Raw genomic sequence first — 114059 nt, 5'->3', positions numbered from 1 at the left:
GGCGGCAAGGACTGGCCGTCCGCGGCCTACAGCCAGAAGACGCGCTTCGTCTACGTGCCGGCGAACGAGAATTTCTGCGGCGGCTTCACCGGGGAGAAGCTGCCGCTCGTTCCCGGCCAGCTCTGGCTCGGCACCAAGGCCGAGGACATCGGGCTCACGGTGCGGCCCGGTGCCGACCATTTCGGGGAGCTGCAGGCCTGGGATCCGGCGACAGGCAAGAAGGTGTGGTCGCACAATTTCCCGAAATCCCAGCTGTTCGGGTCGGTGACCGCGACGGCGGGCGATCTCGTTCTGGTCGGCGGCACCAACGACCGGATGTTCCGGGCGTTCCATGCCAAGACCGGTGAGCTGCTGTGGGAGCAGAAGACGAACTCGGGCATCATGGGCATGCCCGTCGCCTATGAGGCGGATGGCACGCAGTACATCGCCGTGCAATCCGGCTGGGGCGTCGATGCGCAGCGCATCCAGGATGCGCTCTCGAAAGGCGACATCGGTCTGGAGGACAACGTCCCGCAGGGCGGCGTCGTCTGGGTATTCGCAGTCAGGAAGTAGCGCCGGTGATCTGAAGGGCGGCGGCCTCGGCAGTCGCCATCTCAGAAAATGAAGACCGCGGCAGCGTTCCGGCGTGCCGATCCCTTGGCTTGCATGACGACAGAAGATCGCGCGTCAGCAGGCCGCGAACCAGCCGTCCGGAAACGGGATCAGCGGCCAGGCGCCCTGGTTGTCGTTGGCCGCCGTGGGGAAATGCAGAATTGAGAACAAGCGGGCCATGGAATCGGTCTCGGTCTCGGGCGCAATAGCGGTTCTCACAACGTCCATCAACAACTCGTATTCGGCTTCGCTCATCTCGCCCTCGCGCAAACTGCGAGCCACGATGGCGAAATTCCACTTTTTTCAAATTGAGCGGATCGTTCAAATTCTAACGATCGGGCACGACGGACCCAATTGGTTAGCGGTGCCCTTCGTTCCAAATATACCGCGGTCCGCTTTGTTCCAGTGTGAACGGGCTCACATCCCAAGGCTTCGCGTCGTCGGTGACCCGTCTGCCCGCGCGGCAGGTGATGCCGTGCAGCGATCACGATCCGGCCCGTAGCCGACCGGGAGCAAGAGATCCGCAACGCCTGCCGCGAGTCGCAGGCCGCTTCACTGGCAAAGGCCGAAGAGGCGACCCGCTCCAAACGTCCGGCTCGACGCAAGCGGCAGAATCGCTGGCGGTCAAACCGCGACGGCGAGAAGCTCGGTGTCCTGCACCAGAATGTCGCGCATCAGCTGCGACAGGTCTTTCGGCTTGAACGGCTTCGCCAAACGATGAAGGCCGACCATTCTGGGCGAGGGGCCGAGCAAATCAGGCGTCCCGCGTCCTGATTCCAGCACCATGCCCGACATCATCACGATGGGCATCGTGGGCCGGGCCGCCCGTGCAGCCCGGATGACCTCGTTGCCGTCCATGTCGGCCAAGTTGAGATCGATCAGAGCCGCGGCGAAATCATCGCGGGACACGGCATCCATGGCCAGCCGACCGTCGGTGACGGCAGTGACCGCGTAGCCCTCGCGAACCAGAAGGTGCTGGATGACACAGCAAACGCCGACTTCGTCATCAACGACCAGGATGTTCATCATGAGCCCTTCCTGACAGACGTGGATGAGGAGCGACGTGCCGCGCCTCGCTCAGAAGTCGTTGGCGCACCTCGATCGCACGATCGACCGCTTCGAGCAGATCGAGGATGTCGAACGGCTTCTGCAACGCTGCCGTCGCTCCGAGCTTGATTGCCATACCGAGGAAGTCTGGAGCACCCAGTTTCTTGTCGGTGAACGCGTAACCGGAGATCGCGATGAACGGGACCGTGGGATCGAGCTTGATGAGCTCGCGAATGGTTGCGATGCCGTCCATGCCCGGCATGAACATGTCGATCACGACGGCATCGAAGGACACGCTGCCGATCAATCGAATGCCGGTCGGACCGTCCGGCGCGAGAAACACGCAGAACCGCTTCTTCTTCAATAATGTTTCCAGCGCAGCGCGCGTGGCACAATCATCATCAATAATGAGGACAGTAGGCATGGGCCACCTCAGTATCAGCAGGACTGAAGGACGCTCACGCTACAAGGACAATAGGCTGAGGCTCGAAAATGGCAAAGTAGTTAACACTGAATTAGTTGTCGCGATTCGGCAACCAGGGGTTTTACGGAACTTCCTGTCCGGGGCCGCTGGCCGGCCTTCTGTTGTGCATCATGCGATGAAGATGGAACTATGATGTCCGGGGGTGATGGCTCCGGTTGTTTGAAGAATCTCAGTCCGGCTTGAGCAGGGCGACCGCGACCAGCCCCATTGCGATCAGCGCTGCACAGCAGAGTCGTCGCGGCGTTGCACGCTCCTTCAGGAACAGCACGCCGATCAGCGTCGCAAACAGGACGCTGCATTCGCGAAACGCGACCACATTGGCAATCGGATTGCGGCTCAAGGCCCAAAGGAATACCACGAACGACGTCAGCCCCAGGGTGCCTGCGATCAGCACCGGGATCCAGGCGTCTCGGATCTCCAACACCAGCGCAGGTCCTCGCAGCATCATCGCGACGAGAAAGAACACGACACTGTCGAGTACGATCATCCAGACCGTGAACGAAGCCCAGCCTTCGGTCTGCCGGGTGCCTGCCGCATCGACGACCGAATAGCCGGCGATCAGTGCGGCGGCGCTGACGGCGGCCCAGAACGCGCGGCGGTCGATCGGACCGTGGATTCGGTCGCTCGCCAGGCCGGTGATGCCGAGGACGATGACGGCAATTCCGATCAACTGCCCGCTCCGTGGCAGTTGCTGCAGACCCAGCGAGGCAAATAGCGTTGCGAACAGCGGAACGATGCCACGCGCGATCGGGTAGGCGCGTCCAAGCTCGGCCGAACGGTAGGCCATTGCGAGGCTCGCCTTGTAGCCCGCGTGCAAGACCAGCGAGGCCACGATGAGCGGCCAGGTCGCGAGTGCCGGAACGGGAACGAGAAACAGGAAGGGCAGGATCAGGGCGCTGCTGACCAGACCCATGCCAGCGAGGAGGGAGAGGCCGCTGCCGGTCTTGACGATGGCATGCCAGCTCGCGTGAAGCAGACCGGCCATCAGCATGAGAATTGCGGCGACAGGATCCAACGACTCGAGTCCGGTTCAGCTTTCGGGCCGCCAGCTCGCGGCAGCGAAGTAGGGGGTGGGGTCGTGCTGGAGCGCCTGCCGCGAGATGATCCGGCTCGATGGCGACACCGGGAGCTGGTCCCATTCCCCACGATCGACGAATCGAAGGCTCGCGATCTCCTCGCCATCGGGCGCAAGCGCGCCGCCTTCGATGACGGCCTCGAAGGCGATCACCGTGTAGTAGGTCAGATCACCGTTGGGATAGCGGATGAGGAACTCCGGGCCCCCGAACACCCCGAGCAGGCGAATCGGCCGGGCCACGAGCCCGGTCTCCTCGAAGCATTCGCGGGTGGCCGCGTCGGCCGGGTGCTCATTCGGATCGATGGCGCCGCCGGGCAACGTCCAGAGGCCCGTCTCCGCGTCGCGCCCGAGCAGAATGCGGCCCTGGTTGTCGAACACGGAGATGGAAACCGCTGTGGTCGCCAAAAGATCATGGCCGATCTTGCTGCGGACGGCTCTCAGATGATCGGAAATCGGCATCGCTGGTCGTCACTTGCAAGAGATGCGCCCCGCTTGCCCGACGCTCCATGCGCGGTCAAGGCAAGACAGCGAAGATCGGCGCACGTTCGCGGCCAATCGGCGGATGTCCCGCGTCACAAGAAAGAGGGATTGGGAGGATATATAGAACCATTCGGCATGGCCAGAATGGCTCCCCGGGCTGGATTCGAACCAGCGACCATTCGATTAACAGTCGAATGCTCTACCGCTGAGCTACCGAGGAACAGGCGAAGCAATGTTCGCGAATGCGGCTGCGTATAACAAAGCCGTTTCGCCTTGCATAGAACGAAATCGCATCTTTGCGACGATTGCGGGCTCAGGAATAAAATACCGAAATTTCAGATGGTTAGATTGATTTTGAACGCTTGCTGGGCAGCGGTCGCCCACAGTTCGATGACAGGAAATTCACTTGGAAGGGAGCAAACCGGCCCCGATAGTTTGCTGGAACCGGCCAGTGCCCGCGGTCATGGAGTGTCGTAGATGCCAAACACCGTCGTCCCATTCGCTGAAGCAGTCTCCGCGCCCTCGTTGATTCCCGACCAGGTCGAGCGTCTCAGCGATGACGAATGTCTCACGCGGTTGGCCGACATGATGACGCGCGGTGATTCCGAACATATTGACGAGATCGCGCAGTTGCTCGGGCGACTGGCCGTGGTGATCGAGTAGCCGGCGGTCGGCTCACTCACAGGTGGCGTCCCAGCGGCTCCGTTGAAACCCGCATGTTGCCTTTTCCAGGGCCTTGTACCAAAAGATTGCGCAGATCGTCCGCGGTCCATCCGCTTTGCTTGCAGGTCTGCTCATGTCTTCATTCGCGACGGCGCGCCAGAAAATGGTCGATGGTCAGGTCCGGACCAACGACGTCACCGATCACCGCGTGCTGGATGCGTTGTTGACCGTGCCGCGGGAAGCCTACGTTCCCACAGATCGGCAGGCGCTGGCCTACCTCGACTTGGATCTCGACGTCTCCGAAACCGCCTCGGCCAAGCGGTATCTGATCAAGCCGATGCTGACGGGAAAACTGCTGCAGGCTGCCGAGATCAAGCCGACCGACAGCGTGCTGGTGGTTGGATGCGCGACGGGCTATCTCGCCGCGCTGGCCGCCCGACTGGCGGGCAGCGTGACGGCGACTGAGGTCGATTCTGCCATCGAAGGGCGCGCCAAGCAGCTGCTTGCCGCCGTCGATGGCTGCCCGGTTACGATTCGAGTCGCGCCGGCCGCGCAGGGTGATCCGGCGGACGGCCGCTTCGACGTGATTCTCCTCAATGGAGCGACCGAGGTCGCTGTGGACGGTCTTTGCCGTCAATTGAAGGAGGGCGGCCGCCTGGTCGGCGTCTTCGCCGCCGCGCGTCCCGCCCGCGCCATGATCTTTACGCGATCGCATGGTGATATCGGCAGCAGGGTTCTGTTCGATGCTGCGGCGCCGGTCATTTCCGGTCTCGAGCGGGTCCCCGAGTTCGTTTTTTAAGTCGTCCGACGAGGTCCTTAGCGACCCCTCTGAATTGCCGAGCCGCCCGTCGCGCAGCACGGCTTGGTGCGTCGTCTTCGCGGCCGCGGGCGGGCAAAATTCTGTTTTAAATCAGAAGTGTGGCCTGGATGCTGCACGTTGACAGTTTTCGATACGGGTTCCAGGCTTGGGTGGTTCCGTTGCGCTTGCATGGGGAATAAGGTGCGAGGTGCGCGGGAGTCTCTTCAACAGGTTACGGCCCGGCTCTGGCGTTCGAGCCGGTAACAAATGAATGGAACAGGGATGTTTGGGGTGAAGCTCGTCACCGCAGCGGCGGCTGTGGTCCTCGTGATGGCTTGTGCAGGCCCGACGCCAGCGCTGGCCGACACGATCGAGGCTGCGCTGGTGCGTGCCTATCAGAACAACCCGCAACTGAACGCGTCGCGGGCCCAGGCTCGTGCGGTCGACGAAGGCGTTCCGCAGGCACTCTCGGGGTATCGGCCGAAGGTCAGTCTGAATGCGACGGCGGGCATTCAGTATACGGATTTGCAAGCGGCACCCGCTACGCCGGCCGTGAACGGCGTGCAGAGGCCGCGAAGCGTCGGCCTGACGGTCAACCAGAATCTGTATAACGGTCAGCAGACGGCAAACGGCGTGCGCAAGGCCGAGGCGAACGTCTCGGCGCAACGCGAGGCTCTCCGCATTCTTGAGCAGCAGGTGCTGCTAGCGGCGGCCACGATCTATATGGACTATCTGCGCGATGCGGCGATCGTCGAGGTCCAGCGCAGCAACACGCGGGTGCTGGAGCAGACGCTCAAGCAGACCCGCGATCGGTTCAACGTCGGCGAGGTCACCCGCACCGACGTCGCGCAATCCGAGGCTCAGCTCGCCGCCGGCCGCACGCAGCAGCTCACAGCAGAGGCCCAACTAACGGCGACCCGCTCGAACTTCCGCCGAATCATCGGCAACGATCCCCAGAACTTGGCGCCGGGCTCTCCTGTCGACCGTTATTTGCCGGCGACCCTCCAGCAGTCGGTCGAAACGGCTCTGACGGAAAACCCGAACGTAACCTCGGCGATGTACGGCATCGACGTCCAGTATCTGCAGGTCAGGATCAACGAGGGTGCTCTGCTGCCGACCGTAAACGTCCAGGCTCAGGCGCAGCAGGGCTATGAGTCGAGCCTGCAATCCTATCGTGGGTTCAGCGCGTCGGCTGTCGCCTCGGTGAACGTCCCGATCTACAATGGAGGGGCGGAATACGCGCTGATCCGGCAGTCCAAGGAGTCGCTGGCGCAGCAGCGTCTGGTCCTGGAGCAGACCCGCGATCAGGCTCGCTCCGACGTGGTATCTGCCTGGGGCAAGCTGCTCGCGGGCAAGGCACAGGTGCAGTCGGCACAGGCCCAGGTGGCGGCCTCCGAGATCGCCTTGAACGGCGTGCGCGAGGAAGCCAAGGCGGGCCAGCGGACCACGCTGGATGTCCTCAACGCTCAGCAGGCGCTGGTCAACGCGCGGAATTCGCTGGTGAACGCCCAGCATGACCGCGTGGTGGCCTCCTATACGGTGCTTCAGACCGTGGGGCGGCTGTCACCGCAGGTGCTGAACCTGCCGACCACCACCTACGATCCCAGCGTGCACTACCAGCAGGTCCGGGATAACTGGGCGGGTGTGCGGACGCCGGATGGTCATTAGTACATTCTTAATATCGCCCCTGATCCCTCGGTCCTTGGCCGGGGGATTTTTTTGTGGCACATGCTGTGGTTGTGACGAATGGGCGACGCTTGACGGGCGACCTCCGTGCTCCACCGGGTTCGCGGCCAGCGTTGCTTGCATTCATTTGTTGCCATGACATAGCCTCAAAATGGCCGCCGAACGATTCGGACTGCGTCGGAAGTTCTTCCAAGAATAGACTCCGACATGGGCAGTATCGTTCTGTTGTTTTGCATCGATCAGGCCTTGTCCGGAGACAAGTTGGCATGTCCGTTGAGAAGTCCAAGCCACTTGGGGCCGGCGCCCGGGACTTTTGCGCTGAGCCGGTTCGTACGGCAGCGTTGCTGATTTGGAGTCGGAAATGACGCAGCCTGCGAAGGTCCAAGAACCCTCCATGGAGGAGATTCTGGCGTCGATCCGGCGTATCATTGCCGACGACGAGGGTAAGCCGCCGGCGGCAGACAAGGCCGCCGCGCCGGAGCCGGTCAAGGCCGAGAAGCCGGCGGCCCCGGCTGCGAAGCCGGTAATGAACGACATCCCACCTTCGAAGATCGCTGCTGCGGCTCCCGCCAAGCCCGCACCTCCGCCTCCCGCGCCGCCGGCGGCGTCCGCAAGCAACAACCAGGATGACATTGACGCATTGCTGGCGGGTTTGGATGAAACGACTCCGGTCGCAGAGGTTCGGCCGGCAGAACCCGAGCCCGAACCTGAAGTACTCGAGTTGACCGACGACATGGCAGTGGCCCCACCGACTCCCGCTCCAGCGCCAGCCCCCGCCGCGGCATCCTTCCGAAAGGTGGATCCGCGGGACGATATCGAGTTCATCGAGGCCGGGCGGCTCAATCAGAAGGCTGCCAGCTTCGAGTCCGCGTTTGAGCAAGTCACACCGAAGCAGCCGATCCTGGCCCCATCGACGGTGAACGCCGTCGAATCGGCGTTCAACGCGCTGGCCAATACGGTGCTGAGCAACAACGCCCGGACGCTCGAGGACCTCGTCAAGGAGATGCTGCGTCCGATGCTGAAATCGTGGCTGGATGACAATCTTCCGGCCCTGGTGGAGCGCATCGTCAAGGCCGAGATCGAGCGCGTCTCGCGCGGCCGCTGACGCCAGGACGGCACGATCTCGTGTTCCGTTCTGGAGTGAGCCGCGGCGGGCGGTAGACGCTATCCGTCAATGTTCGCCGCTGCTGTTGACTTGGCGCGCCGCGGCGGCTTTCTAGCCCTGTCAAGCTGATCCCTGCCGGACGGATCGAGAGGGCTCTTCCGGGAGCGCGGTCCGCGGTCGGACATCAGTCCGAAAACAGCCCAAGCACCAACAGCTTGCGCGAGCTTTTTCAGGTCATGTCACAAAAGGCCCGGACGAGTTCCGCGACATCCCGAATTGGACAGCCGGCCCCGCGCCGCTGGAAATGCCATGATCGATAAGAATTATCAGCCCACCGATCTCGAAGGTCGCATGTCCCTGGTCTGGGAGGATGCCCGCGCGTTCTCCGCCGGTCGCCCCGATCGGCGCAATGCGGATCCCTTCACCATCGTGATCCCGCCGCCGAACGTGACCGGCTCGCTGCACATGGGGCACGCGCTCAACAATACGCTGCAGGACATCCTGTGCCGGTTCGAGCGTATGCGCGGCCGCGACGTGCTGTGGCAGCCGGGCACCGACCACGCGGGGATCGCCACCCAGATGGTGGTCGAGCGTCAGCTGATGGAGCGCCAGCAACCCGGCCGCCGCGAGATGGGCCGCGAAAAGTTCCTCGCGCGCGTCTGGCAGTGGAAGGACGAGAGCGGCGGCACCATCATCAACCAGCTTAAGCGCCTCGGCGCCTCCTGCGACTGGGGCCGCGAGCGCTTCACCATGGACGAGGGTCTGTCCAAGGCCGTCGTGAAGGTGTTCGTCGAGTTGCACCGTGCGGGCCTGATCTACAAGGACAAGCGGCTGGTCAACTGGGACCCGAAGCTGCTGACCGCGATCTCCGATCTCGAAGTCCAGCAGATCGAGGTCAAGGGCAATCTCTGGTACCTGCGCTATCCGATCGAAGGGACGACGTTCAGCCCCGAGGATCCCACGAGTTTCATCGTGGTCGCGACCACGCGTCCCGAGACCATGCTTGGCGACAGCGCGGTCGCGGTGCATCCGGACGACGAGCGCTATCAGCACCTCGTCGGCAAGCGCGTGATCCTGCCGCTGGTCGGGCGTGAGATCCCGATCGTTGCCGACACCTATTCCGATCCGGAGAAGGGCACCGGAGCCGTCAAGATCACGCCGGCGCACGACTTCAACGACTTCGAGGTCGGCCGCCGCCATGGCCTGCCGCAGATCAGCATTCTCGACCGCGAGGGCTGCATCGCGCTGGTCGACAACGAGGACTATCTGCGCGGCCTGCCTGAGGGCTCCGAGGAGTTTGCCAGGGAGTTCCACGGCATCGAGCGCTTTGCTGCGCGCAAGAAGATCCTGGAGCGGCTGGAGTCCTTCGGCTTCCTCGAGCGCGTCGAGCCGAACACGCACATGGTGCCGCATGGCGACCGCTCCGGTGTCGTGATCGAGCCATATCTGACCGACCAGTGGTATGTCGACGCCAAGACCCTGGCGCAGCCGGCGATCGCGGCCGTCAGGTCGGGCGCGACGACGTTCGTGCCACGCAATTGGGAGAAGACCTATTTCGACTGGATGGAGAACATCCAGCCCTGGTGCATCTCTCGCCAGCTGTGGTGGGGTCACCAGATTCCCGCGTGGTACGGCCCTGACGGCAAGGTGTTCGTCGCCGAGACCGAGGAGGAGGCCGTCGGCCACGCGATCGGCTACTACGTCGAGCAGGAGGTCATCACGGCCGAGCAGGGCCGCGAGATGGCGCTCGACCGCAACAAGCGCGAAGGCTTCATCACGCGTGACGAGGACGTGCTCGACACCTGGTTCTCCTCGGCGCTGTGGCCGTTCTCGACGCTCGGCTGGCCGGACGCCACGCCCGAGGTGAAGCGCTACTATCCGACCAACGTGCTGGTCACCGGCTTCGACATCATCTTCTTCTGGGTCGCCCGCATGATGATGATGGGCCTGCACTTCATGAAGGAAGTGCCGTTCTCGACGGTCTACATCCATGCGCTCGTCCGCGACGAGAAGGGCGCCAAGATGTCGAAGTCGAAAGGCAACGTCATCGATCCCCTGGCGCTGATCGACGAGCACGGCGCCGACGCGCTGCGCTTCACGCTGGCCGCGATGGCCGCGCAAGGTCGCGACATCAAGCTGTCGACCCAGCGCGTCGACGGCTACCGCAAGTTCGCCAACAAGCTCTGGAACGCCAGCCGCTTCGCCGAGATGAACGGTTGCACCGTGCCGGACGGCTTCGATCCGGGCTCCGCCAAGGAGACGCTGAACCGCTGGATCGCCCATGAGGCGGCCGCCGCCACGCGGGAGGTCACCGAGGCGCTGGAGGCGTATCGCTTCAACGACGCGGCCAATGCGATCTACCGCTTCGTCTGGGACGTCTATTGCGACTGGTATGTCGAGCTCTCCAAGCCGACCCTGCTCGGCGAGGACGGCCCTGCCAAGGCCGAGACCCGCGCGATGGTGGCCTGGGCGCGCGACGAGATCCTCAAGCTCCTGCATCCCTTCATGCCTTTCATCACCGAGGCGCTGTGGGAGTCGACCGCCAAGCGCGACGGTCTGCTGACCCTGTCACCCTGGCCGCACCGCACCGACAGGCCGACGGTCGCCGAGATCGCCGCGCTGTCGGCCGCCAGCTTCGGCGACCCTCTGGTGCCGCCGCTGCTGGTCTCGTTCGACGCCGCCAGCTTCAAGGACGAGGCGGCCGAGGCCGAGATCGGCTGGGTGGTCGATCTCGTCACGTCCATCCGCTCGGTCCGCGCCGAGATGAACATCCCGCCGGCGACTCTGATGCCGCTCGCGCTCGTCGGTGCCTCCGCCGAGACGAGGGATCGCGCACCGCGCTGGAGCGAGGTCATCAAGCGCCTTGCGCGTCTCTCCGACATCTCCTTCGCCGATACGGCGCCCGAAGGCTCCGCCCAGCTCGTCGTGCGCGGCGAGGTCGCCGCGCTGCCGCTCAAGGGCGTCGTCGATCTCGCCGCCGAGCGCACCCGCCTTGGAAAGGAGATCGCCAAGGCCGAGGCCGATATCGAGCGCGTCGACAAGAAGCTCGGCAACGAGAAGTTCGTCGCCAACGCGCCCGAGGAACTGGTCGAGGAGGAGAAGGAGAAGCGCGAGGCGGCGCTGGCCCGCAAGGCCAAGCTCCAAGACGCGTTGTCGCGGCTGCAGGGCGCGTGACGTCGTCCTCTCTCCTTCGTCATTCCGGGGCGATGCGAAGCATCGAACCCGGAATCTCGAGATTCCGGGTCTGGTCCTTCGGACCATCCCGGAAAGACGGCCAGCGGCTTAGCGCGGAAACCGCTTGCTCACGAACCGGGAGCCCTTGAGCCCGAAGCGCCACGGCAGGTCGACTGCCTTGGTGATGCCGATGCGGACGCCGGTGACGACCTCTACATCCTCAGGTCGGGCGAACAGCTCGATCGGTAGAGCATCCAGCGCCAGGCCATTATGGGCGATCGTGATCCCCATCGCCTCGGTCAGCTTGCCCGGCCCCGAGCATAGTGCCCTGACATCCTCCAGCCCGCGCCGCCGCCGCATCTCGTCGATCCCGAAGGTCGGCTCGATCGCCCGGATCAGGACCGCGCTCGCCGAGCCCTCCACCTCGCAGACGAAGTTCATGCACCAGTGGATGCCGTAGGAGCGGTAGACGTAGGCGAAACCGGGCGGGCCGAACATCACCTGGTTGCGCGGCGTCGGGCCCCGGAACGAATGCGCCGCCGGGTCGGTGTGGTGATAGGCCTCGACCTCGACGATGGTCCCGCCGACGCCGTCGACCAGAAAGGTCGCCCCGATCAGCTCCGGCGCCACCGCGAGCACCTCGCGGGCGAAGAACGCCCGCGTCAGCCGCTTGGCCGCAGCATTGCGCCGGGGCCGTGATACCCCGGGGGCTTTTGCCGGTTTTTGCGCCATTCTCAAGGAAATCCGCCGTGGTGAGCGCTGTTCCGCGCTGCCCATATCTGCCATGCCCTGGTATCCTCGGCCAGCCGGTTGCGGCGGGCCGCGGCACGGAATAGCTAGGGCGCAACAGAGGTTTGTGCGAATCCCATGGTCACCATCGTCGACATCAACGCGAACACGCCGCTGCGCCCCCGCCACCCCGAGAAGGCGAACCGGCCGGATTCCATCTCGCCGGCCAAGCCGGCCTGGATCCGGGTCAAGGCGCCGACCACCCGCGGCTATGCCGACACCCGCAACATCGTGCGCGAGAACGGCCTCGTCACCGTATGCGAGGAGGCCGGCTGCCCGAATATCGGCGAGTGCTGGGACAAGAAGCACGCCACCTTCATGATCATGGGCGACACCTGCACGCGGGCCTGCGCCTTCTGCAACGTCAAGACCGGCCTGCCCGAGGCGCTCGACGCCGGCGAGCCGGAGCACGTCGCGGAGGCGACCTTCAAGCTCGGCCTCGCCCATGTCGTCGTCACCTCGGTCGATCGCGACGATCTCGCCGACGGCGGAGCCGGCCATATCGCCGCGACCATCCGCGCCATCCGCGCGAAATGTCCGACCACCACGATCGAGGTGCTGACGCCCGACTTCCTGCGCAAGGACGGCGCGCTGGAGCAGGTCGTCGCCGCCAAGCCCGACGTCTTCAACCACAATCTCGAGACCGTGCCATCGCGCTACCTCTCGGTCCGGCCCGGCGCGCGCTACTTCCACTCGATCCGGCTGCTGCAGCGGGTCAAGGAGATCGATCCCACCATCTTCACCAAGTCCGGCATCATGGTCGGCCTCGGCGAGGAGCGCCACGAGGTGCTGCAGGTGATGGACGACCTCCGCTCGGCCGAGGTCGATTTCCTCACCGTCGGGCAGTATCTGCAGCCGACGAGGAAGCACCACGCCGTGATGCGCTTCGTCACGCCGGAGGAGTTCTCCGGCTATGAGACCGTCGCCTACACCAAGGGTTTCCTGATGGTGTCGGCGAGCCCGCTCACGCGCTCCTCGCACCACGCCGGCGAGGATTTCGCCAAGCTGAAGGCCGCGCGCGAAGCCATGGCGCGCTGATCGAGACGAGATGCCGAGATTTTCCAACAAGCGGCGCGTGCCGCACACGGCCGAGCAGATGTTCGACCTCGTCGCCGATGTCGAGCGCTATCCGGAGTTCGTGCCGCTGTGCGAGAAGCTGGTGGTGCGCCAGCGCAGCCAGAAGCCTGACGGCACCGAGGTCGTCGTCGCCGACATGACGGTGTCGTTCAAGCTCGTGAAGGAGACCTTCACCAGCCGGGTGACGCTGGATCGGGCCAAGCGCAACATCCTGGTCGAGTATGTCAGCGGGCCGTTCTCCAGCCTGGAAAACCGCTGGAGCTTCGAGCCGCGCGAGCAGGGCGCCTGCGAGGTAACGTTCTTCATCGCCTATGAGTTCAAGAGCCGCATGCTGGCGATGCTGATGGGCTCGATGTTCGACACCATCTTCGCGCGCATGTCGGCGGCGTTCGAAAAGCGCGCCGATGCGATCTACGGCCGCAAGCCCGCGGTGTCGTCGACGTAAGCCTTTCTCCATGTCTTCCAGTGGTAGACGATAGAGGGTGCCTCACCCTCCGTCGTCATCCCCGCGAAAGCGGGGATCCATAACCACAGGACTGCTTGTGGCGGCAGGCAGGTAACTCCGAGCTCGTCTAACCACATCTGCTGCGGCGTATGGATCCCGGGTCGGCGCCTCCGCGGCGCGTTGCGCCGCTGCGGCTTGCCCGGGATGACAGCGGAGGGTGAGGCTGGCGGCCTGCCAACTCACAGCAAGTTGCACCCACGAAGCCGTGGCCAGCGCAACTTGGCTTCAAAATCCTATCCACGTCTTCAAACAGCTGCTCCGCGACATCTTCGCGGAGCCGTGCAATCGCGGACACGTCGAGCCGCGACCGAACCCTACGCCGCCTGCACGGCGGTCAAAAAGTCCTTCACCTTGCCGCGCAGCTCGTCGGCGTGCTTGGCGAGCTGGCCGGCTGCGCCCAGCATCTGCCGGGCGGCGCCGCCGGCCGATTCCACCGTCTGGCTGACCGAGCCGATGTTGGTGGCGACCTCGCGGGTGCCGCTGGCGGCCTGGCTGACCGAGCGGGCGATCTCCTGCGTCGCGTGGCCCTGCTGATCGACCGCGGTCGCAATGGTCTTGGCGATCTCGCTGATCTGGCCGATGGTGCCGCCGATGCCCTGGATCGCGGCCACCGTGTCGCTGGTGGCGCGCTGCATCGCGCTGATGTGGGCTGATATCTCGTCGGTCGCCTTGGCGGTCTGGCTCGACAGGCTCTTCACCTCCGAGGCCACGACGGCGAAGCCGCGGCCGGCATCGCCGGCGCGTGCCGCCTCGATGGTCGCGTTCAGCGCCAGCAGGTTGGTCTGGCTGGCGATCGCGTTGATCATGTCGGTGACCGCGCCGATCTTGGCCGCCGCGTCCGCCAGGCTGTTGACGAGGTCGTTGGTGCGCGAGGACGCCTCGACCGCCTCGGCGGCGATGGTCGAGGAGGTCGCGACCTGGCGGTTGATCTCGCTGACCGAGGTCGACAGCTCCTCGGTGGCGCCGGCCACCGACTGCACGTTGGAGGAGGCGGAGTTCGACGCCGACGCCACCAGCGCCACGCGTTGCGCGGCCTGATCCGCGGTCGTCGTCAGCGAGGCCGCCGTGGTCTCGACCTCGCGCGAGGCGCCGGAGATCGCATTGGCGATGGCGCCGACCGAGGTCTCGAAATCCTTGGCGATCCGGTCGAGCGCGCGCTTCTTCTCCTCGCGTGCGGCGACAAGGTCGGAGAGATCGCGGCGGAAGCTCATGACGTAGGTCTGGCCCTCGACCTGGGTCGGCACCAGCGTGATCTGGACCAGCGCCGGGCTGCCGTCGGCGCGCTTGGTGGTCCACTCGAACGTCGCGTGGCCTTCGCGCCTGGCCTTGGCATCCATCTCGCGCACCACGTCGGCGGAGCGCTTGCCATCGGGCTGGAACTCCGGCGCCATGGTCGCCGGCGAACGCGACAGCAGGTCCTGCTTGCTGCGGAAGCCGCCGAATCGGACCGCGGTCTCGTTGCAGGCGATGATCTTGCCGTCGGACATCACCAGGATGGCGTCGCGATGACGTTCGAACAGCTCCGTCATCAGGAGGTTATGCGTGCGATCAGCCGACTTGCCGGAGAAGAAAGCCATGGGGTCCCGAATCCACTGTCAGAGAAGAATGCGCGAGACGTAGCAGGACAAAATTAACCAAAACCTTTAGCCGTGGCGGCGCGAGCGATAATCGTCGGCGGATCGCGATCCGGCTGGTGAGGGACGGCATCCAGCGGACGAGCAGCCGCAACCTCCGCGGCGCCACCGCGCCCGGGCTCTGGCTGTCAACGAACCCTCTGAGATCACGAGGGCGCGGGGAATGCCGGGAGCTCGCCGCCCCCATGGCCCGCCTGCGAAAAAAATGCAGGCGGCAGGTACCACAGGTGCAGCCGAGACATCCCGGCATTCCCCGCGCGATGGTCTTCACGCTTATACGCAGTCTCCCCGGGGACCGGCTGTTTTGCCCCCGTGACCGGCGGATCATCATCTCCACCGGCGTGACACCAGCTTCGGGGTGTCAGGACGCTGCGACTTCACGTCCGCCAAGAGCCGTTCGTCCGCACGTCCAAGACGCGCTGCGGCCCCTCGGCGGCCATCGCCTTCCCACCTCGCGTGTCGTGACGATCGCGATACGCCCCTCGTGTCGAGGCGGGATGAGGGGAGGGAAACACGAGTTCTGAAAAATAGAAACGAGAATATTTTCGTCGGTAGGACTGGACAGTGAGTCGGACATTGAACGGATTGAGGAAATCAGTGTCTTGGCGCACGCCCTCGCGATGCGCTTTGATCGCAGCAAGGCACCGGAAACGGGCTCTCCGCTATTGCGCACGCCAGCTGATTTGCCCGACGGGTCGGCTAGGATGATGCTCGACGTGGTGCCCAATGATTGGAACAATGCCGATAGTGACCAACGACGAACCATCGGTCTGACCCTGCGTCGGCCAGAGAAGAAAGCAAGCAATGTCACTCTCTCATCTCTACGACGAAGCGCTCGTCTATGCGACAAGGCTGCACCGGACCCAATTGAGAAAGGGCAGCAACGTACCCTACATCGCGCATCTGCTGAGCGTCTCCAGCCGCATGCTGTCGGCGGGCGGCAGCGAGGTGCAGGCTATCGCGGGCCTGTTGCATGACGCCGCCGAGGACCAGGGCGGGCAGGCCACGCTGGATGAGATCCGCCGGCGTTTTGGCGATGGCGTCGCCGGGATCGTCGCGGACTGCACGGATTCCTGGGTCGATCCGAAACCCGAATGGCGCCCGCGGAAGGAAGCCTATCTCGCCCGGCTGCCGCTCAAGCCGGTGTCATCGCTGCTGGTCTCGCTCGCCGACAAGGTTGACAACGCGGAAGCGATCGCGAGCGACCTTGATGAGGTCGGCGACGTCGTGTGGCAACGCTTCACCGGTGGAAGGGATGGCACGATCTGGTATTACCGCACGCTGAGCCGGATTTTCGATGAGGCTCTGCCTGGACCGTTGGCGCGGCAACTTGCGCGGACCGTCGGTGCTTTTCCGTCCTGAGCAAATTTGGGGGAGGCCGCTCGGCCTCGCATCCATTCGATGGATGACAACCTCAGATGGATCGGCTATAGAGCCGGCCATGATCACCGCCGCCACCCATCGTTTTGGTCGCATCACGCACCGTAGCTCGCTGGCGGCGGGAGGATCGCGCTCAATCTGACGATTTGCAGCATTTGATCCGAACAGCCGCCAGGGACCTGGCGGCTTTTTTGTTGCCGGCAGGTTCTTCATTTGAAGGGGAGCCCGCCATGCCGAGCACGACCGACGATCCGAGGGTCATCGCCATCGAGGAGCGTATGCTCCGCGGCGCCTCGCGATCGCCGGGGCTCTGCGCGCTCGGTCGTGATCCCTTGTCGCGCCATCCCATCTCGCCGAGGCCGGGCGCCAAGATCTACTACTTGGCGCCACCGGCTCCCCATCAAAGCTGCGCCGACCTCAAGCCCACGTCATGGTTGCGGCTCTGGTGGGAGCGCTGGCGCGAGCGCCGCCGCTTCGCCCGGGAGCTGCCGCGGATCGCCGACGAGGTGCTGCAGGACTACGGCCTGACACGCGACGAGGCGCGGCGGCTGTGCCGGCGCCCGTTCTGGCGCGCTTGAGAGCGACGCGGCGGAACGCAGGTTCTGCCACGGATCCTACTTGCCCAGCTTCTCGGAGAAGAACCTGACGACCTGGGCGTCAAACTCTCGGTGAAACGCCGCGCGGTCGAAATCCGCAGGCGTATCAGCACAGATGCGCGGGACGGCGGCCGCGAGCTCCGCGGAGCACGGCGCGAGGAAAGCAAAATGCGCGGCGGGCACGGTGTGGACCTCGGGCGTGCCGGGAAGGCTCGCGGTTACGCGGGCGGTCCCTTCCGGATCGACCCCGTTGCCGCCGAGCTCCGAGCGCCAGACCTGGAGGGGAATCTTGATGCTCGCGAGATTTGCTCGCGTGAATCCGACCGTGTGAGCGGCGTCGGCCAGCACGGCCGCCTTGATCCTCTCGTCGTGCGGCCAGCTTCTGGGAAACTCGCCATTGCGGACCTGCTCGCAGAACGGGTTCTGTTGCGTGCAGTAGTGCGCCACCCTTTGAAAGTCCGGGTCGACGCCGGCGAGAACGGTTCCGGTGTAGCCACCGCGCGAAAAGCCGAAGAAGCCGATCCGGTCCGGATCAATCGCGGCTCTGCTTGTCCAATCGTTCAACATGAAATCGATCAGATGCATGATGTCCTGCGGCCGTGAGAGCCAGACCGACAGGCTGTCGCGCTGCGCCAGGTCACCGACACTGTCGCCGGGATGGTTGATCGCCGCGACGATGAATCCCGCGTCCGCCAGCGCTTCCGCAACATCGTGGTTTCCACCGATCCAGCCGCCGCGACCGTGGGACATGACGACCAATGGCAGCTTCGTGCCATTGATTGGACAATTCTTTACCCCGGGCAGTGTCTCCAGCCCTGGGATCGCGAGGCTTCCAACCGGCACGCTACCGGCGTCTGCGGCGCAAGGCGTCCAGATCATGCCGTGGAATCCGTGATCGACCTCTAAGAGCTGCAAGCCAGCGGCTTGGGCGGAGGAGGTCAGGAGTAGGAGGACGAACGAGAGGGCAGCGAATGTGCGGTCTAGCAATATGATCTCCTCCTGACATGTAGCTCGGCGCGCTCTCGCGAGGGTTGCGTCGATCAAGTTCGCGGTGCGCGATGGTCTAGCGAGCTTGTCATGCTGTCAGGAGCGCTTCGCGTCCGTCGTCGCGATGTCCTTGACGGTTCAACGCCAGCCCAAGCTTGATTCATGACAACATTGTTAAATCACGCTTTCGAGATCGTGCGGCAACTCTCCGTTTATCATCATTGCGAGGCGCACCTTCGATGCTCAATTGATCGTGCCTTCAGCGTAACCGATCAGGAGGAATTCAAAATCGGCACATTGCAGAGATAGCAACTGCGATTCGTCATCGACCACCTCGAAGCGTATTCTCTCCTGCTGCCAATGACCGATGTCCCTGACGTCCAGACGGAAACCGTCCATGCGGTCCAGGTGTCCGATCCTGACCTCGACCGCGCCGATGAAGCGCAATTCCAGCCGCGGTTCGGTTCGCGATCGATCCGTCAGGAGCACCAGCTCGACGATGCAGGTCGGTAGAACTGGATCGCGTCGCTGCGCCCGCGATGACGAGCGGCGAGAGCCGCTCGCGTCACTTCCAACTACGTCCGGGGCCGCCTCGGCCGCTTGACCGGATGCAGCCGCGGCGTGCGGGCCACGCGCGGACGCAGTCGTGTCGCGGCAGCGCGCTTCGGCTTGGCCGCGACCTGCGGCCGTGCCAGCTCCATCAGCAGGCGCAGGGCTTCCAGCACCGAGCGGGTGCGCACGGTGCTGCGGCCGATGGCGCCGAAGCGGTGTTCGCGGTGGGTGATGCGGCCGTCGCGGGCGGCGACGGCGAAATGGACCAGACCGACCGGCTTGCCGGGGGTGGCGCCGCCGGGGCCGGCGATGCCGGTGATGGCCACCGCGAGATCGACGTCGGCGCGCTCCAGGGCGCCGACGGCCATCTGGATCGCGGTCTCCTTGGAGACGGCGCCGAAGGTCTGCAGCGTCGAGGCCTCGACGCCGAGCATTGCGCGCTTGGCCTCGTTGGAATAGGTGACGAAGCCGCGGTCGATGACATCAGAGGAGCCGGGGATGTCGGTCAGGGCCGCGGCGACCAGGCCGCCGGTGCAGGACTCGGCGGTCGCGATCATCAGCTTGCGCGACCGGCAGAGGTCGAGCAGCGAGCGGGCCAGCGCGCTGGTAGAGCCGATTTGACGTTCGCTGGCCATGGCTGCGTTGTCCTCATCCGACCGTCAGATCGAAAGCTCCATGAGCGGTGACAGGGTGGTGCGCCTCTAGGCGCTCCACGGCAGACGGATCGTTGCGCTCGCCGTCGCTGCGATGCCTTCCTCGCGGCCGGTGAAGCCGAGCCGCTCGCTGGTGGTGGCCTTGACCGCGATGCGCGAGATGTCGACGCCGGTGATCTCGGCGATGCGCGCGCGCATCTGGTCGCGCAGCGGGCCGATCTTCGGGCGCTCGCAGATCATCGTGACCTCGAGATTGGCGACGCGGCCGCCGCGCGCGGTCACGCGCTCGATGGCGTATTTCAAGAACTGGTCGGATGCGGCGCCTTTCCACTTCATGTCGGAGGGTGGGAAGTGCGAGCCGATGTCGCCATCGGCCAGGGCGCCCAAAACTGCATCAACCAGAGCGTGCAGACCGACGTCACCGTCGGAGTGGGCAAGGAACCCCTTGCTATGCGGCACACGCAGGCCGCACAGCCAGACATGGTCGCCTTCGCCGAAGGCGTGGACGTCGTAGCCGGTGCCGGTCCGGATGTCGCCGAGCTGCGCGGCAAGGCGCGCTTCCTCGCGCACGAAATCTTCCGGTGTGGTGAGCTTCATGTTGGCAACATCGCCCTCAAAGGTCGCGACGGTCAATCCCGCCCATTCGGCGATCGCCGCATCATCTGTGAACTCGGTGAGGCCGTCGCGCGCGGCGCGGCGGTGTGCCTCCAGGATCGTCTCGAACTTGAAGGTCTGCGGCGTCTGGGCGATGCGCAGCTTCGCGCGCTCCGGTGTCGCGGTGATGTCGCCGCCCGTGCCGACTTCCTTGATGGTGTCGGTGACCGGCACCACGGGAATCGCCGCGCCGGTCTTGCCGGCCGCGCGAATCGCGCGCGAGATCACGGCGGGCGTGACGAACGGACGCGCGGCATCGTGGATCAGCACGATGTCGGGCTTGTGCGGCGCCAGCGCTTCCAGGCCCGCGAGCACCGAGGCCTGTCGCGTCGCACCGCCATGCGCTGGGGCCTCGTGGCGCAGGCCGAAGACGGCTGCGTTGAAGATGTCGATGTCGTCGGGGTTCACCACCGGCTGGACCACCGCCACCTCGGGGTGATCGGCGAAGGCGGCGAGCGCGCGATGGATGACCGTGCGGCCGCCGATCACGCGATATTGCTTCGGACCGCCGGCGCCGGCGCGCAGGCCACGTCCGGCCGCGACGAGAATGGCTGCAGTCCGCTGAGAAGTCGTCATGGGAACAGGGTATCGATGCTGATGAGGATGATGGGGTTCGCGGCTTCTTACATCTGCAGAAGATGTTAAGCGAGCAGGATCACACGTCGCATGAACGGCACCTGCGATCGCGACACAAGCGCCGGGATCCGCTGGCGCGTTGGGGGGCGATCGCACCTGCCGCCTGCGAGCACCTTGCTGAGCCATGCAAAAATCCGGCGGCTCGCGGGTTTACCATGACTGCCGAACAAGCATATTTTGCTGCACTGCACTTGAAATGCCGATCGTATTGGCTAAAGTGTAGGCATGGCGCTTGACTGCACAAGATTTGTGCTTGAGAGTGCAGCGCAGACGCGATGATGCGTCCAAAGAGCTTTAAGAGTCGTTCGTGACCGGTCCGGCCAAACCACAAGCCAAAGCCTTGAAGATAGGCGACGTTTCGCTCGCCAACCGGGCCATTCTCGCGCCGATGTCGGGGATCACCGACGCGCCGTTCCGCCGACTCGCGGCCGAGCTCGGCGCTGGGCTGGTGGTGTCCGAGATGACTGCGAGCGACGATCTCGTGCGCGGGCGGTGGATATCCCGGTTGCGCTGCGAGGCGAGCGGCGTGGGGCCGCATGTGGTGCAGCTCGCCGGCTGCGAGGCGCATTGGATGGCCGAGGGCGCGAAGGTCGCCGAGGATGGCGGCGCCGAGATCATCGACATCAACATGGGCTGCCCGGCGCGGCACGTGACCGGCGGCCAGTCCGGCTCGGCCTTGATGCGCGATCTCGATCATGCGCTGACCCTGATCGAGGCGACGGTCGAGGCCGTCGATGTGCCCGTGACCCTGAAGATGCGGCTCGGCTGGGACGAGCGCAGCCTGAATGCGCCGGAGCTGGCGCGCCGCGCGCAGGCCGCGGGCGTGCAGTTGATCACCGTGCACGGCCGTACGCGGCAGCAGTTCTACAAGGGCGAAGCCGACTGGAGCGCGGTGCGCGCCGTGAAGGACGCCGTCGATCTGCCGGTCGTCGTCAACGGCGACATCACCAGCTATGAGGACGCGCGCGAGGCGCTCGACGCCTCCGGCGCCGATGCCGTGATGATCGGGCGCGGCGCGCAAGGCCAGCCCTGGCTGCCTGGCCAGATCGGCCGCCGACTCGAGGGCGGCGCGGAGGAGGGCGCGCCGGAGCTGGCACAGCAGCTCGGTCTTCTCACCGCGCTCTATGACGAGATCTGCCGTCACTATGGCGCGCGTGTCGGCCTGCGCCACGCCCGCAAGCATCTCAGTTGGGGGCTCGACGTCGCCGCCCAGCACGCGCAAGCGCCGGCCGAAAAACTGAAGGCCTGGCGCGACCGTATCCTGACGTCCGAGCAGCCGTCCTTGGTGCATCGGGCGCTGCGTGAGGCCTTCGACGATTTTGCCTGGAGTGCAGCCGCATGAGCTCAGCCGCAGAACAGCGCAAGCGACTTCCCTCGGATGGCGACGCCATCCTCAACGCCCTGCCGAATCCGGTCCTCGTCATCGGCCCGGACGGCATGATCATGGACGCCAACATGGCGGCGGAATCGTTCTTCGATTCCTCCACCCAGTTTCTGCAGCGGCAGTCGCTGAAGAAGCTGGTGCCGTTCGGCTCTCCGCTGCTGGCGCTGATCGATCAGGTCCGCACCACCAGCGCGCCGGTCAACGAGTACAAGGTCGATCTGGGCACGCCGCGCACCGGCGCCGATCGGCTCGTCGACCTGCACGTCGCACCGCTGCCGGAGCGGCCCGGCCATATCGTGGTGATGCTGCAGGAGCGCACCATCGCCGACAAGATGGACCGCCAGCTCACCCATCGCAGCGCCGCGCGCTCGGTGATCGCACTGGCCGCGATGCTCGCGCACGAGATCAAGAACCCGCTGTCGGGCATCCGCGGCGCCGCGCAGCTCCTGGAGCAGCAGGCCTCCTCCGAGGACCGCATGCTGACCCGGCTGATCTGCGACGAGGCCGACCGCATCGTCACTTTGGTCGACCGCATGGAGGTGTTCGGCGACGACCGCCCGGTGGCGCGCGGGCCCGTGAACATCCATTCCGTGCTCGATCACGTGAAGCGGCTGGCGCAGTCCGGCTTTGCCCGCAACATCCGCTTCGTCGAGGACTACGATCCGTCGCTGCCGCCGGTGCTCGCCAACCAGGATCAACTGATCCAGGTGTTCTTGAACCTGGTCAAGAATGCCGCGGAAGCGGTCGTCGATCTCGGCTCGGATGCGGAGATCCAGCTCACCACGGCGTTCCGCCCGGGCGTGCGGCTGTCGGTGCCCGGCAAGAAGTCGCGGGTGTCGCTGCCGCTGGAGTTCTGCGTCAGGGACAACGGCCCCGGCGTGCCGGAAGACCTGATGCCCAATCTGTTCGATCCGTTCGTGACCACCAAGCCGACCGGAAGCGGCCTCGGACTTGCATTGGTCGCGAAGATCGTCGGCGACCATGGCGGGATCATCGAGTGCGAGTCGCAGCCGCGCAAGACGACCTTCCGGGTGCTGATGCCGATGTACAGCGCAACCAAACAACCAGACCACAGCCCAAATCACAGCCATGGCGATGACGTTTCGGGGACGCCGTTGCATGCCTCACAGGGATCAAATTGAGGACCACCTATGCCTGCAGGTAGCATTCTCGTTGCCGACGACGATACGGCCATCCGCACGGTCCTGAACCAGGCGCTGTCACGCGCCGGCTATGAGGTGCGGCTGACCGGCAATGCCGCGACGCTGTGGCGCTGGGTGAGCCAGGGGGAGGGCGATCTCGTCATCACCGACGTGGTGATGCCGGACGAGAACGCGTTCGACCTGCTGCCGCGGATCAAGAAGATGCGGCCGAACCTGCCGGTCATCGTCATGAGCGCGCAGAACACCTTCATGACCGCCATCAAGGCGTCGGAGCGCGGCGCCTATGAGTATCTGCCGAAGCCGTTCGACCTGAAGGAGCTGATCGCGATCGTCGGCCGTGCCTTGGCGGAGCCGAAGGAGCGTGCGGCGAGCCAGCCCGACGACGGCGAGTTCGAATCGATCCCGCTGGTCGGCCGCTCGCCGGCGATGCAGGACATCTACCGCGTGCTGGCGCGGCTGATGCAGACCGATCTCACGGTGATGATCTCGGGCGAGAGCGGCACCGGCAAGGAGCTGGTGGCGCGCGCGCTGCACGATTACGGCAAGCGCCGCAACGGCCCGTTCGTCGCGGTGAACATGGCGGCGATCCCGCGCGACCTGATCGAGTCGGAACTGTTCGGGCACGAGCGCGGCGCCTTCACCGGTGCCAACACCCGCGCCTCCGGCCGTTTCGAGCAGGCCGAGGGCGGCACGCTGTTCCTGGACGAGATCGGCGACATGCCGATGGAGGCGCAGACGCGGCTTTTGCGGGTGCTGCAGCAGGGCGAGTACACCACCGTCGGCGGCCGCACCCCGATCAAGACCGACGTGCGCATCGTCGCCGCCTCCAACAAGGACCTGCGCATCCTGATCCAGCAGGGGCTTTTCCGAGAAGATCTGTTCTTCCGCCTCAACGTCGTGCCCCTGCGGCTGCCGCCCTTGCGCGAGCGCATCGAGGACCTGCCGGATCTCGTCCGGCATTTCTTCGCGCTGGCCGAGAAGGACGGCCTGCCGCCGAAGAAGCTCGATGCCGCGGCGCTCGAGCGGCTGAAGCAGCACCGCTGGCCGGGCAATGTCCGCGAGCTGGAGAATCTCGCCCGGCGTTTGGCCGCGCTGTATCCGCAGGACGTCATCACGGCCTCGGTGATCGACGGCGAGCTGGCGCCGCCGGCGGTGACCACCGGCTCGAACACGCCGACCTCGATCGACAATCTCGGCGGTGCCGTGGAGGCCTATCTGTCCTCGCACTTCCAGGGATTTCCCAACGGCGTGCCGCCGCCGGGGCTGTACCACCGCATCCTCAAGGAGATCGAGATTCCGCTGCTGACGGCAGCGCTGGCGGCGACGCGCGGCAACCAGATCCGCGCCGCCGATCTGCTCGGCCTCAATCGCAACACGCTGCGCAAGAAGATCCGCGACCTCGACATTCAAGTGTACCGCAGCGGCGCTTGACGGTTATTTGATACCTCTCCAGCGGGCTCGGACCCGCCTCAGGTGAGAATTAATGTAGACAAATCCGCGACGCGCTCCGGCGCCGCGGATTTGTCGCAATTTGGCAACAGCGTGGTAGGAATGCATCAGTCCGATTCCCGGACGTGCCGCGTTCAGCATCACCCACCTTGCCGGAATGACCAGCGCAGAGACATCGGCCACCCCCTTCGATGCGTCGTCCACCGAGGGCCGGCGCTGGACCTGGCGCACCTGGCTGGCGCCGGTGGCGGTGGCGCTGGCGCTGCTGTCGGCCTTCCTCACCTTCATCGTGCTGGTCGGGCTGACCCCGGTCGAGCCCACGACCGACGTGGTCAAGACCTTCTACCTGATCGACGCCGGAACGATCCTGGTCCTGGTCGGGATCATCATCCGCGAGGTCTGGCAGGTGGTGCAGGCCCGCCGGCGCGGCCGGGCGGCGGCACGGCTGCACGTCCAGATCGTCAGCCTGTTCTCGGTGATCGCGGTCCTGCCGGCGGTGCTGGTCGCCGTGGCGGCCAACGTCACCATCGATCGCGGCCTCGACCGGCTGTTCTCCGGACCAGCGAAAGTCGCGATCCAGAACTCGCTGACCATCGCGCGCGCCTACATGCAGGAGCACGCGCAGTTCATCCGCGGCGACATCATCGGCATGGCCACCGACATCGCACGCGCCAGGCCGCTGTTCGACCAGGACCGCGCCAGCTTCCGCGAGCTGCTCACCACCAGCGCCGCGTCGCGCAACCTGCCGGGCGCGATGATCATCGACAAGAACACCAACCCGATCGTCTGGGCCGAGACCGGCGGGGTGCAACTGGCCTATTCGCCGCCGGCGCCGGAGTTCCTCAACAATGTCCGGGAGGAGGAGCCCGAGATCGCGGTCCTGCCGGAGTCGAACTACGTCGCCGCGGTGATCCGGCTGCGCGCATTCAACGACACCTTCCTCTACGTCGCGCGTCCGCTCGATCCGCAGGTCGTCGAGCAGCTCAAGCAGACCGAGCTGTCGGTCGCCGAATACGCCCAGGTCGAGGCGCGCCGCTTCGGCATCCAGATCGCCTTCGCGCTGATGTTCGCGGTGATCGCGCTGACCATCCTGATGGCCTCGGTGCTGATCGGGCTGAACTTCGCCAACTGGCTGGTGGCGCCGATCCGGCAATTGATGAATGCCGCCAACACCGTGTCGACCGGCGATCTCAACGTCCAGGTCCCGGTGCATCGCTCGGAGGGCGATCTCGCCCAGCTCGGCCAGACCTTCAACAAGATGACGCAGGAGCTGCGCACGCAGCGCGACGAGCTGGTCAGCGCCAGCGAATTGATCGACAGCCGGCGCCGCTTCATCGAGGCGGTACTGTCGTCGGCCTCCGCCGGCATCATCGGCGTCGATGCCTCTGGCAGCGTCGGCATCCTCAACCGCTCGGCCGAGAAGCTGATCGGACATGCCGAGCAGGAGGTGCTCGATCATCCGCTCTCCGACGTGCTGCCCGAGCTCGACGACATGATGAAGACGGCGCGCGAGGGCAAGCAGCGGCTGGTGCAGGGTCAGATCACGATCCAGCGCGACGGCCACGAGCGCAATCTGTCGGTGCGCGTCACCGCCGAGCAGACCAACCAGGCGCGCGACAGCTACATCATCACGCTCGACGACATCACCGAGCTGGTGTCGGCGCAGCGCACCTCGGCCTGGGGCGACGTCGCGCGGCGCATCGCGCATGAGATCAAGAATCCGCTGACGCCAATTCAACTGTCCGCAGAGCGAATTCGCCGCAAATTCGGCAAGGTCATCACCGAGGACAAGGCGATATTTGAGCAATGTACCGAGACGATCGTGCGGCAGGTCGACGACATCAGGCGAATGGTCGACGAGTTCTCGCGGTTCGCGCGGATGCCGAAGCCGGTGATGGAAGGCGAGGACGTCGCCGACACCGTGCGGCAGGCCGTGTTCCTGATGAAGGTCGCGCATCCCGAGATCGACATCGAGACCGAGATCAAGCAGGACCCCTTGCGCGCGCAGTTCGATCGCCGCCTGATCTCGCAGGCGCTGACCAACATCATCAAGAACGCCACCGAGGCGATCGAGGTGGTGCCAGAGGCGGAGCTCGGCAAGGGCCGTATCGACGTGGTCGCCTCGCGCGAGGGCGAGGACGTGCTGATCGACGTCATCGACAATGGCATCGGCCTGCCGAAGGTGGCGCGACAGCGGCTGCTCGAGCCCTATGTCACGACGCGCGCCAAGGGCACCGGCCTCGGGCTCGCGATCGTCGGCCGCGTGCTGGAAGACCATGGCGGCAAGCTCGAGCTGAAGGACGCGTCCGATTTCCGTCCCGGCCAGCGCGGCGCCTGGATGCGGCTGCGCTTTGCCGTCTCCGGCCAAGCCGCGAAGACGGGCGCGAAGGAGCAGGCGGCGGCGTCTGACAATGCGCAGAAGACCGAGGTTGGCGGCGAAACCGCTGACACGGTTCAAACGACCAATGATGAACCAAAAATCCAAGCCGCAACCGGCAGCTGACGAGACAGGCGTGACCCATGGCGAGTGATATTCTGATTGTCGACGATGAAGCCGATATCCGGGAGCTGGTCGCCGGCATCCTGGATGACGAAGGCTTCACGACGCGAACCGCGCGCGACAGCGATTCGGCGCTCGCGGAGATCACGAGCCGCCGTCCCAACCTGGTGTTCCTGGACATCTGGCTGCAGGGCTCCAAGCTCGACGGTCTGCAGCTCCTCGAGCAGATCAAGAAGGACCATCCCGACCTGCCGGTCGTGATGATCTCCGGCCACGGCAACATCGAAACGGCGGTCGCCGCGATCAAGCGCGGCGCCTATGACTTCATCGAGAAGCCGTTCAAGTCCGACCGGCTGATTCTGGTTGCCACGCGTGCGCTGGAGAATTCCCGGCTGAAGCGCGAGGTTCGCGAGCTCAAGCAGCTGGCGCCGACCGCGAGCAGCATGACCGGCCGCTCGCCATCGATGAACCAGTTGCGCCAGACCATCGAGCGCGCCGCCAAGGCCAACAGCCGCATCCTGATCGTCGGCCCTCCCGGCTCGGGCAAGGAGCTCGCCGCGCGTTCGCTGCACGCTCAGTCGCCGCGCTCCGAGGGCCCGTTCGTCGTCATCAACGCCGCCGCGATCACGCCGGAGCGGATGGAGGAGGAGCTGTTCGGCATCGAGCAGTCCAATGGCGAGCAGGCGCGCAAGACCGGCGCGCTCGAAGAGGCCCACGGCGGCACGCTGTTCGTCGACGAGATCGCCGACATGCCGCGCGAGACGCAGAACAAGATCCTGCGCGTGCTGGTCGACCAGACGTTCCAGCGCGCCGGCGGCACCACCAAGGTGCACGTCGACGTGCGCATCATCTCCTCGACCGCACGGAATCTCGAGGAGGAGATTGCCGCCGGGCGTTTCCGCGAGGACCTCTATCACCGTCTGTCGGTGGTGCCGATCCGGGTTCCGCCACTGTCGGAGCGCCGCGAGGACATTCCGGAGCTGATCGACTATTTCATGGAGCAGATTTCGGCCACGACCGGCCTGCCGAAGCGGCAGATCGGCCAGGACGCCATGGCCGTGCTGCAGTCGCACGTGTGGCCCGGCAACGTCCGTCAGCTTCGCAACAACGTCGAGCGCGTCATGATTCTGGCCGCCGGCGGACCGGAGGTGATCATCACCGCCGACATGCTGCCGCCGGATGTGGGATCGATGGTGCCGGCGATGCCGACCAGCAACAATGGCGAGCACATCATGGGACTGCCGTTGCGCGAGGCACGCGAGGTGTTCGAGCGCGACTATCTCATCGCCCAGATCAGCCGCTTCTCCGGCAACATCTCGCGCACGGCCGAGTTCGTGGGCATGGAGCGGTCCGCCCTGCATCGCAAGCTGAAGGCGCTCGGCGTCGGCTGAGGCTCCCGCTCGGCCAAACTTGCCGACTGGACGAATTTACATTGGAAAATTCGTCCATTTCCGGAATTTTACGGATGAATCCGGTTCTTTTGGAACCGGCCTCCTTGCAAGCGGCTTGCCTAATATGCTCGCCTGTCTTCTAATCCGGCATCCCGTGGTCCCTCGAGGGGGATCTCAATGGACCATGGGCCACCTCGATGAATCCGGGGCCTGCGATCGGGTCATCGAAGGTTCAATAAGAAAAAGCACAAGACTGCGAGATAACAACAATGGCGGCCGACCGCGCACAAAACCTACAAGACACCTTTCTCAACCATGTCCGCAAGACCAAGACGCCGCTCACGATCTTCCTGGTCAATGGCGTGAAACTGCAGGGGATTGTCACATGGTTCGACAATTTCTGCCTGCTGCTCCGGCGCGACGGTCACTCGCAGCTCGTCTACAAGCATGCGATCTCTACCATCATGCCGGGCGCGCCGATCCAGTTGTTCGAGGGCGGCGAGGACGCGTCTGCGTGAGTGTGACCTGACGTGAGAGTGACCTGATTGGAACCCCGCGATCGCGAAGGGACCATCGGCCTGTCGAGGCCGGATGACAATAAGGGGACCGGGCTCGTCATCGTGGTCGGCCCCTACTTGCGAGCGCGCCGCGGCGACGATGGCGCGCAAGCAGGCCAATCCGACATGCGTGATTTCGAGGCACGGATCGACGAGGCGGCGGGCCTCGCGCGGGCCATCGACCTGACGGTGGCCGAGGCTATTCTCGCGCCGATCGGGCAAATCCGCCCTGCGACCTATCTCGGCAAGGGCAAGGTCGAAGAGATTGCCGGCGTGATCGCCGGCCATGGCGTCGAGCTGGTGGTGATGGATTGCGCGCTCTCGCCGATCCAGCAGCGAAACCTCGAGAAGGCCTGGAACACCAAGGTGCTCGACCGCACCGGCTTGATCCTGGAGATCTTCGGCCGCCGCGCCAAGACGAAGGAGGGCGCGCTGCAGGTCGAGCTCGCGCATCTCAACTATCAGCGCAGCCGTCTGGTGCGGTCTTGGACCCATCTCGAACGCCAGCGCGGCGGCTTCGGCTTCATGGGCGGTCCCGGCGAGACCCAGATCGAGGCCGACCGCCGCCTGATCGGCGACCGCATCACGCGGCTCGAGAACGAGTTGAAGAAGGTCCAGGCGACGCGGCGGCTGCATCGCGCCGGACGCCAGCGCGTGCCGTATCGCGTCGTGGCGCTGGTCGGCTACACCAATGCCGGCAAGTCGACGCTGTTCAATCGCCTGACGCGCGCCGACGTCCAGGCCGCCGACATGCTGTTCGCGACGCTCGATCCGACCTTGCGCGCGATCACGCTGCCGCATGGCGGCAAGGCGATGCTGTCGGACACCGTGGGCTTCATCTCCAACCTGCCGACGCAGCTCGTCGCCGCCTTCCGCGCCACGCTCGAGGAGGTGCTGGAGGCCGACGTGATCCTGCACGTCCGCGACATGTCGCACGAGGATGCCGAGGCGCAGCAGCACGATGTCGAGCTGGTGCTCAGCCAGCTCGGCATCGATCCCGAGGCCACCGACACCATCATCGAGGTTTGGAACAAGATCGACCGTCTCGACCAGGCAGCGCGCGAGAACCTCGCCAACATCGCCGGGCGTCGGCCGCCGGAGCGGCCATGCCTGCTGGTCTCGGCCCAGACCGGGGACGGCGTCGACGCGCTCCTGCAGACGATCGAGGACCGTCTCGCGGCGGCGCGGACCACGCTCGATCTCACCATCGACGCGGCCGACGGCGCCGGCATCTCCTGGCTGCATCGCAACGCCGAGGTGCTGGCCAAGGAGCTGAACGAAGGCCGCTACGACATGACCGTGCGCGTCGACGCCACCAAGCGCGACATCGTGGTCGAGCGCTATCACGGCGTGCCGCGGGTGGCGTAAAACAGTAAAGGTACCCGACCACTATCGATTGCCCCGCGATCGAGCGGCAATCATCCAAATCAGCTGATTTGAGCGCTTATTCTCTATATTCTTTGAGCGTCTCCGGCGGTCGCCTAGTAAGCCACATCAGCATCATCGCGCAGCAGAATCAAATGGATGGCAGCCGATTGAACGGCTCTCACAGCCATCTCGGCTCATAGACGCAGATGACTTTACACATGGAAAACTTACAACTAAAACGTGTTAATTCTCAATATTGCCTTGTATCAAGAGCTGCCAACAGCCACGCCGTTCAGAAGCGCCTTTCGTCTAAATCAGATTATTTTGTCGAGCGACATGCGGGTTACGCGTATGGCCTCAAGAGAAAAAATCCGACAGAGTGTCCGAACCTCGATCTTTATGAGATCGATTGGCCGCTGTGAGTACGGGGCTTGTGGGGAAATCGCAGCAAGATGGTCCAATGGGCACATCGAGATGATCGGCGAACTCTGTCACATCCTGCCGGTGAATGAGGGTAGTCGATCCGAATTCAAGGCGTCGTTTCCGCACGTCGATCTCGATTCTGAAAACAACTTGATGTTGCTTTGCCGAAAGCACCATCACCTGATCGATCAAGAGAAGCCGAGCGAATACCCGCCGGCGATTCTTTTCCAGATGGTCATTAACAAGGCTCGTCACGTCGCCAGATTCGTGGACGACTTGTTTCAGAGTAGTCCATTTAGGTTCGACCACCACGAGTTGGCGCAAGATGTCAGGGTCGGTCGAATATATGACCTGATGAATGAGGCGACCCTGAGTGGACCAAAAGAGGGGCGCAGTCTTCTCCGGCAGGCAGAGCGTGTCCTGGGCGACATTGCGCTCAATCCCTTGGTTGAAACTGCCGTGCAATGGGTGGAGCTGGCGCGACTTGAGCTCAAAACTACGTCGTTGGAGAACGACTATTCCTCGTCTCGATGGGAGAAGGGGCTGCAGGCGAGCATCGCTATACTGAAAACGATAGTAGACCCGCGAAAAGTGCCCGTCGCGGTTTCGCTTATGCTGCTTTTCTTAAGGGATGAATACGGTGTATTCGATGCACAGAAAAAGCTAACGCTGGCGAAGTCGCTGAACGACAAGCTCGATTCCGTCAGTAGTTCAGCTGACGATCGTGACGCATTGGCGTATAGTTTAATTGTAAAGTCATCCGTGGTCAGGTGGCGAGGTCGCTTGCAGCGACTTCAATCACATCAAGAACGCTCGTTCAGCGAAGCTGAACGCTGCGCGAAACGCAGCCTTTCTCTCGTTAGATCCTCGTCGGCGTTGCTGCAGTCTTTGCTCGTGGAATACTCGAAAGCAAGATTGCTCCCCCTGAGGTCGGTCGCGGAGTACGATGAACGAATAGCCGCTATAGGCCAAACCTTAGAAAGCCCCGAGCTTTTAGAGTACGGCGCGGCTGCGAAATATCGTCCAATCTTCTATCGACAAACATTTCAATATACCAAGTCGATAGACGCATTTTGGACGGGCATCGATTTCGGATTTCGTCCTGCGTTGAGCCGTGTGGCACACGTCATAGGCGAGGCTTCGACTGCTGCATATTCGCAAGATCGAAGCAGAGGATTGACCATTGTGAATGATGCACTCTCGTTTCTTTCGGAGGCATTGCGTCAGGGATTCGATCATGCCCACAATTTCAAGGCTTGGATTGCTTGCAGGTCCATTGTGGATGAAAAGTGGTTCGATATTAATCTGTTATCCAAGTTTGAGACTGATCTCGAAGCTCCGAACCAACTCGCGAACATCTTGACGGATGCGCGGCGGCGCTTTTTTGGACAAGACGCGTTCGGCCACGACGTGCTCTTCGGTGTCGATGAAGCAGAGTTCTGGACGATGCTAGGCACTTTGACTGCTCGTTGTAGATCTGATCTGGATCTCGCAATGCGGTTTTTCGAACGCGCCAGTCGCTATGGAGGGCATAGGTTTCCGATACATGCTGCCCGTGTGCGGGCCTGCTTGCATGTGAAGCGTCTGGAGGAAGCGCGGGCGCACCTGCTTAGGGCCCGGAGCGTGGCAAGCGCGCGATATGGGAGCGCAATCGCTGATCTAGAAGCGTCCCTAGCCAGATTGGAAAATCTACCTGGTCTGTCTCGAAGCTCGGCATGATGCATTCCACAGCTGTCGACACCTTCAGGCAAGACAACGTCCAGAGTGACCTCGTTTGCAGGGACGAGTTCGATGTAGGCAAGGAGGTGTTGTAGATCGTCGTTGGTACCGCTCGACTGTCAAGAAGCGTGGCCTCGATCCCTCTGGGCTTCTTGCCAATCGTCACAGGTACTGCGCAGAAGGAGCAGTACGCGCTGATAGCGTCAAACGTGATGTCGTGGCGGAGCGGATTGTTGTTTGCTGCTGTGGGTAGGCCGCACTGGTCGTCTACATCTCTGCACAACTGACCATCGCGCCGGATCAGACCGCGCCATTTGGTCGCGATCGATCGAACTAAAGCGGCGTGATGTCGACGTGCAGCACCGCGGCGCGCCCGCCGTCGAGGGCTGCGATGCAGCGTTCGATGGCTTTATCGAGCGCCTCGGGATCGTCGACCCGCTCGCCATGGGCGCCGAATGCGCAGGCGATGTCGGCGAGACGACGCTGCTCGTCCTGACGGCCGGTGCAGAGCCGGGAAAGAAATGAGTCGGTCTGCTGTGCCGCGCCGTCCGGATAGACGCGCTGAACCGAAGCCTTCACCGCCTGCCAGCCGTTGTTGTCGAGGATCACGGTCAGGATCGGAAGCTGATATTGCTGCGCTACGGCGTAGACGGAATCCGGCGCGGCGAAATGATAGGCGCCGTCGCCGACGATCTGTACCACGCGCGCTGAGGGATTGGCGAGCTTGAGTCCGAGCGCCATGCCGCCGCTGAAGCCGAGGCCGCCGCCCGCCAGGCCCACATAGGTCATCGGCCTGGTGCGGCGAAGCTGCTGCTGCAGGACCGGCGCGTTGCGGACCGCCTCGTTGACAACGATGTCGTGCTCCGACAGATGCGCCTGCAGCCGCGCGAACAAATGGGCCGGGTTGATCGCGCCGATTGAGCCTTTCTGCGCGGCCGCCGACGTATGTCTCGCATGCGCGGCCTTGCGGGTTGGCTGCCAGCTCGCGATCCGGTCGCGCACCTTCCTCAAATATGTATCGTCGGCACGTGCGACGACGAGCTCCAGGACCTGCCGAAGAATGACGGCCGAATCGCCCTGAATGCGGAGGTCGGTGGCAAATCCCCACATCGGGATGTCCGCCTTCAGGGCGTCGATGTCGATCTGGATCCAGCGCAGCCGATCGGCCGCCTTCAGCATCTGCGGAATGAAGGGGACGTCGATGTCGATGAGCAGTCCGAGATCGGCGCCAGCAATAAGCGCGGCAGGATCGGCGCCCGCAAAGCAAGGGGAGTCCTGGCAGATGTTCATCGTGATGGGATTGAACTCGGCGACCCGGATTCCGCAGACCAGCGCCAGTCGCTCCAGCACAGAAACCGCCTCGGCGCTGCGTCCGAGATATGCGGTCACCGCGATCGGATTGTCCGCCTTCATCAGCGCGTCCGCGATCGCCTGCGCGCGTTCCGGCTCGATGCCTCCCGCTTTGACGCTGCCATAGCGCGCGGCCGGGTAGGCCGGCATCGCCTGTTCGTCCCAGGTCTCGGCAAGGGTTTCTCGCGGCAGCATCATGTAGACCGGGCCGGGCGGATCGCTGTGCATGAACGCGGCAGCGCGGGCCACCGCCTCCTTGACGACGACGCCCGACGGCAGGGTGTATTCCCATTTGACATAGGGCCGCACGATGCTGCCCTGATCGAAGCTCTCCTGCACGAAGTGGACGTAGGTGTCACGTCCTCCCGGCAGCTCGCCATGCAGCGCGAACGGAGCCCGCCCAGCGAACAGCAGCACCGGCAGCCGGTAGCGAAAGGCGTTCTGAATGGCCATGCACGCGTTCGCCGTGCCGGCATCGACGTGGACGAACACGGCCTGACCGCGGCCGGTCGCGCTCGCATAGCCCATCGCCATGTGCACCGCGACCACCTCGTGGGGGCACAGGATCACCTCGGGGTGCCGTCGACCTTCGCTGTCCCAGCGTGCAAGTTCCTCGATCAGCGAGACATGATCGGTGCCGAGATTGGCAAAGATGTAGTCGATGCCGCTCTCGACGAGCGCCTCGAGGAAGTAGTGCGCGGTGGTGTGGCGTGTCATGGCGCGCTGGCGAGGATCAGGCGACGACGGCATTGTCACGGCGCACGGCCTCAGCCTGGGTTGTGAGGCCGCGCAGGCGGTCCAACAGGTCGTCGGGCTCCTGAGGTGCGGCCGCGCCGCGCCAGGCGATGTGCGAATCCGGTCGCACCACGAGCAGGCTGTCAGCGAAGTCGTAGCCGCCCTTGGCCCGGTCGACGTCGACGAGCGTCAAGGGAACGCCCTGGCGGGCTGCGGCCTCGACCAGCGCCTCGGTATTGATGGTTGGATCGAACCGGACCAGCGTATAGGCCGGGCCGAGCGCGTCGAGCAGCGAGCGGCCATCGGCGAGCCACACATGCGGGGAGCGTGCGCCCGGCACGGTCGACGCGGTGAAATGGCCCATGCCGTAGGGCGGCGGCGTCTCGCCATCGTACGAAATGGCCGGTGACCGGTCGTAGTAGTAGCCGAAGTTCAGGCCGGAGCAGCAATATTGCTGCACGTTGAGGTCGTAGGCGGCCTGTCCCACCTTGCGGCGCGCCTCATCGCCCACGGGGCCGTCCATTTCGACTTCGGCAGGCACGCTGCGTCGCTGGCTCATCACGGCGAGCGCATGGTTCATCGCGAAGTGCGACACCTGCTCGGTGATCGGCTGCCGCTCCGCCTCATAGGCGTCCAGCAGGGCAGGGGCAGCCCAGCCGTGCAGCACGCCGGCGAGCATCCAGCACAGGTCGACCGCATCGGCGATCCCGGCATTCATGCCATAGCCCGCATAGGGAATCCACAGATGCGCCGCATCGCCACAGATGAAGGCACGGCGATCGCGAAAGCGATCCGCCACCAGGCGGCGTCCGATCCAGTCCTCCTTGCTGATGACCTCGTACTCGAAACGGTCGTCGACACCGAGAATGGTGCGCAACGCCCAATCGCGATCGACACTGTCGAATTCGACTTCCTCGGCCGCGAGGTGGTTGTGGATCAGCCAGTTGTCGCGGCCGTCGATGGAGACGGTGGTGCCGCAGCGCCGCGGGTTGAGCGACATCGTCATCCAGGCCGGCTTCTGGGTGATCAGGTCCTTCAGCGCAGGGGCATGGATGTAGGTCGACTGCACCCGCTGCACGACATCGGTGCCGCTGAGCCGCGCGCCGATCAGCTTGCGCACCGCGGAGCGGCCACCGTCGCAGCCAATCAGATAATCGGCCGAAATGGTGATGTCTCGGCCGGCGTCGAGATCGCGTGCCCGCGCGATCACGCCGTTTTCATCCTGGTCGAACCGATCGACCTCGACGCGGTTCAGGATCGTGATGCCGCGTTGCGCCTCGGCGCAAGCGAACAGGATGGGCTCGAGATAGATCTGGTTGATGCGATGGGGCGGCTCGGGCGTCGGCCAATCGGTGTCGGGTCCACCGGTCGCCGTATAGCGGTCCTTGCGGGACGGAATCGGGATGCGCGTCAGCTCGCGGCCGACGACCGTGGTGCGATAGGCGCAGTCGTTGGGAAAGTCGGCCGGCAGGCCGCCTTCGCGCACTTGTTGGACGATGCCAAGGCGGCGGAACACCTCCATCGAGCGCGCGGAGACGTGGTTGCACTTCACGTTGGGCGGCTCTCCGGCGCGCCTGATCTCCGCGACCACGACGTCGATGCCGCGCGAGGCAAGATCCATGGCGGCGGTCAGTCCGACCGGGCCGGCGCCCACGATGAGCACCTGGGTTTGAATCGTCTTCATGTCAGTTCTCTTCTGCTTTGAACCTAGGCACGCTCGGCTGTCGAAAGCGCATCCCGCTGTGTGTCGTCGGCGGTCGGAAGACTGCCGCGCATGCCGAGGACGGCAAGGCCCAGGATCACCAGTGCCGAGAACAGTTGCGGCACCGCGCTGGCCTGAAACAGCGAGGACACGTCCCATTTCGCTGCGAGCATCAACCCGCCGATCGTGACGCCGAGGATCGAGCCGAAGCGGCCGATGCCCAGTGCCCAGCCGATGCCGGTGCCGCGGATGTAGGTCGGATAGATGCGCGCCGCGTAGGCGTTGCAGCCGATCTGTCCGCCGATCACCGCGACGCCGGCAATGAAGACGGCCGGCACGAGAATCGGCAACGAGGCTCCCGCGATACCGATGGTGATGATCGAGAGGAAGCCGGCAACGTAGGTCGCGAACAGGACGCGATCGAAGCCGAACTTTTCGATCAGCAGGCCGAGCCCGACGGTGCCAAGCATGCCGCCGAGCTGGAAGGCGATGCCGACGGCGATCGCCGCCTGGACGTCAAGCCCGACACCATGTGTGAGCGTCGGCAGCCAGCTGTTGAGGAAATAGATGTCCATCATGTTCATGAAGAACATCACCCACAGCAGCAGGGTCGGGAGCAGGCGCCGCTTGGTGAACAACTGCGGCAGCAGGAAGCCCTTGCCGCTCTCCTCGATGATCGTAAAGCGCGCGTCGGCGGGGAGGCGGTCCGACGGATCGATCCGGCTCAGCAGCGCGCGCACGCGATCATTCTTGTTGTCGTCGAGAGCCAGCAGCGAGAGCGATTCCGGCAGCCAGATAATGAGGACCGGACAGAGGATGAGCGGCAGAATGCCGCCGATGAGAAAGATGATCTGCCAGCCATAGGCGGTGATGAGCTTCGCCGCGACCGCTCCGCCGATCGCCGATCCGAGCGACACCGTCATGAACATCAGCATGATCAACAGGGTCCTGCGACGCTGCGGCGAATATTCGCCGGTCAGCGCGATCGTGTTGGGCAGGACGCCGCCGAGCCCGAGGCCGGTGAGGAACCGAATGATGACGAGGTCGGATACGCTGGTGGCCTGGGTGGTCGCCAGCGATCCCAGCGCGAACACGAGAACCCCGGCGACGACGAGCCATTTGCGCCCGAGATAGTCGGCCAGCGCGCCGAACACCAGCGAGCCGATCATCACGCCGAACAGGGACGCACCGAACACGGGCCCCAACGCGCCCGGCGCCAGATGCAGATCCTTGCTGAGGGCAGGGGCGACGAAGCCGAGCGCCTGGGCATCGAAGCCGTCGAGCCCGACGACCAGCGCGCACAGGCAGATCACCCTGATCTGGAAGCCCGACAGCGGCCGATCGTCGACGTAGCGCGTGAGATTGATCGCTTGCGTCAAATGTCCCTCCCCATGTGCTTGTTGTTGCCTGGCGCGCTTCGCAGCAGCCGCCGGCTGTTTGCAAATATGTTGCATGATCAAACTCTTTCGATTAGCCACAAAATTCTCATTCATTCATGAGGAAAGCTAATGCCCCCGACCTTGCGGCAATTGGAGGCCCTGGTCCTGGTGTATCGGCTCGGCAGCATCACCAGGGCCGCCGCCGAGCTGCGCGTCACGCAGTCGGCGATCAGCCTGCTGATCCGGCAGATCGAGGAGAACTTTCAGCTCAAGCTGTTCGATCGCACGACGCGGGCGCTGCACCCGACGGCGGCCTGCCGTGAGGCGATCACCGCCGCGGAACGCATCCTGGCGGGGACGCAGGGGCTGTCGCAGCGGATGCGCGACCTTGCCGAGATCAAGGCCGGCCGAATTTCCATCGCGGTCTCAGCGGGCGTCGCGTCGGCGCTGCTTCCACGCGTGTTTGCGACGTTTCGATCGCGCCATCCCGAGGTGAGGATCGATCTGCGTGATGTCGCGCCTGACGAGCTGCTCGCGATCGTGATGGCCGGGCATGCGGAGTTCGGCCTCGGCAGCGTCGAGGACGACGGCGTGCCGGAGGTCCGGATTGACACCCTGATGCAAAGTCCGCTCTCGGCCATCGGCATCAAGGACGGCCGGTTCGAGAAGCACCGCCGTCTGACATGGGACGGCATCATGAGCTCCGATCTGATCACGATGCGTCACGGCACGCGCATCCGCCGTCAGATCGACGAAGCGCTGGCGCAGACGGGGCGGGCGCTGAAGCCGGCGTGGGAGGTGTCGCTGATCACGACCGCGCTGGCGCTCACGGCGGAGGGCGCCGGCATCAGCATCCTGCCCGCGCACATGCTGCCGAAGGCACAATTTCCGACGCTTGCCGCGATCCCGCTGTCGCAGCCGACGATCCATCGGCATGTCTCGCTGCTGAGCCGCGCCGACTTTGGATTGTCGCCGGCCGCGCAGCGCTTCGTCGAGATCGCAAAGGCCGTGCTGTCGCGGAAGGGCGGCTGATCACGGCTTCGGAGACGGGGACGCTACTTCTCCAGTCGCTTCGCCTCGTTCCACAATTCGTCCATCTCGTCGAGCGACGCTTGTTCGAGTGTACGGCCCTTGGCCGTCAGCGCCTGTTCGATGTGCGCGAAACGGCGCTCGAACTTGGCGTTGGTGCCCCGCAATGCGGTCTCCGGATCCACCTCGGCATGGCGGGCAAGATTGACCAGCGCGAACAGGAGGTCGCCGGTCTCCTCGGTCAGCTCGGTCGCATCCTTGTTGTCGAGCGCGGCCTCGATCTCGTCGGCTTCCTCGCGGATCTTCTGCAACACCGCGCGCGGATCGTTCCAGTCGAAGCCGACGGTCGCGGCCTTGCGCTGCAGCTCCATCGCGCGGACCAGGGCAGGCTGTCCGGCCTTGACGCCCGACAGCAGCGAGGACTTGCCCGTCTGCGCCTCGGGCGGCCGCCGCGCGGCGCGCTCGGCCTTCTCCTCGGCCTTGATGCGGTCCCATGTGCCTTTGGTCGGCTGGGTGACGTTGCCGTCCTTGTCCGGGAACACATGCGGATGGCGGCGGATCATCTTCGTCGTGATGCTCTCGACGACGTCGCCGAATGCAAATGCGCCTTGTTCTTCGGCGATGCGGGCGTGATAGACCACCTGCAGCAGGAGATCGCCGAGCTCCTCGCGCAGATCGTCGAGATCGTCGCGCGTAATCGCGTCGGCCACCTCATAGGCTTCCTCGATGGTGTAGGGCGCGATGGTCCGGAACGTCTGCTCGATATCCCACGGGCAGCCGGTGACCGGCGTGCGCAGCGCCGCCATGATCTCGATCAGGCGTGAGATGTCGCGGGAGGGGATCATGGGCAGGTCCTGACAGCATCGTTCGATCGTGTCCTGTATGCCCCAAGCCGCGCGCGGCTCCCAGCAAAAAGGGCGATTACGCGGGATCGCTCCGCGGGTTGGCCCGACCCGTCGATGATGCTAAGCGGGGGGCCATGAGTGAGCAGGACACGACAGCCCTGGTGCTGTTCTCGGGCGGGCAGGATTCCACGACGTGCCTGGCCTGGGCGCTCGACCGCTTCGCGCGCGTCGAGACGATCGGATTCGCCTACGGCCAGCGCCATGCGATCGAGCTCGCCTGCCGCGACCGGCTGGTCGAGGGCATCGCGCGCCTGCGTCCCGACTGGGCGGCCAAGCTCGGTGACAGCCACACGCTGGACATTCCAACGCTGGCTGCGATCTCCGAGACGGCGCTGACGCGCGACGTCGCGATCGAGATGGGCGCTGACGGCCTGCCCAACACCTTCGTGCCGGGCCGCAATCTGGTGTTCCTGACCTTTGCGGCGGCGCTCGCCTATCGCCGCGGCATCCGCCACATCGTCGGCGGCATGTGCGAGACGGACTATTCGGGCTATCCTGACTGCCGCGACGAAACCATCAAGGCGCTGCAGAGCGCGCTGAGCCTGGGCATGGCGCGCGCGTTCGAGCTGCACACGCCGCTGATGTGGCTGTCGAAGGCCGCGACCTGGCAGTTGGCGCATGATCTCGGCGGCACCGGGCTCGTGGACCTGATCCGCGACCGGTCGCACACCTGTTATCTCGGCGAGCGCGGTGCGCGGCACGATTGGGGGCACGGCTGCGGACTGTGTCCCGCCTGCGAGCTGCGCGCCAAAGGATGGCGCGAATACATCGCGGCGGGCGGGCCATCCTGAATCGGAAGCGGGGCCCTCGGGCCCCGCGGAGAGTTGCGCGACAGGCGAGCGCTCAGGCGGCTTCGTTGTCCGACGGCTCACGCTGGCTGACGATGACGAGATCCGCATCGGCGAGGTCGTGGCCGTCATCGGCCTCATTGGCTGCGGTGGAGGCCGCCTGCGCGACGAGGCGCGCGGTAATGTCGTGATTCGCGTCCTTGCCGCTCTTCTCCCAGGCAGGCGCGTTCAGCACCACGATGTCGTCGTCGTGGGCGGCACCGTCGTGATCGGCGGGCACGATCGACGGCGACTTCACCGGCTTGTCGACGACACGCAGGGTCGGGGCCTCGGCTTCGACCGGCACCGGTGCGGCTGCGGCCGGTTCGTCCTCGGCCATTTCTGCCTGCTCCGGCGCCGGGTCCACGGCCTCTTCGGCGGGAGCATCCGTGTCGGCGCTCGCAGCGCTGGCCGCCGCCTCGGCGGCTTCGGCGGGCTGTTCGGCGGCCGCGGCAAGGCTCTCCGTGGCCGCCGCATCATCATGCGGCGCGAGGCCGAGATGCTGCGAGATCTCCTTGATCACGCGGTCGATCGCCACCAGCACGCGATATTCCGGGATCGAGGCCATGTGCTGCTCGAACCGGTTGCGCGCATATTGCAGCGAGTCGATCACGTCGGTGGCGATGGAGGAGCCCGACGCTTCGGTGCCGTGCAGGGCTCCGGCGGCCTTCTCGGTCGAGCTCTCGATCAGCAGGAAGGCCTCGTATTGCGGAATCGATTTGAGCTTCTCATGATAGTCCTGACGCACGCCGGCGAGCGTGTCGACGATGGTGGCGAACTCTGGCGCGGGCATTTTCAACGTCCCCTCAACTTCGGCAAAGAAGATGCGGGACGCTACGGACGCACTGATGAATGTTCAATTTCGAACGAATACGGCTGTTCGCGGCATGAATAGCCGGCCGTTAAGACCGCACCATCAAAAGCAGGATCGCCCGCTCACCGGGCATTAAGCATCCTCGCGACCCTTGCGAAACGCTCAGCCGGCAAAATCCTCGGGCCGGAGCTCGATGGGCTTGCCATGTGGGGTGCGATCGGCCGCGTGATCCCAGGCGTCGCGGTAGCGCGCGAGCGCATCGGCGGAGGTGACGCCCTTCTCGGCGACCAGGCGTTCGAGCGTCGCCAGCCAGTGTCGATAATACGTATCGCCGCAATCGGCGTCGCCGGCCGCTTGCGCGCGCGAAATCTCCTCCGCGAGCGCGGCGGCCCATTCGGGCCAGGTGAACAGCCCGCGGGCGTGCAGCGTGACGGCCATCGCGAAGGCGTGCGCTTCCCACGGCTCGCGAAATACGGGCCCGCTGTCATCGACGGGAATGCCGGGCAGGGCGCGCGTCGCCACGACCGCCGCCTCACGGTCGGGTGTCATCGGGCTGGCTCCAGATAGGGCTCGAAAGCGTCGACCGTAACCTCCAGCAGCGGATCGGGCGCATCGGCCCACAGCTCGGCACCGCTGAACGCCACCGTGTAGAGCCATTGCGGATCTTCGCCGCCGCCATGGGCGTTGCTGTCCGGAAACACGTGCATGCCTCTGACCGCCGCGACGCGGCCGAGATGGCCCCGCACGTAGCGCGGCAGCCGCGTGTGCGTCGACGGATGGATGTCCTTGGCCCGTACACTGTCGCCGACGGCGAACAGCGCCGGCTGCGTCGCCACGCGTTCGGTCGGGCCACCGCGACGCAGTGTCGGCGCGACGGCATCTGCAGTGAGGATCTTGGCGACGGGCTTGGCCGGATGCAGCACCTTGCCGGCGGCGATCTCATCGGCGTCGACCAGATGCCGCTCCTGCATCAGCCGTTCCAGGCCCGCGAGCCAGATCTGGTAGTAGCTCATGCCGAGGTAGTCGTCCGGCGGACGGTTCTCGCGCGCGAACCGCGACATGTCGATGTTCCAGCCGCCGGGGGTCGCCATCGCCAGCGTCATGGCGAACGCGCGGCGCTCCCATTCGGCGTGAAACACCGGCTCGTTCGGCTCGGGGCGGACCGGACCGAAGCCGGCGACGCCGCCCATGTCATGCGCACCATCCATCAGCGGCCTACCTCGTTCGGTTGCTTCGGCAGGCCGGTGCCGATCATACTGTCGCGCGTGACGAGCTCGGCGAGCCGCTCCGCGCTCCAGCCGTCGGTCCCCGCGGGACGCATCGGCAGCACGAAATAGCGGACCTCGGCCGTCGAATCCCACACCCGGATCTTCGTCGTCGGCGGCAAGTCGAAGCCGAAATCCTTCAGGACGCCGCGCGGATCCTTCACCGCCTTGGCGCGATAGGGCGCCGACTTGTACCAGACCGGCGGCAGGCCGAGCACGGGCCACGGATAACAGGAGCACAGCGTGCACACGACCATGTTGTGCAGATCCGGCGTGTTCTCGACCGCCACGATGTGCTCGCCCTGGCGGCCGGCATAGCCGAGCTCGCCGATCGCCGGCGTGGCGTCGGCAAGAAGGCGTGCCCGATAGGCCGGGTCGGTCCAGGCACGCGCCACGACCTGGGCGCCGTTGCGGGGACCGACCTTGCTCTCATAGGTCTCGATGAGCACGTCGAGCGCAGCGGGATCGATATATCCCTTCTCGGTCAAGATGCTTTCGAGCGCGCGGACCCGCAGATCGGTCTCGGACAGGTCCGAGTGATCGTGCGGATGGTCGTGATGGTGGTCGTGATCCGTCATGGCACAACCATAGGCGTAATCCGGCACCGCTGTCGAGCCGAGGACGTTACAAACCGACGGTGCGAGCAGTCGCGTTTCAACGCTGCGGGAGCCGTGCGGCGGTCACAATGCCGAGCGCGGCGCCGTCGGTCATTGACGCGCCCATTCCGGACGCAGATGTGATCGAGGCCGCTCCCTTGCCGCCACCTCGGGCTGTTCAAATCGGAGCGCAGATATGGTTCGTGATGCTTTCGCCGTCCCGATCGGGCACGATAGCAACAGAGGTTTGAGGTTCATCAATGCCGAACGACGTCTCCCGCCGTGATCTTGCAAAGCTGGCCGGGCTGGCCGCCCTCGGGGCGGCCAATGGCCCGGCGCAAGCGGAGGAGGGCGCGGTGAAGGAGGATGCCGGGCGGCGGTTTCCCGCCGATTTCGTGTGGGGGACGGCGACGTCGTCGTACCAGATCGAGGGCGGGGCCACGGCCGATGGCCGTGGGCCGTCGATCTGGGACGTGTTCACGCATTTGCAGGGCAACATCGAGGACGGCAGCACCGGCGACGTCGCCTGCGATCACTACAACCGCTACAAGGACGACGTGCGGCTGATCAAGGAGCTCGGCTGCCGGGCCTATCGGTTCTCGATCGCCTGGCCCCGGCTGTTTCCCGACGGGGGGCTGACTCCCAATCCGAAGGGCCTCGACTTCTACAACCGCCTCGTCGACGAGCTCCTGGCCAACGGCATCACGCCGTACGCAACGCTGTATCATTGGGATCTGCCGCAGGCGCTGCAGGACCGGGTCGGCGGCTGGCTCTCGGTCGACACGGCCAGGGCCTTTGCGCACTATGCGGGCTACGTCGCCGAGCATCTCGGCGACCGTGTGAAGACCATCTTCACCATCAACGAATGCGGCCGCTTCGTTCCGTTCGGCTATGGCCTCGGCGTCGACGCGCCCGGGCTGAAGCTGCCGCAGCAGCAGGTCAACCAGGCGCGCCATCACGTGGCGCTGGCGCACGGTCTCGCCGTCCAGGCCATCCGCTCCGGCGGGCGCGCCGGCATGCGCGTCGGCATGGCCGAGAACATCACGGCCTGCCTGCCGGCGATCGACACGCCGGAGAACATCCGCGCCGCCGAGATCGCGACGCGCGAATTGAATGCCGGCTTCCTCAACGTCATCCTCGAGGGGCGCTACACGGAGGGTTTCCTGGCGTGGTCCGGCAAGGATGCGCCGAAATTCACCGCCGACGAACTGAAGATCATTTCGGCGCCGGTCGATTTCGTCGGCCTCAACATCTACGCGCCGCAAGCCTATGTCGTCGCGTCGGACCGCGCGGCCGGATTCGACGTGCTGCCGATGCCGTCCTCGTTCCCGCACATGAGCTCACCCTGGCTGCTGGTCGGTCCGGAGACGGCCTATTGGGTGCCGAAGCTCGCCGCCAAGATCTGGAATCTCCAGACCATCTACATCACCGAGAACGGCACCTCCTCGGACGACAAGCTGACCGCCGATGGCAAGGTCCACGACCTCGACCGCGTGATGTATCTGCGCAACTATCTCGCCCAGCTGCAGCGCGCAACGTCCGAGGGCGTGCCCGTGAAGGGCTACTTCCTGTGGAGCCTGCTGGACAATTTCGAGTGGGTGTTCGGCTACAAGCAGCGCTTCGGCATCTATCACGTCGACTTCGACACCCAGGTGCGCACGCCCAAGCTCAGCGCGTCGTACTACCATCACGTGATCAGCCGCAACGCCGTGAGCGCGTGAAGCGCCGCGACGCCACCCGGGGTCCCGCCGGGCGCGGTCCGCGCCATTCAGGCGGCCGATGTGCCGTCGGCATCCGACGCATTGAGTGTCGGCGCGCCGGCCTTCACGTCGCGATTGCAAATCCATGATGCGGAAAGCACACCTCGTGCGACTCTTTTGCGCGCATGCCGTTTTCGTGGCGAAAGCTGGCTGCAGATGACGTAAACCGGCAATCTGCCGGCCCCTCAAGCGAGTTTTCCAGCATGCAAGTTTCCGTTGTTTGTCCGCCAGCCGTCCGCGCGGGCGTTCTGTTCTGCGTCCTCGGAGTGATCGCTGGCTCCAGCGCCTGGGCCCAGGGAGCCGCGAACGATGCGGCCAAGCCCGCCACGGAGCAGTCTGCCGCGCCGACGGCCGAAAAGCCCGTAGAGTCCGAGCCGAAACCCGCGGTTGCTCAAACCAGGCCCGCCGAGCAGCCCTCGGATGCCGCCGGCAAGCCTGCGGCCGAGCCTGAGAAGACGGCCGAGAAGCCCGGCGAGCCAGCCGCTGCGGACACCAAGCCCGTTCAGGCCACAGACAGCGCGAGCCAGCAGCCGGCGGACGAAGTATCAACCGAAAAAGCCGCGACGGATGCTGCGGCCGAGAGCAAGCCGGCCGAGGCCAAATCCGAGACCAAGGTCGAACCGAACTCCGGCACCGACGTCGGCCAGAAGCCGGCCGTGACCGAGTCGAAACCGGCAGAGCCCGCTCCGGCCGTTCAGCCCGCCGCCGTCGCCAAGGACGCGCCCGCACCGGAGAAAGCCGAAGAGAAGGCTGCGGAGAGCAAGCCCGCAGCCGCGGCGCCCGCCGAAAAGCCGGCTGCCGCCGCCGAGGTGAAGCCCGCGGTTGCGCCGGCCGAGCCCAAGACATCCGCGCCGCCGGCCGCAGCTTCTTCCGCGGCCACGCCGGGGAAGGCGGCTGCGAAGCAGGACACCGCGTCCCCGTCGGCCAAGCCCGGACGGCACGGCCACGCGCATGCCCAACATGCCGAGGACGACGCCAAGCCCGCCAAGCGCGAGCAACGCGTCCGCAAGCCCAAGAGCGAACAGAAGAGCGAAATGAAGCGGGAGGCGAAGAGGCGGGGTGTGAACTGCAAGAGCTTCCGCACCTATGACGCGGAGAAGGGCACCTACCGCGGCTACGACGGGCGCGTTCACACCTGCTCGTAAGAGGCAGATAAGGGGCCGATCGGCAAGCGCGCATCGGCGGCGGCCAAGACCGCCACCGGTGAGCACGGCCGATCACACCATCAACGCGGCATCGGCGGCTGAATGCCCGAGGTGTTGCGGGTAAAGAGTGTCCCGAACGTCGAGCCCTGCGGCTGCGCCGGCTGCGGCCGGGCCATTCCCGTGGTGGTCCGCTGCTGCGGCGTCACGATGATCTGCTGGGGCGGGCCTGGGGGCACCGTGCCGCGTGCCTGCACCGACTGGTTGGACATTCGTGACACCAGACGCATCAGCTGATCCTGGCCGGCTTGCAGCTGCTCGATGGCGCGGGTGTGATCGCGGCTGGCCTGATCCTGCGTCGACTTGATCTGTTCGATGCCCTGCTGCAGATCGGCGATGTCACGCGCCATCCTCTGCATCAACGTCGCGGGCTCGCGGGGGCCGGTGGTGTCTTCCGCTCCCCTCAGCGAGGCATTCGACATCATGGCATCCTCGCTACCCTGCTGGGCTGACGCCTCGTCCTGCGGAGCTTCGCTGGCGCCCGGCATCCAACGGTCCATCAGCGAGGTGCCGGCGTCGCGCTGCGACCAGGCGACCGAGCCACCGACCAGCACGACCAGCAGAGCGAGACCCACGGCGTTGCGCCCGCGCAGCCTGCCGAGCGGTGCCTTCATCCGCGCCCAGCGGCTGGCCCCGGCGTCTGCCGCCCCGCTCGTGCTCGCTGCCGCCGCGGCATCCGCCGCCACGCCGGGCCTCTCGATCGCCGCGAGCCGCGTATCGATCCGGGTCAGCACCTCACGCAGGACCCGCCGGTACAGTTGATCATAGCTTGTCTTCTCGGGCTTCCCAGGGGCGAGGCCGATCTCGCTCTGATCAATCTGTTGCACGTTCTGTGTGGACTGCATTGCTGATCCCCAAACCCTTGGCCCGCCGCCGACGCCGATGTTCTCTTTGAATTTTCAAACGTGACTCGACCCGCCGCTTTGGCCGAAAGCAAGACAGCGTCGTGACGAGGAGGGGGCCTTTTCGGACCATCTCTCCCTCGCTGCAGCGCCAGTCGATCGCTTCGAGAGGCCTGAATCGCCCTCTTGTTGCGCGCTGCCGAGCCTTCGAGGTACTATCCGACCGACGTTCTTTTGGGGGATTGGGGCCGGTGCAAAGCTTGATTGTCATTGCGCGCGCAATGTTGTGCGCAGCGTTCGTCGTCCTGTCCGCTCACGCGCAGGCCGTGCCTTTGGATGAGGCCACGCGCAAGGCTGAACTGATGGCGGCCTGGCAGGCGGCGAGCCAAGCGGGCACCGACGGACCAAGCGACATCGTGCTGATCGACCAGGGCACGCTGAAGCTGCCGGCCGACTACTTCTACGTCCCGAAGAACGAAGGCCTGCGGGTCCTTCGCGCGCTCGGCAACGTCGTCAACGACGCGACCTTCGTCGGGCTGGTCGTCGGCAGACGCCAGAACGACGACTGGATGGTGGTGATCAAGCACATCAAGGAAGGCTACATCAAAGACGACGACGCCAAGAGCTGGAACGCGGACGATCTGCTGAGCAACCTTCGCGCCGGCGCCGACGAGGCGAACAAGGACCGTGCGGCGCGCGGATTTCCGGAAATGGCCGTGGTCGGCTGGGTCGAGCCGCCGGCCTACGACGCCACGACGCATCGTCTCGTCTGGTCGCTGCTCGCCAAGGAGAAGGGCCAGCCCGACGATGCGCCGAAGAACGTCAACTACAACACCTACGCACTCGGGCGTGACGGCTATTTCAGCCTGAACCTCCTGTCCGGCTCGGAGCGGATCGCGGGCGACAAGGCGGTGGCGCACGAGCTGCTGTCCGATCTCTCCTACAATGCCGGCAAGCGTTATGAGGATTTCAGCGCCAGCACGGATCGGATCGCCGAATATGGATTGCTGGCGCTGGTCGGCGGCGTTGCCGCGAAGAAGCTCGGGCTGCTGGCGCTGGCCGGTGCGTTCGTCCTGAAGTTCGCCAAGATCATCATCTTCGCCGTCGTCGGCGCCGGGGCCGCTGTCATGAACTTCCTGCGCCGCAAGCCGCGCGGCGACAACGCGGGCGGGCCGACGTGAAGGCGCTCCTGCTGATCCTGTTCTCCGGCCTGAAATGGGGGAAGCTCGCCATGAGCGGCGGCACGATGCTGCTGTCGCTGGTCGTCTATGCCGGCATCTGGGGCTGGCGCTATGCCGCCGGCTTCATTGCGCTCCTGTTTGCCCATGAGATGGGACACTACGTCGCCGCACGTCAGCGCGGCCTCGACGTCGGCGCTCCCGCCTTCATCCCGTTCGTCGGCGCCTGGATCGAGCTCAAGGAGCAGCCGGTCGACGTCGAGACGGAGGCCTATGTGGCACTCGCCGGTCCGCTGGTCGGGACCGCGGCCGCGCTTGCGGTCTATCTGTGGGCGCGATCGGACGACAGCAATCTGCTGCTTGCGATCGCCTATTCCGGCCTGTTCCTCAACCTGTTCAACCTGCTGCCGATCTCGCCGCTGGACGGCGGCCGCGTCACCAGCGTGCTGAGTCCGCGCATCTGGCTGCTTGGCGTTCCCATGCTGCTGGCCTTGATGCTCTATCGGCCGAGCCCGATGCTGATCATCATCGCCATCCTCGCAGCTCCGCAACTGATGAAGGCCTGGCGCTACGATCCCGGCGCGCCCGAGAACGTCGCCTATTATGGCACGACGCTGCAGACGAAGCTCGAATATGCCGGGACTTATCTCGCGCTCGCGGCGCTTCTCGCCGTCATGACCTACGACGTGCACGAGATGCTTGGGCACGTGCGTCAGTTTGGCTGAGTTGATGTCGCCGCTTCAGTCGAGAAGCTTCATGTAGGTCAAAGGACACCGCCTCGTCGTAAGGGATCGCCTCGTCGTAAGGACGTGGCCCTCTTCAACTCGGAATATCCGCTGCTGCAATGCAGCGGATATATTTGGGCCGCGCGCAGGAACCATGCAGTCCTGTAAGACATTCCGTGAGCCATGAGCGCGGCGCGCTATCACAATGCGCTGAGCGCAGAGCACGTCTCGGGATGTTCCCTTGCTCACTGGCATGTGGGAGACCAAAGTCGAGCCTGCCCGTCAGAGGCATAAGGATTCGGGAGGTTTCATGATTTCGCTCAAGTCCATCTTGCTTGCGAGCTGCGCAACTGCGCTCGTCTCCTCGGCCGCCTGGGCCGCAGACCCGATCAGGATCGGTGTCATCTCCGAGGCACAGGCCGTCGCCGGCTCGTCGATCGCACCCGCAGCGCAATTGGCCGCCGAGGAGATCAACGCCAAGGGCGGCATCGACGGGCGCAAGATCGAGATCGTCGTCTACGACAATCACTCCTCCTCGGCGGAATCGGTGCGCGCCTTCCAGCGCGCCGTCAGCGAGGACAAGGTCAACGCGGTCATCGCGAGCTACATCTCCGAGGTCGTGCTGGCGCTGGAGCCGTGGGCAGGGCGCCTCAAGACGCTGATGATCACGCCCGGTGCCGCGTCCGACGTCATCACGCAGAACATCGCCAAGAACTACGACCAGCTCAAATACACCTTCCACGGCTATCTGACCTCGACCTCGTTGGCCGGCCTCGTCTGCGACGCGGCCAAGGACCTGCTGGTCGAGCCCTATAAGATGAAGACCGCGGTGATCATGAGCGAGGACGCGGCGTGGACGACGCCGCTCGACGCCGGCTACGAGAAATGCCTGCCGGAGATCGGGCTCAAGGTCGTCGACCACATCCGCATGTCGCCTGACACCACCGACTTCACGCCGATCTTCAACAAGATCGAGGGCCTGAAGCCGGACGTCATGATCACCGGCATCTCGCATGTCGGCACCCAGCCGACCGTGCAGTGGAAGAGCCAGCAGGTGCCGATCCCGATGTTCGGCATTTCCTCGCAGGCGACCAACTCGACCTTCTGGAAAGACACCAACGGCGCCGTCGAGGGCGTCATGTACAATGCCGTGTCGGGACCGGGCGTCGCGGTGACGCCAAAGACGCTGCCGTTCGTGGAGGCCTATCAGAAGAAGTTCGGAAACTTCCCGTCCTATGCCGGCTACACCTCCTATGACGACGTCTACATGATCGCGGATGCGATCCATCGGGCCGGCGGCACCGATCCCGACAAGATGGTCGAGGCGATGGAAGCGACCGACTATGTCGGGACGATCGGCCGCATCGCCTTCAAGCCGAAGGGCGACCCGAACCCGCACGCGCTGCGGACCGGAAAGGGCTACATCACCGGGCTGATGCTGCAATGGCAGAACGGCAAGCAGGTCAACGTCTGGCCCAAGGAGCTCGCCGCCGGCACCGCCACCTGGCCGTCCTTCATCAAGCTCAAGGCGGCCAGCAACTGACGCATCGCGGGCCGCTCCTTCAAGGAGCGGCCCATTTTCTTGGTGCCTCAGTCTGACGTTGCAGGTCGATTTTCGATGCTTTTCTGGCAGATCTTGATCGATGGCTTTGCCATCAGCGCGCTGTATGCCCTCGGCGCGACCGGCTTCACACTGATCTTCGGTGTCTCGGGCGTGCTCAACCTTTCCCACGGCGCCATCATGGTCGGCGCCGCGGTTGCCGCCTGGGCTGCCGCCAGCGAATTCGGTGTCGGGCCCTACACCGGCGCGCTGATCGGAGTCCTCGCCGGCTTCATTTTGGCCTTCGCCACCTACTTCATCGCCGTCAGGCCGATCCAGCGCTCCAAGGTGATTGCTGAATCGGAGAAGGAGATCTTCATCCTGACCGCGACGCTGCTGTGGGGCATCATCATCCAGGAGGCGATCGCCTATTTCTTCACCAACAATGCCAAGACCGTGCTGCCGATCGTCGAGGGCGTCACGACGGTGTTCGGCGTGCGGACGCCGCAAAACGAGTATTTCACCGCCGTGATCTGCTGGGTCGCCATCGGGCTGTTGTGGTTCCTGGTCAACCGCACCAGGCGCGGCAAGGCTGTCATGGCCGCGTCGATGAATCCGCGCGGCGTCACCTTGCTGGGCATCGAACTATCGTCGATCTACCTGACGGTGTGGGCGATCTACGGCCTGCTGGCGGGAGTGGCCGGCATCCTGCTCGGCATGTTCTTGGGGGTCAGCTCCTACAGCGTCGGGCCGTTGACGGCGAGCGCGTTCTCGATCGTCGTGCTCGGCGGCCTCGGCAGCGTGTCGGGCTCCCTGATCGCGGCCTATGTGGTGGGCTATCTCGAGACCGGAACGGCCTATCTGATCTCGCCGGCCTACCGGACGATCCCGGCGCTGCTGCTGCTCGTCGTCGTCATGTATCTGCGCCCGCAAGGGCTGTTCGGACGGAGGTGAGCATGCCTGCATTCGTTACGTCGCGGCTGTTCTGGATCGCGCTCCTGACCGTGATCGTGGCTCTGGTCCTGCCGGCCTACGTCTCGGGCTACGTCCTCGGGCTGCTGACGGTTGCGTACTACACGGCCGTGTTCGCGATGTCCTGGGACCTGCTGTTCGGCTTCGCCGGCGAGGTCAATTTCGGACCGACCTTCCTGATCGGCGTCGGCGCCTATACGGCCGGCATTCTCGATGCGCACTTCTCGCCGGGCCTGTCGATCTGGCTGTGCATCGCCGCCGGCGCCCTGGCGGCGGTCGTCGGCGGCGTCGTGCTGGCGCTGCCGGCGCTGCGCGTCAGCGGGCCGTATTTCGGCCTGACGACGCTGGTCGCCGTGCTGATGCTGCAGAACTTCATCGTCGTCGCCGCGGGGCTGACCGGCGGCGAGATCGGCCTCGCCGTGCCGGACGTGATCTCGATCGATGCCAGGACCAACTACTGGATCGCGCTCGGCTTCATGCTGGTGAGCGGTGCGATCCTGTTCGGCTTGTCGCGCAGCGCCATCGGGCTGATCCTGCAGGCGAGCGGGCAGGACAAGATCCAGGCCGGCGCGCTCGGCTTCAATGTCACCAAGCACAAGCTCGCCGCCTTCGTCGTCAGCGCGTTCTTCTCCGGGCTCGCCGGCGCACTGATGGTGTTCTACATGGGCACCGCCTCGGTCTCGACCTTTGTCGATGTCGGCGTCGGCGTGCAGATCATCATCGCCGCGGTGCTCGGCGGCCGCCGCACCGTCATCGGCGCCGCGATCGGCGCGATCTTCCTGATCGGCATGGGCGAGCTGCTGCGGCCGCTCGGCGAGCTCGCCACCCTGATCGTCTCGGTGATCGCGCTCGTGGTCATCCTGTTCTTCCCCGACGGTTTCCTCGGCATGATCAGGGGAGGGGCCAAGGCGTGACGCAAGGCATGAGCGGCGCTCCGATGCTGGAAGTCAGCGGCCTCACCAAGCGCTTCGGCGGCCTCGTCGCCGTCAAGAATTTGAGCTTCTCGATCCATCCCGGCGAGATCCTCGGCCTGATTGGGCCGAACGGCTCGGGCAAGTCGACCGCAATGAAGAGCGTCATGGGCGTCGAGCGGCCGACCGCGGGCTCGGTCAGGCTCGACGGCATCGAGCTCGCCGGCCTGCCGTCGCACCGCATCGCGCGCATGGGCGTCGGGCTGGTGTTCCAGCATTCGCGGCCGCTGGCGCGCCAGACCGTGCTGGAGAACATCAAGGTCGCGCTGCTGCCGGACAAGCTGACGCGGCTGTTCGCCGACAAGGACGTCGATGCGCGCGCACGCGCGATCGCCGAGCGCGTCGGCCTCGGCGGCGTCATCGACCGGCGGCCGCCGACGCTGGCATTTGCCGATCTGCGCCGGCTCGAGCTTGCGAAGGCGGTGGCGCGCAGCCCGAAGCTGGTGCTGGTCGACGAACCCTTCGCCGGCCTCACGGCGTCCGAGGTCGCCGACTTCTCCGAGCTCATCCGCGAATTCCGCGACGACGGCCACGCGGTGCTGCTGGTCGACCACAACGTCAAGAGCGTGTCGGCGCTGGTCGACCGCGTGCTCGCGATGTATCTCGGCGAGAAGATCGCCGAGGGCAGGGCGACCGAGGTGATGCAGGACGAGACCGTCCGCCGGGTCTATCTCGGCGGCGCGCTGGTCTCGACCGCGCGGCCGGAGGGGAGCTTCAAGGACGTCACGCCGGCGCTGCAGGTCGACAAGGTCGGCGTGCTCTACGGCAAGGCGCAGGCGCTGCAGGACGTTTCGCTGCACGTCCATGAGGGCGAGTTCGTCTCGGTCGTCGGCCTCAACGGCGCCGGCAAGACGACGCTGTTCAACGCGATCTCGGGCCTGGTGCCGTATTCGGGCGACGTGAAGTGGGCAGGGCGCAGCCTTGCCGGCGGCACGGCGGCGCAGATCGCGCGATCCGGCATCGTGCAGTGTCCGGAAACGCGCGAATTGTTCGGCGACATGAGCGTGCGCGAAAATCTCGAGCTCGGCGGCAATGCGCTGTCCGACGCCGAGCGTGCCGAGCGGCTCGAATGGCTATTCGGCCTGTTTCCGATCCTCAAGTCGCGGCAGCCGCAGCTGGCGCGCACGCTGTCCGGCGGCGAGCAGCAGATGCTGGCGATCGCGCGCGCACTGATGATGAAGCCGAAGCTCCTGATCCTCGACGAGCCGACGCTCGGACTTGCGCCGGTGATCCTGGAGACGTTGTCGAAGGCGCTCGATCGACTGCGCGAGACCACCAAGATCACGGTGCTGCTCGGCGAACAGAACGTCACCTTCGCGCTCCCGCACGCCGACCGCGTCTACGTGCTGGATCATGCCAAGATCGTCTGGGAAGGCCCGCCGGATCGGTTCGAGGCCGAAGCCGCGGCGAACTATCTGTGAGGGACGGGGGCAGGGAGCAGGGGCGTCCCTGCGCCCTGCCCGGATCTCATGAGTTCGGAGCTACGGGAAACGAGGCGGGCGCGCCTGTGGCGGCCGGGGCGCAAGGCGCGCCGCGGCGCCGACGGTCGTCGGCTCGGTCTTCGCTGCGCGGAACGCGCGTGCGAGCTGGTCCTGGCTGGCCTGCAGCTGTTCGATCGCCCTGGCGTGATCGCGGTTGGCCTGCTCCTGGCTGGACTTGAACTCCTGAAACCCGCTCTGCAGTTCGGCCACGTCATGCGCGATCTTGTCGATCAGCGGCGCGACGTCCCGGTCGGGAGCAGAGGGCACGTCATGCTCCGGCGTAGCCTCCGCCATCGCGGAGGATGGATCGCTGGCGCGCGTTGAGGTCGATGCTGATGACGTCTCCGGTGTTGGTGAAACGGATGGTGATGGTGAGGCAGGGCCCGTCTCGGCCGCACTCGATCCGTTCGCCGCCGTCTCCAGCGCCACCGGCGGATTCGCCGCCTGAGCATTCTCACGCCGGATGGATTGAACCGCCGCTTCGATCCGGTCGGTGACGGAGGTGATGGTCTCGGTATGGTCCCGCGCCAGGGTGATGGCAGCGCCGATGAGCCCGGCCGAGGCCATCAGCGTGATCATGGCCCGCAATACGGGCCGGCGCCGGGCCGGAGGAGGCGTTTCCACGTGCTCGCTGCCTGCAGCGGGTTCGATAGCCTCGACCGCATCAGCGGCGGCCTGGGCCTCGATGTCGGCGATCCGCTGATCGATACGTGCGCGCACCTCGGCCAGCACCCGCTGATAGATCTCCTCGCAGACAGCGTCGTCAGGCGGCAGCGCGACATCACCCGGATCAACTTCCTTCGACGTCGACTGAACTGGCATGTCTTCGGATCCCATTCACGATACGCCCGTGCCCAATCCTGAAGGATGCGGTTTTGACCTCTGGGCTTTGACCAAACGAAGACTGCGGGGTGACGAGGCGGGGGCGATTTCGCACAGGCGCCGACGTGCGCTGGGCGGGCCGATGTGCGGCTTCCACCGTCAGGCAGTCGTCCATAGCCAATTCGCATAAGGTATATTATGGAATATTTATATGCGTAGCGAGTTCAACGACTTGGCGCCAAATCCTCGAATTTGCGGCAGCCGCGGGCCCTTCAGAACCCCCGGCCAGCCCGAGCTGACGGGCGTTCGCCATAGCCGAGACTCGCGCTGCGCATGACCTGCTGCGAACGCCGATATTGCTGCTGCGGCTCATCGCTGCAATAAGCGCAGACGACGTCGCTGATGTCGCTGGATTCGTCCGGCGATGCTTGCGGCGGCGCGATGCAACAAGAAGAAGCTTCTCCAGGGAGAAACGAGCATGAGCCTGTCACGACGCGCGCTGTTGAAGGCCTCCGCGGCGACAGCCGTACTGGGTGGAATTGGCACCGTCGCAGTGCCGCATGTGGCGCGCGCGCAGAGCGCCGAGTTCACCTACAAATACGCCAACAACCTGCCCGACTCCCATCCGCTCAACGTCCGCGCCAAGGAGATGGCGGCGGCGATCAAGGCCGAGACCGCCGGCAAGTTCGACCTGCAGATCTTCCCGAACAACCAGCTCGGTTCCGACACGGACATGCTGAGCCAGATCCGCTCCGGCGGCGTCGAGTTCTTCACGCTGTCCGGCCTGATCCTGGCGACCCTGGTGCCGGCCGCGTCGATCAACGGCATCGGCTTCGCGTTCCCGGACTACGACACGGTCTGGAAGGCCATGGACGGCGATCTCGGCGCCTACGTGCGCGGCCAGATCAACAAGGCCGGCCTCGTGGTCATGGACAAGATCTGGGACAACGGCTTCCGTCAGACGACGTCGTCGACCAAGCCGATCAATGGGCCCGACGACCTCAAGGGCTTCAAGATCCGCGTGCCAGTGTCGCCGCTGTGGACCTCGATGTTCAAGGCGTTCGAGGCCGCGCCCGCCTCGATCAATTTCAGCGAGGTCTATTCGGCGCTGCAGACCAAGGTGGTCGAGGGCCAGGAAAACCCGCTGGCGATCATCTCGACCGCCAAGCTCTACGAGGTACAGAAATACTGCTCGCTGACCAACCACATGTGGGACGGCTTCTGGTTCCTGGCGAACCGCCGCGCCTGGGAGGCCGTGCCGGCCGACATGCGCGCGATCGTCGCCAAGCACATCAACGCGGCCGCCGTGAAGGAGCGTGAGGACGTCGCCAAGCTCAATGCCGGCCTGCAAGCAGAGCTCGCGTCGAAGGGCCTGACCTTCAATCAGCCCAACGTCGCGCCGTTCCGCGACAAGCTGCGTACCGCCGGCTTCTATGCCGAGTGGAAGGGCAAATATGGCGACGAGGCCTGGGCGCTGCTGGAAAAGGCCGTCGGCAAGCTGTCGTAACCTAGAGCGTGATCCGGAAAAGTGGGACCGGCTTTCCGAAACGATCATGCTCAAAACAAGAATGACGTAGACGCGTTCGGGTGACGTCATGGCGCATGCCGAGTTCACGGAAATTGCGATCAGCGAGGTGGTCATCGAGATCCCTCGCCGCCGGTCCTGGCTCGATGGCTTGGATGCCTTGCTGGGTCTCCTGGTCGAGATCCCAGCCGCGCTGCTGGTCGTGGCCGAGATCGTCATCCTGTTCGCGGGCGTCGTGGCGCGCTACGTCCTGCACCGGCCGCTGATCTGGTCGGACGAGCTGGCCTCGATCCTGTTCCTGTGGCTCGCTATGCTCGGCGCTGCGGTTGCGTTCCGCCGCGGCGAGCACATGCGGATGACGGCAATGGTGGCGCGCGCCAGCCCCGGCTTGCGCGCCTATCTCGATCTGGTCGCGACGAGCGCGGCGCTGGCGTTCCTTGTCATGATCGCCTGGCCGTCCTGGGAGTACGCCTACGAGGAAAGCTTCATCACGACGCCGGCGCTGCAGATCGAAAACATCTGGCGCGCCGCCGCGCTGCCGGTCGGCATCGGACTGATGGCGCTGTTCGCCCTCGTCCGTCTCGCCCGCACGGCCAGCGTCAGGATGATGCTGCTGGCTGTCGTCTCTATCGCAGCGATCATCGCGCTGTTCTGGGTGGCGCAGCCGCTGCTGAAGCCGCTCGGCAACATCAACCTCGTGATCTTCTTCGTCGGCGTGGTCGGCTTGTGCGTCTTCGCCGGCGTGCCGATCGCGTTCGCCTTCGGGCTCGCGATCTTCGGCTATCTGGCGCTGACGACGCGTACGCCGCTGATGGTGCTGGTCGGGCGCATGGACGAGGGCATGAGCCATCTCATCCTGCTGTCGGTGCCGCTGTTCGTCTTTCTCGGCCTGCTGATCGAAATGACCGGCATGGCCCGCGCCATGGTCGCGTTCCTGGCGAGCCTCTTGGGTCACGTCCGCGGCGGGCTACATTACGTGCTGGTCGGCGCGATGTATCTCGTCTCGGGCATTTCCGGCGCCAAGGCGGCCGACATGGCGGCGGTCGCGCCGGTGCTGTTTCCGGAGATGAAGGCGCGCGGTGCCAAGCCCGGCGATCTCGTCGCCCTGCTCGCCGCCACCGGCGCACAGACCGAGACCATTCCGCCGAGCCTGGTTCTGATCACGATCGGCTCCGTCACTGGCGTGTCGATTGCGGCGCTGTTCACCGGCGGCCTGCTGCCGGGCGTGGTGCTGGCGATCACGCTGTGCGCGCTGGTGTGGTGGCGTTACCGCAACGAGGACATGAGCGGTGTCCGCCGCGCGACCGGAGCCGAGATCGGCAAGGCCTTCATCGTCTCGCTCCCTGCCCTGGCCCTGCCCTTCGTGATCCGCGCTGCCGTCGTCGAGGGCGTCGCGACGGCGACGGAGGTTTCGACCATCGGCATCGTCTATGGCGTGCTGGCGGGCCTGCTGGTCTATCGCCGTTTCGACTGGCGCCGCCTGATGCCGATGCTGATCGAGACGGCGGCGCTGTCCGGCGCCATCCTGCTGATCATCGGGACGGCGACCGGCATGGCCTGGGGCCTGACGCAGTCCGGCTTCTCACGCGCGCTGGCGGCGGCGATGACCGGGCTGCCGGGCGGCCCGGCAACGTTCATCGCGGTCTCGATCGTCGCCTTCACGATCCTGGGCAGCGTGCTCGAGGGCATCCCGGCGATCGTGCTGTTCGGGCCGCTGCTGTTTCCGATCGCGCGTGCCGTCGGCGTGCACGAGGTGCATTATGCCATGGTGATCATCCTGGCGATGGGAATTGGCCTGTTCGCACCGCCGTTCGGGGTCGGATATTACGCCGCCTGCGCGATCGGCCGGGTCGATCCCGCGGAGGGCATCCGCCCGATCTGGGGCTACCTGCTGGCGCTTCTCATAGGCCTCGTCATCGTTGCGATTTTTCCGTGGATTTCGATCGGGTTCCTGTAGACTCTTCAGATGACGACGGAGGGTGGTGATGAGCACGAACCAGTATCAGCTCGGTCTGGACAAGACGCCGGCCAACTACGTGCCGCTGACCCCGCTCAGCTTCCTGGCGCGCAGCGCGGCCGTCTATCCCGACCACGTCAGCACGGTCTATGAAGGCTGCAGCTTCACCTGGCGCCAGACCTATGACCGCTGCCGGCGCTTCGCGTCGTACCTCGCGGGCCGCGGCATCGGGGTCGGCGACACCGTGGCGGCGATGCTGCCGAACATCCCCGCGATGAACGAGGCGCATTTTGCCGTGCCGATGGCCGGCGCCGTGCTCAACACGCTCAACATCCGCCTCGATGCGGCGGCGATCGCGTTCCAGCTCGATCACGGGCAGGCGAAGATCATCCTGGTCGATCCGGAATTCTCAGGTGTGATCAGCGAAGCGCTGAAGCTGATGAGCGGCGCAAAGCCGTTCGTGATCGACGTCGACGACGCCTCCTATGCCGGCGGCAGCCGCATCGGCGAGATCGAGTACGAAGCCGCCGTCGCCTCGGGCGATCCGCTGTTCGAGCCGCGCCGTCCGGCGGACGAATGGGACGCGATCGCGATGAGCTACACCTCGGGCACCACAGGCAATCCCAAGGGCGTCGTCACCCATCACCGCGGTGCCTATCTGAACGCTGTCAGCAACATTCTCGCGGGCGGGCTCGGCCAGCATCCGGTCTATCTCTGGACCCTGCCGATGTTCCACTGCAACGGCTGGTGCTTCCCCTGGACCATGGCCGCCGCGGCCGGCGTCAATGTCTGCCTGCGCAAGGTCGAGCCGACGAAGATCTTCGAGCTGATCAGGACCCATGGCGTGACCCACATGTGCGGCGCACCGATTGTCTACAACGTGCTGATCAATGCGCCCGACGCGCCCAAGGGCAAGCGCGACAAACCGGTGGTGGGGCTGATCGCGGGCGCCGCGCCGCCGGTCGCCGTGCTCGAAGGTGCCGAGAGCATCGGCATCAAGCTGACGCATGTCTACGGCCTGACCGAGGTCTACGGCCCCGCCTCGGTCTGCGCCGAGCAGCCCGGCTGGGACGACCTGCCCGCGCCCGAGCGCGCGCGGCTGAAGCGGCGCCAGGGCGTGCCCTATCCCTTGCAGGAAGCCGTCACCGTGCTCAATCCGGAGACGATGCAGGAGGTGCCGCGCGATGGCGAGACCATCGGCGAGGTCATGTTTCGCGGCAACATCGTCATGAAGGGCTATCTCAAGAACGAGAAGGCGACGCAGGAAGCTTTCGCCGGCGGCTGGTTTCACACCGGCGATCTCGGCGTGCTCGACGAGCACGGCTACGTCATCATCAAGGACCGCTCCAAGGACATCATCATCTCCGGCGGCGAGAACATCTCCTCCGTCGAGGTCGAGGACATCCTCTACAAGCACCCCGCCGTGCTGTTCGCCGCCGTCGTCGCCAAGCCCGATCCGAAATGGGGCGAAGTGCCCTGCGCCTTCGTCGAGCTGAAGGATGGCGCCGAGGCGACCGAAGCCGAGATCATCGCCTATTGCCGCAGCCACATGTCCGGCTTCAAGACGCCCAAGGTCGTGGTGTTCGGCCCGATCCCGAAGACGTCGACGGGCAAGATCCAGAAATTTCTGCTGCGCAATCAGATCGACTCGGCCAAGGCGATCTCGGCGTAAGCCAAGGACATGCGCATGATCGAGGCGCGCGCGTGCGCCTCGATCATGCGGTCTCCGGCGTGGTGGTGTCTTCGTTGCCTCTGCGATACTCGAGAATGTCACCGGGCTGGCAGCGCAGCACCTCACAGATCAGCGCAAGGGTGTCGAAACGCACGCCCTTCACCCGGCCCGATTTCAAGAGCGAGACGTTCTGCTCGGTGATACCGATGCGTTCGGCGAGCTCCTTGGATCGCATCTTGCGGCGCGCCAGCATGACGTCGAGATTGACGATGATCGGCATCACGTCTCACACGATGCTGGCGTTCTCTTCGGCGATCCGGGTCGCCTCAGCCATGACCCAGGCGACGGCGAGCAGCACGCTGCCAACGATCAGCGCGATGTAGTCGTTGACCGAGAGCGCGATACCGAGTTGCCGGCTGCCAGGCGGATTGCTGATGGTGAAGGCGATCAGCAGGGCCGTCGACGACAGCGGACCAAGCAAGGCCTGCGCCAGGACTGTGACGGCGAAATCGCGCAAGCGGCGCGCTGTCGCCAGCGTGAAAACCATCCCTTCCGCAAAATCCAGGAACAGGGCTCTCACCCGCCACAACCCGTACAGCATCACGCCGACCGGGATCGCAGTCACCGCCGCGCCCAAAAGCACGCGATCCGGCGTGGTTTGCAGCTCCGCGCCAGCCGTGCCGAGGCGCGCCAGGAGCAGACCTCTCGTCCACTCCGGAATCATAAAGATGAGACACGTCGCGGCGGCGATCAAGACGATGCCGAGCCCCGTGATCCAGGCCATTACCCGGGAGAAGTGGCGCAGGCGACGGGATTGATCCGCACGGTCCACCATGACGAGCCTCCTATTGACCAGTGAATAATTTATCGTATTACGATAATTTATGACTGTCAAACGAAGGCTCCTCCTCATGCCCATGCATCCCTTCAAGCGGCTCGTTCTGGCCATCGGACTAACGTTGAGCGCTGTTGGTTGTGGCCATATGCCGGTGACCTCAATGGTCAAGCTGGCCCGGGTCGATTTCCAGACCAGCGACCCCGCACAGCTGCGCGCGGCCGTGAGACTGCCCACGAGTCTGCGGCCGCTGCCAGGTGGCGTGGTGCTGAGGATTGCCGTGAAACGCGGGCGCGGCGCGGAACAGCAGCGGGACTTCATGCTGCGGGAAATTCCGGATCCCCCGGCTCTGGCGCAGGAGGCCGGAGCCGGCACGCGCATCTACGCCTACCGCCTCGAGGAGGCCGACACGGCGCGTCTACAGTCTTTTCGCGCCGAGCTGATGGCGGAAAAGAACTCTGCCGGTGGCGGATCGATCACGATCTCGGTCGCGCCGAAGGCCTGCACCACCGTAGCGCTGCCGGCTGGCCCCATCAACTTCACGACCTATCTGAGGACATCGGAGACCATCGACTATGTTACGCTGGCACGTGACGTCGATCTGCGCTCGATTGCTCCTGATCAGGCCGTGGTCGATGGCATTCCGCGCTGCCCCACCTGAGCTCGCTACGCGTCTCGTGTCTTCTCCGCGTAATATTGCGGCGCCTCGCGGCGGTCGTACATGCCGTAGTCGCGGGTGACCTCGACGATACGGATGTTGTCGGCACCCGGCTCGGTGAGTAATTGTTTGCTCAGCGCAAGGCCGGTGGCCTCGTCCGGCAGCTCGACGAGATGCGCGAAGCGGCCCTCGCGATAGACGCTCGAGAAGCTCGCGACCGGCAGGTCGGTCACGCTGCCCAACTGCGGCCTCGCCGTCTCGACGGCCAGCACATACGTCGGCGCACGCCGCTTCGGATCATTGTAGGTGCCTCGCCGCTCCGGCTGCCAGGCCGCCTGCCCTGGCTTCACCTCGTGGACCAACTCGGCGATACGCAGGCGATAGTCCGAGAACACCTTGTCGCGGCCGAGCGTCTGGATGTCGTGATGATGGGCATGGACGCGCCAGGCGGTCATGGCGCCCTCGTCCTGCCAGACCTGATAGGAGAGGATCAGATTGTCGCGCAACAGGCTTTTGAACCTATCTAGGAACAGGCAGCCGCCGAGCGCATCGAGCTCGGGCCGCAGCGCCGCGGCGAGTTGCAGATATTGGTCGAGCCGACCTGGCTTGACCTCGACCTCGAAGAACAGCGACAGCATGGCAAGGCTGCTCCTTGTTAGTTCGCGAACATGATAGTCGCTGCGTAGGGTGGGTAAAGCGGCGCCGTCAGGCGCCGCGTGCCCACCGTCGGGCGGCGGACTCAAGAAGCAAGATGGTGGGCACGGCGCCATCGCAATCCCGCATGGGGAGAGAGCGCGGCCACGCCTTTGCCCACCCTACGAATCCAGCTCCAGTCGCATGCCGTCATACGCCGGTACCACGCCGGCCGGCAGGCTCTGGCGCAGCACCTCGTAGTCGAGATCGGCGGTCATGTTGGTGATGACGGCGCGCTTCGGCTTGAAGCGCTCGATCCAGGCGAGCGCGTCGTTGACCGAGAAATGGCTCGGATGCGAGGCAGGGCGCAGGCCGTCGACGATCCAGAGGTCGAGATCCTCCAGCGCGCCCCAGCTCTCCTCGGGGATGTCGTTGAGGTCCGGCGTGTAGGCGGCATCGCCGATGCGATAGCCGAGCGCGGGGATGTTGCCGTGCTGGACCAGGAACGCCGTCAGCTTCAGCTCGCCGCCCTTGCCTTCCACCGCCTGGGTCTCGCCGGCTTCGATCGCATGCTGGGTCAGGATCGGCGGATAGTCGCTTCCGGGTGGCGAGATGAAGCAATAGGAGAACCGGTGCATGATATCTTTCGCGGTCGACTGGTTCAGGTAGACCGGAATCCGCCGCCGCTGATGCATCACCACCGAGCGCAGATCGTCGATGCCATGAGTCTGGTCGGCATGCTCGTGCGTGAGAAACACCGCGTCGATGTGATCGACTTGCGTATCGATCAACTGCTCGCGCAGATCCGGCGAGGTGTCGATGACGACGCGCGTCACGCCATGTACTCCGCGGCGCTCAGCCAGAAGGGAGCAGCGCCTGCGGCGGTTCTTCGGGTTGTTGGGATCGCAGGCGCCCCACCCCAGCGCCGGGCGCGGCACGCCGGCCGAGGAGCCGCAGCCGAGAATGGTGAGCGTCAGCGTCATGCAGCCTCCTTTGGCCGCGGCACCTTCGAGAACAGCTTGAAGAAGGTCTCGGTGGTCTGGCGCGAGAACTCCTCGAACGAGACGCCGCGCGCTTCTGCCAGCACCTTCGCGGTCTCGACGACGTAGGCGGGCTCGTTGCGCTTGCCGCGAAACTTGCCGGGCGCCAGATACGGCGCGTCGGTCTCGACCATGATGCGGTCGGCGGGCACCTCGGCGGCGAGCGCGCGCAATGCCTCGGACTTCTTGAACGTCACGATGCCCGTGAACGAGATGTGCAGTCCGAGATCGATCGCCTTCATCGCCAGCTCACGCCCGCCGGTGTAGCAATGCAGCACGGCCTTGAAAGGTCCGCGCGCCATTTCCTCGTCGAGGATGCGGCCGCACTGCTCGTCGGCCTCCCGGGTGTGGATCACCAGCGGCAGGCCGGTGGCGCGCGCCGCCGCGATGTGCGCGCGAAAACCACGCTCCTGGGCGTCCTTAGAGCCGTGGTCGTAGAAATTGTCGAGTCCGGCCTCGCCGAGCGCGACCACCTTGGGATGGCGCGTCAGCGCGATCAGCTCCTCGGCCGGAATGCCGTCCTCCTCGTCCGCGTTGTGCGGATGGGTGCCAACCGAGCAGAAGACGTTGTCGAACCGCTCGGCGATGGCGAGCAGCTCAGGAAGCCGCCGCACCCGCGTCGAGATCGTCACCATGCGGCCAACGCCGGCGGCGGCGGCACGCGTGACGATGCCATCCAGATCGTCGGCGAAATCCGGAAAGTCCAGATGGCAATGGCTGTCGACCAGCATCACGCCGCCGTTGGCTCGATGTAGCGCGGGAACACCGCCTGGGGCGCCGGCAGCTGCGTCCCGGCCGCAATCCTGACCTCGCCGCCGAGCTGCGCGAAATTCCGTTCATCCTCAGGGATGCCGAGGCTGTCGAGCAGCTTTGCCGACGCTGCCGGCATCACCGGCTGGGTCAGGATCGCGACCTGACGGATCACCTCGGCGGTGACATAGAGCACCGTATGCTGGCGCGGCGGATCGGTCTTCGCCAGTGCCCAGGGCGCCTCACCCGCGAAATAGCGGTTGGCCTCGGCCACGACCGACCAGACCGCATTGAGCCATTGGTGGATCTGCTGCGTCGCCATGGCTTTCCGTGCGGCGCCGATCATCGCGTCGGCCTCCGCCAGGATTGCCTTGTCGTTGGCCGAGAACTCGCCGGGCTCCGGCAGCTGGCCTCCGAGCTGCTTTGCGATCATCGACAGCGAGCGCTGCGCGAGGTTGCCGAGGTCGTTGGCGAGATCGGCGTTGATGCGCGCGACGATCGCCTCGTGATTGTAGTTGCCGTCCTGGCCGAACGGCACCTCGCGCAGGAAGAAGTAGCGGAGCTGGTCGACGCCATACTGGTCGGCGAGGTTGAACGGGTCGACGACGTTGCCGACCGATTTCGACATCTTCTCGCCCCTGTTGAACAGGAAGCCGTGCGCATAGACCCGCTTCGGCACCGGCACGCCGGCCGACATCAGGAACGCCGGCCAGTACACCGCATGGAAGCGGATGATGTCCTTGCCGATGACGTGCACGTCGGCCGGCCAGTATTTCCAGTTCGCATCGCTCTCGTCGGGAAAGCCGACGCCGGTGATGTAGTTGGTCAGCGCGTCGACCCACACATACATCACGTGCTCGTCGTCATGCGGCACCCGGACGCCCCAATCGAACGTCGTGCGCGAGATCGACAGGTCCTTCAGCCCGCCCTTGACGAAGCTGATGATCTCGTTGCGCCGCGCGTCCGGCCCGATGAAATCGGGCTGGCTGTCATACAGCGCCAGCAGCTTCTCCTGATAGGCCGACAGGCGGAAGAAATAGCTCTTCTCCTCGACCCATTCGACCGGCGTGCCCTGCGGTCCGCGGCGGACGTTGTCCTCGCCGACGACGGTCTCATCCTCGGCGTAATAGGCCTCGTCGCGTACCGAGTACCAACCCGCATAGCTGTCGGCATAGATGTCGCCATTCTCGCGCATGCGGTTCCAGATCGCCTGGACGGAGCGATGATGCGCGGGCTCGGTGGTGCGGATGAAGCGGTCGAACGAGACGTTCAGCCGCTCGTCCATGTCGCGGAAGCGGCCGGCGTTGCGGGTCGCCAGCTCCGATGGCGTCAGCCCCTCGTTCTGCGCGGTCTGCACCATCTTCAGCCCGTGCTCGTCGGTGCCGGTCAGGAAGTACACGTCCTTGCCGTCGAGCCGCGCAAAGCGCGCGATGGCGTCGGTCGCGATCGCCTCATAGGCGTGGCCGATATGCGGGTTGCCGTTGGGATAGGCGATCGCTGTCGTGACGTAGAAGGTGTTCTTGTCGACGGGAGCTGCGGCGATCTGCGCTACGACCTCGTCGATCTCGACGACCACGGCCTCGACCTTCGGCTTGCGCGGTGCCTTCGGCTTCGCGGCGCGTGGCGGCTTCGGCGCTTCAACGATGGCCGGCGCGACCTTCTTCGGTGCAGCCGGCTGTTTCGGAGCGGCGGGCTTCTTCGCTGCCGAAGGCTTGTTCGTTGCTGCCGCGGGCTTGGCGGCCGTCTTCTTGACCGGCGGTGGTGCAGGCCTGGCCGCAGCCTTCTTCGCCGGCACCTTCACGGCCTTCTTGGCGGCGCTCTTGGTTGCTTTCGCTTTCGGCGCCTTGCTCTTGGCTTTCGCAGGCGCCGTCTTGGACGTGGCGGTCTTTTTCTTGGCGTCCTTGTCCTTCTTCGCTTTCGCCGCCTTCGCCTTGGCCGCGCTGGCCTTGCCCTTCGCGGGCGCCTTGGCGGCAGCCTTCTTCGCGGCGCTCTTGCCCGCGGGCTTGCCCTTCTTCACGGTGGTCTTGTTGGCCTTCGCCACGGCAAATTCCTCTTTGACGACGTCGGTCGACGGATTGATCCTGATGATCCCGGGATGATGGTCGGCGCGGTTACCGCGTGGCCTCGGCGAGCATCCCGAACACCGAGAAAACCAGCGGTTTTCGCTCCAGATTATAGGATTCGGTGTCGCGCGCGGCGCGGACGATCTTTTCCCATACCTCCGCCAGCCGTGCAAGGCGCGGCAGTTCCGCGTTGGGATCTGCGGCGCGCAGCCGCTCCGCCACCCAGCGCTCGATGCTGTCGAGGAAGCTCCCCAGCGCGACGCGGTCGCTGGTGCCGAGCGCATCGCCCAGGGCATGCAGCTCGCCCGGGTCGATCCGGGGCAGGCTCGCGAGCAGCGCGGCGGTCCGGGTCTGCAGCTGCAGCCCATCGCCGCCCATCAGCATCAGGGTCCGCGCGACGCTGCCCTCGGAGGCCCTGGCGGCCTCGCGCAGCGCCGGATCGGCTCCGTCCATTCCGGTGGCCTCGGCCGCGGCGCTGACGACGTCGTCGGTCGACAACGCCCGGAGCGCCAGCCGGCGGCAGCGCGATTTGATGGTGGCGAGCACCCGCGCCGGCGCGTGGCTGACCAGCAGGAACAGGGACTGCTGCGGCGGCTCCTCGAGGATCTTGAGCAGCGCGTTGGCGGCGTTCGGATTGAGCTCGTCGACGGTGTCGACGATGCACACCCGCCAGCCCTCGACCGCCGCCGTCGAGCCGAAGAACGAGATCGTCTCGCGGGTCTCGTCCACGGTGATGACGGTGCGCAGCACGCCCTTGTCGTTGGCCGAGCGCTCCAAGGTGAGCAGCCCGCCATGAGCCTCGGAGGCGATCAGGCGCGCGACGTGGTCCTCCGCATCGACGTACAACGAATCGGCAGCGCGCACCTCGGCGGTGGTGGGATCGCGGTGGGCCAGCACGAAGCGCGCCATGCGGTAGGCCAAGGTGGCCTTGCCGATGCCTTGTGGGCCGCCGATCAGCCAGGCATGCGCCATCCGTCCGCTGCGGTAGGCGGAAAGCAGCGCCGCCTCGGCGTCGCGATGCCCGAACAAGGCGGTGGTTTCGCGTGGATGGCGGACCGCGATCTCCGGCTCGACCTTGCGTGCGCTCATGACGCCGCCGCCACTTCCGTGAACAGGCGCTCGCGCACGGCGTCCCAAACGAGCTGCGAGACGGTCTCCGCGCTCGCCGTCGCGTCGATCAGCACGCAGCGCCGGGGATCCTCGGCGGCGATCTTGTGAAAGGCCTCGCGCAGCCCCTTGTGGAACTTGATGTCTTCGCCTTCGAACCGGTCCGGGGTTCCGGCGCCGCGCCGCGCCCCGGCACGCTGCAGACCGATCTCGACGGGAACATCGAGGATAAGGGTCAGATCCGGCTTGAGGTCGCCGATCGTCACCCGCTGCATCGCATTGAGCACGTCCGGCGCGACCTTGCCTTGGCTGCCCTGGTAGGCCCGGGTCGAATCGAAGAAGCGATCGCACAGCACCCAGCTGCCCTGGTTCAGGGCCGGCAGAATCACGTTGCGGACATGGTCGTCGCGAGCGGCGGCAAACAGCAGCGTCTCGGCCTCCGGGCCCAGCAGCCTGCCCATGCCCGACAGCACGAGGTGGCGCATGATCTCCGCGCCCGGTGAGCCCCCGGGCTCGCGGGTCAGGACCAGGCGCACCCCCTCTTTCTGCAGATGGTCCGCCAGCATCTTGATCTGCGTCGATTTTCCGGCGCCCTCGCCGCCTTCGAAGGTGACGAATCGGCCGCGGCCAGGACCACGTTTCAAAGCTGCTTCCGCCATGTCTCTAGAGCTTCTCGGCCCCGGCGCGGAACATCCCGATCACGAGCTCGCTGACCCCATCGATCGCACGCCGCATCGTGGACCCCTTGCCCACCGCCTCCGCAGCATAGACAGGGGCCTCCATGGCGATATTGGGGCCGCGCCACACCCTGACAACCCCGATCTTCTGCCGGGGCTCGACGGGAGCCCTGACCGGGCCACTATAGACGATGCGGGCGATCAGCTTGTCGCCGCCGTTCTTCTGCACCATGACCTTGACCGGCACCGGGCTCGACAGCTTGACCGAGCGGCTCTCGCCGCCGAACACCTTGGCATAGCCGATCGGCTGCTCCGCGGCGAACAGGGTGCGGGTCTCGAAATTGCGGAAGCCCCATTCCAGCATCTTCTTGGCCTCGGTGGCGCGGTCCTCGGAATCCTCCAGGCCATTGACGACCACGATCAGCCGCGTGCCGTTCTGCACGGCCGAGCCGACCATGCCGTAGCCGCCTTCCTTGGTGAAACCGGTCTTGAGGCCGTCGGCGCCTTCCATCGCGTTCAAGAGCGGGTTGCGGTTCTGCTGGCGGATCTTGTTCCAGGTGAACTCCTTATCGCCGAAGATCTTATAGAACTCCGGGAAATCCAGGATGATGTGCCGGGCGAGCATGGCGAGCTCGCGCACCGTCATCTTGTTGCCGGGATCGGGCAGCCCGTTGGAATTGGCGAAGGTCGATTTGGTGAGGCCGAGCTCGCGCGCCCGCTTGGTCATGTAGTCGGCGGCGAAGATCTTCTCGTTGCCGGCCATGCCCTCGGCAAGCGCGATGCAGGCGTCGTTGCCGCTCTGGATGATCGCGCCATGCAGGAGGTCGCTCACCGACACCTTGCTGTTGAGCGCGGCGAACATCGTCGAGGTGCCGGAGGGCGCCCCGCCCCGGCGCCAGGCATTCTCGCTGATGCGGTATTCGTCGTTGAGCTTGATCGTGCCCTCCTTGACGGCGTTGAACACCACCTCGGCGGTCATCAGCTTCATCATGCTGGAGGGCGCCCGCAGCTCGTCCGCGTTCTTCTCGAACAGCACACTGCCGCTGTTGGCCTCGATCAGGATCGCGGTCGGCGCATCGCCGTCGAAGCCGCCATCCTCCTTGCGCGCGCCCTGGACGCTCTGGTTGGCGGCGTACAGCGCGCCGCACCAGCCGACGGCAACCGCCACCGTCAAGGCGATGAGCGCACGCGTCGCCCGTCCGGACGTGAAACCGGAGCGGCGCAGCGGTAAGGTCATGAAATTCATCGGCTAAGCTCTGGAGCGCACTGGGATTCTAGCAGTTGCAGGGGACGCAAACAACTCGGCAATCCCGCGGATGCGTCCGCTGTCCCGTGGATTTGCACGGCCCGTCGCGCGGTGCGATAGGTCGAGCGCCGGCAATCAACACGGCCAACTCGAAAATCGAGCGATCGAGGGTGGAAACAGTGTCATCGACGCGGATCATCAAGGCCAACGGAATCAAGCTGTTCGTGCGCGAACAGGGCGGAGGCCCCCTCGTGGTGCTGTGCCACGGCTGGCCCGAACTGTCTTATTCGTGGCGGCACCAGATCCCGGCCCTCGCCGCCGCCGGCTATCGCGTCGTGGCGCCCGACATGCGCGGGTTCGGCCGCTCGCAGGCGCCTGAGGATATCGGCGCCTATACCATCTTCGACACGGTCGGCGACATGGTCGGACTGGTCGGGGCGCTCGGCGAGCGTCAGGCCGTCATCATCGGCCACGACTGGGGCGCGCCGGTGGCCTGGCATGCGGCGCTGTTCCGTCCGGACGTGTTCACGGCCGTCGCGGGCTTGAGCGTCCCTCCCCCGTTTCGCGGTCGCGCCCGGCCGCTCGACACGCTCAGTGCCGGCGGCATCGAGAACTTCTACTGGCAGTATTTTCAAACGCCCGGCGTGGCGGAGACGGAGCTCGAGCGTGACGTGGCGCTGACGATGCGCACGATGCTGGCGCGCGGATTCTCCGATCCGCAGTCGCTGTTCGTCGCACCGGACAAAGGCTTTCTCGGCGACGTCGCCCCCGATCTGCCTTTGCCTGCGTGGCTGAGCTAGGACGATCTGGCCGAGTTCGTCGCGGCTTACGGCGCCTCCGGCTTTCGCGGTGGCCTGAACTGGTACCGCAACATCGATCGCAACTGGGAGCTCACCGCGCCGTGGCAGGACGCGCAGATCCGCCAGCCGTCGCTGTTCATCGCCGGCAGCGCGGACGCCGTCGTCACCGGGCTGATCGGCGCCAAGCCAGGACATGGCGCGAGTTCTGCCGGATCTGCGGCGCAAGCTGATCATCGAGGGGGCCGGGCACTGGATCCAGCAGGAACGCTCTGCCGAGGTGAATGCGGCGCTGATCGCGTTCCTGCGCGAGGTGGCTCCTGCTCGCTAGCGCGCGAGCGGCAGCTCCATCATGCGATGCGACGCCATCGCCTCGTCCGCCACATCGCGGAACCCCAGCCGCACGTAGAACCGGATCGCGTCCTCATTCGTCGTCGCGACCGCGAGCGAGAGCACGTCGGCGCCCTGCTCCCGTGCCGCCGTTGCGACCGCCTGCATGATCTCGCGTCCGACACCGGCGTTGCGCGCGCCCGGCAGCAGCGCGAGATCGACCACGTGCCATCGCGACGCCGCGCGGTCGAGCAGCAGCCGCCCGACCGGCGCGGCATCGCGGAGAATGATCAGCGACTGCGCTGCCGGACATTGCGCCGCGTGGCCCGCGACCTGGGCGCGATATTGCTGCGCCAGCACGAGATCGAGCATCGCCGGCGGCAGACCGGCCGCGGCGAGCTGCGCACCTCTGACGGAGCCAAATAGGTCGCGCAGGAACGGCTCGTCGGCGGTCTCGGCGGGCCGCAGCCGCAAGCGAACATCCCGCGAGACGAGCTCGCTCCCGGTCGTCACTCCGAGCCTGCTCGGCTCAGGAGTTGTTGAACGACGGGAAGATACCCGCATAGCAGATGCACCAGATCAGTGCCTGGGTCGGCTGCATGTTGTCGTGCGGGATGCTCTGCCCGGTCAACGCCATGGCGTTCGGTGCGAGCGTGGTGGTGCTCGGCAGCGGCACGAAACCATTGAAGATGGGATCGATGGCGGCCATGGTCCCGGCCGTTCCCGGACCAGGCGCCGCATTTGCGGCCGTCTTGCTCCCCAACTGCAGACCGTGGGTGTGCGCCGCCATCTCACTAGTGATCAGGCCGACCGTGCTGCTCCCGATCGATTCGCCGATCACGCGTGGCTGAAGGCCCGGACCGTCGCCTTGACTGTTGGTGATGCAGCCGCTGAGGTTGGGGAGTTGAAAATTGCTGGTCCCATTGCCGCCGAAGGCGGTGCCGATCAACGCGAACAGGGGTGTGAATCGCTGGATCGGCACCAACTGGCCGAAGCATGGCAGCCAAGCCTGGTTGAAGCCCTGAGCAGCAAAGGTAAACGGGAAGGCCTGGATTTCGCCGATATACGGGTCCGACACGTGGTCTCTCCTCAAATCCAGTGAAGCGTGAAATCTGCCGACGCGCGTAGGACGAGGCGCGATCAGCCCGATGACGGAAAGATGCCGGCGAAGCAGATGCAGTAGTTGCCCACGACCGTTGGCATGATGTTGTTGTGCGGCAAACTGTTGCCTGCAAGCGCGACGCCGGCCGCCATCGTCTCATACGGCGCGGCGTCTGCTGCCGGCGCGTACAGATTTCCGGCCGACGCCGTCGCCAGGTGGACGGTCGCACCCGGCGTCTGCGTTTCCGCCGTGACGGTCGACGACATCAGCGCGTGGCTATGCGCGGGCATCTCGTTCTCGATGAGAACGTGTCCGTCCTCTCCGGCGATCTCGCCGAGCACATAGAGCGGCAGAGCCGGTCCCTGCCCCTGGCCAATCGGCACCCGGCCGCGCAGATCGGGCGCATTGAAGGTCTGCACGCCATCGCCGCCATAGGTAGTGCCGATGATGGCATAGAGCGTATCGTATTGTGCGATCGCCAGGCTTTGTCCATTGCAGGCCAGCCAGCCATCCGGCACCCGTGGAAACCCGAACAGCCGGATTTCGCCGATAAAGGGGTCTGACATCGCCGAAGTCCCTTTCAAGTATCGATTGCAAATCAATGTCGGGAACGTGTCGCCTCTCACGAAGCGCAGTTCGGAAAAGCTCAATCATGGAAGCGGTTTGCTGGAGCTGAACGCTTCGCGGTCGAAGTCTCAGTCGCGAGACGGAAAGACGCCGTTGAGCGCAATCATGTAGTTGATGACCAGGTACGGCTGCATGTTGTTATGAGCTTGATTGCCGCCTTCATTGAGGACATTCGTGCCCGGCGCCAGCGGCACCTCGCCGCTGCCTGCGGTCACGAAAATAGACTTTGGGCCGGACGGCGGAATCGTGTTGGTGCCGAACAGATTGTTGGTCGCCGAAGCGCCTCGTCCGGTTCCCTGCGCCGTCGATGCCAAAACGATGTGGTTATGGCTTGGAAGCTGCTGTGCGTTCAGGGTCACCGAAACCGTGCCGCTGGTCATGCCGGCAGGAAAGGTGCCGCTGCCGCCGGTGGATCCGAGAATCGCACGGCCGCGCAAGTCGGGCAGCGCGAACGTTCTGACGCCATCACCACCGTAGTAGGTCCCGAGCAATGAAAATAGCGCCTGATTGGTCTGGATTGCCAGCAGGGCGCCGTTGCACAGCGCCCACCCTCTCGGCACCGTCGTGCCGGCAAAGGGCATGATCTGACCCAAGATGGGCTCTAACGGCATGCTCCCCCCTCTTGCAGCAGGCGATGGATCGCCTTGTCATTGAAGCGCGGAATATCGACGCGCGATGGGTCAAAAACGCAGTGCGTCACGACGCATATGCTCGCAAAGATTGTTAGTGGGCGGAACCGGCGCAGTCAAGCCCGCACGCGCAGTCATAGATAGCAACAACTTCTGGCGGTGTCGCTCGGAACGAGCAGCGCTAAGTCAGCTGCCGCGCAAGATGTGCTGCCGCGGAAGGCGCGGCGGACTTAGGCGGTTCCACCACACACTGCCCTGTTGCCGAGCTGCAACTGACGGTCGAAAAGTGCTCGCAATGGCTGGGTTTTGCCGGGAACAATCGTCTGCCTGCTTGCTCGCCGCGCACCGTCACGGCCTAATGCACGTAAACGACCTAATACACACGATAACAGTCGAATTTTTAATCAAAGATTTTGCAGCGGCATCGTCCAGCTCGAGGACGGGCCGCGAGGGGGCGTCGTGAATCTCACTGCCGGGATCTGGATGGTGGTCCGTGCCATGGGGTACGCAATCGCCCACGCTTTCGGCTTCTCGCTCGACAGACCGCCGGCACGCCCGTCCTCCCATGCGACAGCCTCTGCTAGCAAAGCAGGCGCGCGGTGCTACGCCGTTGTCTCGGCAGTCGTGGGCCTCGTATCCTTTTCTGCAAGTGATGCCTGGGCCGCCAATTGCGGAGCTGTGTCAGCATTGACGGTTTCGACCAGCATTGCGCTGAACTCGCAGATCACGTTCAGCGTCAATGGCGCCACCGGTCCCGGCGCGACGCTCGTGCCGAAAACGGGCACACAATACAATCGAATCGCCAACAGCGGCCTGTACAATGCGTGCGGAACCGACACAAATACTGGTTTCCCGATTACGGGGGCCGGATCCGACACATCCGCATCGATCGCTGGTTCGAATGGGGGCGTCTACACGATCACGCCGATAGAGACGATTGATCCCAATAACGGCAATGCCTACTACGTAACTTATAATCTGACGATGACGACGGCGCCGCCGACGACCTCAGACACGATCGTGCTGAACTATTCGTCGACGACTGATGTTGGCACTGGCACGTTCGGCACCACCGATAGTGGCCTGACCATCTCGCTCACGAACGTCACGCCCAGCCTCTCCGTCACCGCATTGTCACCGAATTCCGGGCCGACCGCGGGCGGCAACTCGGTCGTCATCACCGGCACCGGATTCACGGGGACCACGGGCGCCGGCGGCGTGAAGTTCGGTTCGAACAATGCGACGAGCTACGTGGTCAACTCCAGCACCCAGATCACGGCGGTCGCGCCGGTCGGGTCGGCGGGCACCGTCAATGTGACGGTCACCAATGGCGCCCCCTCCCAGGCGGCGCCGGCGAATCAATACACCTATGTGGCCGCGCCCACGGTATCGTCGATCGCGCCGACATCAGGCCCCGGCTCCGGCGGTACATCTGTCGTCATCACCGGCACCGGCTTCACCGGCGCGACCGCGGTCAATTTCGGCGCCACGTCTGCGACCGGATTCACGGTCAACTCGGCCACCCAGATCACCGCGACGTCGCCGGCCGGGACCGGCACCGTCGATGTGACCGTCACTACTGTGGGCGGAACATCGGCAACGTCTGCCGCCGATCAGTTCACCTACATTCCCGCACCGACCGTGACCTCGATCTCGCCGACCTCGGGCCCCGGCGCCGGCGGCACCACGGTGACCATCACCGGCACAAACTTCAGCGGAGCCACCGCGGTCAATTTCGGCGCCACGCCGGCGACCGGCTTCACGGTCGACTCGGCGACCTCGATCACCGCGACTTCGCCAGCGGGAACGGGCACAGTCGACGTCCGCATCACGACCGCCGGTGGCACCTCGGCCACCTCGGCGGCCGACCAGTTCACCTACATCCCCGCACCGACCGTCACCTCGATCTCGCCGACCTCGGGGCCGGTGGCCGGCGGCACGACGGTCACCATCACCGGCACGAACTTCACCGGCGCCACCGCGGTCAATTTCGGCGCGACGCCTGCGACCGGCTTCACGGTCAATTCGGCCACCTCGATCACCGCGACATCGCCCGCTGGGACCGGTACGGTCGATGTCCGGGTGACGATTCCGATAGGCGGCACCTCGGCCACATCGGCGTCGGATCAATTCACCTATGTCGCGGTACCGACCGTGACCTCGATCTCGCCGACCGCAGGTCCGACAACCGGTGGCACGTCAGTCACGATCACCGGCACCGGCTTCAGCGGAGCGACGGCGGTCAATTTCGGCGCGACGCCGGCGACCGGCTTCACGGTCAACTCGGCAACCTCGATCACGGCAACGTCGCCGGCCGGGACCGGCACGGTCGACGTGACCGTCACAACCGCCGGCGGAACGTCGGCAACCAGTGCCGCTGACCAGTTCACCTATGTAGCCGCACCGACGGTGACCTCGATCTCGCCGACATCGGGCCCTGGTGCCGGCGGCACCGCGGTGACGATCACCGGCACCGGCCTCAGCGGCGCAACGGCAGTGAATTTCGGCGCCACGCCCGCGACCGGCTTCACAGTCAACTCGGCGACCTCGATCACCGCGACCTCGCCGGCCGGCACCGGCACTGTCGACGTGCGCGTCACGACCGCCGGCGGCACCTCGGCGACCTCTGCGGCCGACCAGTTCACCTACATCCCCGCACCGACCGTCACCTCGATCTCGCCGACGTCAGGTCCGGCGGCTGGCGGCACCACGGTGACCGTCACAGGCACGAACTTCACCGGCGCCACCGCGGTCAATTTCGGCGCGACGCCTGCGACCGGCTTCACGGTCAACTCGGCCACCTCGATCACCGCGACCTCGCCCGCTGGGACCGGCACGGTGGACGTCCGCGTCACCACCGCGGGCGGCACCTCGGCGACGTCGGCAGCGGATCAGTTCACCTTCATCGGCCCGCCGACCGTGACATCGATTTCGCCGACATCCGGGCCTGTCGCCGGCGGCACCTCCGTGACCATCACCGGCACCAGCTTCACCGGGGCGACCGCGGTCAATTTCGGCGCCACGCCAGCGACCGGCTTCACGGTCAATTCCGCCACCTCGATCACGGCGACCTCTCCGGCGGGGACCGGCACCGTCGACGTCCGCGTGACCACCCCGAGCGGCACCTCGGCGACGTCGGCGGCCGACCAGTTTACCTACTCGCCGGTACCGACCGTGACGTCTATCGCGCCGACTGCCGGGCCGTTGGCGGGGGGCACTTCCGTGACCCTCACCGGCACCGGCTTCACGGGAGCCACGGCGGTTAATTTCGGTGCGACGCCGGCGACCGGCTTCACGGTCAACTCGGCCACCTCGATCACCGCGACCGCGCCCGCCGGCACCGGCACGGTCGATGTGAGGGTGACCACCGCGGGCGGCACTTCGGCCACCTCTGCGGCCGATCAATTCACCTATACGACAGCTCCGACCGTCACCTCGGTCGCACCAACCTCCGGACCTGGGATCGGCGGCACCTCGGTCACCATCACCGGCACCGGCTTCACCGGGGCGACCGCGGTGAATTTCGGCGCCATCGCCGCGACCGGCTTCACGGTCAACTCGGCCACATCGATCACCGCGACATCGCCAGCGGGGACCGGCACCGTCGACATCAGGGTCACCACCGCCGGCGGCACCTCGGCGGCCTCGGCGGCTGACCAGTTCACCTATATCGGCGCGCCCACCGTGACATCGATCTCGCCGACGTCAGGCCCCGCAGCCGGCGGCACCACGGTCACCATCACCGGCACCGGCTTCGCCGGCACCACCGGCGCGGGAGGCGTGAAGTTCGGCGCCGTCAATGCGGCGAGCTACACCGTCAATTCCGCGACCTCGATGACGGCCACCTCGCCCCCCGGCACCGGGGCGGTCGATGTGACCGTGACCAACAACGGGCAGGCGTCCGCGACCTCAGTCGCGGACCGGTTCACCTATTTGTCGGCGACGACGCAGACAACCCTGAGCTCGTCGCAGAACCCGAGCCAGGGCGGTCAACCCGTGACGTTCACGGCAACGGTCACAGGGTCTGGTGGAACGCCGGCGGGCACGGTCACGTTCAGCGACAACGGCACGCCGATCGGGACCGCGACGCTGAGCGGCGGCGTTGCGGCCTTCACCACATCCGCGCTTGCGGTGGGCAGCCACACCATCATCGCAAGCTATACCGGCAGCCCAACCTTTGCGGCGAGCACCTCGCCCGGCCTTGCGCAGACCGTGAACGTTCCGCTCGACAGCGTCAGGCTTCGCGCGTTGCAGCTCAACGTCACCAAGATGGTGGCTCAGAACTCAGGCCAGGCCATTTCCGGGGCGATCGACGATGCCATCGCTGATGGCTTCAATGATGGCGGCGCGTTCGTGACGCCCAGCAACGGCCGCATGCGCTTCAACTTCTCGGCTGACCCGCGGGACCAGGACGACGCCGCGGCGGCCCCGAGCTCTGCCAATCCGGGCAGCGATGCCTTTACAGACCGTGGCGGAAACCCCGGCCCGGATGGCAGATCCGCCCGTGGCCGGTCGCGCATCGACAATGCGTTCGCAGCGATCGACCAGCAGACACCGAAGAAGGCGTTGCGAAAATGGCACGAGGACAAGCAATGGCTGCTCTGGGCCGATGTGCGTGGCACGAACATCGACCGTTGGAGCACGACGAGCACGTTCGGCGTCACTCAGGCAAGCCAAACCTCGCTCTACGGCCAGCAGATCAACGCGCTGATGGGGTTGACCTACAAGGCGACGCCAAATGTCCTGATCGGCGTGCTCGGCGGCTATGAGACCTTCAGCTATACCGAGCAGGATATCAACGGGAAGCTCAAGGGAGACGGCTGGACGGTTGGCGCCTATCTCGGCTGGAAGATCTTGCCGACACTCCGCTACGATGCGACGGTCGCTTATTCCGGCATCGGCTATAACGGCACGGCCGGGACGGCGCAGGGCAATTTCAACGGCGAGCGCTGGATGGCGTCGACGGGACTGACGGGCATGTACAAGGCCTACGGCTTCCTGCTCGAGCCCTCGGCCAAGGTCTACGCGCTGTGGGAGCACCAGAATGCGTATACCGATTCGCTCGGTACCCGGCAGGGCACCAATGACTTCGCCAGCGGCCGCGCCTCCGGTGGCCTGAGAGCCGCCTACCCGGTGGCCTGGTTCGACAGCGGCATCGTGCTGACGCCCTTTGTCGGCATGTATGGCGACTATTACTTCAACAAGCAGGATGCCAACACGCTCGCCGACGGCGGCACCGGTCTGGCATCGACCCCGCTGCTGCAGGGCTGGTCGGCCCGCGCCACGGGCGGTCTCGGCATCAGGACTCAGGGCGGCGCCAGTCTCGGGCTCGGCGCCGAGTTGGGCGGCATCGGCGGCAGCACCCGCGTCTGGACCTACTCGGCGAGAGCGCGCGTGCCGTTCTCGGCCCAATAGAGCTGTGTTGATCGCCGGAATCAAAACCGCCCCGGCATGGGGGCGGTTCACGTGAACAAGCCGTGCTTGGCGGAGTTCAGTACAGGCCGCGGCCGCTCATGATGTCGCGCGCCTCGTTGGCGCCGTCGTTCGGCTCTGCCCTGCCTTGCGAGACGTAGCGGCCGTCCTGGTCATAGGACACGGCGCGCGGGTTCTCGAGGTTGCGGCCCCGTGTCCTGCTCGACGCCGACATTTCCGAGGTCGCCGCCATCGAAGCCATGTCGGCCGAACCGTTGCCGAGCGTGTAGGGACGCCCCTCGGGCAGCGGGACCTCGCCGCGAATCGGGCGGCCTGAGCCGATCTCGGGAACGAACGGCCGGGCGGAGGCGACGCGGACGAGAGAAGGCGCCGGCGCCGGGATGCCGGTGCGCAGGGTTGCCATCAGTTGGGTATCGTCGGACCCTTCGAGAGGGGCGCGGCCGACATATTCGACGCGGACGCGGGCGACGCCGTTGCCCTTGAACTCGAGCAGATCGGCCGCCTTGTTGGAGACGTCGATCAGCCGGTTGCCGTGGTACGGGCCGCGATCATTGATGCGGACGATGAGCGATTTGCCGTTGGCGAGATTGGTGACGCGGGCGTAGCTCGGCAGCGGCAGCGTCGGATGGGCGGCCGTCAGCGACGTCATGTCGAAGACCTCGCCATTGGCTGTCAGCCGGCCGTGAAAATCATCGCCATACCAGGAGGCCATGCCCTCGGCGCGATAGTTGGTGTCCTCCTCGGGAACATAGGTCTTGCCGGCGACGGTATAGGGCTTGCCGATGCGGTAGACGCCACCGCCCTTCGGCACCGGCTCGCCGAATCCGACGACGCGCGGGCTCGACGACACGCCGTATTTCGGATCGACCTTGCTGGCGAACTTGTTGGACGAGGCGCAGTTCGCGACCATCAGGCAGGCGAGGACGGCGACGGCACTGCGCACCGCTCTCTCGACCGGATCTGTTTGACCAATCCCCATCGACCCCAATTACCAATGTGCCGGTCGCAGCCGAGCCATCCCGTCAGGCCCGCGCGTCCCGGCTTGTCCCCGAGTCGCATCCCCGCAACTCAATGCACAAGGATAACGCAACCCGAAGACGGCGGAAATGGGGTGGGCCCCGCCGTGGTTAACCGGAGCTTTCCTGCGGTTGTGACGTGGACGGTGGCCGCCCAGGCGTGCACCTCCGCTGTGCCTCCGTGTTGCGAGTGCACCTTTTTGGACACATATGTTGCGTGAAATCCTCACCTACGAGTGTTCTCATTTCCCGGGACCTGAATCATTTTGACTGTGCAGGGCTGCACGTCGTTTGCTTCACGTGGGGCGCAACAGGGTGTGTTCGCTATGATCGAAGCAATGACGGCAGTGATGGGCTTGGTTGGCGCCGGGATCTTCCTTGCTCATGCGTTTGAAGGCGTCCGCTCGCGGGCCTGAGTCCGGACGGATCGGACAGCCGACGCCATGGTCGGCTCTCGTCCGCGTCGATGTTTGCGTCCGCTTCAATAACGACACTTCAGGAGCATCCCTGAAGCTGGCAGTTTCGACCAGCAGATCATCCAGACCGCTCATCGCCCGGCCCTCGGTTTTCTCCGGCCGGTGCGAGATCGGACCGGTAGCGCAGCCGCAGCAGGTGGCCCATGCGACACCAAGATTTACGACATCAAGCGTTGCGACACCAAGACTTGCTCTCGGGGAGCTTTCTCGCCCTGGCAGCGCTGAGCACGGCAATCTTGTGCTCCGGCCTGATGGCTTTTGCGCTCAGGTGAGCGCGGGCTTTGAGCTGAGGCCGTCCGGGCAGGCGTGAATGCGCCGTTGACGAGCCGCAAGCCCGCACCCTAAACAAGGATCGCGTCGATACCGCGCCGCCGTGGCGTGGACGTCACCGACGTCCCGGACACGACGCCGGATGGAAGGGTGGCCGAGTGGTTTAAGGCACCGGTCTTGAAAACCGGCGTGCCCGCAAGGGTACCGTGGGTTCGAATCCCACCCCTTCCGCCAAGACATCAATAAAATCAATAATTTGCAGAGCGCTTAGGCTTCCAGCGCGCAATCCAAGGCACAATGCGCTCAGGATTGCTTTCGGCCTTGTCCTGCTGACTGCCCTGCTCTGGCTGTCCTTGTGCTTGGCGGTCCTGTCGAGGGCAAAGGCTCGCGCTCGGCCATTCCTTGAAGCTGTCCGGATGCCAAGCGCGATGCTTTGACCGGGTGCGTTGTTGCCGATTGCATAAGGGGATGCACTCGCCCCCGCGGCCCAACCATGGGCTTCGAGAGGAGGTGAGTTGGCATGACACAATGCGAAGCTTGCGCGGGCAAAGGCTATCACGTGGAAATGCGGCCGGTTCGATGGGGCAAGAAAAACGAGCCCTATCGTGAGTGTCCAAAGTGCGAAGGGACTGGAAAAACCAAACCAGAGGCGTTCGACTAGGGCGTAGTCCGGGCCAAACACTAAACCCGCCGGTGCGGAGCCGGCGGGTCGTTCTCAGATCAGCTTTGCGACGATCTCGTCCTCTTCCACGTCCCCGAACTTGTTGCTGATCGCAGTGCGTGCGATGGACCGGCTGGCTGCGCAACGCTGGCGAGGCGCCCGCCGCCTCCCCGTGCTCAGAGCCGGGCGCCTGGCCAACGACCAGGGTGCGCTCCAGGGCTTGCCTGCGGCGCGCGGTGGCCGTTCACAGCGCCGGCGGTCTCGGGCGTCACGCCGACCCGCTCCATCAGTTCGCGAACGTCGCGGATGCGGCTGTCGAGAAGGCCGTGCATCTCAGTCAGCGTCCAGCGCAGCTCATCCACCGCGCCCGGCGCCGCGTCGGGAAAATGCGAGAGATGATAGATCATCTCGTTGAGCACCTGCCGCAGCCCGTACAGGTCGTCATGGGCGAGCTTCTGGACGTCGAGCTGGCCGAGGAGCCGCTGCACGAAGCTGCGGCGATCGGGCGGTACATGGCGCAGATCGACGAACCGGTTGACGTGGAAGGCGCGCGGCGCCTCGGCACTGCCGGCCGCTTGGGCCAGCGCGAGGCGCACGCTGTCCGCGTTGAGGTCCTCGGTATCGACGGAGAGCGTGTTCGGGAACAGGCTCTTGTAGCGTTCGATCAAGGCGTGGGTCTTGTCGTAGTACCAGCCGAACTTCTCGGCCAGCGACAGATCCATCCATTGCTGCTTCGACATCTCTCCGAAGTGGAAAGCGGTCGGACGCTTGCGCTGCGCGGCCGGCGAGTCGGCGTAGTAGAGGTGGTTCTGCGGCGACAGCTCGGCATTCTCCACCAGACTTGCGATGCATGCCGCGCGGTCACGCCGGCGCAGATGCACCAGCGTGACCTGATCGCCGAGGAGCTCGGCGATGATCGGCAGCACGGCCGCGTAGCCGTTGCCGACGACGCAAGCATGGGGGCAATCGAGGATCGTCTGACGAATCTGATCCGCGAAGCTGGGATCGTTGGTTTCCTTGAGCTGGCAGAACAGCTCATTGAGCTCGCTCGACGCCCATTCGTGCACGGCCCTGTCGCCGTTGCCCTGGTTGTCGAACACCTCCTGCATCATCCGCGTCAGCGACGTCGTGCCGTCCCGGCCGGTGCCGACGCACAGCACCCGCAGCGTGGAAGGCGGAGAATTCCTCAGGGCCGCGTCGCGGCCATTGCCGGAGGGGCGCGTCGCTCCATTGTCCGAGACCACGGCCAGGCGCTTACGCGCCAGCCGGCGAAGCTCCGCGGACGCCGCCTCCCACTCCAGCCTATAGCCGTCGCGCTCGTCGCGCAGGCGGCCCATGATCACGCCCCTTTCTTCCGTGATGCGCCTGTACCGCTCGGACTCGTCCTTCGCGGCGATCAACTCCGCTTGCAGCGCATCGACGAAGCGTTTCACATCCGCATCGAGGCGGCTTTCGGTGCTGGCGGTGTCAATCCCCAACCGGTTCTCGATCCACCGGCGCAGTCGCACTCTCGACAACAATAATCCTCCAAGAAATCGAGCCGAACGGCCTGCTGATCGTTAGCCGCCCGATCGCTGCTGCGATTCAGCACGCCTGCGAAGACCGCCCTGCCGGCTCCGGCTCTCCATGTAATACAATTGCAATGTACATCAAACTGCATCGCAATTCGGTTGCAGAGGCAGCGATGTTGGCCGGCACGTTGCGCGAGCCGCGCCCGCTCGTGCCCGAAAAATGTGCATGCCGCGCGACCAATGGCCATTTGAGGGTATTAATACACCGCGATGCGGCGCGAGTGCGGTGGTCATGCGTCACGGCACGCCGCTGCTGCCAACGGGCACGGCCGCGACGACGCCAACTCCGTTGAGCTAGTCCAGCCCGCGCTCGCGACTCAGGCGCACCATCTCGTCGATGAAGATCTGCTTCTGCTTGTCGTCGAGGCTGGTGAACAGCGGTTCCGATGTGTCGGCCACCGCGCGCTGGTCGGCGGCGCGATCGACCAGGAACTGAGCCTCGTTGCGCATCTGCTCGACGATGTCGTCCGGCGGATCGCGCTTCGACCGCGCGATGCGCAGCTCGAGTCGATCCGCGCCGTTGCGGCCGAGCGCGTGCATCGCGTTGGCGAACGGACCCCAGTTCTTCGCCTGCTCTTCCGTCAGGTTCAGCCCGGTCTTCAGGCGCTCGATATTGCTATCGCTGTTGGCGACGATCTGGTCGGCCGTGAGTTGCGGGGCGCCCGGCTGCGTCAGCATCGGCGTCGCCTTGGCGACCTTGCTCGTCTTCGTCGCCTTGGAAGGCTTCGCCTTCCTGCCCTCGGCCGGCGGCGCCTCGGGCTGCGCACTCTGCTGGCCGCTGTTGCCGGTGAACGCCCCGGTCACGCCGGTGACCACGCCGACGACACCGCCGATCGCGCCGCCGAGCACACCGCCGACCGGGCCCGCCGCCCTGTTGCCTTCGCGCGCACCCTGCTCGACGCCCTTGAACAGGCCCTGCGCGGCAGGCTGACGCGGCAGGCCCACAAGGCCAATGAGGCCTATTGACACTCCTATTGCGATGCACCGGAAAGACCGGCGCCAGATGCCGGGGCTCATCATCATCAGTTCAGGCTCCGTGCGCAGTCGCTGGTCGTGACGACCATGATTCCAACGAATTCTACCGTTGCCGCAACGCGCAAGTCCATCTGCCGCACGCGGCGCGATGCATCGGACGTGCCCAGCTGCACTGGTTCCTCTCGGCTTCCTGCTCGGCCGAGACGCGCTTTGCACTGCAACGCTCAGCACTGCGATGCAATCAGTTGCGGAACCTGCGACGAAATGTGCACGCCATTAGTTCTAGGATTCGCCTCACCGGCTTTCTCGACAGCCGCTCGCAATTCTGCTCTGATTGCATCCAAGCGAAATCCATGCGCGCATGACGCGACGCAACAACTAACAAATCGGATTCGCATCGACAGAATGCTTGGCTCACCAGGGAGGGAACGCCATGTCACGGAGGAAGCTGAACCGCCGACAATTCGTTGCTGCGACCGCTGCCACCTCGGCGGTCATGATTGCCGCGCCCTATGTGCGTGGCGCCCACGCCGCCGGCAAGCTCTCGATCGGCTTCTGGGACCATTGGGTTCCGGGCGCCAACCAGGCTTCGACCGATCTCGTCAACGAGTGGGCCGCCAAGGAGAAGGTCGAGGTTCAGATCGACTACATCACCAGCCAGGGCAAGAAGATCGAGCTGACGATCGCCGCCGAGGGCGCCGCGAAGTCCGGCCACGATCTGATCGCCATGCCGACCTGGTGGCCGCATGCGCATGCGGAACTGCTGGAGCCGGTCAACGACATCATGGAGCCGATCATCCAGGAGAACGGCGAGGTCAACGGCACCGTCAAATATCTCGGACAGTCCGGCGGCAAATGGCTCGCCGTGCCGGCCTGCGTCGGCAGTCAGATCAAGGGTCCCTGCTCCCGCATCGATCTGATGAAGAAGCATGCGGGCATCGACGTGCAGGAGATGTATCCGGCCGGATCTCCACCGAAGGCCGACAATTGGACCACGGAGACCTTCCTGAAAGCGGCGGAGGCCTGCCATAAGGCTGGCGTGCCGTTCGGCATCGGGCTTGGCGAAACCACCGACAGCGTGGACTCCGCCGGCGCGTTCTTCCAGGCGTTCGGCGCGGATCTCGTCAACGCCAAGGGCGATGTCACGGTGAAGACGGATGCCGTGCGCCAGGCGCTCGAGTTCTACAAGCGGCTGATCGCGGCGCTGCCGCCGGATGTCGCCTCGTGGGACGACGCATCGAACAACAAATGGCTGGTCTCGGGCAGGGGCGCGATGATCATGAATCCGCCGAGCGCCTGGGCGGTGGCCAAGCGCGACGCGCCGCAGATCGCCGAGCAGTGCTGGACTCACGGCTTCCCGGCCGGCCCCAAGGGCCGCTTCGCGCCGTTCCTGCCCTACTTCTGGAGCATCTGGTCGTTCTCCAAGAACAAGGAGGCGGCCAAGAGCCTGATCGTGCACCTGTCGAAGCCGTCATCGATCGAGAAGATGGTGGTGGCGAGCGGCGGCTACGATCTGCCGGCCTATCAGAAGCTGACGACGCTCAAGGTGTGGCAGGAGGAGGGACCGCCGAAGGGGACCCTCTATCACTATCCCAACCCCTATAATCACCAGACGCTGTCGATCGCAGCCTCCCCTGCTCCGCCCAAGATCGCGCAGCAGATCTATGCGCAGGCGACGATGACCAAGATGTGCCTGCGCTACGCCCAGGGCGAGAAGATGGAATCGACCCTCGCCTGGGCCGAAGGCGAGTGCGAGGGCTTCATGCGCAGCTGAGGCATGCTCGAAGCAACGCCGGCGGTCCGCTTCAGCAGGCGGGCCGCCCCCTTTCACCTTGTCAGTGTTTCCCATCCAGTGAGGACCCCGCTGTCGCAGGGGACATCACGAGGAGCCTTTTCTCATGGTTGATGCCGCCATCGGTGAAAACGCCGTCGCCCGCCCTCGCGCGGCCCGCCGCAATGGTCTGCACAGGGCGTTGAAGCGGAAATCGACCGCCGCTTTCCTGATGACGCTGCCGCTGATCCTGCTGATCGTGCTCCTGGTCGTCTATCCCGCCCTGTATTCGGTGCATCTGGCGACCCTGAACAAGTCGATGCAGCGCTTCGTCGGCTTCGGCAATTTCGAGTTCCTGTTCAAGCGCGACACGTTCTGGCTGGTCGTCAAGCAATCCTGCATCTTCGCCATCACGGCCGTCGTGTTCAAGGCGCTGATCGGCTTCATCGTCGCTCATTTCGTCCACAACATCCCCGCCAAGGGGCAGCGCAAATGGCGCGGCATGCTGCTGGTACCCTGGGTGATCCCGCCGGCGATGAGCACGCTGGCCTGGCTGTGGCTGTTCGACCCGTCCTACAGCGCTTTCAACTACACGCTCGCCTTCTTCGGCATCGGCCCGATCCCGTGGACCGGGGATGCCGCCTGGGCGCGGTTCTCGGTGATCCTGGTCAACATCTGGTACGGCGCGCCGTTCTTCATGATCATGTACCTGGCCTCGCTGAAATCTGTCCCGGATCAGCTCTATGAGGCCGCGGCGATCGACGGCGCCAATTGGTGGCAGCGGATCTGGTACGTGACCCTGCCGATGATGCGCAACATCATCGCGATCACGACGCTGTTCTCTCTGATCGTGACGTTCGCCAATTTCGACATCGTGCGCATCCTCACCGCCGGCGGCCCGCTCGACAAGACGCACATCTTCGCGACCTGGGCGTTCCGCGTCGGCATCGAGGGCAGCGACATTCCGCTCGGCGCCAGCGTCTCGCTGTTCATGGTGCCGATCCTGGCGGTCGCCGCCATCTTCATCCTGCGCGACGTCAACAAGCGGGGGAACGAGTCCTGATGAGCACCGTCACGATCGACAAGGCCGGCCCGACCCGTACCGTCAAATATGGCTCGATGAGCCGCGACCGCGCCTGGGCGCTGCGCTGGTCGTATTTCTTCCTGACGCTGTTCGCGATCTTCTCGCTGGTGCCGCCGCTCTACATGCTGATCACCTCGCTGAAGGGCAGCGCGGAGATCTCCGCGGCGACCAATCCGTGGTGGGTGTTCCATCCGACGCTGGAGAACTATGTCGAGCTGCTCACCTCGAACCAGTTTCAGCGTTTCTTCTTCAACTCGGCCATGGTCTCGATCGTCGTGGTGATCATCACCATGCTGATCAGCATCCCCGCCGCATTCGCGCTGTCGCGGATGAAGTTCTGGGGCTCGGCGACGCTGGCGACCGGCGTATTCCTGACCTATCTGATCCCGGACAGCCTGCTGTTCATTCCGCTGTTCAAGATGTTCGCGCTGATCGGCGACGTCACCGGCATCCAGTTGATCAATCGCTGGTACGTGCTGCTGTTCATCTATCCGACCCTGACGGTGCCGTTCTGCACCTGGATCATGATCGGCTATTTCGCCTCGATCCCGAAGGAGCTCGACGAGGCCGCGATCATCGACGGCGCCTCCTGGCTGCAGACGCTGACGCGGATCTTCATTCCCGTCGCCCTGCCCGGTCTGATCGCCGCGACGATCTTCGCCTTCACCGTCTCCTGGGCGCAGTTCCTGTATCCGCTGGTGTTCACGACCTCGACCGACCAACTGGTGCTGCCGGTCGGCATCGTCACGAGCCTGATCAAGGGCGACGTCTTCAACTGGGGACAGATCATGACCGGCGCGCTGCTGGGCGCGGCGCCGCCGCTGATCATCTACGCGTTCCTGATGGACTATTACATTGCCGGGCTCACCGCCGGCGCGACCAAAGGCTGATGACGGGGGTTGATCACAGATGGCTGAAGTGAGCTTGCGCAAGGTCGTGAAGCGTTACGACGACGTCGAGGCGGTCAGGGGCATCGATCTCGATATCGCCGACCACGAGTTCGTCGTGCTGGTCGGCCCGTCCGGCTGCGGCAAGTCGACGACATTGCGGATGATCGCAGGGCTCGAGGACATCTCCGACGGCGACATCACCATCGGCGGCGACGTCGTCAACGACGTGCCGCCGAAGGATCGCGACATCGCCATGGTGTTCCAGAACTACGCCCTCTACCCGCACATGACGGTGGCCGAGAACATGTCGTTCGGGCTGCGGCTGAAGCACTACCCGAAGGCCGAGATCAAGAGCCGCGTGGCGGAGGCCGCGCGCATGCTGGACATCGCCGACCTCGTCGACCGCAAGCCCAAGCAGCTCTCCGGCGGCCAGCGCCAGCGCGTCGCGATGGGCCGTGCGATCGTGCGCAATCCCAAGGTGTTCCTGTTCGACGAGCCGCTGTCCAACCTCGACGCCAAGTTGCGCGTGCAGATGCGCATCGAGATCAAGAAGGTGCACCAGAAGGTCCGCACCACGACGGTCTACGTCACCCACGACCAGGTCGAGGCGATGACCCTGGCCGATCGTGTCGTGGTCATGAACAAGGGCCGCATCGAGCAGATCGGCACGCCGAACGAGCTGTACCACAATCCGGCGACACGCTTCGTCGCCGGCTTCATCGGCTCGCCCGCAATGAACTTCGTGCCGTGCCGGCTCGAGGAGGCCAATGGCCGGCTCCACATCCGCCTCACCGACCGGATCGCCTTTCCGCTGCCGCCGGCGCGCGCCGCGCGCTATCAATCCGTGTCGCGGAACGAGCCGCTGCTGCTCGGCATCCGGCCCGAGCACATCGCCGAGACCAAGCCGCATGCGGAGCCTGGGATTGAGCCGTTCGAGGCGCTGCTCGACGTCACCGAGCCGATGGGCATGGAGACGCTTGTCTACTTCACCCTCAACGAGACGCCGGTCTGCGGGCGGGTCAACCCCAACGCCGGCGCGCGGGATGGCAGCCCTCTGCGCATGGCAATGGACCTCAACAACATGCACCTGCTAAATGAGGCTTCAGGCCTCGTCATCTGACGAGCATAAGAAGCTTCAAGGGCAGGACATGACCACCAGGACGGCAACCAACAAGAACAAGATCCTCGTCACGGAATCCTTCTCGGCCAAGGGCCGCGCGCTGCTGGCGGCGCGCGATGATGTCGAGATGATCGAGTTCCCCAACATGATCTCGGCGGTGGATTTTTCCGACCTGCTGAAGTCCCACGCGCCGGTGCACGGCGTCGCGCTCGGCGCCACGCGCTTCGGAGAGCCGGAGCTGATCGCGGCCGGCGACATGAAAGTCGTCACCCGAATCGGCGTCGGCTTCGACGCGGTCGATGTGCCCGCGCTCTCCAGGCACAAGGTGCCGCTGATGGTCGCGGGCACGGCGAACTCGCCCTCGGTTGCCGAGCAGGCGCTGTTCATGATGCTGACGCTGGCCAAGCGCGCCAACGAGATGCATGCGATGGTCAAGGACGGCACCTGGGGCGCGCGCCTCGGCGTGCTGCCGTTCGATCTCTACGGCAAGACCGTGCTGATCATCGGCTTCGGCCGCATCGGCACCCGCACCGCCAAGCGCTGCCTCGCGATGGAGATGCAGGTCCTGGTCTACGATCCCTACAAGCCCGCAGCCGACATCACCGCCGCGGGCTGCGAGCCCGTTGCCGATCTCGACACTGCGCTCCCGCGCGCCGACTTCGTCAGCATCCACTGCCCGAAGACCCCGGAGACCATCGGCCTGTTCAACGCCGCGCGCCTGCGGCTGATGAAGCCTTCCGCCTACCTGATCAACACCGCGCGCGGCGGCCTGATCGACGAGGCCGCGCTGTACGACGCACTGGTGTCCGGCCGCCTCGCCGGCGCTGGCCTCGACGTGTTCGAGCAGGAGCCGCCGCCGGTCGGCCACGCACTGCATGCGCTGCCCAACGTGATCATGGCTCCGCACGTCGCCGGCGTGACGCGAGAGGCGGTCGATCGCATGAGCGAGCAGACGGCGCGCAACATTCTCAGCGTGCTCGATGGCGATCCGATTCGGCAGAACGTGATCAATCAGGACGTCTTGTAGTCGTCCGGCCGATGTAATGGTCCTGTCCCGTCGGCGACGAGGCAGGACCCGCTCTCATCACGCGGATGTCAGGACCTTTCTCCACCGCTTTGGCGCCCAACTTTCAACGCATTCTTGCAACTTGGCCAAATCCAGCTACAACTGTGACTATCGGCGCCGGATTTTGCGCGCGCCGGTGGGAACAGAGGCGGCCATGAGTGTTGCGACCGAGCACGCGCTCGCAACGATAGCGAGCATTCTCGATCAGCCTGAAGCGACGAGGTCGGCAGACAAGGCGGCGCCGTCGTCGAAGAAGGCTGCCGCGACTGTCGTCTCTCTCGATCAGGCCGACGGCTACACCAAGCTCGGACCTGGGCCGATTTCCGCGATCCGCTTCCGCTGGACGGCACGGCGGGGCGAGGACGGCTACTATGTCGACGAGACCGTCGGGCCGACCTCGATCGCCGTGAGCAGCGGACCGATGACCGCCGAAGCTGCCGTCAAGACGGTCGACACCCGCGCGCGAGAGGCGATCGAGCGCTTCGAGGCGCTGAAGAACGAGATGACCGGCAAGGGCCCGGTTGCGCCCAGCGAGAGGTAGCGCTCCGGCCGCCCGGACCACTCCGTCTTCGTTGCGATGTCTCCAAATCCCATGGCCGGGTTCCATCCTGGCCATTCGTATTTTGTGGACCTCGAGGCCGCCTGCCGTTCCGCCCCGGAAGCGCCTACCTCCGCGCGCCCAGATAGTCCGGCTTCGCCAGCGGCACGCCGGCGTGACGCAGGATGTCGTAGGCCGTGGTGACGTGAAAGAAGAACTGCGGCAGGCTGAACGTGAGCAGCAATGAGCGGCCATCGTCGAAGCCGCGCGTCGCACCGTTGCGGAAGGTGAAGCTGACCTCCCGCTTCGCGCCCTCCTCGATCGCCGCAGGTGGCACGCTGCGCACATCGTCGATCGCGGTTGCAATCCGCGCCTTCAACCCGGCCATATCCGTGTCGCTGTCGGCAACGGTCGGCTGCGCGCGGCCGGCGAGCAGCGCGCAAGCAATGGTGGCGTGGCGGTTGGCTTCGCAGACCTGCCGGATCAGGTTGTACATGTCAGGCGCCAGCCGGGCCTGCAGCAGGTCGGCCGGATCGATGCGGCGCGCCTCGGCAAAGGCAGCGGCCTTGTCGAGCACCCCCGAGAGGTTGTGAAGATAAGGCACGAACACCTCGACCGACGCCTGCACCAAGGAAATGCTCATCAACCAACCTTCCTGCTTGCCCCTCGTCGCGCGTGGCGACCTCCGCTATGAATAGCGCGGCCACATCATGCGAGGTGATTCAATATGGGATTTTTCAACCGGACCGTCGCCGCCGTGACCGCAGCCGTGCTGGCCTGCGGTCTCGCCACTGCCGCACTCGCCGACCAGCCCTCGCGCCTCGACGAGATCGTGCAGCGCGGCAGCTTACGGGTCGGAATGACCGGCGACTACAAGCCCTTCACCTATCTCGACAAGGCGACCGGAAAATTCTCCGGCTTCGACGTCGACATGGCCGAGGCGCTCGGCAAGGCGCTCGGCGTCAAGGTCGAGTTCGTGCCGACGAGCTGGCCGCAGCTCATGAAGGATTTCGAGGCCGACAAGTTCGACGTCGCGATGGGCGGCGTATCGATCACGCTCGACCGCCAGAAGAAGGGCTTGTTCTCGACGCCGATCATGCGCGAGGGCAAGACCCCGATCGCGCGCTGCACCGACACCTCGAAGTACCAGACGCTGTCCGACATCGACAAGCCCGGCACCCGGGTCGTGGTCAATCCGGGCGGCACCAACGAGCGCTTCGCCCGCGCCAACATCAAGTCAGCCGACATCCGCGTCCACCCCGACAACGTCACCATCTTCGACGAGATCGCCAAGGGCGACGCCGACCTGATGATGACCGACGCCTCCGAGACGCGCTATCAGCAGAAGCTGCATCCCGGCGTGCTCTGCGCCGTGCACCCGGAGAAGCCGTTCGATTTCTCCGAGAAAGCCTACTGGCTGCAGCGCGACGTGGCGCTCAAAGCGTTCGTGGACCAGTGGCTGCATATCTCGACCGAGAACGGCAGCTACCAGGCGATCTACAAGAATTGGTTCGAGTAACATGTCCGCGGTCTTCCGTCGGGCAATGATGACCGGATGATCTTCTGGCCCGCCAGCAAAGGACGACATGCGATGAAGTGTCTTCGGATCTACGCAACGCCCGACGGCGAGTCCCGCTTCGGTGAAGTGGATATCCCGACGGCGGCGGCTGTGACCGTCGCCCCCGGCGCCAAGCCGTTTCAAGTTTCCAAGCGCTATATCGCCTCAAGCGTCGAGTTTACGCAGATCCCCGCCGGTATGCGCCAGGTTGACTGGCACACCGTTCCGGGGCGGGTGTTGACCGTCAGACTGAGCGGGGCGGTCGAATACGAGACGAGCGACGGCGAGGTGCGGCGCGTCTCCGCAGGCGAGTTTGTGCTGGTGGAGGACACGCACGGAAAGGGTCATCTGTCGCGTCACTCCGCGGACGCGCAAACCGTCCTGTGGATCAGGCTGCCTGACGGCCTCGATTTGCCGAGTGCATAGTCCCTGGAAGTCGCTGCCGTCTGCCGGCACCTGAGGAGAACCCGCAAGGAAGAGCTGCGCCGAAACAAAATGTTCTTTCGCAATTTCAGTAGGAAGACCCCTGTCCAGTCCCCGGGCGAAAAATATTCGACTTTCGTTTTTCAGAAAAATATGGTTCACTGCCGCCATCCCGCCTCATCGAAGAGGGGCGTCGCGCGCAATCGTCACGACACGCGAGGTGGGGAGGCGATGGCCGCGAGATGCCGAAAGCGTGCTTGCACGCGGACGAACGGCAGCTTGCGGACGTGAAGTCGCAGGGTCCTGACACCCCGACGCTGGTGTCACGTTCGCGGCGGCGCTAACGCGCCGCGCGGACCATGGTGGCCAACAAGCCCGGCGCACCAGGGAGACTGCGTATAAGCGTTAAGACCGTCGCGCAGGGAATGCCGGTTGATCGGCAGCACCTGTGGTACCTGCCGCCTGCATTTTTTTCGCAGGCGGGCCATGGGTGAGGCCCTCACCCGGCATTCCCTGCGCCCTCTTCTGATTGAGAGGGTTCGACTGATGGATCACTCGGACGCCATGCGTCGCGAGAACGCCAGCTCATGTGTAGCGATGTCATGCAAGCGAAAGTCTGTCAGCACACTCGCTGTCATTCCGGGCGCGCGCAGCGGAGCCCGGAATCCATACTCCGAAGCGGACTTTGTTGGAACGAGATGGAGCAGCCGGCGTGCCCAACACGTCCACGTTTGGTTATGGATTCCGGGCTCGCGCTGCGCGCGCCCCGGAATGACGGCGTCATGTGTGGATGGCTCGCGACGACACCACGGCCGGTGCTTATGAGTCCCGGCTCGGAGGCCGGGACGACAGCGGAGTGTGGCGTGGGAGCCCGGCTCACCGCGACGCTGCGAGGGACGATGAAGCCGCCCTCACCCGTTGCGATACGTGTAGCTGTAGCCGTTGATCGCCGGGGCGCCGCCGAGATGCGCATAGAGCACCTTCGACCCTTCCGGGAAGTAGCCCTTCTTGACCAGGTCGATCATGCCCTGCATCGACTTGCCCTCATAGACCGGGTCGGTGATCATCGCCTCGGTGCGGGCGGCCAGGCGAATGGCCTCGTTGGTCTCGGCGCTCGGCACGCCATAGGCCGGATAGGCGTAGTCGTTGAGGATCACGATCTCGTCGTCGCGGACCTTGCGGCCGAGCTCGACGAGCTCAGCGGTGTTGTCGACGATCTGCCGCACCTGGCTGCGGGTCTGCTGCGGCGTGCCGGAGGCGTCAATGCCGATGACGCGGTCGGCGCGGCCGTCGGCAGCGAAGCCGACGATCATGCCGGCCTGGGTCGAGCCGGTGACGACGCAGACGATGATGTAGTCGAACTTGATGCCCATCTCGGCTTCCTGCGCCCTCACCTCCTCGGCGAAGCCGACATAGCCGAGACCGCCGAACTTGTGCACGGAGGCGCCGGCCGGAATGCCGTAGGGCTTGCCGCCGGCATCCTTGACCGACTGGATCGCATCTTCCCAGCTCTTGCGGATGCCGATGTCGAAACCGTCCTCGACGATGCGGCTGTCGGCGCCCATCAGGCGCGTCATCAGGATGTTGCCGACCCGGTCATAGACGGCGTCCTCGTGCGGCACCCAGCTCTCCTGCACGACGACGCACTTCATGCCGATCTTGGCCGCGGTCGCCGCCACCATGCGGGTATGGTTCGACTGCACGCCGCCGATCGAGACCAGGGTGTCGGCATTCGATTCGATCGCATCGGGCACGATGTATTCGAGCTTGCGCAGCTTGTTGCCGCCCATCGCGAGACCGGAATTGCAGTCGTCGCGCTTGGCATAGATCTGCACCTTGCCGCCGAGCGCCGCGGTCAGCCGCGGCAGATGCTCGATCGGGGTGGCACCGAAGGTGAGCGGATACTTCTTGAACTTGTCGAGCCGAAGCACGGGTCTCTCCGTGGGTGGATGAAAGGGCCGGCCGAAACATACGAAAAAGGCGGAGAAAGGTGCTCTCTTTATTGGCCTGCGTTTTTGTGCTCACGTCCGCAAGAATTGATACCGGCAAGAGATATGTCCGCACATGACGGAAAAAATGAGAGAATCTTCCACCGCTGATCTCGACCGGGTCGATCGGCGCATCCTGCAACTGCTGCAGAAGGACGGCCGGATGAGCAATGCCGAGCTTGCCGCCACCGTTCATGTCAGTCCGGCCACCTGCCATCGCCGCACCCAGCGCCTGTTCGAGGAGGGCTACATCAAGGGCGTGCGCGCCCAGATCGCGCCGGAGAAGGTCGAGCGCAGCGCGCTGGTGCTGGTCGGCGTCGTGCTCGATCGCTCGACGCCGGAGAGCTTTCGCACCTTCGAGGCGGCGATCCGCAAACTGAAATTCGTGCTCGATTGCCATCTCGTCGCCGGCGATTTCGACTTCTTCCTGAAGATCCGCGTTCGCGACATGCACGACTTCAACCGGATGCATGGCGACCAGCTGATCTCGCTGCCGGGCGTGCGGCAGACGCGCACGTTTTTCGTGATGAAGGAGGTGGTCGACAATGCGCCGCTCGATTTCTGAGCAGGCCGGGCATTGAACCGGTGGCGCCGCATCGGCGACTTACCAGCGCGTGAGCTCGCTCACATCAGCAACCGACATCGCGGAGACACGGATGAAGAGGCTGTTGGCCGTCGCGGCTTTGGTTCTGGCCAGCAGTGCCGCCGAGGCGCAATACGTCATCGAGTATGGCGGCAAGACGATCCGCATCGATCCCGACCGCGGCACCGTGCAGATCCCCGGCGTCTACGACAATACCGAGCAGAAGAAGACCAAGCGCACCAAGCGCGACCAGGACAATGCGACCAAGCCGCCTCCGGCGCCCACCGAGGCGGCGGTCACGCCGGCCCCGCCCGCGCAGGCTCCGGCTACGACCGCGCCCCCTGCTCCCGTCCCTGCGGCGCCCGCTCCGACGGCAGCCGCACCAGCGAGCCCGCCGGCGGCGCCTCCTCCCGTCCAGGCGGCCGCGCCACCGGCGCCGCTGCCGCCACCTCCGGTGGCCCCAGCCGCCAACGCCACGGCACCGGTTGCGCCGCCAGCCGCTGCAACGGCCGCTGCGGCTCCTGCTGCCGCGCCGGCTCCCGCCGCCGCGCCGCCGCCACCGCGGCCAGCCCAGACGCCTGCCGTGACCACGGCAGCTGCGCCGCCCGCCGCGGCGCAGACCGCCGGTCGCGATCCCAGCTCGCCGGTCGGCATCTGGGTGACCGAGGAGAAGGAGGGCCAGATTCGCATCGAGCCCTGCGGCACCAATCTCTGCGGCTACGCCGTGGATGCGAAGACCAAGCAGAACGGCGAGCAGATCCTGATCAACATGCGGCCGAGCGACAAGGCCCAGGAGAAGAAGTGGACCGGCCGCATCTTCGATCCGAACAGCGGCAGCACCTACGATTCGACGATCGCGCTGAAGGGGTCGGACAGTCTGCGCGTGCAGGGCTGCGCCTTCGGCGGCATGTTCTGCGGCGGCCAGACCTGGACGCGGGTGAACTGAGCCCGGCGCGCGACGCGCCTCCAAACGCAAAGCGCGCGGCCCTGCGACCGCGCGCTCGCACCGTTCTCAGTGATGTATCAGCCGACCGGGGTGGCGTATTCCTCGTCGGTGACGTGCTCCATCCAGGTCACGTGCTCGCCATTGAGCGATTCATGCATCGCGACGTGGACCATGCCGGTGGTCGGCGCGGCGCCATGCCAATGCTTCTCGCCCGGCGGGATCCAGACGACGTCGCCGGCCTTGATTTCGCGCACCGGCCCGCCCTTGGCCTGCACCCGGCCGACGCCCTGGATGACATAGAGCGTCTGTCCGAGCGGATGAGTATGCCAGGCCGTGCGCGCGCCCGGCTCGAACGCGACGCGCGCCGAGGCGACGCGGGCTGGAGCCTGCGGCGTGATGATCGGGTCCTGCCAGACCGTGCCCGTAAAGCTTTCCGCGGCTGCGCGGCGCGTGGGGCGCGAGCCCGCGAGATAAACGTCGACCATTGTTCTGCCTTTCCTGAAGCTGTGTCGTTGATCAATCGGCGCCGTGAACTACTTCTTCGACGCGGCGTAGCGCGCCTTGGTCTCGGCGTTCATCGGATAGAGACCCGGCAGCACCGCGCCCTTGTTCACCTCGTCAACGATCCAGGCTTCCATGCGCTCCTGCTCGGGACCTTCCGCGAGCACGTGATCGAGCATCGCCTGCGGGATCAGCACGGCGCCATCCTGGTCGGCGACGATGACGTCGTTCGGAAACACGGCAACACCGCCGCAGCCGATCGCCTCGCCCCAGCCGACGAAGGTGAGCCCTGCGACCGACGGCGGCGCGGCGTAGCCATCACACCATACGGGAAGGCCGGTGCCGAGCACGCCTTCGAGGTCGCGCACGACTCCGTCGGTGATCAGCGCGGTGACGCCGCGCTTGACCATGCGGGCGCACAGAATGTCGCCGAAGATGCCGGCGTCCTTGACGCCCATCGCATCGACCACGGCGATGCAGCCTTCGGGCATGGCCTCGATCGCGGTGCGGGTCGAGATCGGCGACGACCAGGATTCCGGGGTCGCCAGATCCTCGCGCGCCGGCACGAAGCGCAGCGTGAAAGCGGGACCGACCAGCCGCTTCTGTCCCGGGCGCAGCGGCTTGGCGCCGCGCAGCCAGACATTGCGCAACCCCTTCTTCAGCAGGACCGTCGTGATGGTCGCAGTGGTGACTTGAGACAGGGTGGCGATGGCTTCGGGAGTGAGGGACATCTTGAGACTGGTGCTCCAAACGGGCTGGCAGAAAAAGCAGGCGCATCTTGCGAGCGACGAAGGCGGCGTCAAGGGCGTGCGCGGTGCGTCCGGCGCATGCGGGGCTTGCGTGCACCCGATAAGGCCTCCTTATCGCAAGACATCCGATTAATTTATTGAATTTTCGAGACTTTTTGCCTTGGACCCAATTCCACTGGCGCATGAAAACAGCTAGATGAGGAACACCAACGCGGATCACTTCGGACTCATGGCCGATCCTTTTCCACCTCCTCGCCTGCTGCCCAGCGGCGACAGCGCCGTCACCGTCGAGTTCAGCCGGACGATCGACGAGACCGCAAACCGCCGCGTCCTGGCGCTCGACCATGCGGTGGCAGCGGCCGGGATCGAGGGCATCACGGAGACGGTGCCGACCTATCGCTCGCTGCTCGTGCACTATGATGCAGGTGTGATCGACCACGACACCCTTGGAGCAAAGCTGTTGGCGCTGTCGGCCGGGTCGCTCGCGCCGGAAAGTGAGGTCAGGCGCTGGCGGGTTCCAGTCTGCTATGGCGGAGAGAATGGCATCGACCTCGAGGATGTCGCCAAGGCGTTGAGCCTCACGCCGGACGAAGTCGTCGCACGCCATATCGCCAGCACTTATCGCGTCGCAATGATCGGCTTCACGCCGGGCTGGTCCTATTTGTCCGGTCTCGATCCCACGCTGCAGATGTCGCGCCGCCAGAATCCGCGGCTCTGGACACCGGCCGGCATCATCGCCATCGGCGGCATCCAGACCGGCATCCAATGCCTTGCCGGCCCGTGCGGCTGGCACCTGCTTGGCCGCACCGCGATGCGGACATTTCAACTGCATCGCGAGCCGACCTTTCTGCTCGAGCCCGGCGACGAGGTCAGCTTCTATGCCGTTGACGTCAAGACCTTCGCCGAGCAGGAGCGCGCCGCCGAGAGCGGCGAGCTCATCGCCGAGCGGATCGCCGCATGAGCACGCTCGTCGTCTCACAGATCGGCCCGGCAAGCTCGGTCCAGGATGGCGGGCGTTTCGGCGCGCAGCGCTACGGGCTGACGCCGTCCGGCGCGATGGACAAGCTGGCGCTGGCGGCAGCCAACAGCCTCGTCGGCAATGAGCTGATGGCGGCTGCGATCGAGATCGGCCCATTCGGCGCGACGTTCGCGGCGAAGGGCGGCGCGGTGCGCGTGGCGCTCGCCGGCGCGCAACGGCTGGCGGATGTCGCCAAGCGGCAGGTCGAGATCAACACGTCGGTGACGCTGAACGACGGAGAGCAGCTCACGCTCGGCTTTGCGCGCGGCGGCTCGTTCACCTATCTCGCCATCGCCGGTGGCATCGCCGGCGAACCGATGTTCAACAGTCTCTCGGTGAATGCGCGCGCCGGGCTCGGCAGCCCCTACCCCCGCCCGCTTCAGGCCGGCGACGTGTTCGAAGTCGCCCCCGCCGGCGATGCGCCGGAACTGCGGATCGATCTGCCGAAAGCCGGCGGCGCGATTCGCGTCGTCATGGGACCGCAGGACGACGAGTTCAGCGACGAGATGAAAGCGCTATTCCTCGGCAGCGACTGGATGGTCTCGGCGACCAGCGACCGCATGGGCTATCGCCTCGAGGGGCCGCAGATGCGCCACCTGCACGGTCACAACATCGTCTCGGACGGCACCGTGGACGGCAGCATCCAGGTGCCCGGCAACGGTTCGCCGATCGTGCTGATGTCGGACCGCGGCACCAGCGGCGGCTATCCGAAGATCGCGACCGTCATCACGGCCGATTTCGGCCGCCTGGCGCAGACGCCGGCCGGCACGCCATTCCGCTTCAAGGCCGTGAGCATGGCCGAGGCGCAGGCCGAACTGCGTCGTTACAAGGATCTGCTGCGCAGCTTGCCCGGCCGCGTCACCGAGCTTGCGAGCAGCGACTTCAACGTCGATGCGCTGTTCACGGCCAATGTGGCCGGTCATGCCGTCAGCGCAACCGACGCCACCACCTGGCCCGGAGTCACTCCCGATTAGTTTGATCACATCTCACGTTGCTTCGGACCCATCAACGAGCGGACCCTGACATGACCAGCACCGTCGATCTGAACTGCGACCTCGGAGAGAGTTTTGGCCCGTGGGAAATGGGCAATGACGCCGCCATGATCGAGCTGGCGACATCGGTCAACGTCGCCTGCGGCTTTCATGCCGGTGACGCTGACATCATGCGGCGAACGGTCGAGATGGCGAAGGCCAAAGGCGTCAGCGTCGGCGCGCATCCCGGCTATCGCGATCTGCATGGTTTCGGTCGGCGTCCGATGCCGGGGCTGAAATCATCGGAGATCGAGAACCTCGTTGCCTATCAGATCGGCGCCCTGCAGGCGATCGCCACCGCGGCCGGTCACAAGGTTACGCATGTGAAGGCACACGGCGCGCTGTCCAATGTCGCCTGCGAGGACGACATGACGGCGAACGCCATCGCCAAGGCGATCAAGGCCGTCGATCCGAGCCTGATCTTCGTCGTGCTCGCCAACTCCAAGCTGGTGACCGCTGGCGAGAAGGCCAATCTGAGGATGGCTCACGAGGTGTTTGCCGATCGCGCCTATGGCGACGATGGACTCCTGGTGTCGCGCAGCAAGCCCGGCGCCGTGCTGCACGATCCCAAGGTCATCGCCGATCGTGTGGTGCGCATGGTTCAGGACGGCGCGGTGATTTCGGTGACTGGCAAGGTGATGAAGATGCGGACCGACACCGTCTGCATCCATGGCGACACCGCCGGCGCGGTCGAGATTGCGCGGGAGGTCCGCAAGGCGCTCGACGCGGCCGCCATCACGGTCGCGCCGTTCAAGAGGTGATGAGAATCAGAACGGATGCGTGAAAGACGTGCCCAGGGTGATCGCGGCAATCAGCGCCATCGCGCTGTAGAAGGCAACCAGCGCGACGGTTGCGCCGCGTTCGCGAATGGCGCGGGCCTGGGGCATCTGTCGCAGGGGCGTCGATATCGTGCGCATGGCCGGTCTCCTGAAGTTCCGGCCATGAGAAAAGCGTTCCCGCGGCCGGGTGCAAGGCAACCGGCGAAATAACGACAAGCCCCCTGTTTCGGGTCCGCTTGGAACCAAAAAATTCTCGGCCGATGTTGCGACCGAGAATATTCTCCGCCGGTTCCAGCTCAGTAGACGTCGAGCTGGAACCGGCCCTTCTTCTTGAGGTCCGCGACGAAACTCACCGCCTCGTCCGTCGAACGCGCGCCGAACTGGGCGACGATGTCGACCAGGGCGCGCTCGACGTCCTTGGCCATGCGCTTGGCGTCGCCGCAGATGTAGAGATGGGCGCCGTCGGCGAGCCAGGTCCACACCTCGCGGCCGACCTCGCGCATGCGGTCCTGGACGTAGAATTTCTTGTCGCCGTCGCGCGACCACGCCAGCGACAGCCGCGTCAAGAGGCCGGCGGTCTTCATGGCGTTGAGCTCGTCGGCGTAGAAGAAGTCGCAGTCGCTACGCTGATGGCCGAAGAACAACCAGTTCTTGCCCGGTGCGCCGGTCGCCCTGCGGTCGTGCAGGAACGCGCGGAACGGCGCAACGCCGGTGCCGGGGCCGACCATGATGATCGGCGTCTTCGGATCGGCCGGCAGCGCGAAGCCATGCGCCTTCTGCACATAGACGCGCAGCTTGTCGCCGGGATTGATCCGCTCGGCCAGGAAGGTCGAGGCAAGTCCCAGCCGCTTGCGCTTGCCAACGACGTAGCGGACGCAGTCGACCGTCAGCGACAGCTTGCCGGGCGTGGCATTGTGCGACGACGAGATCGAGTAGAGCCGCGGCTGCAGCGGCTCCAGCGCCTCGACGAAGGCCTCGGGATGCGGCCGGACGCCGGAGAACTTCTGCAGCACCGCCATCACATCGAGCGTCGCCGCGTCGCCATCGGGATCCTCGCCCTGCGCCAGCTGCCGCGCCTTCTCGCGGGTCGCGCCGCCGGTGATGAAGGAGATCAGCTCGAACAGCGAATCCGGCGCCGGCGCCAGCGAGACGTCCTCGAGCAGGCACTGCCGCAGCGGCTTGCCGTTCACCTCGGTCATGTGCGAGGCGCCGAGCAATGCGATGATCTGATCGACGAGGCCGAGATCGTTCTTGGCGAAGATGCCGAAGGAATCACCGACGACGTAGTCGAGCCCGCTCTCTCCGAGATCGAACTCAATGTGCCAGGTCTCCTTCTCCGAGCCCGGCTTGTTGAGCAGGCGCCGCGACAGGAACGTCGCCTCGACCGGATTGTCGCGCGAGCGACCGGGCTCGCTGACGACGACGGAGACCGTGGCCGGCGCAGCCGCAGCGGGCTTGGCCGCGGCCGGAGCCTTGTCGATCTCCTCGTAGAGCGCCTTGAGCATCCGCGCGGTTTCCTTGCCGCCGGGGACGCACAGGTTGAGCCGCGCCTCGCTGCGATCGGCAATCGCATCCGAATAGTCGCTGCAATTGTAGCCGCATTGGCCGCAGTCCTGTTGTGCCATGGCCGCCATCATGCGCCGGCGCAGCGGACGGCCCTCGGCGAGCTTCATGCGCTCGCCGATCGGCATGGTCTGATCGTGCCATGGCGCCTCGTCGTCATCACCGTCGCCCGCGGGCGCGAGCACGGCGCCGTTCTGCGCCGGCGACAATGCCGTCGCGCCGCCGAGACCGAACGCTCCGGCCAGGAAACCGTTGAGCCACGAGCGCTGCGCCTCGGAGAATGGCGCCGTCGGAGGAATGATCTCGATCTTGGACATGGGCGTGATCTGGTTCATGCTGAGACCTCCGACGAGATCTGGGCTTCGGCGAGATTGCGCAGCGCTTCGCCGTCGTGACGGCGCGCGAACGACAGGAAGGTCTCCTCGGGCGAGGCGCGATGGGCGAGATAGGCCTTGAGCAGCTTCTCGACGGTTACAGGCGCATCCGCCGCCTTGAGGTCACGATAGACCTCGCGGCCGATGTCGGCCTGCGGGCCGAAGCCGCCGCCGGCGAACAGATGATAGCCTTCGACCGTTTCATCGCCGTCACCAACCGGCACCTTTGCCGCGATCATGCCGATGTCGCTGATGTAGTGCTGGGCGCAGGAGTGATGACAGCCGGTGAGATGGATGTTCAGCGGCGTGTCGACGTCCACCCTGCTCTCGCACCAGTCGCCGATCTCGGCCGCATGTTTCTTGGTGTTGGATGCTGCGAACTTGCAGCCGGCGTTGCCGGTGCAGGCGATCAGTCCGGCGCGGATGTACGAAGCCTTGACCGACAGTCCGATCTGCTCGACTGCGGCGCAGGCCAGCGCGACCTTGTCGTCGGGAACGCCCGAGAGCAGCAGGTTCTGCCAGACCGTGAGCCGGATCTCGCCGTCGCCGAGATCGGCTGCGATCTTCGCGAGCGCACGCATCTGATCCGTGGTCAGCTTGCCCAGCGGCAGCACGACGCCGATCCAGTTCAGCCCCTGCTGCTTCTGCTTGTGCACGCCGATATGGGCCATCCGGTCCGAATCGGGACGCGGATTGAGCGCCTCGTCCGGCACGCGCGTGAGCTTGCGGCCGAGCCTGGCCTCGACGGCTTCCATGAACTTGTCGTGGCCCATGCTGTCGAGCACATATTTGAGCCGCGCCTTGAGGCGATTGGTGCGATCTCCGGTCTCGATGAACAGCCGCACGACGGCGTCGGCCACCTCGGTCGCCCGCTCCGGCTCGACGATGATCCCGGTCGGCTTGGCGAAATCCTTGTGGCCGGTGATGCCGCCGAGGCCGAGCTTGAACCACACGCCCGGCGCAACGCCGAATCCGTCCTTCACCTCAACCGCCGAGAACGCGATGTCGTTGGTGTCCTCGAGCGCCGCGATCCGACCGGCGCCGTCGAAGGCGACATTGAACTTGCGCGGCAGGCCGTACAGCGAGCGGTCGTTGAGGATGTGGAAGTGCCACTCGCGGGCATAGGGCCGCGTGTCCAGCAGCTCCTGCGGATCGATGCCGGCGGTCGGCGTTCCCGTCACGTTGCGGATGTTGTCGGCGCCGGAGCCGCGCGCGGTGAGGCCGAGATCCGACAGACCTTCCAGCAGCATCACGGCATGCTTGGGCGGGATCTCGCGTAGCTGCAAATTGGCGCGCGTCGTGACGTGGCTATAGGGACCGCAGAGCCGGTCGGCGAGGTCGGCAAGCCCCGCGAGCTGCCAATGCTTCATCACGCCGTTGGGAATGCGCAGGCGGCACATGTAGGAGTCCTGCGCCGGCGCGACATGGAACAGGCCGTAATAGCGCCAGCGGAAATTGTCCGCCGCGGACGGCGCAGCATTGCTGCGGGCCTGCTCCTTCAGCCGCTCATAGGCATCGAACGGGTGCAGCTCGCGCTTGACCTTCTCCTGGTCGGCGAGCTTGCGCCCGGATGCGATGACCTTGTCCTGCGCCTTGATGTGAATGGCGTCGGGCCCGGTCGGCTCGGCAGCCGTCGTCGCAGCAGCCTGCCCGCGGCCGGGGAGCGTGACCTTGAGGCCGGCGGCGAACCCCTCGAGGTAGCGCTTCTGCTCGTCGTTGAAGTCGACTGACAAGGGTTCGATTTTCATGATGGCGGACGAAGCTCCAGCGGCCAGGACGAATGGCGTTTGCGGATGGGACGAGGATCGCGTCGTCGAACGGCCGATGGGGCGCGGTTCAAATGAGCGATCCGACCAGCTTCGTTGCTGCGGAAATCCGATAATGGACTGCAGTCAGCGGCATCTGTGGCGGCTGACTGCACTGCAATATTCAAATTGCGTGCCAGCCGGGACAAGCAGGAAATGTAAGAGAATTCAGAGGGCTGCTCGAATCGGCGAACCCGCGCTGGCAGGCTCAAGCCCTCAAATGCGGGCACTTCGCCCAAAACTTGATCGGCGGAGCGAGTTGCCCAAATTAAGTACTGAGTGGAAGACTCAGGCCGTCCAGCGGCCGATCTTGAAGGCCTTGAGGTGGCCGATCACGTCGTCCGCCGCGAAAGGCGGACCGGCGAAGGCGCCGATGGCGCCATCCGTGCCGACCGCGGCCGTGCCCATCGCCGCGTCGTAGATGTCCGGCCGGAACACGCCCATGGCGGTGCCCAGGGCTTCAGTGCTGAGGGGAGTCTGGCCCCACCGCACCATCTGGGCATAGAGCCAGGCCGCCTGGATCTTCTCGGGCCGTCCCGCCTCTTCCCGGCCCACCAGCAGATAGCGCGAGCTTTCGCGGAAGGTGCCGTCCGGCGAGATCTTGAGGCGGCCGTCCAGCGTGCGCTGGAGCACCTCCGCATTGACGCCGATCCGCTCCGGCTGGGCTAGGATACGCGCGGCTTCTGCGTGGTTCTGCTCGATGAATTCGGCGGCCTTGGCGCAGGCGCGGACCAGGCCGGCGAGGGCGTCGGGATTCTTGTCAGCCCAGCTCTGCCTGACCGCCAGCACCTTTTCGGCCGCGCGCACCAGCACGTCAGACACGAAGTGGAGAATATGGCCGATGCCGAGATCGACCGCGATCGAGTTCCACGGTGCTCCGACGCAGAACGCGTCGACGTGACCGTTGGCGATGCTCTCCACCATGTAGGGCGGCGGCAGCACCACGAGACGGACGTCCTCATCGGGGTCGACACCGCCTGCGGCCATCCAGAACCGCAACTGATAGTTGTGGGTCGAGAATGGGAACGTCATGCCGAACGTCAGCGGCTCGGCGCCGGCCTTGCGCCGTTCAGCGACGACGCGCGCCAGCGCCAGCGCCGTCGCCATCGGGTCGAAACGATCACCCTCGAGGTGGGCCATGATCGCCGCATGCAGCGCTGGCGTCACGGTGATCGCGTTGCCATTCACTCCGAGATTGAAGGGAGCCACGATCGGCACCTTGACATGGCCGATGCCCAGGCTCGACGCAATGGCGACGGGAGCCAGCAGATGCGCCGCGTGGAACAGGCCGATGTTGAGCTTGTCGCGCACGTTCGACCATGACACTTCGCGGACCAGCGTGACATCGAGACCTTCAGCCGCGGTGAAGCCGTTGTCGACTGCGACGATCAACGCGGCGGCATCGACCAGCGGGATGAAGCCAATGCGAAGCGGGCCGGTCATTTCAACATCTCCGAGGCGGTCAGGATCGATTGCGCGATCTCGCCGATCTTCTTCTTTTCGCGCATCGCTGTGGAGCGCAACAGCACATAGGCTTCCTCTTCGGTGAAGCCCTTCATCTTCATCAGAATGCCCTTGGCGCGGTCGATCACCTTGCGGTCTTCGAGCGCGGACTTGGTGCGCTCGAGCTCGTCCTGAAGCTTGGAGAACGCATTGAAGCGGGAGATGCAGAGATCGAGGATCGGCTTGATCCGCTCCTTCTTCAGGCCGTCGACGATGTAGGCGGAGACGCCCGCCTCCACCGAGGCCTGGATCGAAGCCGCGTCGCTCTGGTCCACGAACATTGCGATCGGCCGGCGGACGGCGCGACTGACCTGGAACATCTGCTCCAGCACGTCGCGGCTCGGGTTCTCCAGGTCGATGACGATGACGTCCGGATCGAGGGCATAGATGCGCGCCAGGAGACCCTGCATCTCGCTGACATGCACGACGCCGGTAAAGCCCGCTTCCCGCAAGCCTTCCTCGAGGATGGCCGCGCGGATCGGGCTTTCGTCAACGATCACGATTTTAGGCGATTGCTCGGCGCTCATCGATCACCAGGTTGTCCGGGCCCTCACCCATAGCATGGACGTGGCCGCGTCAAAGCCTTGTCTTTCTGGGCAATTCGGACTAGCTGACGCCTATCTCATCAGGCAGTTCCAAGATGCAGCAGGGTTCGGCGCCCAAGATCAGCTTTGTTTCGCTCGGATGTCCCAAGGCCTTGGTCGATTCCGAGCGCATCATCACGCGCCTTCGCGCCGAGGGCTACGAGCTTGCCCGGAAGCATGACGGCGCCGACGTCGTCATCGTCAACACCTGCGGGTTCCTCGACAGCGCCAAACAGGAATCCCTGTCGGCGATCGGCTCGGCCATGGCCGAGAACGGCAAGGTCATCGTGACCGGCTGCATGGGCGCCGAGCCGGAGCAGATCGAGCAGGCCTATCCCGGCGTGCTGTCGATCACCGGCCCGCAGCAGTACGAGAGTGTGCTGGACGCCGTCCACCGCGCATCGCCGCCTGCGCACAACCCTCATCTCGACCTGGTTCCTCCGCAGGGCATCAAGCTCACGCCCCGGCACTACGCCTATCTGAAGATCTCCGAAGGTTGCAACAACCGCTGCACCTTCTGCATCATCCCGAAGCTGCGTGGCGATCTGGTGTCGCGCCCCGCAGCCGACGTGCTGCGCGAGGCCGAGCGGCTGGTCGCGGCCGGGGTCAAGGAGCTCCTGGTCATTTCGCAGGACACCTCGGCCTATGGGCTGGACCTGAAATATGCCGAAAGCGCCTGGAAGGACCGCAGCGTCCGGGCTCGCTTCCTCGATCTGGCGCGCGAGCTCGGCGAGCTCGGCGCCTGGGTCCGGCTGCATTACGTCTACCCCTACCCGCATGTCGACGAGGTGATCGGCCTCATGGCTGACGGTAAAATATTGCCGTATCTCGACATCCCGTTCCAACATGCCAGCCCGAAGGTCCTGAAGGCGATGCGCCGCCCGGCGGCGCAGGACAAGACGCTGGACCGGATCAAGGCGTGGCGGACCACCTGCCCCGACCTCGCGCTGCGCTCGACCTTCATCGTCGGCTTCCCCGGAGAGACGGACGCCGATTTCGCCTATCTGCTGGACTGGCTGGATGAGGCCGAGATCGATCGGCTCGGATGCTTCAAATACGAGCCTGTGGCCGGCGCGACCTCCAACGCCCTACCCGACCAGGTCCCGGACGCGGTCAAGCAGGAGCGCTGGGACGCCCTGATGGCTCGCCAGCAGAAGATCTCGGCACGCCGGCTCAAGCGCAAGGTTGGAACGCGTCAGCAGGTGATCATCGACGAGGTCGGGCCAAGCGTCGCCAAGGGCCGCACCAAGGCTGATGCCCCCGACATCGATGGCGCCGTTTATCTGTCCAGCCGGCGGCCGTTGCGTGTCGGCGAGATCGTCACGGTCAAGATCGAGCGTGCCGACGAATACGACCTGCACGGCACGGTCGCTGGGTTCTAGCGCGGCTCTGTCGCGTCTCGGGCCACCCGCCGGGAACTCGCGGGGAATCGCAGACGGGCGTGTAAATGAGTCCTGGACCTGCGGACCGCCCCTCAGTGCGAGGAGCCCGTGGTGCGAACCGACCAGAGATTCAGCAGGCGAAGCGCCTCGTCCTGCTTCAGTTCGAGATATTTGTTCTTGAGCTTGGTCAGCTCGTCGGGAGGCGTTGCACCTGAAACGAACCGGCTATCGAGGATCGCGGCAACCGTGACCCAGCTCAGTCCAGCGGCCTTGCACGGCACGAGAATGCCGTCGCTGCGCAGGCTCTGCATCAGCGGCCGTACCAGCTCGATACTGCATTTCGCGAGCTCCGCGATGGCCGCGATCGTCTCGCCGTAGCGCCGCTGGCGGGCAAATTCGAGCAACTCGGCCTCGGTGAGCTTTCCGCCCTGTTTGAGTTGGCCGATCGCCGCCTTGGCGCTGCCGCCGTCGCGGTTTCGTGACATATCGCGCTCGGCGTCGAGCGTGGCCGCTGAAATGGCGCTGCGGATTTCCTCGTAGAGATGCGGCGGCGCCGAGGCGAGCAGGCGCACCCTCACCGCCTCCGTCGCGCGCTGCAACAGGGTCCTGCGCAAGGCTGCCGGCAGATCGGCGCGGATGCCGGCCGCGACCGTGAGCTCCGCATCTCCAGCCGCTTGCGCCACGATGGCGGCAAATCCGGCGGGAGACACCCGCGCACCGGGATTCTTCATCAGTTGCCGGCTCACGCTCGGATAGCGTCGCGCGAGCAGCGCATCGGTGACGATCTCCTGCAGCCACCAGCGCCCGGCGATCGCCACCAGGTGCTTCTCGCTGCGCGTCTGCGCGATCTCGATCAGATCCTCGCTGCTCAGCCGCGGCGATTCCGAAAGCACCGGCCCCGCGACGGCGATGTCGTCATGATGAGCCAGCCGCCGGATCACGCCAGCCGGCGCCTGCGGGATCGGGGCAAGCTGGGCGCTGAGTTCGGCGAGTGCGATCCGGGCACCGACGTCGGCCAGCGCGCGCAGCTCGATGGTGTTGACGAGACGCTCGAAGACGTCGGCAAACAGCGCGTGCTGCTCGATATCCAGGCTGCCGGCGGAGGCGACGAACAGGGAGGCGACTCGCTCGGCCACGCCGGAGCAGCGGTCGGCTGAGCCGGTGGCTATGGCCGCCTGCACTTCTTCGGCGATCGTGAGATGGGGGTTCGACATCGCTCATCCTGAGCAGCTTGCATTTTCAAGCTGGCCGGCAAAGTAAACGCAGCCGCTAAATGTTTGGTAAAGTTGTCACTAAAGCGCGAGACCCGAGATTGGATCGTGCGGCCTTCGCGCCGGCCGGCGCTTCCCTCGCCGCTTCCCGGAGCGGCGGCCCGTATTGCACCCTGCAGGCCGGCATCTTGACACCGGTTGCGATTTGCCTGTATGGCCGCCGCATGATCTTCAACCGGACCAACCGCCGCGCCGCCGTTTGCCGTCGTCACCGCCGTGACGATGCCGGGGCGCGCCATGTCCGAAGACGTTGCTGATCAGCTAGCTCATCAGCTCCAGGTTTTCGAGAAGGCCGCTCCCGCAAAGGAGCGGCCTTCTCGCTTTTTGGCCCACCGTTTCCCCCCTGAGCACAGGAGATTGCACATGCTGACCGCCTCCCATCCCTACGACGCTCTGATGGAGATCACGGCGCGTCCGCACACCGTCTTCGTTCAGGGCAAGGGCTCCTGGCTATGGGACGACTACGGCAAGCGCTATCTGGACTTCATCCAGGGCTGGGCCGTGAACTCGCTCGGCCATGCGCCGCCGGAGCTGGCCAGCGCGCTCGCCAGCCAGGCGGCGCGCCTGATCACGCCGAGCCCAGCGTATTTCAACGACACCAGCCTGCAGTTCGCCAAGGCACTCGTCGACCGCTCGTGCTTCGACCAGGTGTTCTTCACCAATTCGGGCGCCGAAGCCAATGAAGGCGCCATCAAGCTCGCGCGCAAATACGGCGCTCTGCGCAAGAACGGCGCGTATGAGATCATCACCTTCGAGGGCGGCTTCCACGGCCGCACGCTGGCGACGATGTCGGCTTCTGGCAAGAAGGCGTTCGAGCCGCTGTTCGAGCCCAAGGTCCCGGGCTTTCCAAAGGCACGCCTGAACGACATCGCCTCGGTCGAGGCCCTGATCTCCGACAAGACGGTGGCGATCATGCTCGAGCCGATCCAGGGCGAGGCCGGCGTGTGGCCCGCGACGGACAGTTTCCTGCAGCAGTTGCGGGCGCTGACCACCAGGCACGGGCTGCTGCTGATCGTCGACGAGATCCAGACCGGCATGGGCCGCACCGGAAAGCTGTTCGGCTATGAGCACGCCGACGTCCTCCCGGACATCATGACCTTGGGCAAGGGCATCGGCGGCGGCGTTCCGCTCGCCGCCCTGCTGGCGACCGAAGCGGCGTCTTGCTTCGAGCATGGCGATCAGGGCGGTACCTTCAACGGCAATCCGCTGATGTGTGCGGCGGGACTCGCCGTGCTCGACGTCATCGAGAAGCCGGAGTTTCTGAAGGCTGTCACGGACAACGGGATCTATCTGGAGAGCGAGTTGCAGCGCATCTCGGCAAGGCACGGCCTGGGCGAAGTGCGCGGCCGTGGTCTGTTGCTTGCGCTCGACGTGATCAGGCCGATCGCGCCGGCGATCGTCGCGCATGCCTTCGAGCTCGGCCTGCTGCTGAACGCGCCGCGTCCGGATGCGCTGCGCTTCATGCCGGCCCTCAATGTGACTCGCGATGACATCGCGGCGATGATCGACACGCTGGACGGAATCCTGACCAAGGTCGGCGCCGCGCGCTGCGTCGCCTGATCGAATGCCGTTCGGGACGCAGGCTCCGTGCCATATGCGAAGCCTGCGTCCCGCTGCCTACAGATGAGGCACAAACATCGAGGTCGGGCTCGCCGCCATTTGACCTGGATCAAGGACAGCCGTCCCTCTGAACAACGATCCTGATCGCGCCAAACACCTGCGATCCGATGACTTACGTTATATCTCTACTGATATAGCGTTGTACGGGATGTGATCAGCTCGGAGGAAAGAGGCTTGCCGGGACCAAGCTGATGATCATCCGCCGACAACGAGGTCGGCACGATAGAGGAGATGTAAGAATGGCGAGAGACAATCTGGCTCGGGCGTTGCCGGTCGAAGACAGCGGCAGCCAAATCGCCCTGGCCGCGACCGAAGAGGTGCTGATCCACGTTCGCTTCTTCCCGAACTCGGACATCAACTCGATCGGCGAGAAGCCCGCCAGCCTGACCGCCAATGAATGGTATGAGCGCCTGCTCGACATGGCGCGTCCGCATTATCAGACCTTCGCCGGCGGCCGCGGCTTCTTCCGCATCCCCCGCCCCTGTTTCGAGGCGATCCTGAAGGGCGTTGCTGCCTGACGTCGGCTCTCTCTCCGGATGAGGCCGCGAGCGTCCTCTCTGCCTCATCCCTGTCGACCGCGGTGCGCCGGGTGCGCCGCGGTCGCTGGCGTTTTGGTCCGTGCGCGCGTCGGAGGACAACATTGAGCGAAGCGGCTTTCAACGGACTGCGACGGGTCTTCAACGCGCTGCTGGCGTCCGGGCTGGCCTCGCAGAACCTGGCAGACATGCTCGCCGACCGCGCCTTCGATCTGTTCGAAGCCAACATCGATGCCCAGACGGCGCATCTGCCCACCCTCGCCTGCGCCAAGGGCTGCCCCTCCTGTTGCGCGCTGCGCGTGACCGCGACGGCACCGGAGATCTTCCTGCTCGCGCGCTACGCCCGGCAGATCGATCAGCGCATGCCGGCAACCGCGCTCGGCTCGCTGTCACGCCGGATCAAGCTCGCCAACCGCGCGACGCGTGGCCTGAGCGAGACCGAGCGAATGAAGCTGCGCCAGCCTTGCCCATTCGTCGTGCGCGGCGGCTGCATCATCCATCCCGCGCGTCCGCTCGCCTGCCGCGGCCATGCCTCGTTCGACCGGCGCGCCTGCGCGCAGGCCATGGCCGGCCGCGAGGTGGACGTGCCGGTCTCGGCGCCACACGTCGCGCTGCGCGCCCTGGTGCAGGATTCGCTCAGGGACGCGCTCGGTGCTGCGGGGCTCGCCTCTGGCCTCTATGAGCTCAACCAGGGTCTCGTTCTGGCGCTCGACGCCCCCGAGCGCGAGCGCGCCTGGCGCGACGGACAGGACAGCCTCGCGCCGGCGCGGATCGAGGCGTCGACGACGGCAGCGCAGACGGACGCGGTGCTCTGGAGCTCGGCGGCGGGTGACGCTTCGATCCGGGACGAGGTTCCAGAGGCAGAGCCAGGTCGCCAATCTCCTATGGCTTGAGGATCGAGGCCCCGGTCGTGACGCGGCTTTCGAGATCGGCGTGCGCCCGGCCCGCATCCTTCAGCGCATAGGCGTGATTGATCTGCACGTGCAGCTTGCCGCTGATCACCGCCGAGAACAGCGTGTCGGCGCCCTCCAGCAGCTCGGACCGTTTGCCGATGTAGTCGTTGAGCTTCGGCCGGGTCGCGAATAGAGAGCCGTGACTGTTGAGCTCGGCGATCGAGAATGGCGGCACCGGACCCGAGGCATTGCCGAAGCTAACGAACAAACCGCGCGGCTTCAGGCAGGACAAGGAGCCGGGGAAGGTCGACTTGCCGACGCCGTCATAGACCACGTCGCACAATTCGCTGCGGCTGATCTGCTTGACCCGCGCGACGAAGTCCTCCTCGTTGTAGAGGATGACGTGGTCGCAGCCATTGGCCAGCGCCAGATCCGCCTTCGCTGTGGAGCCGACGGTGCCGATGACGTGCGCGCCGAGCGCGCGCGCCCACTGGCAGGCCAGCAGGCCGATGCCGCCCGCGGCGGCGTGGATCAGGACGCGATGGTGCGGCTCGACCTTGAAGGTCTTGTGCAGCAGGTACCAGACCGTCAGCCCCTTGAGCATCAGCACCGCGCCCTGCTCATAGGTGATGTGGTCGGGCAGCTTGACCAGCCGCTGCCAGCCGATGTTGCGCTCGGTGGCATAGCCGCCGAGGTTCTCATAATACGCGACGCGGTCGCCGGGATGGAAATGCGTGACGCCCGGCCCCACGGCGATCACCTCGCCTGCCGCCTCGTTGCCGGCGATGAACGGCAGGCCGGGCGCCTTGTACAGTCCGGTGCGATAGTACACGTCGATGAAGTTGAGGCCGATCGCGTGCTGGCGGATGCGGACCTCGCCGGGGCCGGGCGCGACGAGATCAACCGGCTCATAGACGAGCGCTTCGGGGCCTCCCACCTTGTGCACGCGCACCGCCTTGACCATCCCGCCATCTCCCCTTCGGACTCTCCATCGCCGCGTCCGGGATTCCGGCGAAAGAACCTTCGACACTTACCTGATTCTCATCGGACATCCGGCTCCGTTGAAGGAGCCGACCTCCGGCCGCGCATCGGGCGCTGCCGGCGGCAAAAGCGAAGGCGATCACGACGGCCTTGTCAACTCGGCGCCTGTCAGGCGTTGCGCTTCCTGCGGTTGCGCGAGGCCATCACGTTGAAGGCTTCGACTGCCAGCGCAAAGACGATCGCGAAGTAGATGTAGCCGCGCGGGATGTGGAACTCGAAGCCGTCGGCGACCAGCGCGACGCCGATCAGCACCAGGAAGGCGAGCGCCAGCATCTTGGTGGTCGGATGGTTCGCCACGAAACGCGCTACGGGTCCCGAGGACACGTACATGATGACGACAGCGATGATGACGGCGGCGATCATGATCTCGAGATCCTGGGCCATGCCGATCGCGGTGATGATCGAGTCCAGCGAGAACACGAGATCGATGACGATGATCTGCAGGATCACCCAGAAGAACTTGTTGGCGCCGCCGCCCTGCGCCCCCTCCTCCCCCTCACGCGCCTCGACCTCGGCATGGATCTCGTGCGTGGCCTTGGCGATCAGGAACAGGCCGCCGGCGATCAGGATGATGTCGCGCCAGGAGAAGCCGAGGCCACCGATCGTGAACACCGGCTGCGTCAGCCCGATCAGCCAGACCAGCACGCTGAGCAGCAGGATGCGGAAGATCAAGGCCAACGCCAGCCCGATCTGGCGGGCGCGTGTCGCCTGCGGCTGCGGGATGCGCGAGGTGATCACCGACAGGAAGATGACGTTGTCGATGCCGAGAACGATCTCGAGTGCGGTCAGGGTGAGCAGCGCGGCCCACGCTTCGGGACTGGTCAGAAGGTCGATCATGCTTTCAAGGATCTCAACAGGCGGATCGCGGAGTCGCTCGCGACGATGTAGAGGGCGATCGCGCACAACAGCGTCGTTACAATCGGGCCCACGGCGAAGTTGTTTCCCAGCGCGTCGATGACCAGGACGCCCCAGAGCGCGACCAGCGGCAGCGTCAGCCAGCGCAGCCGCTCGACGCGCACCGGGTGGATGACATGGAATGGGACGAAGGTCAGCGCGATCAGGACCGCGAGACCCAAGGTCGCCAACGATGGCGAGGGATGCAGCAGGAACAGGTAGAATGCCGCGATGTTCCAGAGTCCCGGAAACCCGCGAAAATGATTGTCGTCGCTCTTCATGCGGCGATCGGCGAAATACAGTGCGCCGGTGACGGCGATGCCGACGCCGATGACCGGCGCGGCGAGCGGCAGCAGCATCCCGCTGGCGGTGATGGCGTAGGCCGGCACGAACACATAGGTCGTGAAATCCACCACCAGATCGAGCACGTCGCCCGACCAGTCCGGCTGCACATGGACGACGTCGAGCCGGCGCGCCAGCGGCCCGTCGATGCCGTCGATGATGAGCGCGCCGCCGAGCCACCAGAACATCGCAGTCCAATGCTCGCGCACGGCCTCGAGCATCGCGAGCAGCGCGACGCCCGCACCGAGCGCGGTGAAGACGTGCACCGAGAACGCCGCGGCACGATGCGCGGGCGTTGCGGCCACCCTGCTCTCTGGTCTCAACTGATCCATGCGACGCCAGTGCTATCAGGAATCGGAGCCAATTGCATATCCGCCGTTGCGGCCATGCGCCGCGCAGGCTCACGCAATACCCTTGAAAAAGCCCTGCAGGAACGTCAAATGTTCCCGCATGAGCAACACAGACGCCAGCTTTGATGTCATCGTCGTCGGCGGCGGACCCGCCGGGCTCGCCGCCGCGATTGCATTGTCGCAGACCGGGGCGCGGACGGCGCTCGTGGCCCGCAAGGCTCCATATGCCGACAACCGCACCACCGCCCTGCTCGGCGGCTCGGTCGATTTCCTCGACGAGATCGGCGTCTGGTCATCGTGTCGTGACCGCGCCGCCGGCCTGAAGGCGATGCGGCTGGTCGACGATACCGGCCGGCTGTTCCGAGCCCCGGAGGTGCGCTTCGTCGCCGACGAGATCGGTCTCGACGTGTTCGGCTACAACATCGCCAATGCCGCCCTGGTCGACGCGCTGGAACAACGCGCCGGCGAGATCGTCGGCCTGGTGCGGATCGCCGATGATGCGGAAAGCGTGCGCAGCGATGCCGATGCGGCGACCGTCACCAGCGCATCGGGCCGCGTGCTGACGGCACGGCTCGTGGTCGGCGCCGATGGCCGGCATTCGCTGTGCCGCGAGGCCGCCGGCATCGGCGTGAGCCGGCGCACGCTGCAGCAGTCTGCGCTGACCTTCAACATCACCCATGCGCGGCCGCATCACAACGTGTCGACGGAATTCCACACGCCGCAGGGACCCTGCGTGTTCGTGCCGCTGCCGGGCGACCGCTCCAGCGTCGTCTGGGTCGCAGCCCCGAAGGAGGCCGACCGGCTGTTCGCGCTCGACGACGACGCCCTGTCCGACGCCGCCGAGCGGCAGTCGCATTCGATCTTCGGACGCGTTCGCGTCGAGCCGGGCCGCCATGTGTTTCCGCTCGCGATCGAGCGGCCCCTGCGCTACGCGCAAAACCGCATCGCCCTGGTCGGCGAGGCCGCGCATGTGGTGCCGCCGATCGGTGCGCAGGGACTGAACCTCGGCCTGCGCGACGGCATCGACATCGCCGATGTCGTGCGCAAGGCCAATGCGGCCGGCGAGGATATCGGTGCGCCGCAGGTGCTCGCGCGCTACGGTGCGGCGCGCCGCGCCGACATCCTGAGCCGCACCTTCGCCATCGACGTCGCCAACCGCTCGCTGCTCAGCGATCTCCTGCCGATGCAGT

The 114059-nt window shown here is 65.3% G+C and carries 102 protein-coding genes, 2 tRNA genes and 2 pseudogenes (2 of these 106 cut by a window edge); 54 read left to right on the top strand and 52 right to left on the bottom strand.

The genetic code is table 11. From position 1 onward, the window contains the following. A protein-coding gene (locus tag QW863_RS03005) for a methanol/ethanol family PQQ-dependent dehydrogenase (RefSeq protein ID WP_315711866.1) crosses the window boundary here: on the top strand, window positions 1-552 show its 3' end. The gene continues 1191 nt to the left of window position 1, outside the view; 552 of the gene's 1743 nt are visible here — the last part of the coding sequence; the start codon falls outside the window, past its left edge; it ends in the stop codon at window positions 550-552. 114 nt (window positions 553-666) lie between these two features. On the opposite strand, the gene QW863_RS03000 is transcribed toward QW863_RS03005, so the two are convergent. The 6 genes from QW863_RS03000 to QW863_RS02975 form a co-directional block, all read right to left on the bottom strand. Beyond that, window positions 667-846, bottom strand: a complete 180-nt coding sequence (locus QW863_RS03000) for a hypothetical protein (protein WP_315711867.1) — start codon at window positions 844-846, stop codon at window positions 667-669. A gap of 369 nt (window positions 847-1215) precedes the next feature. Continuing rightward, window positions 1216-1620 (bottom strand): response regulator, encoded by a 405-nt coding sequence (locus QW863_RS02995; RefSeq protein WP_315711868.1) that lies wholly within the window; start codon window positions 1618-1620, stop codon window positions 1216-1218. After that, window positions 1598-2062 carry a response regulator gene (locus tag QW863_RS02990; RefSeq protein ID WP_315711869.1) on the bottom strand — a complete coding sequence of 155 codons (465 nt, stop codon included), beginning with the start codon at window positions 2060-2062 and terminating at the stop codon, window positions 1598-1600. The genes QW863_RS02995 and QW863_RS02990 overlap by 23 nt, the downstream gene beginning before the upstream one ends. Before the next feature lie 229 nt (window positions 2063-2291). After that, window positions 2292-3137 carry an EamA family transporter gene (locus QW863_RS02985; RefSeq protein ID WP_315711870.1) on the bottom strand — a complete coding sequence of 282 codons (846 nt, stop codon included), beginning with the start codon at window positions 3135-3137 and terminating at the stop codon, window positions 2292-2294. 15 nt (window positions 3138-3152) lie between these two features. Then, window positions 3153-3656: an NUDIX domain-containing protein gene (locus QW863_RS02980; protein WP_315711871.1), complete on the bottom strand. Its 504-nt coding sequence runs from the start codon at window positions 3654-3656 to the stop codon at window positions 3153-3155. A 166-nt stretch (window positions 3657-3822) separates the two neighbouring features. After that, window positions 3823-3897 (bottom strand) — tRNA-Asn (locus tag QW863_RS02975). Between the two features lie 257 nt (window positions 3898-4154). Here QW863_RS02975 and QW863_RS02970 point away from each other — a divergent pair. The 5 genes from QW863_RS02970 to QW863_RS02950 all read left to right on the top strand — a co-directional run bounded on the left by QW863_RS02970 (window position 4155) and on the right by QW863_RS02950 (window position 11104). After that, window positions 4155-4340, top strand: a complete 186-nt coding sequence (locus QW863_RS02970) for a hypothetical protein (RefSeq protein ID WP_315711872.1) — start codon at window positions 4155-4157, stop codon at window positions 4338-4340. 133 nt (window positions 4341-4473) lie between these two features. Further along, window positions 4474-5139 carry a protein-L-isoaspartate O-methyltransferase family protein gene (locus QW863_RS02965; protein WP_315712619.1) on the top strand — a complete coding sequence of 222 codons (666 nt, stop codon included), beginning with the start codon at window positions 4474-4476 and terminating at the stop codon, window positions 5137-5139. 282 nt (window positions 5140-5421) lie between these two features. After that, window positions 5422-6807 carry a TolC family outer membrane protein gene (locus QW863_RS02960; RefSeq protein ID WP_315711873.1) on the top strand — a complete coding sequence of 462 codons (1386 nt, stop codon included), beginning with the start codon at window positions 5422-5424 and terminating at the stop codon, window positions 6805-6807. A gap of 379 nt (window positions 6808-7186) precedes the next feature. Then, the gene (locus QW863_RS02955) at window positions 7187-7930 is read left to right on the top strand and encodes a DUF2497 domain-containing protein (RefSeq protein WP_315711874.1); all 744 of its coding nucleotides are present in this window, start codon (window positions 7187-7189) and stop codon (window positions 7928-7930) included. Between the two features lie 309 nt (window positions 7931-8239). Then, a complete protein-coding gene (locus QW863_RS02950) occupies window positions 8240-11104 on the top strand; it encodes a valine--tRNA ligase (protein WP_315711875.1) in 2865 nt (954 codons plus the stop codon). Between the two features lie 108 nt (window positions 11105-11212). Here QW863_RS02950 and QW863_RS02945 read toward each other — a convergent pair whose 3' ends face one another. Then, entirely contained in the window at window positions 11213-11836 is a 624-nt protein-coding gene (locus QW863_RS02945) for a DNA-3-methyladenine glycosylase (protein ID WP_315711876.1), read from the bottom strand. 135 nt (window positions 11837-11971) lie between these two features. On the opposite strand from QW863_RS02945, the gene lipA reads away from it, so the two are divergent. Then, window positions 11972-12931, top strand: a complete 960-nt coding sequence (gene lipA / locus QW863_RS02940) for a lipoyl synthase (protein ID WP_315711877.1) — start codon at window positions 11972-11974, stop codon at window positions 12929-12931. A 10-nt stretch (window positions 12932-12941) separates the two neighbouring features. Next, the gene (locus QW863_RS02935) at window positions 12942-13415 is read left to right on the top strand and encodes a type II toxin-antitoxin system RatA family toxin (RefSeq protein WP_315711878.1); all 474 of its coding nucleotides are present in this window, start codon (window positions 12942-12944) and stop codon (window positions 13413-13415) included. A gap of 374 nt (window positions 13416-13789) precedes the next feature. Here the strand turns inward: QW863_RS02935 and QW863_RS02930 are convergent, their stop codons facing one another. Beyond that, window positions 13790-15052 (bottom strand): methyl-accepting chemotaxis protein, encoded by a 1263-nt coding sequence (locus tag QW863_RS02930; protein WP_315711879.1) that lies wholly within the window; start codon window positions 15050-15052, stop codon window positions 13790-13792. Between the two features lie 861 nt (window positions 15053-15913). Here QW863_RS02930 and QW863_RS02925 point away from each other — a divergent pair. Continuing rightward, complete coding sequence (locus QW863_RS02925; protein WP_315711880.1) at window positions 15914-16471, top strand: HD domain-containing protein; 558 nt, start codon at window positions 15914-15916, stop codon at window positions 16469-16471. 248 nt (window positions 16472-16719) lie between these two features. After that, window positions 16720-17067 (top strand): DUF1127 domain-containing protein, encoded by a 348-nt coding sequence (locus QW863_RS02920; RefSeq protein ID WP_315711882.1) that lies wholly within the window; start codon window positions 16720-16722, stop codon window positions 17065-17067. Window positions 17068-17103: 36 nt separating this feature from the next. On the opposite strand, the gene QW863_RS02915 is transcribed toward QW863_RS02920, so the two are convergent. The 4 genes from QW863_RS02915 to QW863_RS02900 all read right to left on the bottom strand — a co-directional run bounded on the left by QW863_RS02915 (window position 17104) and on the right by QW863_RS02900 (window position 20507). Further along, window positions 17104-17964 carry an alpha/beta hydrolase family protein gene (locus tag QW863_RS02915; RefSeq protein ID WP_315711884.1) on the bottom strand — a complete coding sequence of 287 codons (861 nt, stop codon included), beginning with the start codon at window positions 17962-17964 and terminating at the stop codon, window positions 17104-17106. A 351-nt stretch (window positions 17965-18315) separates the two neighbouring features. Continuing rightward, on the bottom strand, window positions 18316-18561 hold the full coding sequence (locus QW863_RS02910; RefSeq protein ID WP_315711886.1) for a hypothetical protein: 246 nt from the start codon (window positions 18559-18561) through the stop codon (window positions 18316-18318). A gap of 86 nt (window positions 18562-18647) precedes the next feature. Further along, window positions 18648-19259 (bottom strand): CinA family protein, encoded by a 612-nt coding sequence (locus QW863_RS02905; RefSeq protein WP_315711887.1) that lies wholly within the window; start codon window positions 19257-19259, stop codon window positions 18648-18650. Window positions 19260-19325: 66 nt separating this feature from the next. After that, window positions 19326-20507 (bottom strand): bifunctional 2-C-methyl-D-erythritol 4-phosphate cytidylyltransferase/2-C-methyl-D-erythritol 2,4-cyclodiphosphate synthase, encoded by a 1182-nt coding sequence (locus QW863_RS02900; RefSeq protein ID WP_315711888.1) that lies wholly within the window; start codon window positions 20505-20507, stop codon window positions 19326-19328. Between the two features lie 448 nt (window positions 20508-20955). Between QW863_RS02900 and dusB the strand changes: the two genes are divergently transcribed. From dusB to QW863_RS02860, 8 genes are all read left to right on the top strand, one after another. Continuing rightward, window positions 20956-21909 (top strand): tRNA dihydrouridine synthase DusB, encoded by a 954-nt coding sequence (dusB, locus tag QW863_RS02895; protein WP_315712620.1) that lies wholly within the window; start codon window positions 20956-20958, stop codon window positions 21907-21909. Continuing rightward, window positions 21906-23093, top strand: a complete 1188-nt coding sequence (locus QW863_RS02890) for a nitrogen regulation protein NR(II) (RefSeq protein ID WP_315711889.1) — start codon at window positions 21906-21908, stop codon at window positions 23091-23093. The genes dusB and QW863_RS02890 overlap by 4 nt, the downstream gene beginning before the upstream one ends. Before the next feature lie 9 nt (window positions 23094-23102). After that, window positions 23103-24545: a nitrogen regulation protein NR(I) gene (gene ntrC, locus QW863_RS02885; protein WP_315711890.1), complete on the top strand. Its 1443-nt coding sequence runs from the start codon at window positions 23103-23105 to the stop codon at window positions 24543-24545. Between the two features lie 175 nt (window positions 24546-24720). Beyond that, entirely contained in the window at window positions 24721-27066 is a 2346-nt protein-coding gene (locus QW863_RS02880; protein WP_315711891.1) for a PAS domain-containing sensor histidine kinase, read from the top strand. Between the two features lie 17 nt (window positions 27067-27083). Beyond that, on the top strand, window positions 27084-28454 hold the full coding sequence (locus QW863_RS02875) for a sigma-54 dependent transcriptional regulator (RefSeq protein WP_315711893.1): 1371 nt from the start codon (window positions 27084-27086) through the stop codon (window positions 28452-28454). Between the two features lie 269 nt (window positions 28455-28723). Continuing rightward, complete coding sequence (hfq, locus tag QW863_RS02870) at window positions 28724-28972, top strand: RNA chaperone Hfq (protein WP_006613906.1); 249 nt, start codon at window positions 28724-28726, stop codon at window positions 28970-28972. 27 nt (window positions 28973-28999) lie between these two features. After that, window positions 29000-30379 (top strand): GTPase HflX, encoded by a 1380-nt coding sequence (gene hflX / locus QW863_RS02865; protein WP_315711897.1) that lies wholly within the window; start codon window positions 29000-29002, stop codon window positions 30377-30379. A 240-nt stretch (window positions 30380-30619) separates the two neighbouring features. Next, window positions 30620-32521: an HNH endonuclease signature motif containing protein gene (locus QW863_RS02860; RefSeq protein ID WP_315711899.1), complete on the top strand. Its 1902-nt coding sequence runs from the start codon at window positions 30620-30622 to the stop codon at window positions 32519-32521. 333 nt (window positions 32522-32854) lie between these two features. On the opposite strand, the gene QW863_RS02855 is transcribed toward QW863_RS02860, so the two are convergent. Genes QW863_RS02855 through QW863_RS02845 form a run of 3 tightly spaced genes read right to left on the bottom strand, consistent with a single transcriptional unit; the run spans window position 32855 to window position 37687 of the window. Further along, entirely contained in the window at window positions 32855-34588 is a 1734-nt protein-coding gene (locus QW863_RS02855; RefSeq protein WP_315711901.1) for a thiamine pyrophosphate-requiring protein, read from the bottom strand. Window positions 34589-34604: 16 nt separating this feature from the next. Then, window positions 34605-36290 carry an FAD-dependent oxidoreductase gene (locus tag QW863_RS02850; protein WP_315711902.1) on the bottom strand — a complete coding sequence of 562 codons (1686 nt, stop codon included), beginning with the start codon at window positions 36288-36290 and terminating at the stop codon, window positions 34605-34607. A 23-nt stretch (window positions 36291-36313) separates the two neighbouring features. Beyond that, on the bottom strand, window positions 36314-37687 hold the full coding sequence (locus tag QW863_RS02845; RefSeq protein ID WP_315711903.1) for an MFS transporter: 1374 nt from the start codon (window positions 37685-37687) through the stop codon (window positions 36314-36316). Between the two features lie 129 nt (window positions 37688-37816). Between QW863_RS02845 and QW863_RS02840 the strand changes: the two genes are divergently transcribed. Further along, a complete protein-coding gene (locus QW863_RS02840; protein ID WP_315711905.1) occupies window positions 37817-38719 on the top strand; it encodes a LysR family transcriptional regulator in 903 nt (300 codons plus the stop codon). A 23-nt stretch (window positions 38720-38742) separates the two neighbouring features. Here the strand turns inward: QW863_RS02840 and mazG are convergent, their stop codons facing one another. Next, window positions 38743-39561 (bottom strand): nucleoside triphosphate pyrophosphohydrolase, encoded by an 819-nt coding sequence (gene mazG / locus QW863_RS02835; RefSeq protein ID WP_315711907.1) that lies wholly within the window; start codon window positions 39559-39561, stop codon window positions 38743-38745. 134 nt (window positions 39562-39695) lie between these two features. Here mazG and queC point away from each other — a divergent pair, with 134 nt between their 5' ends. Then, complete coding sequence (queC, locus tag QW863_RS02830) at window positions 39696-40412, top strand: 7-cyano-7-deazaguanine synthase QueC (protein ID WP_315711909.1); 717 nt, start codon at window positions 39696-39698, stop codon at window positions 40410-40412. A gap of 52 nt (window positions 40413-40464) precedes the next feature. Here the strand turns inward: queC and QW863_RS02825 are convergent, their stop codons facing one another. From QW863_RS02825 to nthA, 4 genes are all read right to left on the bottom strand, one after another. After that, window positions 40465-41241 (bottom strand): hypothetical protein, encoded by a 777-nt coding sequence (locus QW863_RS02825; protein WP_315711910.1) that lies wholly within the window; start codon window positions 41239-41241, stop codon window positions 40465-40467. Window positions 41242-41424: 183 nt separating this feature from the next. Next, the gene (locus tag QW863_RS02820) at window positions 41425-41811 is read right to left on the bottom strand and encodes a nitrile hydratase accessory protein (protein ID WP_315711912.1); all 387 of its coding nucleotides are present in this window, start codon (window positions 41809-41811) and stop codon (window positions 41425-41427) included. After that, complete coding sequence (gene nthB / locus QW863_RS02815) at window positions 41808-42470, bottom strand: nitrile hydratase subunit beta (protein WP_315711914.1); 663 nt, start codon at window positions 42468-42470, stop codon at window positions 41808-41810. The genes QW863_RS02820 and nthB overlap by 4 nt, the downstream gene beginning before the upstream one ends. Further along, the gene (gene nthA / locus QW863_RS02810; protein ID WP_315711916.1) at window positions 42470-43105 is read right to left on the bottom strand and encodes a nitrile hydratase subunit alpha; all 636 of its coding nucleotides are present in this window, start codon (window positions 43103-43105) and stop codon (window positions 42470-42472) included. Before nthA ends, nthB begins: the two co-directional genes overlap by 1 nt. Window positions 43106-43383: 278 nt before the next feature. Here nthA and QW863_RS02805 point away from each other — a divergent pair, with 278 nt between their 5' ends. Beyond that, the gene (locus tag QW863_RS02805) at window positions 43384-44844 is read left to right on the top strand and encodes a GH1 family beta-glucosidase (RefSeq protein ID WP_315711917.1); all 1461 of its coding nucleotides are present in this window, start codon (window positions 43384-43386) and stop codon (window positions 44842-44844) included. Window positions 44845-45086: 242 nt separating this feature from the next. After that, complete coding sequence (locus QW863_RS02800) at window positions 45087-46028, top strand: hypothetical protein (protein WP_315711918.1); 942 nt, start codon at window positions 45087-45089, stop codon at window positions 46026-46028. An 80-nt stretch (window positions 46029-46108) separates the two neighbouring features. Here the strand turns inward: QW863_RS02800 and QW863_RS02795 are convergent, their stop codons facing one another. Beyond that, window positions 46109-46930, bottom strand: coding sequence for a hypothetical protein (locus QW863_RS02795; protein WP_315711919.1), 822 nt, complete (start codon window positions 46928-46930; stop codon window positions 46109-46111). Between the two features lie 323 nt (window positions 46931-47253). On the opposite strand from QW863_RS02795, the gene QW863_RS02790 reads away from it, so the two are divergent. The 6 genes from QW863_RS02790 to QW863_RS02765 all read left to right on the top strand — a co-directional run bounded on the left by QW863_RS02790 (window position 47254) and on the right by QW863_RS02765 (window position 53734). After that, window positions 47254-48108, top strand: coding sequence for a DUF2167 domain-containing protein (locus QW863_RS02790; RefSeq protein WP_315711920.1), 855 nt, complete (start codon window positions 47254-47256; stop codon window positions 48106-48108). Then, the gene (locus QW863_RS02785; protein WP_315711921.1) at window positions 48105-48830 is read left to right on the top strand and encodes a site-2 protease family protein; all 726 of its coding nucleotides are present in this window, start codon (window positions 48105-48107) and stop codon (window positions 48828-48830) included. Before QW863_RS02790 ends, QW863_RS02785 begins: the two co-directional genes overlap by 4 nt. A 310-nt stretch (window positions 48831-49140) precedes the next feature. Beyond that, a complete protein-coding gene (locus tag QW863_RS02780; RefSeq protein WP_315711922.1) occupies window positions 49141-50373 on the top strand; it encodes an ABC transporter substrate-binding protein in 1233 nt (410 codons plus the stop codon). Window positions 50374-50448: 75 nt separating this feature from the next. After that, on the top strand, window positions 50449-51324 hold the full coding sequence (locus QW863_RS02775; RefSeq protein WP_315711923.1) for a branched-chain amino acid ABC transporter permease: 876 nt from the start codon (window positions 50449-50451) through the stop codon (window positions 51322-51324). A gap of 2 nt (window positions 51325-51326) precedes the next feature. After that, a complete protein-coding gene (locus QW863_RS02770) occupies window positions 51327-52256 on the top strand; it encodes a branched-chain amino acid ABC transporter permease (protein WP_315711924.1) in 930 nt (309 codons plus the stop codon). A gap of 8 nt (window positions 52257-52264) precedes the next feature. Continuing rightward, on the top strand, window positions 52265-53734 hold the full coding sequence (locus QW863_RS02765) for an ATP-binding cassette domain-containing protein (RefSeq protein ID WP_315711925.1): 1470 nt from the start codon (window positions 52265-52267) through the stop codon (window positions 53732-53734). 60 nt (window positions 53735-53794) lie between these two features. Here the strand turns inward: QW863_RS02765 and QW863_RS02760 are convergent, their stop codons facing one another. Beyond that, window positions 53795-54526 (bottom strand): hypothetical protein, encoded by a 732-nt coding sequence (locus QW863_RS02760; RefSeq protein WP_315711927.1) that lies wholly within the window; start codon window positions 54524-54526, stop codon window positions 53795-53797. 568 nt (window positions 54527-55094) lie between these two features. Here QW863_RS02760 and QW863_RS02755 point away from each other — a divergent pair. The 3 genes from QW863_RS02755 to QW863_RS02745 all read left to right on the top strand — a co-directional run bounded on the left by QW863_RS02755 (window position 55095) and on the right by QW863_RS02745 (window position 59770). Next, entirely contained in the window at window positions 55095-56123 is a 1029-nt protein-coding gene (locus QW863_RS02755; protein ID WP_315711928.1) for a TRAP transporter substrate-binding protein, read from the top strand. 88 nt (window positions 56124-56211) lie between these two features. After that, complete coding sequence (locus QW863_RS02750) at window positions 56212-58098, top strand: TRAP transporter large permease subunit (protein ID WP_315711929.1); 1887 nt, start codon at window positions 56212-56214, stop codon at window positions 58096-58098. Between the two features lie 28 nt (window positions 58099-58126). Continuing rightward, complete coding sequence (locus QW863_RS02745) at window positions 58127-59770, top strand: acyl-CoA synthetase (RefSeq protein WP_315711930.1); 1644 nt, start codon at window positions 58127-58129, stop codon at window positions 59768-59770. Between the two features lie 43 nt (window positions 59771-59813). On the opposite strand, the gene QW863_RS02740 is transcribed toward QW863_RS02745, so the two are convergent. Together QW863_RS02740 and QW863_RS02735 are read right to left on the bottom strand one after the other, a co-directional pair. Next, window positions 59814-60050 (bottom strand): helix-turn-helix transcriptional regulator, encoded by a 237-nt coding sequence (locus QW863_RS02740; RefSeq protein WP_315711932.1) that lies wholly within the window; start codon window positions 60048-60050, stop codon window positions 59814-59816. A 6-nt stretch (window positions 60051-60056) separates the two neighbouring features. Then, window positions 60057-60605 (bottom strand): DUF2975 domain-containing protein, encoded by a 549-nt coding sequence (locus QW863_RS02735; RefSeq protein WP_315711933.1) that lies wholly within the window; start codon window positions 60603-60605, stop codon window positions 60057-60059. Window positions 60606-60681: 76 nt separating this feature from the next. Between QW863_RS02735 and QW863_RS02730 the strand changes: the two genes are divergently transcribed. Beyond that, entirely contained in the window at window positions 60682-61266 is a 585-nt protein-coding gene (locus QW863_RS02730; protein WP_315711935.1) for a hypothetical protein, read from the top strand. Window positions 61267-61271: 5 nt separating this feature from the next. Here QW863_RS02730 and QW863_RS02725 read toward each other — a convergent pair whose 3' ends face one another. From QW863_RS02725 to QW863_RS02695, 7 genes are all read right to left on the bottom strand, one after another. Continuing rightward, window positions 61272-61901, bottom strand: a complete 630-nt coding sequence (locus tag QW863_RS02725) for an antibiotic biosynthesis monooxygenase family protein (protein ID WP_315711937.1) — start codon at window positions 61899-61901, stop codon at window positions 61272-61274. A gap of 177 nt (window positions 61902-62078) precedes the next feature. Further along, complete coding sequence (locus tag QW863_RS02720) at window positions 62079-62879, bottom strand: MBL fold metallo-hydrolase (RefSeq protein ID WP_315711938.1); 801 nt, start codon at window positions 62877-62879, stop codon at window positions 62079-62081. Continuing rightward, a complete protein-coding gene (locus QW863_RS02715; RefSeq protein WP_315711940.1) occupies window positions 62876-63667 on the bottom strand; it encodes a TatD family hydrolase in 792 nt (263 codons plus the stop codon). Before QW863_RS02715 ends, QW863_RS02720 begins: the two co-directional genes overlap by 4 nt. Next, the gene (gene metG / locus QW863_RS02710; RefSeq protein ID WP_315711941.1) at window positions 63667-65727 is read right to left on the bottom strand and encodes a methionine--tRNA ligase; all 2061 of its coding nucleotides are present in this window, start codon (window positions 65725-65727) and stop codon (window positions 63667-63669) included. Before metG ends, QW863_RS02715 begins: the two co-directional genes overlap by 1 nt. Before the next feature lie 70 nt (window positions 65728-65797). Further along, on the bottom strand, window positions 65798-66838 hold the full coding sequence (locus QW863_RS02705) for a DNA polymerase III subunit delta' (RefSeq protein WP_315711942.1): 1041 nt from the start codon (window positions 66836-66838) through the stop codon (window positions 65798-65800). Beyond that, entirely contained in the window at window positions 66835-67515 is a 681-nt protein-coding gene (gene tmk, locus QW863_RS02700; RefSeq protein WP_315711943.1) for a dTMP kinase, read from the bottom strand. The genes QW863_RS02705 and tmk overlap by 4 nt, the downstream gene beginning before the upstream one ends. A gap of 4 nt (window positions 67516-67519) precedes the next feature. Beyond that, window positions 67520-68779: a D-alanyl-D-alanine carboxypeptidase family protein gene (locus tag QW863_RS02695; protein ID WP_315711944.1), complete on the bottom strand. Its 1260-nt coding sequence runs from the start codon at window positions 68777-68779 to the stop codon at window positions 67520-67522. Window positions 68780-68958: 179 nt separating this feature from the next. Here QW863_RS02695 and QW863_RS02690 point away from each other — a divergent pair. After that, a pseudogene (locus tag QW863_RS02690) lies at window positions 68959-69907 on the top strand (alpha/beta fold hydrolase). On the opposite strand, the gene QW863_RS02685 reads toward QW863_RS02690, so the two are convergent. The 4 genes from QW863_RS02685 to QW863_RS02670 all read right to left on the bottom strand — a co-directional run bounded on the left by QW863_RS02685 (window position 69904) and on the right by QW863_RS02670 (window position 72246). Further along, complete coding sequence (locus QW863_RS02685; protein ID WP_315711946.1) at window positions 69904-70380, bottom strand: GNAT family N-acetyltransferase; 477 nt, start codon at window positions 70378-70380, stop codon at window positions 69904-69906. The pseudogene QW863_RS02690 and the gene QW863_RS02685 sit on opposite strands and share 4 nt — an antisense overlap. Before the next feature lie 55 nt (window positions 70381-70435). After that, entirely contained in the window at window positions 70436-70984 is a 549-nt protein-coding gene (locus QW863_RS02680) for a phage tail protein (protein ID WP_315711947.1), read from the bottom strand. A gap of 62 nt (window positions 70985-71046) precedes the next feature. Further along, window positions 71047-71574 carry a phage tail protein gene (locus QW863_RS02675; protein ID WP_315711949.1) on the bottom strand — a complete coding sequence of 176 codons (528 nt, stop codon included), beginning with the start codon at window positions 71572-71574 and terminating at the stop codon, window positions 71047-71049. Between the two features lie 129 nt (window positions 71575-71703). Next, entirely contained in the window at window positions 71704-72246 is a 543-nt protein-coding gene (locus tag QW863_RS02670; protein ID WP_315711950.1) for a phage tail protein, read from the bottom strand. A 1002-nt stretch (window positions 72247-73248) separates the two neighbouring features. Between QW863_RS02670 and QW863_RS02665 the strand changes: the two genes are divergently transcribed. Then, window positions 73249-77679, top strand: coding sequence for an IPT/TIG domain-containing protein (locus QW863_RS02665; protein ID WP_315711951.1), 4431 nt, complete (start codon window positions 73249-73251; stop codon window positions 77677-77679). Between the two features lie 200 nt (window positions 77680-77879). Further along, window positions 77880-77966, top strand: coding sequence for an LEPR-XLL domain-containing protein (locus QW863_RS35985; RefSeq protein WP_409977884.1), 87 nt, complete (start codon window positions 77880-77882; stop codon window positions 77964-77966). A gap of 149 nt (window positions 77967-78115) precedes the next feature. Here QW863_RS35985 and QW863_RS35980 read toward each other — a convergent pair. Then, window positions 78116-78409, bottom strand: a pseudogene (locus QW863_RS35980) (septal ring lytic transglycosylase RlpA family protein); the annotation flags it as partial. A gap of 600 nt (window positions 78410-79009) precedes the next feature. Continuing rightward, window positions 79010-79264: a hypothetical protein gene (locus tag QW863_RS02655; RefSeq protein WP_315711953.1), complete on the bottom strand. Its 255-nt coding sequence runs from the start codon at window positions 79262-79264 to the stop codon at window positions 79010-79012. Window positions 79265-79603: 339 nt separating this feature from the next. Here QW863_RS02655 and QW863_RS02650 point away from each other — a divergent pair. Further along, a tRNA-Ser gene (locus QW863_RS02650) sits at window positions 79604-79693 on the top strand. A 603-nt stretch (window positions 79694-80296) separates the two neighbouring features. On the opposite strand, the gene QW863_RS02645 is transcribed toward QW863_RS02650, so the two are convergent. Further along, complete coding sequence (locus QW863_RS02645; RefSeq protein WP_315711954.1) at window positions 80297-81628, bottom strand: hypothetical protein; 1332 nt, start codon at window positions 81626-81628, stop codon at window positions 80297-80299. A 357-nt stretch (window positions 81629-81985) separates the two neighbouring features. After that, complete coding sequence (locus tag QW863_RS02640) at window positions 81986-82630, bottom strand: Spy/CpxP family protein refolding chaperone (RefSeq protein ID WP_315712622.1); 645 nt, start codon at window positions 82628-82630, stop codon at window positions 81986-81988. Between the two features lie 469 nt (window positions 82631-83099). Here QW863_RS02640 and QW863_RS02635 point away from each other — a divergent pair, with 469 nt between their 5' ends. The 6 genes from QW863_RS02635 to QW863_RS02610 all read left to right on the top strand — a co-directional run bounded on the left by QW863_RS02635 (window position 83100) and on the right by QW863_RS02610 (window position 89138). Beyond that, window positions 83100-84440, top strand: coding sequence for an ABC transporter substrate-binding protein (locus QW863_RS02635; RefSeq protein WP_315711956.1), 1341 nt, complete (start codon window positions 83100-83102; stop codon window positions 84438-84440). A 124-nt stretch (window positions 84441-84564) separates the two neighbouring features. Beyond that, entirely contained in the window at window positions 84565-85500 is a 936-nt protein-coding gene (locus tag QW863_RS02630) for a sugar ABC transporter permease (protein ID WP_315711958.1), read from the top strand. Continuing rightward, window positions 85500-86411 carry a carbohydrate ABC transporter permease gene (locus QW863_RS02625; protein WP_315711960.1) on the top strand — a complete coding sequence of 304 codons (912 nt, stop codon included), beginning with the start codon at window positions 85500-85502 and terminating at the stop codon, window positions 86409-86411. Before QW863_RS02630 ends, QW863_RS02625 begins: the two co-directional genes overlap by 1 nt. 19 nt (window positions 86412-86430) lie before the next feature. After that, a complete protein-coding gene (locus QW863_RS02620) occupies window positions 86431-87531 on the top strand; it encodes a sn-glycerol-3-phosphate ABC transporter ATP-binding protein UgpC (protein WP_315711961.1) in 1101 nt (366 codons plus the stop codon). A gap of 28 nt (window positions 87532-87559) precedes the next feature. Continuing rightward, complete coding sequence (locus tag QW863_RS02615; RefSeq protein WP_315711963.1) at window positions 87560-88558, top strand: hydroxyacid dehydrogenase; 999 nt, start codon at window positions 87560-87562, stop codon at window positions 88556-88558. A gap of 193 nt (window positions 88559-88751) precedes the next feature. Then, on the top strand, window positions 88752-89138 hold the full coding sequence (locus tag QW863_RS02610; protein ID WP_315711965.1) for a hypothetical protein: 387 nt from the start codon (window positions 88752-88754) through the stop codon (window positions 89136-89138). 124 nt (window positions 89139-89262) lie between these two features. On the opposite strand, the gene QW863_RS02605 is transcribed toward QW863_RS02610, so the two are convergent. Further along, on the bottom strand, window positions 89263-89778 hold the full coding sequence (locus QW863_RS02605; protein WP_315711967.1) for a DUF1993 domain-containing protein: 516 nt from the start codon (window positions 89776-89778) through the stop codon (window positions 89263-89265). An 84-nt stretch (window positions 89779-89862) separates the two neighbouring features. On the opposite strand from QW863_RS02605, the gene QW863_RS02600 reads away from it, so the two are divergent. Next, a complete protein-coding gene (locus tag QW863_RS02600; RefSeq protein ID WP_315711968.1) occupies window positions 89863-90654 on the top strand; it encodes a transporter substrate-binding domain-containing protein in 792 nt (263 codons plus the stop codon). Window positions 90655-90726: 72 nt separating this feature from the next. Further along, on the top strand, window positions 90727-91119 hold the full coding sequence (locus tag QW863_RS02595; protein WP_315712623.1) for a hypothetical protein: 393 nt from the start codon (window positions 90727-90729) through the stop codon (window positions 91117-91119). 908 nt (window positions 91120-92027) lie between these two features. Here QW863_RS02595 and QW863_RS02590 read toward each other — a convergent pair. Then, window positions 92028-93047: a 1-aminocyclopropane-1-carboxylate deaminase gene (locus QW863_RS02590; protein ID WP_315711969.1), complete on the bottom strand. Its 1020-nt coding sequence runs from the start codon at window positions 93045-93047 to the stop codon at window positions 92028-92030. 145 nt (window positions 93048-93192) lie between these two features. Between QW863_RS02590 and QW863_RS02585 the strand changes: the two genes are divergently transcribed. Beyond that, window positions 93193-93669, top strand: a complete 477-nt coding sequence (locus tag QW863_RS02585; RefSeq protein WP_315711971.1) for an Lrp/AsnC family transcriptional regulator — start codon at window positions 93193-93195, stop codon at window positions 93667-93669. Window positions 93670-93760: 91 nt separating this feature from the next. Next, window positions 93761-94633, top strand: a complete 873-nt coding sequence (locus tag QW863_RS02580; protein WP_315711973.1) for a DUF2147 domain-containing protein — start codon at window positions 93761-93763, stop codon at window positions 94631-94633. 77 nt (window positions 94634-94710) lie between these two features. On the opposite strand, the gene QW863_RS02575 is transcribed toward QW863_RS02580, so the two are convergent. Both QW863_RS02575 and QW863_RS02570 read right to left on the bottom strand, forming a co-directional pair. Beyond that, complete coding sequence (locus QW863_RS02575; RefSeq protein ID WP_008965351.1) at window positions 94711-95118, bottom strand: cupin domain-containing protein; 408 nt, start codon at window positions 95116-95118, stop codon at window positions 94711-94713. Between the two features lie 48 nt (window positions 95119-95166). Next, on the bottom strand, window positions 95167-95865 hold the full coding sequence (locus QW863_RS02570; RefSeq protein WP_257164758.1) for a ribonuclease activity regulator RraA: 699 nt from the start codon (window positions 95863-95865) through the stop codon (window positions 95167-95169). A 247-nt stretch (window positions 95866-96112) separates the two neighbouring features. Between QW863_RS02570 and pxpB the strand changes: the two genes are divergently transcribed. From pxpB to QW863_RS02555, 3 genes are read left to right on the top strand one after another with little or no spacing between them, the layout of a single operon-like run. Beyond that, window positions 96113-96844 (top strand): 5-oxoprolinase subunit PxpB, encoded by a 732-nt coding sequence (gene pxpB, locus QW863_RS02565; protein WP_315711976.1) that lies wholly within the window; start codon window positions 96113-96115, stop codon window positions 96842-96844. Continuing rightward, window positions 96841-97875, top strand: coding sequence for a biotin-dependent carboxyltransferase family protein (locus QW863_RS02560; RefSeq protein WP_315711977.1), 1035 nt, complete (start codon window positions 96841-96843; stop codon window positions 97873-97875). The genes pxpB and QW863_RS02560 overlap by 4 nt, the downstream gene beginning before the upstream one ends. 50 nt (window positions 97876-97925) lie before the next feature. Then, window positions 97926-98693 (top strand): 5-oxoprolinase subunit PxpA, encoded by a 768-nt coding sequence (locus QW863_RS02555; protein ID WP_315711978.1) that lies wholly within the window; start codon window positions 97926-97928, stop codon window positions 98691-98693. A gap of 6 nt (window positions 98694-98699) precedes the next feature. On the opposite strand, the gene QW863_RS02550 is transcribed toward QW863_RS02555, so the two are convergent. The 5 genes from QW863_RS02550 to QW863_RS02530 all read right to left on the bottom strand — a co-directional run bounded on the left by QW863_RS02550 (window position 98700) and on the right by QW863_RS02530 (window position 104483). Next, a complete protein-coding gene (locus QW863_RS02550) occupies window positions 98700-98849 on the bottom strand; it encodes a hypothetical protein (protein WP_315711980.1) in 150 nt (49 codons plus the stop codon). Between the two features lie 158 nt (window positions 98850-99007). Beyond that, window positions 99008-100609 carry a sulfite reductase subunit alpha gene (locus QW863_RS02545; RefSeq protein ID WP_315711982.1) on the bottom strand — a complete coding sequence of 534 codons (1602 nt, stop codon included), beginning with the start codon at window positions 100607-100609 and terminating at the stop codon, window positions 99008-99010. Then, complete coding sequence (locus QW863_RS02540; protein WP_315711983.1) at window positions 100606-102396, bottom strand: NirA family protein; 1791 nt, start codon at window positions 102394-102396, stop codon at window positions 100606-100608. The genes QW863_RS02545 and QW863_RS02540 overlap by 4 nt, the downstream gene beginning before the upstream one ends. Window positions 102397-102741: 345 nt before the next feature. Then, window positions 102742-103896, bottom strand: a complete 1155-nt coding sequence (locus QW863_RS02535) for a CmpA/NrtA family ABC transporter substrate-binding protein (RefSeq protein WP_315711984.1) — start codon at window positions 103894-103896, stop codon at window positions 102742-102744. After that, a complete protein-coding gene (locus tag QW863_RS02530; protein ID WP_008965342.1) occupies window positions 103893-104483 on the bottom strand; it encodes an ANTAR domain-containing response regulator in 591 nt (196 codons plus the stop codon). Before QW863_RS02530 ends, QW863_RS02535 begins: the two co-directional genes overlap by 4 nt. A gap of 113 nt (window positions 104484-104596) precedes the next feature. Between QW863_RS02530 and rimO the strand changes: the two genes are divergently transcribed. Continuing rightward, window positions 104597-105922, top strand: coding sequence for a 30S ribosomal protein S12 methylthiotransferase RimO (gene rimO, locus QW863_RS02525; protein WP_315711986.1), 1326 nt, complete (start codon window positions 104597-104599; stop codon window positions 105920-105922). A gap of 92 nt (window positions 105923-106014) precedes the next feature. Here rimO and QW863_RS02520 read toward each other — a convergent pair whose 3' ends face one another. Then, a complete protein-coding gene (locus QW863_RS02520) occupies window positions 106015-107136 on the bottom strand; it encodes a DUF2336 domain-containing protein (RefSeq protein WP_315711988.1) in 1122 nt (373 codons plus the stop codon). A 420-nt stretch (window positions 107137-107556) separates the two neighbouring features. On the opposite strand from QW863_RS02520, the gene QW863_RS02515 reads away from it, so the two are divergent. The 3 genes from QW863_RS02515 (at window position 107557) to QW863_RS02505 (ending at window position 110242) form a co-directional block, all read left to right on the top strand. After that, window positions 107557-108753, top strand: coding sequence for an acetylornithine transaminase (locus tag QW863_RS02515; protein ID WP_315711989.1), 1197 nt, complete (start codon window positions 107557-107559; stop codon window positions 108751-108753). A gap of 299 nt (window positions 108754-109052) precedes the next feature. Next, window positions 109053-109331, top strand: a complete 279-nt coding sequence (locus QW863_RS02510; protein ID WP_315711990.1) for a hypothetical protein — start codon at window positions 109053-109055, stop codon at window positions 109329-109331. A 122-nt stretch (window positions 109332-109453) separates the two neighbouring features. Then, complete coding sequence (locus tag QW863_RS02505) at window positions 109454-110242, top strand: hypothetical protein (protein ID WP_315711991.1); 789 nt, start codon at window positions 109454-109456, stop codon at window positions 110240-110242. Here QW863_RS02505 and QW863_RS02500 read toward each other — a convergent pair. From QW863_RS02500 to pcsA, 3 genes are all read right to left on the bottom strand, one after another. Next, window positions 110232-111206: a quinone oxidoreductase gene (locus tag QW863_RS02500; protein ID WP_315711992.1), complete on the bottom strand. Its 975-nt coding sequence runs from the start codon at window positions 111204-111206 to the stop codon at window positions 110232-110234. The two genes, QW863_RS02505 and QW863_RS02500, sit on opposite strands and share 11 nt — an antisense overlap. A gap of 185 nt (window positions 111207-111391) precedes the next feature. Continuing rightward, complete coding sequence (locus QW863_RS02495) at window positions 111392-112120, bottom strand: TerC family protein (protein ID WP_315711994.1); 729 nt, start codon at window positions 112118-112120, stop codon at window positions 111392-111394. After that, on the bottom strand, window positions 112117-112851 hold the full coding sequence (gene pcsA / locus QW863_RS02490; protein WP_315711995.1) for a phosphatidylcholine synthase: 735 nt from the start codon (window positions 112849-112851) through the stop codon (window positions 112117-112119). Before pcsA ends, QW863_RS02495 begins: the two co-directional genes overlap by 4 nt. A gap of 118 nt (window positions 112852-112969) precedes the next feature. Between pcsA and QW863_RS02485 the strand changes: the two genes are divergently transcribed. Continuing rightward, on the top strand, window positions 112970-114059 hold the 5' portion of the coding sequence (locus QW863_RS02485) for a UbiH/UbiF family hydroxylase (protein WP_315711996.1). It continues 110 nt past the right edge of the window; only the first 1090 of its 1200 coding nucleotides appear in the window; it begins with the start codon at window positions 112970-112972; its stop codon lies beyond the right edge, outside the window.

This window comes from Bradyrhizobium sp. SZCCHNR1017, from assembly GCF_032381375.1.
GTDB lineage: Bacteria > Pseudomonadota > Alphaproteobacteria > Rhizobiales > Xanthobacteraceae > Bradyrhizobium.
Note: the sequence above shows the minus strand (reverse complement) of the source record. Positions and strands in the feature narration are given on the sequence as shown.

Bases quoted from the DNA above. Each gene is read 5' to 3' on its own strand.
- QW863_RS02805 (WP_315711917.1), top strand. From the start codon at position 43,384: ATGCCGAACGACGTCTCCCGCCGTGATCTTGCAAAGCTGGCCGGGCTG.
- QW863_RS02580 (WP_315711973.1), top strand. From the start codon at position 93,761: ATGAAGAGGCTGTTGGCCGTCGCGGCTTTGGTTCTGGCCAGCAGTGCC.
- dusB (WP_315712620.1), top strand. From the start codon at position 20,956: ATGTCGGGGATCACCGACGCGCCGTTCCGCCGACTCGCGGCCGAGCTC.
- QW863_RS02735 (WP_315711933.1), bottom strand. From the start codon at position 60,605: ATGGTGGACCGTGCGGATCAATCCCGTCGCCTGCGCCACTTCTCCCGG.
- QW863_RS02745 (WP_315711930.1), top strand. From the start codon at position 58,127: ATGAGCACGAACCAGTATCAGCTCGGTCTGGACAAGACGCCGGCCAAC.
- QW863_RS02800 (WP_315711918.1), top strand. From the start codon at position 45,087: ATGCAAGTTTCCGTTGTTTGTCCGCCAGCCGTCCGCGCGGGCGTTCTG.
- QW863_RS02995 (WP_315711868.1), bottom strand. From the start codon at position 1,620: ATGATGAACATCCTGGTCGTTGATGACGAAGTCGGCGTTTGCTGTGTC.
- QW863_RS02605 (WP_315711967.1), bottom strand. From the start codon at position 89,778: ATGAGCATTTCCTTGGTGCAGGCGTCGGTCGAGGTGTTCGTGCCTTAT.
- lipA (WP_315711877.1), top strand. From the start codon at position 11,972: ATGGTCACCATCGTCGACATCAACGCGAACACGCCGCTGCGCCCCCGC.
- QW863_RS02905 (WP_315711887.1), bottom strand. From the start codon at position 19,259: ATGGCCAGCGAACGTCAAATCGGCTCTACCAGCGCGCTGGCCCGCTCG.
- QW863_RS02610 (WP_315711965.1), top strand. From the start codon at position 88,752: ATGAGTGTTGCGACCGAGCACGCGCTCGCAACGATAGCGAGCATTCTC.
- QW863_RS02665 (WP_315711951.1), top strand. From the start codon at position 73,249: ATGACGACGGCGCCGCCGACGACCTCAGACACGATCGTGCTGAACTAT.
- QW863_RS02495 (WP_315711994.1), bottom strand. From the start codon at position 112,120: ATGATCGACCTTCTGACCAGTCCCGAAGCGTGGGCCGCGCTGCTCACC.
- QW863_RS02850 (WP_315711902.1), bottom strand. From the start codon at position 36,290: ATGAAGACGATTCAAACCCAGGTGCTCATCGTGGGCGCCGGCCCGGTC.
- QW863_RS02550 (WP_315711980.1), bottom strand. From the start codon at position 98,849: ATGCGCACGATATCGACGCCCCTGCGACAGATGCCCCAGGCCCGCGCC.
- QW863_RS02535 (WP_315711984.1), bottom strand. From the start codon at position 103,896: ATGACCGGCCCGCTTCGCATTGGCTTCATCCCGCTGGTCGATGCCGCC.
- QW863_RS02950 (WP_315711875.1), top strand. From the start codon at position 8,240: ATGATCGATAAGAATTATCAGCCCACCGATCTCGAAGGTCGCATGTCC.
- QW863_RS02955 (WP_315711874.1), top strand. From the start codon at position 7,187: ATGACGCAGCCTGCGAAGGTCCAAGAACCCTCCATGGAGGAGATTCTG.
- QW863_RS02585 (WP_315711971.1), top strand. From the start codon at position 93,193: ATGAGAGAATCTTCCACCGCTGATCTCGACCGGGTCGATCGGCGCATC.
- nthA (WP_315711916.1), bottom strand. From the start codon at position 43,105: ATGACGGATCACGACCACCATCACGACCATCCGCACGATCACTCGGAC.
- QW863_RS02545 (WP_315711982.1), bottom strand. From the start codon at position 100,609: ATGAACCAGATCACGCCCATGTCCAAGATCGAGATCATTCCTCCGACG.
- ntrC (WP_315711890.1), top strand. From the start codon at position 23,103: ATGCCTGCAGGTAGCATTCTCGTTGCCGACGACGATACGGCCATCCGC.
- QW863_RS02930 (WP_315711879.1), bottom strand. From the start codon at position 15,052: ATGGCTTTCTTCTCCGGCAAGTCGGCTGATCGCACGCATAACCTCCTG.
- QW863_RS02615 (WP_315711963.1), top strand. From the start codon at position 87,560: ATGACCACCAGGACGGCAACCAACAAGAACAAGATCCTCGTCACGGAA.
- queC (WP_315711909.1), top strand. From the start codon at position 39,696: ATGAGTGAGCAGGACACGACAGCCCTGGTGCTGTTCTCGGGCGGGCAG.
- QW863_RS02530 (WP_008965342.1), bottom strand. From the start codon at position 104,483: ATGAGCGCCGAGCAATCGCCTAAAATCGTGATCGTTGACGAAAGCCCG.
- QW863_RS02980 (WP_315711871.1), bottom strand. From the start codon at position 3,656: ATGCCGATTTCCGATCATCTGAGAGCCGTCCGCAGCAAGATCGGCCAT.
- QW863_RS02925 (WP_315711880.1), top strand. From the start codon at position 15,914: ATGTCACTCTCTCATCTCTACGACGAAGCGCTCGTCTATGCGACAAGG.
- QW863_RS02575 (WP_008965351.1), bottom strand. From the start codon at position 95,118: ATGGTCGACGTTTATCTCGCGGGCTCGCGCCCCACGCGCCGCGCAGCC.
- QW863_RS02965 (WP_315712619.1), top strand. From the start codon at position 4,474: ATGTCTTCATTCGCGACGGCGCGCCAGAAAATGGTCGATGGTCAGGTC.
- QW863_RS02990 (WP_315711869.1), bottom strand. From the start codon at position 2,062: ATGCCTACTGTCCTCATTATTGATGATGATTGTGCCACGCGCGCTGCG.
- QW863_RS02855 (WP_315711901.1), bottom strand. From the start codon at position 34,588: ATGACACGCCACACCACCGCGCACTACTTCCTCGAGGCGCTCGTCGAG.
- QW863_RS02670 (WP_315711950.1), bottom strand. From the start codon at position 72,246: ATGCCGTTAGAGCCCATCTTGGGTCAGATCATGCCCTTTGCCGGCACG.
- tmk (WP_315711943.1), bottom strand. From the start codon at position 67,515: ATGGCGGAAGCAGCTTTGAAACGTGGTCCTGGCCGCGGCCGATTCGTC.
- hfq (WP_006613906.1), top strand. From the start codon at position 28,724: ATGGCGGCCGACCGCGCACAAAACCTACAAGACACCTTTCTCAACCAT.
- QW863_RS02675 (WP_315711949.1), bottom strand. From the start codon at position 71,574: ATGTCAGACCCCTTTATCGGCGAAATCCGGCTGTTCGGGTTTCCACGG.
- QW863_RS02935 (WP_315711878.1), top strand. From the start codon at position 12,942: ATGCCGAGATTTTCCAACAAGCGGCGCGTGCCGCACACGGCCGAGCAG.
- QW863_RS02770 (WP_315711924.1), top strand. From the start codon at position 51,327: ATGCCTGCATTCGTTACGTCGCGGCTGTTCTGGATCGCGCTCCTGACC.
- QW863_RS02780 (WP_315711922.1), top strand. From the start codon at position 49,141: ATGATTTCGCTCAAGTCCATCTTGCTTGCGAGCTGCGCAACTGCGCTC.
- QW863_RS03000 (WP_315711867.1), bottom strand. From the start codon at position 846: ATGAGCGAAGCCGAATACGAGTTGTTGATGGACGTTGTGAGAACCGCT.
- QW863_RS02620 (WP_315711961.1), top strand. From the start codon at position 86,431: ATGGCTGAAGTGAGCTTGCGCAAGGTCGTGAAGCGTTACGACGACGTC.
- QW863_RS02725 (WP_315711937.1), bottom strand. From the start codon at position 61,901: ATGCTGTCGCTGTTCTTCGAGGTCGAGGTCAAGCCAGGTCGGCTCGAC.
- QW863_RS02520 (WP_315711988.1), bottom strand. From the start codon at position 107,136: ATGTCGAACCCCCATCTCACGATCGCCGAAGAAGTGCAGGCGGCCATA.
- QW863_RS02820 (WP_315711912.1), bottom strand. From the start codon at position 41,811: ATGACACCCGACCGTGAGGCGGCGGTCGTGGCGACGCGCGCCCTGCCC.
- QW863_RS02960 (WP_315711873.1), top strand. From the start codon at position 5,422: ATGTTTGGGGTGAAGCTCGTCACCGCAGCGGCGGCTGTGGTCCTCGTG.
- QW863_RS02915 (WP_315711884.1), bottom strand. From the start codon at position 17,964: ATGATCTGGACGCCTTGCGCCGCAGACGCCGGTAGCGTGCCGGTTGGA.
- QW863_RS02540 (WP_315711983.1), bottom strand. From the start codon at position 102,396: ATGAAAATCGAACCCTTGTCAGTCGACTTCAACGACGAGCAGAAGCGC.
- QW863_RS02900 (WP_315711888.1), bottom strand. From the start codon at position 20,507: ATGACGACTTCTCAGCGGACTGCAGCCATTCTCGTCGCGGCCGGACGT.
- QW863_RS02840 (WP_315711905.1), top strand. From the start codon at position 37,817: ATGCCCCCGACCTTGCGGCAATTGGAGGCCCTGGTCCTGGTGTATCGG.
- QW863_RS02515 (WP_315711989.1), top strand. From the start codon at position 107,557: ATGCTGACCGCCTCCCATCCCTACGACGCTCTGATGGAGATCACGGCG.
- QW863_RS02555 (WP_315711978.1), top strand. From the start codon at position 97,926: ATGACCAGCACCGTCGATCTGAACTGCGACCTCGGAGAGAGTTTTGGC.
- QW863_RS02560 (WP_315711977.1), top strand. From the start codon at position 96,841: ATGAGCACGCTCGTCGTCTCACAGATCGGCCCGGCAAGCTCGGTCCAG.
- QW863_RS02880 (WP_315711891.1), top strand. From the start codon at position 24,721: ATGACCAGCGCAGAGACATCGGCCACCCCCTTCGATGCGTCGTCCACC.
- QW863_RS02920 (WP_315711882.1), top strand. From the start codon at position 16,720: ATGCCGAGCACGACCGACGATCCGAGGGTCATCGCCATCGAGGAGCGT.
- QW863_RS02720 (WP_315711938.1), bottom strand. From the start codon at position 62,879: ATGACGCTGACGCTCACCATTCTCGGCTGCGGCTCCTCGGCCGGCGTG.
- QW863_RS02570 (WP_257164758.1), bottom strand. From the start codon at position 95,865: ATGTCCCTCACTCCCGAAGCCATCGCCACCCTGTCTCAAGTCACCACT.
- QW863_RS02500 (WP_315711992.1), bottom strand. From the start codon at position 111,206: ATGGTCAAGGCGGTGCGCGTGCACAAGGTGGGAGGCCCCGAAGCGCTC.
- QW863_RS02510 (WP_315711990.1), top strand. From the start codon at position 109,053: ATGGCGAGAGACAATCTGGCTCGGGCGTTGCCGGTCGAAGACAGCGGC.
- QW863_RS02635 (WP_315711956.1), top strand. From the start codon at position 83,100: ATGTCACGGAGGAAGCTGAACCGCCGACAATTCGTTGCTGCGACCGCT.
- QW863_RS02825 (WP_315711910.1), bottom strand. From the start codon at position 41,241: ATGCCCGCGCCAGAGTTCGCCACCATCGTCGACACGCTCGCCGGCGTG.
- QW863_RS02625 (WP_315711960.1), top strand. From the start codon at position 85,500: ATGAGCACCGTCACGATCGACAAGGCCGGCCCGACCCGTACCGTCAAA.
- pcsA (WP_315711995.1), bottom strand. From the start codon at position 112,851: ATGGATCAGTTGAGACCAGAGAGCAGGGTGGCCGCAACGCCCGCGCAT.
- QW863_RS02630 (WP_315711958.1), top strand. From the start codon at position 84,565: ATGGTTGATGCCGCCATCGGTGAAAACGCCGTCGCCCGCCCTCGCGCG.
- QW863_RS02655 (WP_315711953.1), bottom strand. From the start codon at position 79,264: ATGAGCGGTCTGGATGATCTGCTGGTCGAAACTGCCAGCTTCAGGGAT.
- QW863_RS02890 (WP_315711889.1), top strand. From the start codon at position 21,906: ATGAGCTCAGCCGCAGAACAGCGCAAGCGACTTCCCTCGGATGGCGAC.
- QW863_RS02740 (WP_315711932.1), bottom strand. From the start codon at position 60,050: ATGCCGATCATCGTCAATCTCGACGTCATGCTGGCGCGCCGCAAGATG.
- QW863_RS02755 (WP_315711928.1), top strand. From the start codon at position 55,095: ATGAGCCTGTCACGACGCGCGCTGTTGAAGGCCTCCGCGGCGACAGCC.
- QW863_RS02970 (WP_315711872.1), top strand. From the start codon at position 4,155: ATGCCAAACACCGTCGTCCCATTCGCTGAAGCAGTCTCCGCGCCCTCG.
- nthB (WP_315711914.1), bottom strand. From the start codon at position 42,470: ATGGATGGTGCGCATGACATGGGCGGCGTCGCCGGCTTCGGTCCGGTC.
- QW863_RS02730 (WP_315711935.1), top strand. From the start codon at position 60,682: ATGCCCATGCATCCCTTCAAGCGGCTCGTTCTGGCCATCGGACTAACG.
- QW863_RS02695 (WP_315711944.1), bottom strand. From the start codon at position 68,779: ATGAATTTCATGACCTTACCGCTGCGCCGCTCCGGTTTCACGTCCGGA.
- QW863_RS02765 (WP_315711925.1), top strand. From the start codon at position 52,265: ATGAGCGGCGCTCCGATGCTGGAAGTCAGCGGCCTCACCAAGCGCTTC.
- pxpB (WP_315711976.1), top strand. From the start codon at position 96,113: ATGGCCGATCCTTTTCCACCTCCTCGCCTGCTGCCCAGCGGCGACAGC.
- QW863_RS02875 (WP_315711893.1), top strand. From the start codon at position 27,084: ATGGCGAGTGATATTCTGATTGTCGACGATGAAGCCGATATCCGGGAG.
- QW863_RS02595 (WP_315712623.1), top strand. From the start codon at position 90,727: ATGAAGTGTCTTCGGATCTACGCAACGCCCGACGGCGAGTCCCGCTTC.
- rimO (WP_315711986.1), top strand. From the start codon at position 104,597: ATGCAGCAGGGTTCGGCGCCCAAGATCAGCTTTGTTTCGCTCGGATGT.
- QW863_RS02945 (WP_315711876.1), bottom strand. From the start codon at position 11,836: ATGGCGCAAAAACCGGCAAAAGCCCCCGGGGTATCACGGCCCCGGCGC.
- QW863_RS02795 (WP_315711919.1), bottom strand. From the start codon at position 46,930: ATGCAGTCCACACAGAACGTGCAACAGATTGATCAGAGCGAGATCGGC.
- mazG (WP_315711907.1), bottom strand. From the start codon at position 39,561: ATGATCCCCTCCCGCGACATCTCACGCCTGATCGAGATCATGGCGGCG.
- QW863_RS02715 (WP_315711940.1), bottom strand. From the start codon at position 63,667: ATGCTGGTCGACAGCCATTGCCATCTGGACTTTCCGGATTTCGCCGAC.
- QW863_RS02705 (WP_315711942.1), bottom strand. From the start codon at position 66,838: ATGAGCGCACGCAAGGTCGAGCCGGAGATCGCGGTCCGCCATCCACGC.
- QW863_RS02600 (WP_315711968.1), top strand. From the start codon at position 89,863: ATGGGATTTTTCAACCGGACCGTCGCCGCCGTGACCGCAGCCGTGCTG.
- QW863_RS02750 (WP_315711929.1), top strand. From the start codon at position 56,212: ATGGCGCATGCCGAGTTCACGGAAATTGCGATCAGCGAGGTGGTCATC.
- QW863_RS02775 (WP_315711923.1), top strand. From the start codon at position 50,449: ATGCTTTTCTGGCAGATCTTGATCGATGGCTTTGCCATCAGCGCGCTG.